Consider the following 115,343-nt stretch of genomic DNA (forward strand, 5'->3'; position numbering starts at 1 on the left):
GATGCCCCGCCCCCAGACTGGCACGCAGAACCACATCAACCTGATGTAGTGCGCCATCGATCCAGGCACTGACCTGCTTCGCTACCTCTACCGGCCCCTCGGCAGGAGACAGACGATTCAGCGTCGGCTTGGGCGTCGGCGAGGCGATCACCAGGCGCAGGTTAATAATCTGCACCGGGGCGCTGGCATCGCAATGACCAAACAGCTGCTGATGCTGACGGTCAAAGGCATCATGCAGCGCATTGACGTTGGCCTGCGCCAGCCAGGATTCCTCCAGCGCCACTTCAATTTCGAACGACTGCCCGCGATAGCGCATGTCCGCACTGTAGTGCAAGGTGAATGGCATCCCGGCTCCGTGTTGCTCACTGAGCCAGCCGCGTGCGCGCTGACTCAACGCCTCTGCTTCGGTTGCCAGGGTAGAAGCCAGCGTGCTATCGAGATCGCTGTAGAGTGTGCGGATAAAGTCGTTACGGATATCCGCCACCAGCCCGCCCAGCGCCGATAACACACCCGGAGTCGGCGGCACGATGACCCCTTTCATATTCAATTCACGCGCCAGAAAACAACCCATCATCGGGCCAGCACCGCCAAACGCGAGGAACCAGAATTCACGCGGGTCGAGACCAAAACGCGACAACAAACCGCTGGTATCGCTGTACATGCTGGAGATCGCCAGTTCGATGGCGGTTTCCGCCGTCTCCTCCACCGAAATATCGAGCTGATCCGCCAGCGGCTGCCACGCTGCGCGCGCCGCAGCGACATCAACTTGCACTGCGTTATAGCCCAACGCACCGTGGCCGATCATGCCGCAAGCGGCAAAGGCATCGGTAGCGGTCGGTTGCGTACCGCCACGCTGGAAACACACCGGTCCCGGCAGCGAACCGGCGCTGTCCGGTCCCATTTGCAGCACCCCTTGATTATCGATCCATGCCAGCGAACCGCCGCCCTGTCCCACCGATGTCACCGCCACGGACGGGATATAGATGGGAAAATCACCGATGATTTCACCGTTGCCCTGCGCCACCTGGCCATCGATAATCACCGCCACATCCGCGCTGGTGCCGCCGATATCCAGACTGAGGATTTTATCGAAGCCACAGGCGCTGGCGAGAAAACTGGCACCGATCACCCCGGAGGCGGTGCCGGACAGCACCATCTGCACGCACTCGCTTTTCGCCTGCTCCACACCCATCACCCCACCGTTGGATTTGGTAATGCGCGGCGGTGGCACTACGCCCATGGTTTTCAGCGCCCGTTCAAACGATTCGAGGTAGTTGATCACCATTGGCTGCACATAGGCATTGATGGTGGCGGTGATAGTACGTTCATACTCGCGGATAATCGGCCAGATATCGGCCGAGCAGGAGGTCAGCAGTTCCGGTGCCTGTTGATTGATGATGGCTTTGACTGCGGCTTCATTATGGCGGTTGCGATAGCTGTGCAGCAACGCCACCACAATTCCCTGACAACCCGCCGCTTTTGCCCCGGCAATCGCATCCAGCACGCTTTGGCGATCCACCGCCTGCAACACCTCTCCGTGGCGGTCGGTACGTTCTTGGATGGCAAACACCCGGTCACGGGAAATCAGTGGTGCCGGTCGGCGTGAGAACAGATCGTGAATATGTGGAATCTTCAGCCGCGCCAGTTCCAGCACATCGCAAAAACCTTCGGTGGCGAACAGCGCCAGTTTGACCCCGCGTCGCTGGATCACCGCGTTGATGCCCACCGTAGTGCCGTGTGTAAAGTAATCAATCTGTGCTGGCGCGATACCATCACGCTGATCCAACTGCGCCAGCCCGGTGAGAATCTCGCTGCCGGGCTGATCGGGTCTGGAGAGTACTTTTAGAGTATGGATCTGATTGGTTTGCTCATTCAGGACGGCAAAATCAGTGAAAGATCCGCCAATATCTACGCCAACACGGTACATGGTTTTTATCCGTTATCAGGAGAGAGGAAATTCCATCAGCTTGTGAGGGTCCTGCACCACGCGCCAGCCCAGGCGCTGATACAGCTGATGGGCATCATTGGTAGAAAGCATCCAGCGGTGCACAGTTTGTAACTCAGGATGTTCCCGTACACAGGTCGCCAGCCAGCTGCCAAGACCGTGACCACGCCAGTTTTCATCGATGATCACATCACACAGCCAACCAAAACGGGTGTAATCGGTGATCAGCCGGCCAAAACCGATTTGCTGGTTCTGCTGGTACAAACCAAAGGGCAGCGATCCGTTGATTGCGCGCTCGGTTTTGGCACGCGGCTGACCTTTGGCCCAGTAAGAACGTTCGGCCAGTTGATAATGAATCCAGTCAACATCAAGGCGCTGACGTTCGGTGGAGATAATGAAGTCATCGCGCTGCCACAGCTGATCAGGGATGGTTAAGGCGGTCATGGCAACTCCTTGTAAAGGGATAAATTGAGTGTAAGGGCGTACGGGCAAGCGTAGCGGCTGAAGCAAGAGCCTGAACAGCTAAGATAAAGGGAATTTTGGGCGGTGGGGAAATTTTATGCTGTGGGGCGCAGCGGCCTGGCTCTGAGAAGGTTTCGGCCGCCAGACATCAGGTAGTTTCAGCTGCAACGTGCAGGCGGACGGGCAAAGGTCCGAGGGCGCGGACCTTTGCAATCCGCGCCCTGCGGCGTCCTCGCGCAGCGCATAGCGCTGTCCCCTCGCTTATCACTCAGGCCTCACGGCACGCGCGGATTCGCCATCCATGGCTCATTCCGCTCTCTCGCCGCATCCATGCGGCTCGGCCTGGCCTTCCCTCTGCGCCCGGCGCTGTGGATGCCGCCCACCCCACCGTCTGCAAGACCGCAGAAAAAACAAAAAACAAAAAATAAAAGCGAAAAGAAAAAAACAGATTAGTAAAAGGCGTGCAGCGAGGGTGGGGCGCCATCCGGACTCGCTGAGCGAATGAATGCTGCCAGGATGAGCCGCATGGATGCGGGGAAAGGCGGCGTTGAGCAGGAGCGAATCGACGCCGGTCCGTCGGCAGCGTGAATGAGCGAAGGCACCGCGCAGCGGCGAGGGAGGCTGGCGCGAGGCCCGGGATTGCAAAGGGTGCGGCCAGGCACCCTTTGCTCGGTCGCCGCACCGGCGAGCTGAAACTACATCAGCTTATGGCGAACGAAACCACCTCGATCCAAACACCATCCGCCATAAAGCGAAATTACACCCCAAATTCCACCGAATTCTGCTTAGCAATCAGCGACCTTAACGGCACGTTGCTTTTCATAATCGGTGATTTAATCACGATATAACTGAAGTACTTATCGATGCCGATCTGCGCATCCAGCATCTTCTCAATCACTTCCTGGTAATGTTCAATGCTGCGGGTAATAAAGCGCAGCAAATAGTCGTAACCGCCGGTAATCAGGTGGCACTCCATCAGTTCGTCAACATCGCGCACGGCGTTTTCAAACTTCATAAAATCTTCACGGCGATGACCAGACAGGGTGACTTCGGTGAACACCGTTACCGAATCAGTGATTTTGGTGAGATTGATGTGTGCTTCATAACCAGTGATAAACCCCGCCTGCTCCAGACGTTTCACCCGTTGCAGGCAAGGGCTGGGTGAAAGTCCAACGGCGTCGGCCAGATTGACGTTGCTGATACGGCCATCTTTTTGTAGTTGCACCAGGATATTGATATCGATGCGGTCGAGTTTCATTAAGCCGTTCATAGCACCCCTCATTGTTGACCAACCGTGCAGGTTATCCCGATGGTATATCACGCTTTAATGTGGCTGCGCCAGCACTGACGCACACCACATTTTTCGGGGAACCTGTGAATAATTCCAGCAATATCAATGAGGAAGCCGAATTTATCCGAGTCGGCCACTGGCGCGTGCCAGCGCGATATCAAAGATATGCAACGCTTCTTCCAGCTGTGAATCGGTGGTGACCAGCGGTGCCAGGAAACGGATGGTGCTGCGGTGCAGACCACATTTAATTAACAGCAATCCTTCCTGGCAGGCGCAATCGAGGATTTTCTGCGTCATCGCCGCGTCAGGACGTTTGGTTTCAAAGTCGATGATTTCCACCGCCTGCATAAAGCCCACCCCACGCACGTCACCAATGCAGGCGTATTTTTCCGCCAGTTGATGCAGGTGCGCATTGAGTTTTTCGCCCAGCTGATTACTGCGCGCCAGCAGGTTGTCATTTTCCATCAGGTCGAGCACCGCCAGCGCCGCCGCGCAGCCCAGCGCATTGCCGCCATAGGTGCCGCCCAGCCCGCCCGGTAACGGCGCATCCATAATCGCCGCTTTCCCCACCACACCGGAAATCGGTAAGCCGCCGCCGAGGCTTTTCGCCACGGTGATCAAGTCTGGGGTAATGCCGGAATGCTGGAAAGCGAACATTTTGCCGGTGCGACCAAAGCCGGTCTGGACTTCATCACAGATCAACAAAATGCCGTGTTTTTCGGTGACACGACGCAGCGCCTGCATAAAGTTGGCACCCGCTGGCAGGAAACCGCCATCACCCTGCACCGGTTCAATGATAATCGCGGCCACACGTTCCGGCGCAATCTGCACCGCGAACAGCTGATCCAGTGCTTTCAGGCAATCTTCATCGCTAACACCGTAGAACGCGTTCGGGAACGGCAGGCGATACACCTCGCCGGGGAAAGGACCGAAATTCTGTTTATATGGCTGGCTCATGCCGGTTAGGGTACAACCCAGCAAGGTACGGCCATGAAATGCTCCATCAAAGGCGATGATGCCGGAGCGTTGCGTATGCGCACGGGCGATTTTCACCGCATTTTCTACCGCTTCCGCACCACTGGTGAAAAACACGCTTTTGAACGGCTGACCATTGCCCACCAGTTGATTCAGACGCTGCGCCAGTTCGATATAGCCTGGATACGCCACCACCTGAAAACAGGCATGCGAAACCAGACCCAGCTGCTTAGTGACCGCATTGACCACTGCCGGATGGTTATGGCCGACGTTCAGCACGCCGATACCGCCAACGAAATCGAGGTAGCGATTGCCCTCGACGTCCCATACCTCGCTCCCTTTCGCCCGCTCGATCACCAGCGGATGTGCGGTGACCACGCCACGCGGCACATGCTGCTCACGCGCATCCAGTAACAGGCTGTTATCGGAATATGTTTGCTGTTCCGCCATGACATTCTGCATTTTTAACCCTCATCCACGTAACGTTCTGTTGGCTCAAGTATCGCAACCCGTTGGTTTCTCACGCTGCCGTAATTGCCGGGGCAGCGGCATTTCCTGTCAAAATCGTCTGCCATTCAGCAGGGAAATTCTGCACCCAGTGCATGGCGGGCAATGGCGGTCAACGCCTGGATGCCATACGGAATCAGCGCATCATTAAAGTCGTAAGCAGAATGGTGCAGCGGTTGGCTCGGCGCAGAGCCAATCCACAGATAGGCACCTGGTTTTGCCTGCAACATAAAGGCAAAATCTTCCGAGGTAAGCGCCGGTTGTCTCGCCTCATGTGCTGTCATCCCGGCCTGCTGCACCGCCGCCAATGCCAGCTGCGCTTCGGGCGCGCTGTTCACGGTAGCCGGGTAATAACGCAGGTAGTTGACCTCGGCCTGCAAACCGTGTGCAGCGGTGACGTGCTGCGCCATTGCGCGCAGCCGTGCTTCGATTATGTCCTGCGCCGCCGGACTGAAGGTACGTACCGTGCCAGTAATGCTGGCTTCCGCCGGAATCATGTTGTGCGAGAAGCCACCCTGCATCCGCGTCACACTGAGTAGCGCCGGTTCACAAGGATCCAGTGCACGCGCCACCAGGGTGTTGAGCGCCACCACCAACTCGCTGGTCGCCAGCAGGGTGTCACGCGTCAGGTGCGGCTGTGCAGCATGGCCGCCGCCACCTTTAACGGTGATATCGAAACGGTCTGCCGCCGCCATGATCGGCCCCGGACGGGTTTGCACCTCACCCAGCGGCAGTTCCGGCCAGTTGTGTAGCGCATAGACCGCATCACAGGGAAAGCGGCTGAACAGGCCGTCGTCGATCATCGCTTTCGCACCCGCCAGTCCCTCTTCCGCAGGCTGGAAGATAAACACCAGCGTGCCGTCGAAATCCTGCTGTTGTGCCAGTTGGATGGCGGCACCCAGCAGCATCACCGTGTGTCCATCGTGGCCACAGGCGTGGCAGATGCCATCATGGGTACTTTTCCACGGTTGGCTGCCGTTATCCTGCATCGGCAGCGCATCCATATCGGCACGCAGGCCAATCACCTGTGCCCCCGATCCGCGTTTCAATACCCCTACCACGCCGGTGCCGCCGAGGCCGCGATGCACCTCAATACCCTGCTCCGCCAGTCGCTGTGCCACGATATCGCTGGTACGTGTTTCCTTGTATCCCAGCTCGGGATGGGCGTGCAGATCCCGTCGCAGTGCGACTAATTGTTCCAGTTGCATCTCAATATCCCCGGTTGCGATCGATCACACCGACCATCGGTTCGCCGCGCTGATAGCGGCGCAGATTCTCCAGCAACGCCGCCACGGCGCTGTCGGTTTGCGTCTGGCTGGCGATGTGTGGTGTCAGCCAGATAGCTGGATGGTGCCAGAACGGATGTCCGGCTGGCAGCGGCTCGGGATCGGTCACGTCAATCACCGCCGCGCTGAGCTGACCACTCGCCAGCGCGGCCAGCAGATGGTCATCGTTGAGTTGTGGTCCGCGTCCTACCTGTACCAGCGCCGCGCCGGTGGGCAGTTGGGCAAAGAGTTCGGCATTCAGCAACCCACGCGTGTTGTCGGTGAGCGGCAGCAGGCACACCAGAATGTCGCTCCAGGCGAGGAACTCCGCCAGTTGCTCGCTGCCGTGCCAGCAGCGTACGCCATCGATGTCACGCGGAGTACGGCTCCAGCCCGCGCAATTGAAGCCGAGCGAAACCAGCTGTTTCAGCGATGCCTGACCCAGTTCACCGAGGCCCATCACCCCGACGCGGCGTTCGCCCGCCGTATAGATGCGATGGGTTTGCCACAGCTGCTCGCGCTGCTGCTGAAAATAACGCGGCATGTCGCGATGCAGGCCCAGCACGGCAAAGGTGACGTACTCGATCATGCCCTGCGTCAGGCCGGGTTCGATCATCCGCACCACCGGCAAATCTGGTGGTAGCTTGCTGAGGTCGAACTGGTCCGCCCCGGCCCCGACCGACATCAACGCTTGCAGGTTAGGAAAGGTCGCCATCACATCGTCTGGCGGCTGCCAGGCCACCAACACCTCCACCTTTTCAGCGTCACCGATGTCCGGCCAGATATGCAGCTGAATATCTGGCGCATGTTGCGCCAGCCAGCGTTGCCAGTGCGCGCCGCGCACCGGATCAGATTTGTAGGCGATATGCATCAGGCCATCGCCTGGGTCATCAACCCAAACGCCTGCATGCCACCGACCTGCGGTGACCACGGCGTTCCCCGTACCATCGTGGTAGGTGCGTCGACTTGCGCCAATCCCAGTGTCTCCAGCCAGGCGGCCAGCGGCTGTGCGCCGTCGGTATCGATGCGCACAAACTCCCCGCTTAACCCCTGCATCAGCGCTGATACCAGTGCCTGTGCCACCGGCAGGTTCAGCGCAATCACCGGGCCAATCGCCCAGCCATGACCAAAGCGACGCAGGCTGGCAAAACCGTGAATACCCTGCTGTGCATCCTGCAAGATCACTGTCTGATGGTCGGCAATCAAAGTGTCGATCACACGGGGACGCCACATGCCATGCGCCTGCTGATCCAGTTCGGTCAGCAGATCCGCATCGGCGGGTGTCGCATTACGCAGCGTCAGCCCGGCCGGGATGTGGACCGGCGGGACAGCGGCCAGCGCACGCGTCTGGTGCTGCTGGATATGGCCGGTTACGTTGAAACCCAGTTTGGCGTACAATCCTTTACCCATTTCGGTGGCATGCAGCCGCACGTTACAGCCAGGGAATTTTTCCAGCAACGCCAGCATCAGTTGCTTGCCGACGCCACGCCCCTGGAACTGGTCGTTAACGATCACCAGACCGATAGTGGCGGCTTGCTCGCCCCAGCGCCAGCCAATGGCGCTGCCAAGGTATGCGCCATTCTCTTCGGCGACCACGCCTTCACCCAACGTCACCGCCTGCAACCAATCCTCACGGCGGTGCGGCCACTTAAGGTGTTGCGTCATGGCAAAGCCCTGTTCGACGTCGTCTGCTTTCATCGCGCGTAATGTGATACTCATGTGTGCTCCTTACATCATGCCTGGCGCGTCAAGACCGCTGCCATCAACCAGACGGGAATAGCGATAAGGGGTCGGATCCACCACCGGTGTTGTGTCAGTGGCAAGATCGGCGGCCAGCCGACCGGCCCCCGGACCAATACCAAAACCGTGTGCGCTGTAGCCCGCCGACAGCACCAGTCCCGGCAGTTTCGCCACCGTGGAGATCACCGGAATGGCATCCGGCGTACTGTCAATCATACCGCCCCAGGCTTGTGCCAGCTTCAGGTTAGCCAGTGCCGGGTACTCTTTGCGCATCGCCGCCAACCCTTCCTGCACCAGGCTGGCATCCGCCGCCGGATCCAGAATGCGTACCTGTTCAAACGGTGATTGGCGATCGAATTCCCAGCTCCCCAGCGCTTCCGGGCCGGTCAGGAACGGTTTGAAGCTCAAGTTGAATTTAAGGTTTTTACGGCGACTTTTGAAGGTCGGATAGAACTGACGTGCATAGCGAACACCCTGCGCGCCGGGTTCCAGACGACCACGACCCGAGACCGAGACCGTGTAGCTGCCGTCGATTTGCGGACGACAAGCGAAGCCGGGGGTATATAACGGCATGGCGATGGCCTGCTCAATCGGCTGGGTACGGAAAGCCGTGCCGATCACGTTGCCCAGTGGCAGGTCGATACCGTGACGACGGCAGAACATCGAGGTCCAGGCCCCGGCGGCACAAATCACCCGACTGGTTTTGATCAAGCCACGCTCGGTCCAGACACCACTCACCACCCCCCCTGAAATATCCAGCCCGCGTACCGCGCATTGCTGAAACACCAGCGCACCGAGACGCTGGGCACCCATCACCAGCCCGGCAGAAGCCAGACGTGGCTCGGCATGGCCATCGGTCGGCGATGAAACGCCGCCCAGCCAGTTCGTGGTGCTGCCCGGCGTCATCGCTTTGGCCTGTTCGGCGCTGAGCATATCGCTACGCACGCCATAGTGCTTCGCCATCTGGCCCCATTTCTCCCAGGCAGCGATATCGTCTTCGTTGCGGGTGGCGTACACCAGGCCGCTACGGCGGAAACCGAGTTCTTCACCGGTTTCCGCATTGAGTTCACCCCAGCGTTGCAGAGCATAGATAATTAGCGGAAGCTCGCGCTCGTCACGGTTCTGCTGGCGGCACCAGCCCCAGTTACGGCTGGACTGCTCGGCACCGACCAGCCCCTTTTCCACCAACACCACTTTTAAACCCTGCTTTGCCAGCTCCCAGATGGCGGCAGAACCGGCAATACCGGCACCGATCACCACCACATCGGCGGACTCAGGGAAATTTGCACTGTCCTGTACATAACGAATCGGCGCAGGCATAACGTTGCTACCTCAATGAATTAAATTTTTCTGCCATTCGTAACCGCGCGATAAATCGCGCCGCTACGGTGATCATTCCGCCTTCAATATTTCTTCATGCTCGTCCAGCCAGCCCTGACGCAGTTCCGGCACCGCGCGTTTCAGGCGCTCGAAATACAACTCGCTGGTGGGTTTGTCGTAATCCGTCCGCGCGATTTGGGTGACGATGCGACCGGTTTTCATCACCACGATATCGTCACAAACCGCGCGTACTGCATGCATGTCGTGACTGATAAACAGCACCGACAATCCCAGCTCGCGCCGCAGTTCGCTGATCAGATCCAGCACCGCCGCCGCCACTACGGTATCGAGTGCGGAAGTGACTTCATCGCACAGAATCAGATCTGGCTCGGCAGCCAGCGCACGCGCCAGGTTAACGCGCTGTTTCTGCCCACCCGATAACGCCCACGGACGTCGCCACAGCACGCTGCGCGGCAGTTTGACCAGGTCGAGTAACTGATGCAGTCGCTGTTCGCGTGCCGCACCACTCAAGCCGTGAAACAACGCCAGCGGACGTGACAAGATACGTTCGACGCTGTGCGCCGGATTCAGCGCAGTGTCGGCCATCTGGAACACGTACTGAATGCGGCGCAGCTCGTTATCGGGCCTTTTGTGCATATCACCGTTGATGTAGTGGCCGTTGAACAGGATATGTCCCTGACTCGGGGCATTCAGCCCGGCAATGGCGTGCGCTAGCGTGGTTTTACCGGAACCGGATTCACCGATGATGCCAATCGCCTGCCCTTTCCACAGCTTCAGGTTGATATCTTCAAGGATGCGGATTTTCGGTTGACCGTCTTTATCGCGCGGGCCATAACCGGCACAGAGATCGCGCACCTCCAGCAGCGGTTGCATCTCCGCCGTGGCGCAACTCCAGCTACTGGGGCGCTCGGTCTGACGCGCCGCATCCATCAACAGTTGGGTGTATTCCGCCTGTGGCGCGCCAATCAACCGTTCGGTGGTACCGTATTCGGCCATTTTGCCCTGCAACAGCACCAGAATGCGGTCGGCCATTTGCGCCACCACCGCCAGATCGTGGCTGACATAAATGGCGGTCACGCCACGCTGGGCCACTACGCGGCGAAATGCCTTCAGCACTTCGACCTGGGTGGTCACATCCAGCGCGGTGGTGGGTTCGTCGAGGATCACCACGTCAGGATCGCCAATCAACGCCATCGCCGTCATCAGACGTTGTAACTGACCGCCAGAAACCTGGTGTGGGAAACGATCGCCGATGGTTTCCGGGTTCGGCAGCGCCAGCTCGCGAAACAACGCAATCGCTTTATCTTTTGCCGCTTTACGTTTCATGGTGCCGTGGATCACCACCGGCTCAATCACCTGGTCGAGAATGCGCATACCGGGGTTAAACGACGCTGCCGCACTCTGGGCGATATAGGCGACTTTATTACCGCGAAATTCACGCAGTTGCCCCGACGACAAGCTACGCACATCGGTGCCTGCCACATGGATGATGCCGTCAGCAATGCGACAACCGTGGCGCGCATAGCCCATCAGCGCCATGGCGATGGTGGTTTTACCGGATCCGGATTCACCAATCAGCGCCAGCACTTCCCCTTTCTGCACGGTAAAACGAATGTCGGAAACCAGATCGATCTCTTCGCCCTTATCGGTCTGCGCCGTAACGCGCAGGTTCTCGACGGCAATCACCGGCATCGCAGTGTGTGGTGTCACGTTCATGCTCCCTCCTTCGCCAGGGTCAATGGGCGCATCGCTTGCAGGCTGTCAATAAACAGGTTGGCACCGATGGTCAGGCTGGCGATGGCGACCGCGGGCATCAGCACCGCCGGTGAGCCATCAAACAAGCCCTGAATGTTTTCGCGTACCAGCGTGCCCCAGTCGGCATAGGGCGGTTGCACGCCGAGGCCAAGGAAACTCAGGCCGCTCAACAGCAAGACGATGTAGACGAAACGCAGGCCGAAGTCGGTGAGCATCGGGTGCACCATATTGGGCAGGATGTCGTGGATCGCCACATACCAGCGGCTCTCGCCACGCAGCTTCGAGGCCCGAACGTAATCCATGGTGCGCAGACTGCTCGCCATCGCGAAGGCAATACGAAAGGCACCAGGCCAGTAGGTGAAGATGGCGGTGAGGATCAGCATCGGCAGCGAGGAACCAAACACCGCAACGATCATCAGCGACAACACCTTGCCCGGCAGCACCAGCAGCGCATCGTTGACACGTCCCAGCAGTTCTTCCAGCCAGCGCCCGGTCACTGCTGCCAGCAACGCCAGCAGAGTACCAATCAGGCTGGCCCCGAGCGCGGCGGTTAGCGCCAGACCGATGGAGAACTTCGCGCCGTACAGGATGCGGCTGAGGATATCGCGCCCGAGATAGTCGGTGCCGAGCCAGTTATCGGCGGTCATGCCGCCGAGCATCGGGCCGCCACCAATATCGTCGACGTTGTGCGGTGCCAACTGGGTGCCAAAGATCGCCATCAACACCCAGAACAGCGAGATCAGCAGGCCGAAGCGACCGGAGATCGTTAGTGACTGAAAAAAGCGCCAGGGAAGTAGCAAGCTATTCATCAGCTCCTCCATTTCGGGTTAAAGGCGATGGTCAGGATGTCGGCCGCCAACAGCAACAGCAGGTAACAGGCGGCGAACAGCATCACGCAGAACTGCACCACCGGTAGATCACGGTTGCTCACCGCGTCCACCAGCGCACTGGCGAGGCCGGGATAGCTGAAAATGGTTTCGATAATGATCACCCCGCCAAACAGGTACGACAGGCTGAGCGAGATGGAGTTAGCAATCGGTCCGACGGCGTTAGGCAGCGCGTGGCGCAGTACCGCCCGCAACGGCGATACCCCTTTCAATCGCGCCATCTCCAGATACGGGCTGTCGAGCTGGTTGATGATGGCGGCGCGGGTCATGCGCGCCATCTGCGCCACCAGCACGCAGCACAGCGTCAGCACCGGTAAGGCATAGGACTTCAGGTAACTCAGCAGATCCATATTCGGGCTGCCGAACGACATCGCTGAGACCCAATGCAGCTTGACGGCGAAAATCAGCACCGCCACGGTAGCCACGAGGAACTCCGGCACCGCCACCGTCGCCATAGTGCTGACCACGAGGAAGCGGTCAATCAGCGAACCCCGGTTCATCGCCGCCGCGATACCAATGATCAGCGCCAACGGCACGCAGATCAGCGTGGTAATCGCCGCCAGTTCAAAGGTGGCCGGAATGCGTTGCGCCACCAACTGTGCCACCGGTAAATGGCTGGCAAACGAAATGCCAAAGTCGCCATGCAGCATCCCGCCCAGCCAGCTGAAATAACGCACCAGCAGCGGCTGATCCAGCCCCAGCTGCTGGCGTAACGCCGCCACCGTTTCCGGTGTGGCGTTTTGCCCCAGAATCATCTGCGCCGCGTCACCGGGCAGCAGGCTGGTGATAAAAAACACCACCGCCGAGACGATAAGCAAGGTCAGGATGCCCGCGCCTGCGCGGCGGGCAATCAGGAACATCATGTATCGGTTCATCGGCGTGCTCCTCTTACGGTTTAGGGATCAGGCAGACAGCCAGGCGAACTCATGGAAGCGGTAGCCCATCATCATGCCTGACGGCCAGGCCTCCACCCCTTTCACCTTCTTGCTGTAACCATCGGTTGAGCTGATAAAGGTCGGGATGATGGTGCCGCAGTGGTCATAAATCAGCGTCTGCATATCACCGTACATCTGCTTACGCTTCGCCTGGTCACGCTCGCCACGGGCCGTCACCACCAGTTGGTCAAACTGATCGTTTTTCCAGCCCGATTCGTTGTTTGAGGCACTGGAGAGATAGAACTGCGAGAACAGCATATCCAGCGTCGGACGCGGGTTGATCGAGCCATAACCGACCGGGTCTTTGGTCCAGTGGGTTGACCAGTAGCCGTCGTACGGCACGCGACGCACTTTGAAGTTCACGCCGGTGTTACGTGCCACCTGCTGAATCAACTGGCCACCTTCTACCGCGCCTTCAATGTTTGGCGTGGTGATGATCTCGACATTGGCCCCGACCATCCCGGCTTTTTTGAAGTGGAACTTGGCTTTCTCCACATCCAGCGGACGTGGCTTGAGATCCGCGTTGTAGAATGGATGCCATGGCGGCACTGGGGTATCGTTCGCCACATCGCCGTAGCCTTGCAACACGGTTTTCACCACCATCTCACGCGGTTGCAGGTACTTCATACCCAGCACGAAGTCTTCGCTGCTGCCCGGCTTCACGTCGGTGCGTACAATCAGGTTGGTGTACATGCCGGATTTGCTCTCCAGCACGGCGAAATCCGAGGTGGCTTTGATGCGTTTGCAATCGGCGGCACTCAGGGTAGAGATGATGTGCAGGTCGCCAGACATCAAGGCATTGACGCGTGCAGCCTGGTCGGTAACGCCCAGCAGTTCTACTTCGTCGAGGTGCGGCAGGCCCGGCTTGAAGTAATTCGGGTTCTTCACGCCGACGGAACGCACGCCAGGGGTGAATTCTTTCAATTTGAACGGACCGGTGCCGATGCCTTTGCTGAAATCTTTGGTGCCATCCTGCACGATCAGGAACGGGGCGGCGGCCAGCATATAAGGCACGTCAAAGTTGGCCTGGCTCAGTACCAGCTGGACTTCGTTATCATTGACAGCGGTGAAGGTCTTGAACTGATCCGCCAGTTTGAAGGCGTTGGAGGCGACGGCCGGATCTTTGTGGCGGCTCAGGGAGTAAATCACGTCTTTCGCGGTTAACGGTTTGCCGTCATGGAAGGTGACGCCCTTGCGCAGTTTGATCTGCCAGGTTACGCCATCACTGGATTCCACCGATTCGGCCAGCGCGGGTTGCACCAGCAGGTTTTTATCCAGCTCGGTCAGACCGCTGTAGAACATAAATTGACGGGTGTAGTCGCCGCTGTTGTTGCCTTTAGCGGGATCGAGGGTATCGGTGGCCGAGGCGTTGGACATCGCCGCGCGCAGTTTCCCCCCTTTCACCGGCGTTTCCGCCGCAAAACCCATTTCCGGAAAACCGATCAGACCGGTGCTCATCACGGCACCGGCGGACAACAACTTCATCAGGCTACGACGGGACAGCGACCCTTCGGTCAGTGCACGCGTCAGGGCCGGATTTACAGCGTCAGATTCTTTCTTAAATTTACTCATCTGCACACCCTCAATATGAAATGTTGTTTAATTCGATAATCGTCACCGAAACCCCGCACCTCGTGGCATTGCGCAATAAATTGCGCCGCTACGGTTGGGTGCAGGCTTTTACCGCATTGCGCAATAAATTGCGCCGCTACAGTTGGTGCCATGCTTTGTAGCGGCGCGATTTATCGCGCCAGACGATCAGGAGAGCCGATCCTTAGCTTTGTAATACAAGCCCGCGAGAGGCAAAAACCAGGGTTTCCCGTGGTAACCGGGTAACGCGGGCCAGGCCTCACGTTGCCACGGGTTGTCATTGCTTTTTTCGGCCAACACATCAGCCATCACCCGTCCCATCCAGGTTGACATCTGCGTGCCATGCCCGCTGTAGCCGAGGGAATAGAACACGCCATCGTGCTCACCGGCACGCGGCAGCCGGTCGGCGGTCATATCGACCATGCCGCCCCAGCAGTAATCAATCCGAGCCTGCCCCAACGGCGGGAACAGCGCGGTCATAGCTGCGCGTAACACCTCGCCACTGCGCGAATCCGAGGTCGGATTGCTGACGGCGAAGCGGGCGCGGCCACCAAACACCAGGCGACGATCCGCCGTGGTGCGGAAGTAGTTACCGATATTCAGCGAGGTGACATAGGTGCGATCTTTGGGCAGCACCTGACTGAGCAACTCATCGCCCAGCGGTTCCGTCACCACGATAAAGCTACCAACCGGCACAATACGGCGCTGGAACCACGGGAACGGCCCCTCATTGGAGACACCGGTCGCCATCAGCACTTTGTCGGCGACGATCTCGCCTTTCGCGGTGGTGATGCGATGACGATAGCCGTCAAGGCGGGTTAACCCAGTCACTGCATGGTGTGGGAAAATCTTCGCCCCGCTGCGCGCTGCCGCTTCCGCCAGACCAACCCCGAATTTACCCATATGCATCTGGCCGCCACGTTTTTGCAGCAGGCCACCATGAAAGGCATCACTGCCCACTTCATGGCGAATGTCATCTTTGCTGATTAGCTCGATTTCCGGGTCCACGGTAGTACGCATCAACTCCCAGGCACTGCGCAAACCGGGAAAATGCGTGGCTTTGCTGGCGAGTTTCAGCTTGCCGCACAGGCGGAAATCGCAATCGATCTGTTCTTCCCGCACCAGCTGTTCGACGTAACTCACCGCACCGTCAAACGCCCGATAGAAACGGCTGGCCTGCTCCAGCCCCTGACTGGCGACCAGCGAGGCAAAGTTTTGCGATACGCCGGTATTGCAGTGACCACCGTTACGCGCTGAAGCCTGACTCATGATGTCGCCGCTCTCCAGCAGCACCACGTCAATACCGCTACGCGCCAGGTTAAGCGCCGCCGAGACGCCGGTAAAACCGCCGCCAATCACCACCACCGAGGCGGTCGCGGGCAGCGCACCCGTTGCTGCGCCACGGAATTGCGGTGCGGTCGCCTGCCAGAAAGATTCGAGTTTCATTGCGCTGCCCTCCGGGCTTAAAGTCCAACCACAGCGGGCAGACCGCCGATATCTTTGATCTCGGTATAGCCGTAAGCCGGGTTGGCCGGATCGTGACCACGGTTGACCCACACTTTGTTAGTAATACCCATGTCGTGGCAGGTCATCAGGTCGTAGCGCAGGCTGGAGGATACGTGCAGGATTTCGTCGGGACGACAATCAAGTTTTTCCAGCATGTATTCGAAGCCTTTCATCTGCGGCTTGTAGGCCCCTACTTCTTCTGCGGTGATCGCCATGTGGATTGGCGCACCGAGACGCAGAATGTGGTGTGGCAACAGGTCTTTCATCGAGTTGGAGAGCAGCACCAACGGAAACTCCTGTGCCACTTTTGCCAGACCGGCCGGAACATCAGGATGCGGTCCCCAGGTAGCGCAATCGGTGTAGATAAAGTCACTGTCGGCCTTGTCCCACGCCACACCCCATTTTTTGCAGGTACGTTGCAGGGCGTTGCTCACCACGTCGTAATACGGCTTCCACGCGCCCAGCACTTCATCCATGCGGTAACGGGCGAAATCGGTGGTGAAGGCCAGCATCGCTTCCGGTGCCACGCGCGCTTTGAAGCAGCGTTCGGCCGCACCGGCCATATCGAAGTTGATCAGGGTGCCGTAGCAATCAAAGGTGATGTATTTCGGTTTAAACAGTGCCATGACGCGACCTCGTCGTTGTCTGATACGGAAATTAAAAATCGATTAATACGCTTTTCTGGCGCTGGCAGGCCTGAAATGCCTGACGCCCCAGATCTTTGCCAATGCCGGAGCCAAGGAAGCCACCGGTGGGGATAATAAAATCGCCGGAACGGCCATAGCGATTGATCCACACGGTGCCGGACTCAATCGCCCGCATGGCACGCATGGCGCGCGGCAGGCTCAGGGTATGCACCCCGGCGCACAGACCGTAGGTTTCATGTGCCGCCAGCTGTAGCCCTTCCTCTTCGTCCGCAAACTCCTGCACGGTCAGCACCGGGCCAAAAATTTCCTGCTGCACCGCCGGGTTGTCCGGTGCCACGCCACACAACAACGTGGGTTGCCAGAACCAACCTTCATCGGTGTCGGCAAAACGCTCGCCACCCACCAGCACCTCAGCCCCTTCCGCTTTGGCTGCCGCAATCACTGAGGCGACTTTTTTACCCTGACGATCGTCAATCAGCGGCGCATAGCGGCTGTCATCCTGCCAGGTCACTCCCGGACGCGGTTGCTGGCACAGCGCCACCAGGCGATCCAGCAGCGGCTGGGCAATGCCACGTTGCACAATCAGGCGCGTACCGGCCACACAGGCCTGGCCGCCGTTGGCGGTGAAGCCGCGCAAAATACGTTGCGCCAGCACGTCAATATCGCCCGCGTCGTCGAACACCAGTTGCGGGCTTTTGCCGCCCAATTCGAGGGTCACCGGCTTCATGCCGTGCTGTGCCGCATCACTCATGATGCGCGCGCCAGTGACGGTAGAGCCGGTAAAGGAGACTTTGCGCACCAGCGGATGCGTGACCAGCGCGCTGCCGGTGACGGCCCCGCTGCCCTGCACAATATTAAGGATGCCGGCCGGTAAGCCCGCCTGCACCGCCAGCTCGGCCATACGCACGGTGGAGAACGGCGTCAACTCAGAGGGTTTCAGCACCACAGCATTGCCCGCCGCCAGTGCCGGGCCGCATTTCCATGACGCCATCGACAAGGGGAAATTCCACGGCGTGATGGCACCGATCACGCCATAAGGTTCGGAGATCAGCATGCCGAGGCTGCTCTCTTTGGTCGGGAACAGGTCACCGCTGTATTTGTCGGCGCACTCGGCGTAGAAACGGATGGCTTCGGCAGTGAACGGAATTTCGTGCTGCACCACATCGCTGATTGGACGGGTAGAACCGAGTGCTTCCAGTTGCGCCAGCAGCAGGTCGCTCTCAATCAGATCGGCCCAGCGGCGCAGCACCTTGCCACGTTCACGCGGTGGACAGCTACGCCAGCCACTGGCGGTCAGCGCACGATGGGCAATCGTGACCGCCCGATCCACGTCTTCTGCCATGGCTTCGCTCAGGCTGGTGTAGACTTTGCCATCCGACGGGCGCTTAACCGCGAAAGGTGCGCCCTGGGTGTGTTGATGCTGACCATCAATATAATGTCCAGCGGGTAATGAAACTTTTTCAGGGTCGAAACTTAACATGGAAAAATCCTTATTTGTTACACCCGTCATTAGCGTGCTAATTAAAATTTCTCGCCACACTTATGTGCGCTGTTAATAATCTAATGCAGAAAGTATGCCAGCCCGGCAAAAAATAATAATGCGTAAAAAACAGCCCAAAAAAATTTTCTGCCGTATTGATGAGAGAAAATTTGCGGAATTGCCGAAGCATTAAACAGATGATTTAGCTCACAAATTATGCGCATCTCTTTGGTGCACTGCGCATGAAACTTGCACTAAAACGGCGAATATCCGGAAAAACATGACGTTGCGCACAAAATAAAAAACGCCCATTACCAGAGGTAACAGGCGTTGAACTAACCGGTTGTTAATTTTTAATCAGAGACTGCCAATATGGAAAGTTTTTTGCTCCAGATACTCTTCAATTCCGTAACGCGAACCTTCACGCCCTAATCCGGATAATTTAATTCCGCCGAATGGCGCAGCGTCTAATGAAATTGCACCGGTATTAAATCCTACCATGCCAAATTCCAGCGACTCGGCTACTCGCCAAGCACGACGAATATTTTCGGTGAAGAAATAAGCACCGAGACCATAAGGCGTATCATTCGCCATGGCGATCGCTTCGTCTTCTTCGTCAAAAATAAACAGCGGCGCCACCGGGCCAAAGGTTTCTTCATGGGCAATGCGCATTTTGCTTGTGACATTGCCTAACACCGTCGGCTGGACAAAGGTGCCATTGGGCTGGCTAATACCGCCACTCAGCAGCGTGGCTCCCTGACTCAGCGCATCATCAATATGGCTGTTCACTTTCTCCACTGCGCGATCGTTGATCAACGGGCCGATGGTGCTTTGTGCATCAAAGCCGTCACCCACTTTCAACGTCGCGACGGCCTCCAGCAGTCGGGCGCTAAAGCGTTCATAGATGCCGCGTTGTACCAAAATGCGGTTGGCGCAGACGCAAGTCTGACCGGCGTTGCGGAACTTGCTCGCCATCACCCCGGCCACCGCAATGTCTAAATCGGCATCATCAAAGATGATCAGCGGTGCGTTACCGCCCAGTTCGAGGCTCAGACGTTTGATGCTGTCAGCACTTTGCTGCATCAGCAATTGCCCGATGCGGGTGGAGCCGGTAAAGGAGATTTTGCGCACCGTGCGACTGGCGGTCAGCGTGCTGCCGATATCCGTTGGCAGGCCGGTCAGCACCTGAAGCACCCCGCTCGGGAAACCTGCGCGTTCTGCCAGTACCGCCAGTGCCAGCGCCGAAAGCGGCGTCAGTTCCGAAGGTTTCACGATAATCGGGCAACCTGCTGCCAGCGCCGGGGCGACTTTGCGGGTGATCATCGCAATCGGGAAGTTCCATGGCGTGATCGCGGCCGCCACACCGACTGGCTGCTTCAGCACCAGAATGCGACGATCTTCACTCGGAGCCGGAATGGTATCGCCATAGATACGGCGTGCTTCTTCGGCAAACCATTTGACAAAGCTGGCACCGTACAGCACTTCGCCTTTGGCTTCTGCCAGCGGTTTGCCCTGCTCAGCGGTCATGATGATCGCCAGGTCATCGGCGTTGTCCAGAATCAGCTGATGCCACTTTTCCAGCAGCGCCGCACGGGCCGCGTTCGGGGTCTTGCCCCAGCTGATACGCACCGACTCGGCATAATCTATCGCCTGTTCGGTTTCGGCAGCACCCAGTGCCGGGATGGTAGCCAGCGTTTGCTGGGTCGATGGATCAATCACCGGTAGCGTTGTCCCCGCCAGCGCATCCTGCCAGCGACCGCCAAACAACGCCTGCTGGCGCAGTAAATCCGCATCTTTCAGTTGAATACGCGACATGCTTTTCCCCTGTGTCTGTGTCATTTCACTGTAACTCGGCGGCACAGCGCAGGATGTTTTTCTGCGATGAGGAAATAACACAGGTACGCGTTTTGCGACGGGAAAAGAAATTTTATGCTGTGCGGCCCGCATGAGCCGCACCAGGAAGATTAGATTTGGAAATCGATAGCCGGTTCGTCGCCGGTTTCGTAGGAGAGCGCCTGGCGTTTGATCTCTTCCAGCGACAGGTTGGCGTTACACAGTTCGAGGAACTGCCAGACATAATTGCGTTGCAGTTGGCCGCGTTTCAACCCGAGCCACACGGTGTTGGCGTCGAACAGGTGGCCTGCATCAATTTTTACCAGGTCTTCGCCGTCGTAAATATCACAGGCCTGATCGGCCAGAATGCCTACTCCAAGCCCCAATTCAACGTAAGTTTTCACCACATCAGAATCCTGGGCGCTGAGGACGATATCCGGTTTCAGCCCGGCGGCCTGGAAAGCACGATCGACACGTGAACGTCCGGTGATGCCCTGCCGATAGGTGATCAGTGGGTAACGCCCCAGCTGACCTAGCGAGACCGGTTCACTCTGCAACAGTTCATGATCGTGCGGCACCAGCAGCGAGTGATGCCAACTGAACCACGGGAAGGCGGCCAGGCTGGCGTTGTTCACCAGTTGCTCACTGGCGATACCAATATCTGCCTCACCCGCCAGTAGCATGGCGACAATTTCCTGCGGCGATCCCTGGTTCAGCTCCAGCCGTACGTTGGGATAGAGTTGTCGGAAGGCTTTGATCACCCGCGGCAGGCTATAACGCGCCTGAGTGTGGGTGGTGGCAATGGTTAGCACACCGCTGGTTTCATTGGTAAACACATCCGCGAGGCGGCGCACTTTGCCCGCTTCATCAAGGATGCGTTCAGCAATGGTCAGCAGCGCTTTGCCGGGTTCGGTCATTCCCAGCAGACGTTTGCCACGGCGGATGAAAATTTCAACACCCAGCTCATCCTCCAGATCGCGTATGTGACGGCTCACCCCGGATTGCGAGGTAAAGAGCGTATTGGCGACCTCTGTCAGGTTGAACTCGCAACGGGCTGCTTCACGTATAATTTTAAGTTGCTGGAAATTCACACCCTTTTCTCCTTATTCCTGCCCCTGTTTCATCCATGTTATGAAGTTGCTGGCAGTACAACAAATAATAAAAAACGGTTTGTTATGCGGATTGGTAATAAGGGTTGAGTTGTGCGTGCTGGTGCAGGCTGGCATCGAGAAGGTTCCGCTCGCTGGTGCGGGCTGACATCGAGAAGGTTCCGCCCGCCAGGCATTAGGTAGTTTCAGCCGCAACGTGCAGGCGGACGGGCAAAGGTCCGAGGGCGCGGACCTTTGCAATCCGCGCCCTGCGCCGTCCTCGCGCAGCGCATAGCGCTGTTCCCTCGCTTATCACTCAGGCCGCACGGCACGTGCGGATTCGCCATCCCTGGCTCATTCCGCTCTCTCGCCGCATCCATGCGGCTCGGCCTGGCCTTCCCTCTGCGCTCGGCGCTGTGGATGCCGCCCACCCCACCGTCTGAAAGACCGTAGAAAACACCAAAAAATAAAAAGCAAAAAGCAAAAAGAAAGGGACTGAAAAGCACAAGGCGTGCAGCGGTGGGTGGGGCGCCATCCGGACTCGCTGAGCGAATGAATGCTGCCAGGATGAGCCGCATGGATGCGGCGAAAGGCGGCGTTGAGTTGTAGCGGCGCGATTTATCGCGCAAAAAAAGCAGCTGGCGCGAGGGCGGGGAGTGCAGAGGGTGCGGCCAGGCACCCTTTGCTCGGTCGCCGCACCGGCGGCATGCAACTGCCAGTGCCCATAGCGAACGAAATATGCTCAGTACCGGTGGCGAACGAAACCTGCACGAATCTGGTGTCGGCATCAGCCGCAATTAGCTCACCAGCATCAATTCGCGATCTTCCACCATCGGCTTGTTCAGCAGCGACAGCAGAATGTTTTTCACCGCCTGAGCCGACGGAGACAACGGCAGGCGTGCAGAGACGTTCAGCGACAACGGCAGATTCAGTGATGGGCTGTTGATACGCGCCATCCACGCATGAGTGGAGCTAACCAGCGCACGCGCCGCCGACTCCGGCAATACGGTAACACCCATACCACTCGATACCGCCGCCGTCAGCGTCGAAATCGATTCAATTTCACCGATAATGCGCGCGCTCAGGCGGCGCAGGGAGAAAGCTTCATCCACACGTTTACGTACTGCGCTGTAGTCACGTGGCAGGAACAGGTTCATCTGCGCCACATCGGCCAGATCCACCGTCGCGCCCGGACAGTCGGTCGCACCGACCAGATAAAGTTCTTCTTTCATCAGCGGAATACTGTTGATGCCCGCCGTCGGTGCACGGTCGTACAGCACCGCCATATCCAACTGACCGTTCATCACTTTTTCATTCAGCGAGGTGCCACTGTTTTCGTGCAGATACACCAACACATCCGGGTACTGCTCGCGTACGGTTTGCAGCAGCGGCATGGTCAGCGATGAGGCTGCGGTGCCCGGTGCCAGACCAATCGAAACCTGACCATTCAGCGCCTGACCCGCATTAATCACCGCCGTCTGCGCCTGTTCGCACTGACGCAGGATGGTACGTGCGTGGGCATACAGAATTTTACCGGCTTCCGTCGGCGTCACGCCACGCTTGGTGCGGATCAGCAGTTGCTGATCAAGCTCGTTCTCCAGCGTTGCCACCTGCTGGCTAAGCGCGGGCTGCGCAATATGCAACACTTCTGCTGCCTGAGTCAGGCTGCCGATATCGACGATTTTTACAAAGTATTTCAGTCGTCTTAAGTTCATTTTGCCTCCGTAACGGATCCCCGAATGCCCAATAATTATTGGTGCTCTTAGCCTGCTGGCTTGTGTAATACAGATTGCAATATGCAGGCCAGGTTTTATCAGTTCACGAAAAAGCTTTACCAGATTTTTCCTAACGGCGCGGAAAATAAGCGTTTCTGATTACCCCATAAGAGTTAATAAGCGAAGGGCATGGCACGGATTGTTGAAAGAATGCACGGAATGCACTGAAGTGGTGCAAAAAATGCGAGGCAGGTGTGCAAAAAAGTGATGACCCAACGTGCACAATTGGTGCAGGTCGGGTCATGGATATCACGCAACTACGTGTGGGGACTGGATTTCCTGGTGCTGACATTCAGGCTACCGAGCAAAGCAGCAGCCTGATCTACTCAGAAGGTCATTAGCGTTTCTTACGGTTACGATGCATGTCGATAGAAACAGCTGCAACAATGATGATCCCTTTAATAATGTCTTGCACGTAAGCGTCCACACCCACGAAGGTAAAGCCACTTTTAATCAGACCGAGGATCACCGCACCGATCAAGGTGCCGGTAATACGCCCCACGCCCCCCATCAGGCTGCTACCACCGATAACCGCTGCGGCGATGGCATCCAGTTCGTAGGCCAGACCCATACTGGATTGTCCGCTGCTGACGCGCGCCGCCAGCACCACCCCGGCCAGGCCAGACAATGCCCCGGCGATGGTATAGACGATGATCAGGTATTTATTGACGTTGATACCGGAGACTTTGGCGGAGGTCATGTTGCCGCCAATCGCGTAAACATATTTGCCGTAGCGGGTATGTTTCAGGGCGATATGGAACAGGAACGCCACCACCAGGAAGATGATGACTGGCATTGCGCCCTGACCAATTGAGGTAAAGCCATCCGACAGAAAGCTGATCGGGTTACCCTGGGTGTAGTACTGCGCCAGACCACGGGCAGAAACCATCATCCCGAGCGTAGCAATAAACGGCGGGATACCGGTGCGGGTAATCAGCACCCCGTTAACCACGCCACACAACAGCCCAACCCCGATCCCTGCGACAATCGGAATGGCGGCAGGCAGGTTAACCAGGGAAGGATACATCGGCGACAGGCTATCAGAAGTTTGCGCCAGACTGGCCGCCACCACCGCCGTCAGAGCGATCACTGAGCCTGAGGAGAGGTCGATACCGGTGGTGATGATAACCTGAGTCACCCCCACCGCGATGATACCGATAATCGCCACCTGCAACACAATCAGCACCAGACGGTTAGTGTTCAGTAGGAAGGATTGGTCACGCACATACCAACCTGCAATTTCGAAAATCAGGGCAATGCCCAGCATAACGACAAAAATACCGGTGTCTTTGGGCAATTTATGACGCAAATTGCCGAAAAAGGAGGTCTGCTCAGTGGCCTGCGGGGCCGTCACTTTCATGTTGCTCATGGTTGTCTCACGCCTCACTCGGATGCCAGCGACAAAATGGTTTCCTGGTCGGCCTCTTCTTTATTGAGGATGCCGGTTATACGTCCTGCGTGCATCACCATCACGCGGTCACTCATGCCGAGAATTTCCGGCAATTCTGACGACACCATAATGATGGCGACGCCACGGTTAGCCAGTTCACTGATCAGACGATAGATCTCCGCTTTCGCCCCGACGTCAATGCCGCGCGTCGGTTCGTCGAGGATCAGGATCTTCGGCTGTGCCAGCAGCCAGCGGGCAATCAACACCTTCTGCTGGTTCCCCCCGCTGAGGTTGTTGATGATTTGGTCCATGGTCGGCGTTTTGATGTTTAGCTTGCGGATTTGCTCCATGCAGTCCTGCGCCATTTTCATATGGCTGACGAAGCCACTTTTACCGATGTAATCGGGCATGTTGACGATGCTCATGTTCTCCAGCACCGACAGCACCAGGAACAACCCGGACTTTTTACGATCTTCCGTCAGGAACGCCATACCCTTCTCAATCGCCGTGGACGGTGAATCGATCTTCACCGGTACGCCGTCGATCAGTACTTCGCCGCTGTCGAAACTCTCCATACCGAACAGGCTTTCCATCACCTCACTGCGCCCGGCCCCCACCAGTCCGGCGACGCCTAGGATTTCGCCTTTGCGCAGGGTAAAGTTGACATCTTTAAAGCGACCTTTGCTGTTAAGATTGCGCACCGTCAGCACATCTTCGCCAATCGCATTATTAAATTTGGGGAACAGCTGGGTCAGTTCACGTCCTACCATCTGGGTGATCAGCGACTGACGGGTAAACTGGGTGGTGCTGTTGCTGCCCACCCATGCACCATCACGGAAGATGCTGATCTCATCGGTTATTGAGAAGATCTCATCCATTTTGTGGCTGATATAAATGATGGCTTTGCCCTGTTCACGCAGGTCACGAATAATGGTGAACAGATGCGAGACTTCAGTTTCGGTCAGGGCAGAGGTAGGTTCGTCCATAATCACGATGTCTGAGTTCCATGACACCGCTTTGGCAATCTCCACCATCTGCTGCGCCGCGATGCTCAGCTCACCCACCATACGGTCGGCTTTCAGGCGAATATTCAGTTTGTTCAGCAGTTGTTGCGTCTGCTTATTAAGCAAGGCGTGATCGACAAAGCCGTATTTCATCGGTTCACGACCCAGCCAGATGTTCTCGGCTACGGTCATGTAAGGCACCAGATTCAGTTCCTGGTGGATCATGGAAATCCCGGAACGCAGCGCGTCCATCGTGTCCTGAAACTGCACTGGCTCCCCTTTAATGCGGATGGTGCCCTTATCGGGACGATACATCCCGATAAGGCATTTCATTAAAGTGGATTTGCCCGCGCCATTTTCGCCCATCAGGGCATGTACCGACCCCGGTTTCACTCGCAGTGAGACATTGTCGAGTGCCTTTACTCCAGGGAAGAACTTGCTGATGCCTTCGGCTTCAAGCGCAAAAGCGGTCATACATCACCTCCGTACGGCTTTGTCGGGATCGGGTTATTTCTGGTTCATGCTGGTGAATTTGGTGTAGTTGTCTTTGGTGATCAGCTGGAACGGGATATCTACGATCTTCTGTACCTTTTCACCGTTGACCAGTTTGATAGCGGTTTGCACCGCACCTTCACCCTGGCCTTTGGCGTCCTGGAACACGCTGGCAACCATTTTGCCGTTCTTAATCATTTGCAATGCATCCGGTGTTCCATCAACGCCAGCAACCAGAATGTGGTTCGGGTTTTTGCCCAGTGCCTGTAAAGCGCCGATCGCCATTTCGTCGTTGTTGGAAGCAATCGCCTGGATATCATCCCCCGCAGTCAACCAGTTACTCACCACATCCACCGCATCGTTGCGGGTGAATTTTGCAGTTTGCTTCTGTACCACTTTGATGTTCGGATATTTTGCCACCACCGCTTCAACGCCTTTGGTACGCTCACGGGTTGATTCATTCGCAAGGTCACCCAACAGGATGGCGACATTACCTTTACCGTTCATCGCTTTGGCTAATGCTTCCATTTGCAGACGACCTGCCAGTTCGGAGTCGGAACCCACGAAAGCCATTTTGTCGGTTAATTCACCAGCTGGTTTACGGTTAACAAAGACCAGCGGGATACCGGCTTTGCTTGCTGCATCAATCACCGGTTTTACTGCGTTGGTGTCCACTGGGTTAACAATAATGGCGTCCACGCCCTGCCCGATAAAGTTCTGCACCTGTTGCAGCTGCTGTGCTACGTCGCCCTTAGCGTCTTCCACCTGCCCTTTGATGTTGTCTTTTTGCATCTCTTTCTGCATTGAGGTACGCAGAATGGTCAGAAAGTTGTCATCAAACAATGCCATAGAGACACCAACCTGGAGATCTTTTGCCATTACAGCGGCGGGTAACATGCAAGCTAACAGGGAAGTCACTAACGCTTTTTTAATGTTCATAGGTAACCCTTCTTTATCGTTAACGTGCGCAGGTTGGCTGATACCACGAATGAAAAAATTCTTTTACATTCACTCAACGTCGCTGGCGTTTTTTATCTGGTTGTAGAGGTAAGGCTTCTGGTTTAACGTTATTGGTTTTCAACAACTCCTTATCGCAACTTGTTCCTTATCAACAAGTTATTTTCAAAACAGCGTTTCGGGTTATAAAAGTTGTTTCGCCCGTGATGGTAAGCAGTTCATTTATTCCATCTCAACGTCATTTGAAATTTTCATCATAAAAGCACTGAAACGCTTGTTTTAAAATCGGCAAATAACAAAACTTTGACACGCATCTAACATCTGCGAGGAATTGCGTTTAAAGTGAGATCTTGCTGGCAGTTTGAATTGTGGTCACTCAAGGCAGAAAAACGGCAATCCGCTGCTTTTCCGCGCACTTAAACCCAAAGTGTGCAGGAGGGCTTTGACAACGAGGAGCGGCATCGCTAATATGCGCCTCGTTCCAACGATTCCTCTGTAGTTCAGTCGGTAGAACGGCGGACTGTTAATCCGTATGTCACTGGTTCGAGTCCAGTCAGAGGAGCCAAATTCGAAGAAAAGCAGCCTGAAAAGGCTGCTTTTTTTTTGCCTGCGAATATCACATTTCCGTAGCGGCGCGATTTATCGCGCGTTTTTGATATCAATGCCGCAAACCAAAAAGCGCGATAAATCGCGCCGCTACCTCACACGAAAAAACCGTAATGTGAACCGTCAGCTAATTCAACATCAACACGCAGCTTGCCACCTGCGGCTTCAACATAGCGTTTTAATGTGGACAGCTTCACATCACGTCCCGGCTTTTCCATTTCGGCTACGGTCGGTTGCTTCACCCCAAGGGATTTCGCCATTTCCACCTGAGTTTTATCCACCTTCTCACGCAGTTCTGCGAGATGAATATTTAAAAGCGTCTCGGTGGCAATCTTTTCCGCCTTTGCTACGACTGACGGTTTTTCATCAGCCAGTAATTGTTCCAGAGTACGACTCATACATCACTCCTTCTCTGTCAGTTGCTGGAGATGCGAGTCCGGGAGCCTGTCGACTAATGGGATCATCTCGGCATAAAAGCGTTTCTCTTTACCCACCTTATTGCCTACACAGAGCAAAATAGTGGTTCGCCGGGGATCAAAGGCAAAACGACTCCCCAGCAGACTGGATACGCAGCACCATAACGGCAGCCACCACGCGCACGATCGTTGTCTTCTAATCCACTGAACCAGCTGTCAAACTACGATGTCGTCACAACATGCCACATAAAATCTCATTGTAACATAGGCTGCAAGTTATATAGGCTTATACCTATTAATGGGATTATGCGCAAACGTTGGAGTGAGGCAATGAGAGGTTCGTTGTGCTGGAAGGACGACTCAGGGAATTTGGTGTAATAAATGAAGAGTTGCAGGGAGGTTGGGAGGACGAACGGAGATTGATAAGGTTTACCGTCAGTTTGGAGGCAGATGGTTTTAACCTGACGGTAAGCAGATAGAATAAAAACTGGAAGAATATTAAAAATAACTTCCGACCCTGTAAATAATTCTGTGTAACGGCCCACCATTAAAGGTGACCGCTCAGGCGGTCACCTTATTCGATAATAAAGCGGCTCATCGCCAGCCGCCAGTTAACGATTGGCATCGTCCATTTCGTCGCTGCCGCTTCCGTCGCAAGCCAGATAACCTTACGCACCGACTCATCTGTCGGGAACACCTTACGCTTTTTTATTGCCTGCCTGATGACGCTGTTCAGCGATTCGATGGCGTTGGTCGTGTAAATCGCGCGGCGAATATCCTCCGGATCGCCAAACAGCGTGCTCAGATTCACCCAGTTGGCGCGCCAGCTTTTGCTGATTTGCGGATAACGTTCATCCCAGCATTGCGCGAATGCATCCAGCGCCACAAGCCCGCCTTCTTCCGTTGGCGCGCGATAAATCGCCTTCAGGTCACGCGTCACCGCTTTGTAATCTTTCCAGGTAACGTACTTCAGACTGTGGCGGATCATATGTACCACGCACAGCTGAACCCGCGTTTGCGGATAGACGTTGTTTATCGCATCCGGGAACCCTTTCAGCCCGTCAACGCAGGCGATGAGAATGTCTTCCAGACCTCGATTTTTCAGCTCCGTCAGCAAGTTCAGCCAGAACTTCGCACCTTCGTTTTCCGCTATCCACATGCCCAGCAGTTCCTTGTGCCCTGCGGTATTGATACCGAGCGCAAGGAACACGGATTTGTTTATTAAGCTGCTGTCCTGCCGCACTTTCACAACAATACAGTCTAGATAAACGATGGGATACAGAGAGTCGAGCGGGCGGTTCTGCCATTCGGTAACCTGCTGTTGGACAGCATCTGTGACCTTTGATATCAACGCGGGTGACACATCGGCGTCGTACATCTCTTTGAATGTCGCCACGATTTCGCGCGTGGTCATGCCTTTAGCGTAGAGCGACAGGATCTGGCGATCCATCTGGGTGATGCGCGTCTGATTTTTGCGAATGCGTTGTGGTTCAAAAGAGCCTTCATGATCGCGCGGTGTCCGGAGTTCCACTTCACCGTCATCGCTGAGCAGAGTTTTGGTGGAGTAACCGTTGCGGGCGTTAGTGCCCTTTTTAGGCTGGTTTTTTTCATGCCCGAGATGCTCAGTGAGTTCAGCGCCGAGAGCGGCCTCAACGGTGAGTTTTGTGAGCATCCGGGAAAACTGATTGAGATCATTTAGGCCCTTTGCCAGCTCGGCAGCGAGCGCTTTGAGTTTTTGTTCATCCATAATAATTACCTGTCTCCGTGATGTCGGGAATATATCAAAAAAAGGCAATTACACAATTTAAATAACAGGCTCTATTAAAAATAACTGCCGGTTAAAATTTAACGATGTTTAATCCCAAGCATTTCTTTTTCCCACTTAATTTCGTCTTCACTTTTCTTTCTAAGCTTAACGATCGCAACACCTAACACTTGATTTTTATTCTCATCAAGATATAAATCAAACCCATACTTACAATCATAACCACTTATAATATGGACATATTCCTGCTTATTTTTATTAAGATTTTCCGCCAGAGAGGAATAGCCAAGAATACCCCCCCATTCTTTCTGACATTTTCAAGATGAATATCCATTTCCTCTATTGACCTCTTTCTGTCCTTTTTAATGAGAAATAGCTGCTTCAACCCATTGAGATCAATATATTCCTTAAGCAAATCTGGAGCTAAGGACTCTAATATTAGTTGTTCATTGTTACGTTCTGTCATGGCAAATATACCTCTATATCTCCGCTTCTGGCCCCTCTGAGCAAAACTTCTTGCTTATAGTACCTATCAGGTGACCATGCCCACGACCAACCAGCTCCTTCTGGAGGTGACCCTGTTTTAACTCTCAATATTACACCGTCTTCCTTAGCAAATTTTCTGGCTATATCTGGGTCTCTTGTCCATGAAGTAAAGGGACTATTCGAGGAAACTTCCCCCAAATTGTGCTCATCTTCAGAGATATTTGATAGAGGATTACCTGGCTCCACACGACCTCTAAGAGCATTTGCCTCATCTGGATGTCCACGGTATATACCACGATATAAATATTCGCCTTCAACATGCGGCGGCAAATGCTCAGTTGGTCTGGAACCAACACATCCAACGAGTCCCAGCGGATCACTCCACGTTAACGGATCTGCCACATACTCATACAAATTCAACCCACCCAGCAACCCTATCGGGTCCAACTGGGTGTAACGCCCGCCGCACGGGTCATAGTACCGGAAAGTGTTATAGTGCAGACCGGTTTCGCGGTCAAGGTACTGCCCCTGAAAGCGCAGGTTCTACGGCACATCCCAGTCAACAGCGGCGCAGCACTGCCAGAACGGCGCACAAGATTTTTAAATAAGGAAACTTGGTGAAACTGTAAAAACGGTTTGTCGTATTTTATGTAATTAGACGGAAGGGTTTATAGCAAGATCGGAAAAAGAGAGGGGAAGTGGCTGACGGGAAGATAAAGCTGGAAGGTTCGTTAAAATCACATCCAGCCTCAACTAGAACCTATATTTTATCGAAATCTATATTTTTATATGGGAAATTACCAGGGAATGAATCTGGGTTTATCTTTTTGGATAAAACACCGAAAATCAAAGAGGTAATGTTTTCGTCAAAGTACTCAACATCAGGGGATCTCGATGCGACTATTGCAGTTTTCCAGGAATTGCTGACTTCCTTATCATTTACAACCCAAAACAAATAATCACCATTATCAGTTACCCCTACTGGCAAAAGGCCATCATCGTTAGGATATAAGACATACTTATAATAATCAGCATCTTCTTGAATAAGGTAATTAAAATCCTCAATAACCAGGTTTTTCTGTTCAAAAAAGTTTAAATCTTCATTTTTTGAAAAAGGATTGAACAGTGCAATAAAATCCGCAATTCTGCCGGTGCCATAAGTGCTAATGAATTCAACATAATCTTCTGGGAATTCTATCTTATCATCGATGAGGAGCCAAATCTCACCACTCCCATTTTCATTAGGCAATGCGGGAGGGATTAATATGTTTTTCAAATTCGAAATAGTCATTTTTTACATTCATGGAGGGTTAAGAAGGGTCACATGCTCATAGAAGCCACCACTACCTTCTGCACTTATTGTTATCCCCGCGGGGATTCTTGAAGGTCCTTTGTATACTGGTGTTACCGACATATCAACTGTCTCCCCTCGTTCTAAAGCCTTTCTTATACGTCCTTCTACACTACTCATATCAGGCGTGTTCACTGGACGATGCTGGATAGTGACCAGATTTCTTACATCATCACCAGAGCCCCCCAATTGCCGCCCAGCAAATACCCACGGGCACGATTGGACCCGGCACCGGTAATAAATCCAGGTGGTTGAATCGCAGGATTCGCATGCGTGCCTGTATTTATATCGCTAGCATCTAATCTGGCCCTAACACCGGTAGGACGACCTAACTCATCCAATTCTCCATAGCGAATATTGTAATTGCTCAACCCTAAGGGATCTACCCAGTTTCCAGGGTTTGGCACATACGCATACAAATTCAACCCACCCAGCAACCCTATCGGGTCCAACTGGGTGTAACGCCCGCCGCACGGGTCATAGTACCGGAAAGTGTTATAGTGCAGACCGGTTTCGCGGTCAAGGTACTGCCCCTGGAAGCGCAGGTTCTGCGGCACTTCCCAATCAACACCGGTGCTTTCCCGCGTGGTGCGGCCCCAGGTAGCAAACGCCCCCTGCCAGACGGTGTCGCCACGGGTATCCGTCACCCGGTCCGGCAGGCCGTTGATCTCGCTGTGATACCAATAAACCTCAGCGTGCTGCTGATAACTGTCGACGCGCGCCAGCGGTTCATAGCTGTTTTCCGCATAGACATACTGCACCGCTGCCTCGGGTTTGCTGTCGCTGTGCTCACCCACCATCTGCATACCGGACCACGAGTAGTGTGTACGTTCCAGTTATGCATAGATTGACTTGCCAGTATGGCGTTCCGAGAGTGTCAAATAATGAAGTTAGCGATTGTGTACGAGTGCTTTGGGGAATTTTGTGTTAAAGGAAGAGTTACAGGGAAGACTGGAAGCGTTGTCAGGAAAAGAGATGAGGATTAAATTTACAGCAAGATAAGGCCGGAAGTTTCGATATATTCGCTTCCGGCTTTTTTTGGCTCGATTTATTCCATTATTTCTTTATCACTGCATAACAAGAAGAAATATCACCCATACAAATAATCAAACCAAGCATCAAAGTTTGAAGATCCAATTATATTTTCCACTCGAGATCTCAAATCATTTACAAAATCATCTTTAATAACATCATCGTCATCAGCTATATCAAATATGTTAAAAGAACCGTAAACCACGTCGATAGTCTCTGCCAGACAAAGAATGAAACTGGGGAAATCATCAGCTATCTTGAAAGGTTTACCAATATCATAATTAGCATAAACTTGGGTATTATCACTCTCTACATGTGCAATTATTGGCTTTCCTCCACCGAAATCATCCGCAATAACTAACGAATCATTGGACAAACTTTGATATCCTGATTGTGCAGCAACGATAGTATCAAGTGAAAATATTTTTACAGGTGAATAACCAGTTTCAATTTTTATATCATTCGGTTTCAGAGTAGAATAAAACTCACGCAATTCATGTGAGGATAATATTTTTGACCCTATTTCATCACTCACATCTTCAGGAAGCCTTGTGGAATTCGCCCCTGCGATTGAATGCTTATTTAAAATAAAGATCAATTTTTCAATTGCTTCATTTACATCTTTCATAATCACCTCTGAAAATACTAAGCTCTGCAATTAACCATTCTTGTTCGTGTTGCTACACGATCGATGAGTCGTCCTCTACCCGCATTTTCAAAGTTACCCCGATGCCCCTGGAGACTATGAAGATGCTCATCAAAACCGCTCGGATGGTTGCCATTTTGCAAGAAGACAATATTTCTCGCATCTCCCTGCCAGAGAGTTCCAAGTTCACCATTACCCTTAACACTATTAATATGATGACCTGTATACCCCATTTCAGACATAATTGAAGTGAGTTGCCGATTATTTGTAGTGTTAAGGATTACTTCTTTCTCTGCCGCGGACCAATCGCGAGTTCCTCCACCAGCCGCCACTAACTCGCGTTCCTCTCCCCATGCGCGGCTAATTGCTGTTGCCCTTGCTCCTGGCTGAGCTGTGATAGATGAATTAGGTTTATAACGAACCAAATCGTCAGCCGATAAGCCCCATTGGTCAACCCACCCCAGAGGTTCTGCCACATACGCATACAAATTCAACCCACCCAGCAAACCTATCGGGTCCAACTGGGTGTAACGCCCGCCGCACGGGTCATAGTACCGGAAAGTGTTATAGTGCAGACCGGTTTCGCGGTCAAGGTACTGCCCCTGGAAGCGCAGATTCTGCGGCACATTCCAGTCAACACCACTGCTTTCCCGCGTGGTGCGTCCCCAGGCGGCAAATGCCCCCTGCCAGACGGTGTCGCCACGGGTATCCGTCACCCGGTCCGGCAGGCCGTTGATCTCGCTGTGATACCAATAAACCTCAGCGTGCTGCTGATAACTGTCGACGCGCGCCAGCGGTTCATAGCTGTTTTCCGCATAGACATACTGCACCGCGGCCTCGGGTTTGCTGTCGCTGTGCTCCCCCACCATCTGCATGCCGGACCACGCGTAATGCGTGCATTCCGGCTTCTCAGCATGACGCCGCCAGACCTGTTTGCCGATACGGCGGCCCAGTGCATCGTACTGGTACTGCGCTCGTGTGTATTCGGCATCACCTTCAATCAACACCTCATGAATGCGATGTTCATCGTCATAGCTAAAACGTTGCACGACACCACGCTGGCTATCATGTCGCTCAGTCATACGACCAAAACCATCGTACTCCCAGCGGATGCCCTCCAGACGCTTCAGCAGGTTATCCCACACCGGATGCAGATCTTCGCTGGTGCGGTTATCCGCCGCGTCATACCAGAAACGTTCCTCACCGCCCGTCTGAATGCTGCGCGTCATTCTGCCCGCCGCATCGTAGCCCCATCGTGACTGGCTATATTTTTCTGCCGGGCTGGAAGGGGTGCCATCGGTGACGATCTGGCGAATGATTTGATCGGCACGATCCCACTGGTAACGCCGTTCAGACACCAGCCGCTGGCGCAGATTATCAACGCTGCGACGCTGAGTGATGCGCCCGGCAATGTCGTACTGCGTCTCCAGTTCCAGTTCGCCCTGCGTGCGGTGAGTTTCGCGGTGCAGGCGGTCACGCTGATAACTCGCCAGCGCATGCGTGCGCCCCCCTAACGTCAGCTGCATCTCCAGCAGATGGCCGGTTCCGTAGCGCAGGTATTGCATGTCACGCCCATCGGGATAGACAGATACACTCAGGTTGCCCAGTGCATCATATTGATGGCGATATTCGCCAGCATGGTTCTGCTCGCTGACCAGTCTGCCCAGCGGGTCTCGTTGAAAAACCAGCACTTCCGCATCAGTCGGTTCAGTCTCGTTGATGATGGCCTGCCGCCATGCATCGTAGGCGAAGCGATGGATCTCCGTGCTCAGAGCCTGGTAGTGATATTCGGTGCGATGCTGTGCCGTTTCGCGCGCGACCATCCTGCCCAGCATATCGTATTCGTAATTCACCACCTGCGGTGCCAGTTGACTGTCGCGCACCGGGTGACGAATCAAGGTCTCCAGCTGCTGCACGCCGTTGTACTGGTATTCGGTCCTACGCCCGGCGTAGTCCTGCTGCTGAGTCAACAGCCCGGCTGGCGTGTAGTCAAAACGCCACTGCTGTCGGTTGCCATTGGTGAGAGTCACCAGTCGCCCGGCCCGGTTGAAGTCATAGCGTGTCACCTGTCCGGCTGGATCAATCGCCTCGATTACCTGTCCCCGCGCATTCAGCGTGACTTTGCGTTCCAGCATGCCATCAATATTCTGACCGCACAGCAACCCGGCGTTGTTGTACTTAAACAACGTTTCCCGTCCGTCGGCGCGCACATAGGTTTGCAGGCGTCCCGCGGCGCTCCACTGGTAGCGATCGGTGTTGCCCAGCGCATCGGTGGTGCTGAGCAGTTTTCCGCAGGCATCGTACTGGCGCTGGCTTTGGTAGCCCGAGCAGTCCTCTTCACGGATCAGCTGCCCGCGCATGTCCCACCAGAATTGATGGCTGTTTTCCAGCGCATCGATGCGTTGCGTCAGATCACCCTGCTCATTCCACTCGAAGCGGGTAACGCCGCCTGCGGGATCGGTCAGCGCGACGACATCACCTGCGAGGTTATACTCGTACTGCCACAACGCGCCATCCGGCAGCACTTCCTTGATTGGCAATGCGTACAGCGGGTGCCAGGTGGTAATGCGGGTGCGATTCAGCGGGTCACGCTCCATCGTCATATTGCCGCGTTCATCCCAGGCGTATTCCCAACGTGCACCACCTGGTTGGGTCATCGCCAGAAGCTGCTCACTATCACCGGACCAATTAAACGACCAGTGTCCACCGTGTTGATCGGTCCAGGCGGTGATGCGGCTCAGAGCATCCCAGTGGTGCTCGCTGCTGACGCCTTCATCATTACTGACACGCGCAAATCGCTGCTGTTCATCCGTCTCAATGCGCCAGCTCTCCAACACCTCACCCTGATCGTCGCAGACCTGATACGCATGGACGCGCCAGTGCCGTGCGTTGTGTGCAGGTCGCCACTGATACTGGATCTTTAGCCCGGTAGCATAGCTATGCCACGCCAGCATATCGCTCGCCTGATCCCAGCCGTAGCGACGGGTGACGATCGCGTCGGCGTCCGATACCGTGGTTAATTGCCCTTGTTCGTTATAGTCGTAGGCAACCAGCAGATGGCGTGCTCCCGCCGCAATCTGGTAAACCGCTATCAGACGCCCGGAGTGGGTGCCATATTCCAGTTCCACATCCAGCGCATCGTTATCGCTGGAGATACGTACCAGTTGACCTTGATCGTTCCAGCTGAAATGTTGAACGTTTTCATGCCGGTCATAGAGACGATGGATGCGCCACTCGCCTGGTCTTGTCGGATCCGGCTCAAACAACTGATGCTCACCTTCACTGGTCTGCATCGCCATCGCGCCGTTCGGGCTGCAAAACAGCTTCAGCCCCTCGCCCTGGAAATCAACCACATCGCCAGGATTGACTTCCCCCATGCCCAGCTCACGGCCGGTCATGTCCTGGTAGATCAGTTGATTATCGGGCAAGCGCCAGAGACGAACTTCAAACGGCAGCATCCAGCCGGTGCCGAGCATGCCGGTAGCCAGATTGCGGCTGTGGTAGATGCGCTGCCAGTACAGAGGCATACGGTCCGGCAGCACAAAATCGAGATCCTCTTCCCGTGCGAGAATTTTCGCCCCGGTCGCGATGTTCACCGGGTGTAACGTCTGGACTGCGGCTTCCATGGCAATGTTGCCACCGATGGGGCAGACGATGTCTTTTGCCAGCCCGCGTAAAATCAGGCGGCTGAAGCCAAAGCGGTATAGCTCCGGCAGGATACCTACCAGCGCACCGCCAATCAGGTTCCCCGCCATGTACGCCCAGATGTTTTTGCCGCTGTGGATATCGCGCACCGTAATGGTATCGCCACCGATGCGTACGCGCGGATTTTCACTCAGTTTGATTTCCGCTTCGCAGGTGCTTTTGTGGCCGTTACGCGCGGCAGGCTGGTTGTTGATCAGTACCTTTTTCGATCCCTGCGCAATAAAATTGCTGCTGGTGACCATATGACCTTTAGTACAGGCTACGGTATCGAGCGGCAGCGGTGTCGCATACGGGCTGGCACTCTCCACCACCGGCTGCATCAGGCTGGTCCAGACGTTTTTGCCCCACTCTTTTACATCATCCATTGAGAGATGGCTGGCACGCTCCGCCACCGCCATCAGCGCGGCTCCGGGGTTAAGTGCGGTCTGCATCGCTGCCGCCACGCCAGTAAGCGCCAGCATACCTACCGCCGCCCAGTCGATGCCATTGTCAGCCGCTGCGGGCGCGTTGAGGTAATCACGCGACACGCTGCCCGCCGCACGCGCCGCCAGCTTCCCTTTGATATGGACGTTGCCGGACCCGCTGACAATAAACGCATCCGGCGGTCCGGGGTCGATAAGGCTGTCGACCAGTGATGCCGCCGCATTGCCGATCTTCTCCAGACCACCACTGAACACCAACGTAGCAATGGCCACGCCACCCAGCAGTGCACCAACGCCGGTCCCGGCGGCGAGAACAATGCCAGCAACGATCGCGCCTTCTACCAGGCCGCCGACAAAATCCGCCAGCGCCGAGCTGTGCACCAGCGGATCGCCGATACGCGCCGCGAGATAATCCGTCATCCTCAGCCTCCCGGTTGCAGACCGGCTTTGATCGCGGTCCAGAAGGCATCCGCATCCGCATCAAACGGCTGCATCCGGCTGAGGGTAAACGCCAGCAAATGCTCATCCACCCGTGCCACGGCGAGCTTTTCATACACCATCACATGGTGATTTTCGAAGCGCAGTGCGACCTCGCGGGCCGGTAAACCGGCAATGTCACTGTCTACCACCGGCCCCAACACCACCTTTTTCATATTGCGTTTAATTTTGCCCAGTTGCTGGCTGAGGTATTGCTCCTCCTCCCCCGCCGGGATATCCCATGCACGGGTGATCACCAGGGTCGCATCGGCGAATTTCAGCACATTGATGCTGTGGTCCTGGACTGCGCCGGGCAGGTTAAGTACGCCTTCAGAGAGGGCAAAAGGGACGGTTTTCATGTGTTATCTTTTCCTTGATTAAATGCCGCTTTAACGGCGTCCTGGATTTGCGCCGGGGTTGGCTCCACGGCGGGCAGTGCGCCGGGTTGTTTCAGGTTCAGATCCAGCGTACCGCCGGTGTTGATCTGTCCGGTGCCGGAGGCGTCGATATTAAAATTCACGCATTGCAGCGTGACCTGGCCGTTAGCGCCTAATTCCAGCACTGATTGGCCCGCCACCAGACGAATACCGCTGTCGGAAGCCTGCACAATCGCCCCCTGCACGCGTTGGATAAAACCGCCACCCACCAGTTGAGAGTGGGCCAGTTGCGTCGCCTCCGTGTGGCTGCCGGACACGGTGCCGTTGTAGTCCTGGGTGACACTGACGGTACGCGAACCGCCAACGCTATGGGTTTCATCGTTTTTGACGTGGGTATCCATGTTCTTCTGCGCCTGGATCCACAACTGCTCCTGTCCGGACTTATCCTCAAAGCGCAGTGCATTGGCGGTGTCTGACGTGCCATCTTTCGACCGACTGAGAAACCCCATCTGCGTCGCCGCTGCGGGCAGCGCCCAGGGTGGCATACTCGCCTCGTTATACACACGGCCAATGATCAGCGGGCGATCCGGATCGCCATTGATAAAGTCCACCACCACTTCGTCGCCGACACGCGGGATTTGTACGCCGCCGAAACCCTGGCCCGCCCAGGCGCTGGAGACGCGCACCCAGCACGAACTGGTGTCGTCACCTTTTGCCAGCCGGTCCCAGTGAAACTTCACCTTCACCCGGCCATAGCGATCGGTCCAGATCGATTCGCCTTTTGGTCCCACCACTTTCGCGGTCTGCGGACCGTGCGTTTTCGGCCACGGCGTTCTGGGTGGCGCACGGAAAGTGATCGAGGTGGGCAGCACGGTAAAGGTGATGTTGTGCGAGGTGGTGACATCGCCGCTGGCGTAGCTGTTTTCCTCGAAGCGATATTCCGCACTGGTGGTCAGGTACTCATCGTTGTCGCTGAAATGTGGCGCATTAAGCAACGTAAAGGTGTAACCGGGCGCAATGCCGGTCGCCGTACCGGTGCCGCTGACGCTGTGATGCTCCACTTCCCACACTTCCTGACGGATGCGGGTATAGAAATCACCGTGGCTGTGATCAACAAAGTGCCCCGGCCAGTCGTACACATCCACCGAACCCGGCGTAGGCGCGACCGGATTCTGCCGCGCCTGCAACATCCAGGCATTCGGTTTGCGGAAATCGTAATCGTCGGTGCTGTACATCCCCGGCGTGACGCTCTCTGCCAGCGACCACTGGCTGATCCCCTCTTCCGTTACGCTGCCACCGGAAACGGCAACATGGTAGGGAATGGTGGCGTAGCCGCTAAACGGCTGATGCTGATCGGCAGCATCGCACAATACCAGCGTATGCTTATCGGATTCATGGCGGAACCAGTAGTAGATCCCTTCCAGCTCCATCAGGCGGCTAATGAAATCGAAGCTGCTCTCCTGGTACTGCACGCAGTACTCCCACACCCGATAGCTGCTGGTGAGCTTTGACTCGACGTTGACGTTGTACTCCTTCAACAGCGTCTGCACGATCTGCGGCACCGTCTGGCTCTGGAAAATACGCAGGTTACGATCACGCTTCATCGGCCACAGGTCCGGCTCGACGGTCAGGGCGTAGACCGCATAACGCGTGCCGTTTAGTTCCTCACTGCGTACGGCCACACGGGTGATCTTGCCGTTGATGTAGCGTGGTGTAAGCAGGTTTTGCGTCGGCAGCGTAAAGGTTGCCGCTTTACCCAACAGGGCATGGCGATCGATGCGGGCATCGGTCGACAGCAGATCCGCCTGAAGGGTAAATGATTCTGACAGGGCTTCACGCCCGCTGAGTTTCCAGAACAGCAGGCCCTCCGTGGGCAGCTGGACGGTGATGCGTGAGAACATAGATGGAGTCCCGTGACTGATTAGTGGCTCAAAGCCCGGATTCACTAGAAATATTTAAAAGTATGAGTGAGCTAACACGTTGTTAGTTTATACGTTATCTTTAAAAGACAGGAATATTAGCCCAGTAAGAAAAGACCTAAAAAGCAAATAAGAATAAATTTAAAAATAAACTTTAAATATGAAAAGCCAAAAAAAATCACGAGTCAATATTTTCCCTTCAGTCTCAGAACAAAGTTCTGAGACTCATAATCAATCTAATTCATCGGGAGAGTTAACAAACATTTCTTCAGCTAAAGAAAGTATTTTCTCCCTAAATATTATCTTATTAATCCATTCCTTTGGGATTCCTGAGAGACCATACAGTGCACCTGCCAATTGTCCAGCGGTTGCGGCAACACTATCGGCATCATCAGCCAAGTTTGCCGCCAATAGAACAGCATCTTTGAAGTTATTAGTGTTCCAAACTGCCCACAATGCAGCCTCTAATGTGTCGATGACATATCCTGAGGATCGGATTTGATCTCTACTCTTCTCTTTATACTCTCCGGCATTGATAAGAAGCACACGAATTGACGTAGACATAATGTGAGGGGAGAAGCTCTCCTTTTTGTTATAGCCATTTAGGAGATAATGGAGTATCACATTAAAAAAACGACAACTATCAATTGATTCAGCAGCACCGTGTGTAGCCTGGCTTTGCATTGCTGCGTCTCTCCAGCCTTGTATAAACGACTTTCGCCGAAAAATTGCTACTGGTGCATGGCGAATCAGAGCTGCATTTCCAGCAGTATCAGGAGAAGTGTTTCCCAACCAATCGGAGCCATGAAGGATAAATTGTTCAAGAGCGTAACGTGTTGTATTACCTATGTCGAAACATATGCCATTGGAACTATTAGTTCCTTTTTTATACCAGCTAACAAGCTTTTGCCGAAACAGGTCAATATTGCATCTTTTATCTTCCGCGTACGTTTCAGCCAAGCATAATGCCATTGACGTATCATCAGTCCACTCTCCCGGATTGAGGCCGAATGGACCCTTGCCAACCATATCTTCTACATGCGCTTTGTCTCTGGGCATAAACTCCAATGTTGTACCGATTGCATCTCCAACCGCCAGCCCTATCAGAGCACCCTGGCATTTATCCAGCACCTCAGAGTCCGATATTTTTTGTGGTAATGATTTAATCCATTCGGGTTTACCAGACTCTTCAATTTTGCCTCTTAAAGGTTTAGGATCAAGAGACATCCGGTTCATCAGTTGCCGTGAGGCCTGAGGCGTTAAATGCGCATAACGTTCCGCATAAATAAACAGCTCAAAATCATCGGCCCTAAGATCAATAATCATAACTCCTTATAGCCCAACAGCGTTTTACCACCGCCGTCTACCCTATACACCACATTAAATTGAGTACCTGGTGGGTAAAAAACTTCAGTTTCGTGAGGACAGAAACTGTCTACGGGAACGAGGTCACTCCAGAATATTTCTGAAAGGCACCAATTTAATAATATCCTGGTTAGGTCTCTAATTCAGGTGCCAGCCCCCTCCCCACATACTGAAGGGGAGCGTGGGGGTGCTAATCAGGCATTTTCAATGTGGAATGAGGAAAGAATAATTTCAATACAGCGTTTATTCGCTTCATAACAATAATCTTTATGAGTACGATGCCTGCCAACTAATTCTGCATAGCACCAGAGTTCCCCCACACTAAAAATAAAGCACTGATAAAAAGCACGCATTTTTTCTTCAGGGCTTACAATCTCTCCCACACAGGTAGCGAGAGTTTCTCCAAAGGCGGTGTTGAACTCGTTCGGAATAGTGCTCAGAACATCGGTCGTCAGCGTAACGGCAGGCTCGTGATCATGAAAGCGTTTAGTGGAAACGCTAAAGACATCCTGCGCTGTAAATAGCATCTCTTGTGAATAGAAGCAGAGATTAATCACGCCGGAGTTAACATCCTTGAATGTGTGTTCAATTACCAGACGCGTTTCAGTCAGCTGCTTAACCTGCCAGGACTCAGGGATTTCAAAACCACTGCTATTATTGTTACTCAGACTAACTGTCTGCAGCAGTTCTGCAATCGCAAGGTTACTGCGATGCATCAAATCCCAGTTAACCACAGTGAAATAAATATCATTTGCCAGTGCGGGATAATCTCGTGATGCACAGGCTGCCTTGATTAAAAAATAGTTTCCACCACTCTCTTCAGGGTTGTAGTCCTTCTGAACGGTATAGCGTGAAATAACTTCATCACCTGAAGAGTGAATTTTAAGAGTAAGTACATCTGCAAAAATTCCGCTACCGGCTGGATGAACAATCAATCGTCGATTCAGTACCTTCTCACCCATTAACTCCAACTTATTAAACAACCAGTCTGCAGGATTCATCTCCCACTGACAGCGTTCATAGGCGGCCCAGACTTCCATGTAAGGTTGATTGTCATTGGACACATAACGGCCAATGTTAGTCAGGCCGACTTCTTCAATAGGTTGTGGTTTCAGCTCTGCGGGCTTGACCCGCTTTGGCAGGATCACCCAGTAATGAAGCATTTTCTTGTCAGCGGAGGTGTACTGACACTTCCAGTAGTTTGCTTTAGCTTCTTCATCGCTATGGTTTGACACTATGGGGAAGGCATAATTATTCTCAGTATTCATAAAACCTCTTTAACTCAGACCGTGCTGCCAAACCAGATGCCATAAAACATAAGAACGCATCCAAACGATGCGATAGATTTTGCAAGTACACGTAGTCTTGCCCCATATAAATCACCAAACGATAACAATTTTGAGTAATTCTCAGCAGTGTTATAACGATGATGAAAACGCATGATAAATCTGAACATGGCAAAGAGCATAATAACAAACAATTTTGAAATCAGCACCGTCACAACAGAAGCGGGTATAATCACCGATAGCGCCCGTGCACTTTCTCTGTCTATCAAATGTAAATATTTTGACACTCCCACAAGAAGGAGCACTAAAACAAAAGCACCAACCAGCACGGCGAGAAATTTCATCAAAAAAGACAGCCATTCCTTTTTTGAGAAAACATCTTTTCCATTCCAGATGTAAATAAAAGTAATAACAATAAAAAGAATAAAACCTGACCATTTCATTTTTCAGCTATCTCCATGAATTTAATCGCCGATCAAAACAGTAACACAACCGGTTATAATTGTCCCATCGCCACTTTCTGGTTCAGGTGCCTTGATAACTTCATCATCACCATACAAAGAGTCGAAGAAGTCCAGAATGGGCTTAAACGCCACTTTTAAACTCGCATCGCCTTTCAGACCAATTAGCGCCGCTGCTCCACCTGTAACCCTGACATTCGCTGAAGAGTCTGTGGTATCCCAGAAAAGACTGCCACCACCAGACAACCCCACCGAACCTACGCTGGCATCTGCTTTAGCCTCTCCTGAAACGATGCCGAGGACATCAATATTTCCTGAAACCTCACCTTTTACCCCCTTTGCTTCTGCCCCCCCCTCAAGTGTGAATCCGTATCGACCTTTGTTGCCACTATAAACTTCACCAACGGCTTTGGCCTCCGCCGTACCAATGGTCACATCTCCTGCAACACCGCCATACAACGTTCCTTCTTTCCCTGCAGCGGTGGAACCTCCGTACTGTATACCTGTCGCGGTCGCATTCGTATTAAAACCATAAATATCGTCACCACCTCCATATAATGAACCGGTGGCATTGGCGACGGCGACCTTAGTACGCATCTCTCCTCGCAAGAGATCCTGACTTTTCATATTGCCCAAGGTAATATCTGATAACGCAAAACCAGCCGATGCGGTATCAAAATCTCCGTTGAGGTTTTTATCTTCAAGACTGGCGTAGACACCCAGTACGCGAGCATCATAAATATCACCGTGAAGCATGCCATCTTCACTGGTTTTTTTTGCCAGTGAACCACCCCAGTACTGAGGATTGGCAGGTTTAGGCCCGGCTGGCGCAAGTGAGCCACTGGCATTACACTGCGTCTTATCCCCTTTGCGGGCCAGCGGTATGCCGTTTACGAAAACGGTGCCAGAACCACCGACAATCAAACCGCTGCCATGACTTGAACAGGATAACGTGTCGCCTTTTCGGGCTGCCGGAAACCCTCCGATAATGACATCAGGACTCCCTGATTGTATTGGACCAGTATGTGCGCTGGTATCAATGGTCGCTCTGGCGGCAGGCTGTCCCATGATTGTGTTCCCTCTGTTGAAAATCAGCTGTTAATTTTAACCACAGCGCCTTTGATATCCGTCATGTTGGCTCCACTTATATTTACTGTGTCATTCGCTTTAAATTCGGCATTTATTCCGCCACCCAGTTTCGTTATTTCAGTTCCTTTGAAGGATGCTTCGCTAATACTTTCCGCTTTAAGCGTGCCCTCAGAGACGATAATTTCAATGGCCGAGGGTGTGATGAGAATATAGTTATCATTCACCTTCAACTTAATAGAGGCAGTCGCTTCCAACAGTGCATTACCCTCTTTATCCATGGTCAACACAGTCTGATTCTTACCGACATTTATTCTGTGCTGACTTCCTGTATTACTGGTTGAATTCACCCCTGTGTTTACATCCCGGTTACGTTTGACCGTGACATGCTCATCCTGTCCGATGTTTTTTTTACGGTCCACACCGACGTCGTGCGTCTCACTGTGTTCAATCTCTGTATCCATATTTTTTTCAGCATGAATCCAGATCTGTTCTTGCCCTGCCTTATCCTCAAATCTAAGAACATTGGCATTATCTTTGTGTCCATCTTTGCTACGGCTATAAAAGCCCATCTGCGTCGCCGCCGCTGGCAGCGTCCAGGGTGGCATGCTTGCATCGTTGTAGACCCGGCCGATGATCAGTGGGCGATCCGGATCGCCATTGATAAAGTCCACCACCACTTCATCCCCGACTCGTGGAATCTGCACTCCGCCATAGCCCTGACCGGCCCAGGCGCTGGAGACGCGTACCCAGCACGAACTGGTGTCGTCACCTTTTGCCAGCCGGTCCCAGTGAAACTTCACTTTCACCCGGCCATAGCGGTCGGTCCAGATCGATTCACCTTTTGGTCCCACCACTTTCGCAGTCTGCGGGCCGTGCGTTTTAGGCCACGGCGTTCTGGGTGCTGTACGCCATGTCAGATTGGAAGGCAGGACGATGAAATTGATATTGTGCGAGGCGGTGACATCACCGCTGGCATAGTTGTTCTCTTCAAAGCGGTACTCCGCCGCCGTGGTCAGATACTCGCCGTTGTCACTGAAATGCGGTGCGTTAAGTATCGTGAAGGTGTAACCCGGCGCAATACCCGTTGCCGTCCCGCTGCCACTGACGCTGTGATGCTCCACTTCCCATACTTCCTGGCGGATGCGGGTATAGAAATCACCGTGGCTGTGATCAACAAAATGCCCCGGCCAGTCGTACACATCTACCGTACCCGGCGTGGGTGCAACCGGATTCTGCCGTGCCTGCAACATCCAGGCATTCGGTTTGCGGAAGTCATAATCATCAGTGCTGTACAAGCCGGGTGTCACGCTCTCTGCCAGCGACCACTGGCTGATCCCCTCTTCTGTGGTGCTGCCACCTGAAGGGGTAACATGGTAAGGAATGGTTTCGTAGCCACTGAACGACTGATGTTGATCCGCCGCATCACATAACACCAGAGTATGTTTATCGGATTCGTGGCGGAACCAGTAGTAGATCCCTTCCAGCTCCATCAGGCGGCTAATGAAATCGAAGCTGCTCTCCTGGTACTGCACGCAGTACTCCCACACCCGATAGCTGCTGGTGAGCTTTGACTCGACGTTGACGTTGTACTCCTTCAACAGCGTCTGCACGATCTGCGGCACCGTCTGGCTCTGGAAAATACGCAGGTTACGATCACGCTTCATCGGCCACAGGTCCGGCTCGACGGTCAGGGCGTAGACCGCATAACGCGTGCCGTTTAGTTCCTCACTGCGTACGGCCACACGGGTGATCTTGCCGTTGATGTAGCGTGGTGTAAGCAGGTTTTGCGTCGGCAGCGTAAAGGTTGCCGCTTTACCCAACAGGGCATGGCGATCGATGCGGGCATCGGTCGACAGCAGTTCCGCCTGAAGGGTGAAGGATTCCGACAAGGCTTCACGCCCGCTGAGTTTCCAGAACAGCAGGCCCTCCGTGGGCAACTGTACGGTGATGCGTGAGAACATAAGTAAATCCCGGAAAATAATTAACTGTGAGGATCGAGCAACCAGACACCTTCCGCGCTGATGGTAAGTGTCTGTTCACGTGCGCCGTTATGGCTGCTGATCGAGAAGGTGTAGTTGCCCGGTGCCAGTTGCAGGGCGGCAAAACCATTTGCCGCTGGCACCAGCGCTTGCTGTTTGCCGTTGACCTGCACCTGCTCACCCGGTTGCAGCCGGATATAGACCTGCGCAACCGGAGCCGGTGGCGGGACGGGTTGTGCTTCACGCTGTGCCGTCTGGACAGGTGCCGGAGCAACCGGTTTTTCAGCCGGAACCGGTGCCGGTGACACAGGCGCAGCAACAGGCGTGTTGTTCGCCTGCACCGGAGTATCGTCACTGCCCCCTGCCATCATTAAACCCACGCCCAGCCCCACCAGCACACCCGCAGCGACCAGACCTGGCAGCGCGAAGCGGTGTTGCATAAAACGTTTCGCGGATGATGGCGGCGCATCGGTTTCCACCTCTTCGACCGGCACCAGCATGGTGCCGGGACCGCTGATTTTGGCCGCAATTAACGGTTCTGGCTCACGCTCGGGCAGCGCTATCAATTCCGCAAACGCATCGATGTTTTGCGGACGGTCCTCGGCTTTCAACGCCAGCGCCTTATCAACTGCACTCAGCAGCGCAGTGGAATATCCGGCGGGACGACGTTGTGCCAGTGGCTGATAGTTGTCTTCGATACTGCGTACCACGCTGACCGGCGGCGGTGCGCCGGTGATCAACGTATGTAGCACGGCACCCAGGGCATAGATATCGGTCCAGGCCCCCTGCTCGCTTTCATCGTTGTCGCTGTACTGCTCAATCGGCGCAAAGCCGGGACGCAGCATGGTCTCGCTTTCATCGGATAGATTGCCGATGGTTTTACGGGCCGAACCAAAATCGAGCAGCACCGGCTCGCCGTTACTCAGGATCTGGATATTATCCAGCGAGATATCGCGGTGCAGATAACCGGCGTCATGAATGGTTTTAATCGCCCCGAGTAGCGGCGGTAACAGGCGACGAATCCAGGCTTCGTCAATCTGCTGCGGATTACGCACCCGCAGATTCGACAGCGTGGTGCCGCTGTAAAACGCCGTACCCATATAGGCGGTGTCGTTCTGTACCCAAAAGCGCAGGACGTGTAACAGGTTGGGATGATTGAATCGCGCCAACAGGCGAGCTTCCTGAATAAAGCTGTTCAGCCCGGCGTGAAAGGTTTTGCTGAAACGTTCGCTGCGCAGCACCAGGTTCAACCCTTCGCTACGCACTGCCAGCGAGGCAGGCATAAACTCTTTGATGGCGATATCGCGTTCCAGTTGATGATCCCAGGCGCGATAGACAATGCCAAAGCCGCCGCCCCCAATGACTTCTTTGATCTCAAACTCATTAAACCGGTAACCCAACGGCAAAGCGTTGGGGACATTGAGGTGATTATCGTGTTCCGACATAGACGAAAACTCTCTGATAACGAACGGCTTTAGACATCAAACTGGCAAACAAACTCGCCCTGCTCACAACGCACCAGCACCCGGCGGTAACGTTCATCGCGGGCATGGGCGCTGAGCAACATCTGGCTCATTTGCGGCAACAGGGTATTGGTGAGAATGGCATCGACCATGCGGCCGCCGGATTCCACCTCGGTACAACGCTGCACGATCTGGCTGACCACGGCATCGTCGATATCTGCCGCGATACCGTGGTTCTCCTCCAGACGGCGCACGATGCGTGCCAGTTGTAACCGGACGATTTGCGCCAGCATCGCATCGCTTAATGGGTAGTACGGCACCACCAGCAGGCGTCCGAGCAGCGCCGGAGGGAATACCTCCAGCAGTGGCTTGCGCAGTGCGGTGCTGAGTGCGTCAGGTTCGGGCAGCAGTTCCGGATCGGCGCACAAGGCGCTGATCAACTGCGTACCGACATTGGAGGTCAGGATGATGATGGTGTTACGGAAATCGATATGGCGTCCTTCACCATCTTCCATCCAGCCTTTGTCGAACACCTGGAAGAACAACTCATGCACATCCGGGTGCGCTTTCTCGATTTCATCGAGCAGCACCACGCTGTAGGGACGACGGCGTACCGCTTCGGTCAGTACCCCACCTTCGCCATAACCCACGTAGCCCGGAGGTGCGCCTTTCAGGGTGGAGACGGTGTGCGCTTCCTGGAATTCGCTCATATTGATGGTGATGATGTTCTGCTCACCGCCATACAACGACTCGGCCAATGCCAGCGCGGTTTCGGTTTTCCCTACGCCTGAGGGGCCGCACAACATAAACACCCCGACCGGTTTGTTCGGGTTGTCCAGACGTGCGCGTGAGGTGCGCACGCGTTTCGCAATCAGATCCAACCCATGACGCTGACCAATCACGCGCTGGTTAAGGGTCTCGGCCAGATTCAGTACCGCATCGATCTCGTTCTTGACCATGCGTCCTAGCGGGATACCGGTCCAGTCCGCAACAACAGCGGCTACCACGCTGGCATCTACGGCGGCAAACAGCAGCGGCGCGTCACCCTGCAATTCACGCAGTTGCTGCCGGGTGGCGTCCAGCTCACTACGCAGCGCCGTTTCATCTTCACTAACACAGCGTGCACGTAACGCGATAAGTTGATCCACCAGCGCACGCTCCTGCTGCCAGCGCGCCGTCAGCGCATCACGCGTGATGATCAGTTCCGCACGTAACTGCGCAATTTCTTGCTGGCGCTCAGGGGCACCCAGCCCTACTTTTGCCTCGCGCTCGGCAATTTCCGCTTCAATATCGAGCGCCGCCAGACGATGCAAACAATCTTCCAACGCCGGAGGCTGCGCCCCCTGGCTGACCGCTACGCGTGCACAGGCGGTATCGAGCAGCGCAACCGCTTTATCCGGTAACTGTCGTGCCGGGATATAACGATGCGACAGTTTGACCGCTGCGCTGACCGCTTCATCCAGCAGCAGCACCTGGTGATGCTTCTCTAGTGCACTAACGGTGCTGCGCAGCATCTGGATAGCTTTGGCTTCATCCGGTTCCTGAACCTGTACCGTCTGGAAACGGCGTGTCAGTGCCGGATCCTTCTCGATGTATTTTTTGTATTCCGCCCAGGTGGTGGCACCGATGGTACGTAACTGGCCGCGTGCCAGTGCCGGTTTCAGCAGGTTAGCGGCATCTCCTGTGCCCTGCTGCCCACCTGCGCCCACCAGGGTATGGATCTCATCCACAAACAGCACGATGGGGGTAGCGCTGGACTGCACTTCGTTGATCAACGCTTGCAGACGCGCTTCAAACTCACCCTTCATTCCGGCCCCGGCCTGCAATATGCCGATATCCAACAGCCAGAGTTGCACCTCGCGCAGCGGCACTGGCACATCTCCTGCGGCAATGCGCAGTGCCAGCCCTTCCACTACCGCCGTCTTGCCGACGCCAGCTTCACCGGTCAGCAGCGGGTTGTTCTGGCGACGGCGCATCAGGATATCCACCATCTGCCGGATCTCTTCATCGCGTCCGGTCACCGGGTCAATACGACCTTCACGCGCTTTTGCGGTGAGGTCCTGAGCGTACTGCGCCAGGGTGCTGCTGCCTGCTGCTACCGGGGCAACGGCGACGTCAGGCTGTGTCAGCGCCTGTTGCGCCTCTTTGCTGTTGCCGAGCAAGGCATCGAATTGATCCATCAGGGCATCGACGTTAATGCGCGCAAACTGCGCTGAAATACCTTTCAGCACACTGGCGAGGCTGTAGGTCTTGAGCAGACCGATCAGCAGATGACCGCCACGAATGCGGCTGGCTCCGTATTTGAGCGAGGCATACACCCAGGCGCGCTCTACGGCGCTGTCGATGTGCTCGGCAAGATCGGAGACAGCACTCGCACCGCGTGGCAGACGGTCAAGTGCCGCCACGATATCTCGCGTCAGCGCGTTTTCATCCAGTGAAAAATGGCTGATTACCTGCTGTAAGTCACCGTCCTGTTGCTGCATCAGTTGATGCAACCAGTGCACCAACTCGACATAGGGATTGCCGCGCAGCTTGCAAAAGGCGGTGGCGCTTTCCAGCGAGGTAAATAACAGCGTGTCCAGTTTACCGAATAGCACGGCTCGGCTGATTTCTGACATATCGAATCTCTGTAATAGAAGAAGCAGGCTATGTGACAGGAAAAGGCGATGGGCTAGCGCGAGGCAGCCTCAACGTCAAAAACGAAATCTTCACGATCAACAGGCTGGGACGGTTGCCCCAACCAACTGGTGTAACCCAGTCGGGCGCTACCGCCGAGAGTGGCGCCCTGAACCTCATTCGCAGCGAGGATCAGGCTAAGATCCCACTGCATTTCAATGCCAAGGTAGTGCCGCACCCAATCGCGCACTTCACACGCCCCCCGACCATCAGGCAGAAAACGGGCGTATTGATCGGCGGTGAGTGGCCCCAAACGCAGGCGGAAACGGTGCTGCACATCGCGCACCGCGACACCGAGAAAAGCCGACTCACCAAGACGCGGCATATGCCGTCCGGCAGCCAGACGCGCCTGATCGCGGCTATCCAGCGTCAGCCACTGCGGTTGGTTCTGCTCCAGTCGTACCGGAACACCAAAGTAGAGCCGCAGAATCCGCACCAGACCTTCCGCATCGTGTCCGTGGCGGCTGAGGTGCCCCACCAGCATCAGGCGCGCGTGCAGGCTGAGCGAGCTGGCCTGTTGCTGGGCCGGAAAACCGATCCCGGCCAGGCACGCCAGATAGTGCTGAAAACGTTGGTCGTCGCCGCGATCGAGAGACGCGGTCGGCTGCGCATCCGCCCAGGCGCGATAAAATAGCAAGGTGGCACGGTGATGAAACAGGTCAGCAAAGGCCGCCAGACTGTGATCCTGATGGTGGTCGATACGTTCGCGCACATACTCGGTCAGGTGCGTAGGTAGCGGGCCGTTCGGGCCAAACAGGCCAAAGCTGTAGATGGCGACGGCATGGCGACCATCTGTTTCGCGCTCACGCACCGAGGCGAGAGTGGCGGGTGCGAAGGTCAGGGATGGCTGCTGCCCGATGCGCAGGCTTTCGAACCTGGGCAGCGGTGCACGCCCCAGTGCATAGCGCTGGCCGCTTTGCGCATTTAACCGACGCAACAACTGGAACAGGTCATAGCGCCAGGGTGCCGCCATCACCGCAGACCAGAAATCGTCCGGTAGACGGCTGGCGCGCGACAACGGGATAATCTGCGCGACCTCACTCATAGCAGTGCCTTCTGACCCATACGTGGCGGCCAGTAACCGATTTCGCCGCGTTGCTGGCTGCGGAGGGTTAGTTCGGTAAAACTGTTTAACGCCACCAGGCGCGAGAAGACCCGCTCCAGTACGCTGCCAAACAGCCACGGACTGGCCCCGGAGAACACCTGTTCATCTACCTCCAGCGCAATGCTGACCCCACGTGCAAACACCACCGGACCCGGTTCCGGCACCCGACGATGCACCGCGCTGAGCTGGCAATGGCGAATGCCCTCGATCTGGCGCGCCACTGGCGCTTCCGCCAGATTGGCGTACAGACTCAGCAGCTGACGCAAGGCGGCAGCTCCCTCCCCATTGGCGCTGTCCATCAGGCTCAGATAGTTCATTTGCAGATGACTGATCAGCCGCCAGGCGGATAATCCTTCCGCCAGCGCCGGACGCGGCGGCGTTGGCCCTTTACACAACGTCAGCTGACCTACCGGGATCGAATCCGGCATCACGAACTGGCCCTGTTCCTGTTGCAGCAGCATCAACGGTAAATCGCGGCTGGTACACATCACCTCGGCGGAGAGGTAACGCATATCGTCGCGCCACGGCGTATGGTGTTCATCCACCAGCGAGAGAAACACTTCAGAACCGATATAGCCGGTGCGGGTGCCATAGCGTTGCGCGTGTTCCGATAGGGTGCGCTGCTCACGACGCAGGGAAAAATACGCACCGTAGTCACCGTTATCCGCGCTGAAGGTACTCCAGAAAGGGCGGAATACCTGCTCCTCGCGCTGCCCTTCCACGGTGGCGAACAACCGTTGTACCGAATGCACTTCGTAATCCAGCGGGCGGATATTATCCACCACCAGATGATATTCATGTTGGCTGTCGCTGACCTTTAGCCGCTCTGCCATTTTCGGGAACAGGTTAATCACCGGCGTGCAATGCAACGCCAGATGGCTGCGATCGACCACGCTCTCCAGTTCAGCATCGGCTTTATCCAGCAGAATGAGGATGTCGAAGGCTTTGGCGTTTTCGCAACGGCGCAGGAACGCCGCCAGTTGATGCAGGCTGATAAACTGAAACCTTGCCGGAAAGGCAAAGTATTCCTGCAACAGACGATAACCGTCGAAGTTACGCAGATCGTCCGGCAGCAACGCCTGTTCAGGCGCAAAACCCTGTTGTTGCAGCGCGTTATCGGCCAGCATCTGGCGCTGCGGTTGCGGTTCCACCGATTGCAGCACGATGCCGACGCGGTGTTGCATCAGCAGCTCCAGTAACCTGAGTGCCTGAATATCCGGACCGCTGAGGTAGAGCATCAACTCATCCGCCGTCAGTTGGCTGAGCGACGCAACGCCTTCACACTCAATCCGTATGCGCAATGCGCTGGCCGCACCCAGACCGCTTAACTTCAGCTCACCCAGCGGGATGTCACCGGGTACGCCGCCGAGCGTCACATCGCTGATGCGCAAAGGATGCAACATCACGTCATGCGCTGTGGTGTAGCTACAGGTGACGCCCGATTTCTTCAGGCTCTGGCTCTCCATCATGGTGCCACGCGGCACCCGAAAACCGTTGCTGATGTCCCCTTTGCGGCTATCCGGCGTGAGCTGGGCAATCGCCATTGAGGGGGTTGGTGCTAAATAACCCGGCGCAATCATCTCCAGCAGCCGTTGCGAAAAGCGCGGAAATTCCGCATCCATTTTCAGTTGAACACGCGAGGTGAGAAACGCAAAACCTTCCATCAACCGCTCGACGTAGGGATCGGCGATATCAATGCCGCGCATTCCCAGTCGTCCTGCCACTTTGGGATAACGTTCGGCAAACTCAGCGCCCATCTCACGCAAATACGCAAGCTCACGGTTGTAGTAGTCGAGCAGTTTGCTGTCCATGATTACCCCGCATCCTGTAGTTCGAAATGGCCGTTCTCAAGATCGACCTGGGTACGAAACAGAAACTCCAGCGGATAAGGCACGCACCACAGACGACCTTTGATCTCAATCGATAGCACGTTGTGCAGGTCGAGTGCGGCCAGATCGCTGACGCATCGCACCTGCAAGCCTTGCGGCAGAATGCGAGGTTCGAAATGCAAAATGGCGTTGGTCATTTTGCGCTGGATGTCCTGCCATTCGATATCAGACATATTTTGTCCGGCCAGCGGCGCAACACCGAAATTCCATACCGATCGCTGCACCTCGCCAAACGGGCTGAGATCCTGCTGGGCTTCGTTATTGATGGTGTTGAAGAGCCACTGCAAATCGCGCAGCACATGGCGACGGAGCGTGTTGTGAGTGATCAACACGCTGTTGCCCGGTTCGGACCGTTTGTCCGGTGCATCATCGGTCAGGCGATCCAGCAGCGAGGATTGCAACTTGTCGCGTGAGGTCAGCGTGTCGCGGTTTTTCCGCGCACGATGGCCGCCATGCAGCTGAGCATAGCCGTCTTCACGACTCATAAGCTGGCCCGATGTGGTTAAAGGTGAGGTGCTGAAGTGCCAGCAGCGGGAATTCCGCGCTATCGCTCAGCCAGACTTTCTGGCCCAGGCCGATAAACTGGTTGTCAACGTTACCCAGCGGACGCCATTCGGTGACGCTGGCACGGAGCCAGGACTCATCGGCCTGGGCCGGTAAAGGATAGCGCGCCGGAATCTGGCATACCTGTTCGCTGCCATCCACCAGTTGGATCAGCGTATGACGCCACACCAAGTCGGTTACGCTGGTCGGTGACTGAAACTGCATCTCCCGGATGGCGGCAAACGGCACCCAGTAATAACGGCCATTGACGATGGCTTCACATACCGGACCAAAACGGCTGTCGCCATCCATCAGCCACGGGAACGCCACTGACTGATCCTGCTGCTCCAGCTCGCCGGGATTGGACTCCGCATCGTCCAATGCTTGTTGACGCAGGGTGGAACCCTGTGCGAAGTCACCGACGGCTTCCGCCTGCAACGCCGCCAGCAGGGTTTCACACCATCTCCAGGCACTGCCCGGCAGTTGCGGTTGCGCCTCGCCGCGTAGCACCGCCGCACGCTGCAACTCCCCGGCAATGGCCTGTTGCAACAGGGTGACGGTGGGTTGTGCCTGCGGGGTGAGCGCCAGCCAGGATTGCAGTTGTGTCTGCGCGCGCGTCCAGTTCCCCGCCAGGCACAGCAGTTGGACAAAGGTGGCACGCAGATCGGCATCGGAAGGATTCGCCTGAATCTGCGCCGTGGTACGGGCCAGATTCTCCGCCAGTGATGCACCAGCCAGACGCTGTTGTAACGATTCCATGCAAGCTCCTTTTGCGTTAGTTAACGGTGCGGTAAGCCGCTGCGGCCGGATCTTTCAGTTCCGGGTGCAGTTGCTCCACCAGTTGTACTTTCAGCGGCGAAGCGCTTTTCAACCACGGCGACCAGACTTTGCGTACTTCCTGCAAACGGGCGCGCAGTGCGCTTTCATCGGCAGCATCACTGGCGGGCATCTGCACCACCACCTGATCCGGTGCCTGCCAACCATTAAATTGCGCGCTGAACGGCAGCACTAACCAGCTTTCCGGCGATTTCTCATCTGCCAGCACCATGCGTTCACGGTTGACAGTGGTGATGGTCAGCTCGTGCGTCGGCTGCCCGTTGCTTAACCCGGCAATCGGAAAGCCCTGCACAAAGGTGACATCGACTGATTTTGCGGCACCGTTACCCATTTGTGTCAGGTTGCTGTGGCCGCTTAACCAACCATCCTGACCGCAGACCAGGCCCTGCTTCGACGGCACAAAAATGGCGCTGGATTGTGCCGGTTGCTGCCACCAGGTGCGGAAGTGGCAACCATCCAACAGGCTGAATTGCTGCCAGGGGGTGGTATCAGCGGGTGGCGAACTGATCGCCGGAGAGGCCGGTGCTGGGGCGGCAGGTGCCGGAGCGGCGGCTTGTGGCGGCGGCGCGACAACCGGCTGCCAGTTTTGCTCTCGCTCAGCACTCCCCTGGGCCAGCGCATTGCCATCCGCATCCTGCAATTGCCAGTGCAGTTGTTGCAACGTTTTGCACTGCGACGCCATCAACCCGGCGACACGCGGCAGAAAGTTGTCCAGTACCGTGGCACTTTTTTCCCCTTTGGTGACAATGCGCAGGTCCACACTCTTCTGACACCAGCTCGCCAGTTGGTTATCTTTGACGTCATCAATCCACACATCCAGTTTCTGTGTCGGGGACTGCACAATACGGTAGTTCTCAGCCAAAGCCTGTGTACTCAGCAGCAGCGCAGCCAGTCCCAGTAATCCATATTTCATGTTGGCGTTCTCAATCGCGAAGAGGGAAAAACTGCGCCGCATCAGAGAGCGAGTGCAGTAAGGTGGTGTCCTGAGGTGAACCAACCCATACGGCCAGCGCACTGAAGTTGTCCTGCTGACCATTTTCCGGTTGATCGTTTCTAATGATTTGCTGCATCAACGTCAGCCACTCCTGCGGTGTGTTGACCATATGCAGTGACTGCTGCATCTGTTCCAGCGTGACGCCATGCCAGAAACCGTCGGTACAGAGGAGAAAAGCATCACCGTCTTCGATCGCCACCACATCGCTGTAGCTGGCATCACGCTGTTCGTCGCCCATGCCGAGCGCGAAATAGAGCAAATTGGTGTTGATGCCTTCGGTCTGATGCCCGGCATCTTTCATTTGCTGCACCAGACTGTGATCGGTGGTGACGTGGTAGAGATAACCACGCCGAAACAGATAGAGGCGACTGTCACCGGCATGCGCCCAGTAAGCCAGCTCGTAATCACGGTCAATAAACAGGCTGACCAGCGTGGTGCCCATCCGGCTGTGTTCGCTGCTGGCCTTCTGTTGCTGGCGGATGGCCTGATTGGCGTGATTGACATAGTTACGGATCGACTGCGCGTTCAGATGGGTTGCGCCGTTAAACGCCTCCATTAAACTGCTGCGGGCGATGGTGGCGGCAACATCTCCACCAGGGAAACCGGCCACGCCGTCACAGACGACAAAGCAGGCTGAACGTTCACCGATGATCTCACCGGTCTGATCCTGATTGCTGGCGCGGTCGCCCTGATTCGACGTGGAAGCAATGGTGATATTCATGCGTCATCCGTGTGGGTTTGTGAATCTTTGTACTGATTAACTTCCATGTCGTAGGCGTGCAGAAAGGCTTCGCCGAACAGGGTGTGGAAGTCGTCTTCAATCTCGCCCGCAGTTTCTCCGTAGCGCTCAACAAAATGCTCCCACAACGCCGCCTTGCGGCTGCCAGGCAGTGCCAGACGGGACACGGAACCCGCCTCACGGGCTTCCTCTTCCAACTGGTCCGGATTAAAGGATTGCAGCATTGACGCGATAATGGCGCGGATACCGGCGATCATCCCCAACTGATGCGCCTGGAGATCGATCAGTGCATCACGTACCGCCTGACGTGGCGGCATAAAACCGGGCATGCGGCTGCCAAACATCTGCATCAGCACGGTTTTGCCAGAGGGCAGCAGTTTGAACGGGTTGTTGGCATCGTCGAGAATCACCGTCATATCTGCTTTCACGCCACGCTTGAGAATCGAGCGTGAGGAGAGCAGCGCGACTGTGCCCTGCGAGAACATGCTGAGCATCTGGCCGAACTGGTACATCTGCTCGCGATCGAACTGTGGCGTGGGCTGTAAATCCTGTAGGCCCATCCCTTCCAGCAGCGCATCGAGTAATTCACCTTTCAGTGCATCGCCGCTGCTTTGCGCGGCTGCTTCACGCTGGCTGCTGGAAGCCACCGGATCGATGCGCAGACGCCCTTTGGGGGTGGGTGATGGCGTACGCTGCACCGCCTGTGGCGTTGGCAGCGTGATGCCTCCATATTCCAGCGGCGTCGGGCTGGCTTCTGCGGATTCGGGTTCTGATTCAGGTTCTGATTCAGGTTCTGATTCAGGCTCTGGCTCTGGCTCTGGTTCAGGTTCAGGTTCCAGGATTGCTGCTGGTGGAACCTCAGGTTGTGCCAGTGGCACCGCACCGCCCATCATCAGGCCGAGTGGATCATCGTGATGGCGTGGATCAGGGGTGTTCTGGCTGCCAAACAGGCTAAGCGGGTCCAGCTCGGCGGGCGGTTTTTCAACCGGCGTTGGCGCGGCGACGCGTTTCTGCCCCACCAGCGCACTGGGTGTGGCATCGTCAAAAATACTCTCCTCGGCAAACAACGCATCATCTTCATCAAACAGGCTACGGCTGGTGTGCTGCTGTCCGATATCCAGAGGCGCATCGCTAATCAACGCAGCCAGTGGATCTTCCGGGTTGCGTTCAACCGCTGCCGGGACAGTCAGCGGATGGGCCTCGGATGATGCTGGTGTTGCTTTATTCCGTTGCGATAAATCGTCAGAGATGGAGAACTCTTTCGCCAGGCTATCCCAGATTTCACTCGGGATGGCGGCGGTGTGGCCGCTGACAGCAGGAGGCTCATCCACGATGATTGCCGCTTTGGCCGCCGGTTTTGGCACGCTGCTGGCTGGCTGTGCCGCGTGAATATCGTTGACCAGCAGTTGGTAATCATCAATACCCAGAATATCGCCATCCTGTAATTCCACCTGGCGACCCCGTTCCAAGGGAATATCGTTCAGCAGCACACGCGTGACATTGCCGCGATTGGTCAGGCGACATTCACCGTCGGCGGAAATATGGACGATTGCCTGTAAACGGGAAATAGTACGATCGTCATCGGGTAATACCAGGTTGTTATCCACACCACGACCAATGGTGCCGCCGGGGGGTAAAAAGTCAAAAAGAGTTTGCGGCGGCTGATGGCCGGGTTTAGTCGTTATTATCGTAAAGCGCATAACGGATTCCTGCGGTTAGCTGTTCGGCATCTATATCGCGCCTCTCTCGGGAAAGAGGCGGAATATAGGAAGCGATTTTGTTTTGGTAGCGACGCGATTTATCGCGTTTTTTGGAGGATTAATTCGCTGTTTAACAGCGCGCGATAAATCGCGCCGCTACGGGATGATAATCCGCACAAGCGATTTCAGATTTAAATATGTGATTGCGAGAATAATAAATTAATTAGTAATCGCTATTCATAGGGAATAGCTTTAAGTTGCTCCACACGTTCCAGGTCAATTCTGGCAACACATTTATCCGTAAGCGTATCGTGAGTAACGGTTCCTTTCTCAGCCATAAAAGACTCAAGATTACATTGACCATCGCGATACTTTAGCCAACCACGCTGTGACTCGGTTAAGGTCGACGTATAGCTTTGCAAATCTGCCGGTGAGGCGGAATACTCAGCAGCGATTCTTTTCTTTGCTGCGATATACTCTTCATTTAACGTTTTTTCTGCTTCCAGTTTCGCGAATTTAAAGCAAGAAGATATTTTTCTATCAATTACCGCATGGCTACAAATGTCCTGGGCGTTAGCATTGTTCAGCAACATCCCCATAAATACAAAGAAAACCATCCCATTCTTCATTCCAACTTCCTTATCCTTTGGGATTATCAAGCGGCCTTGTGAAGACCGCCTGGTTTTACTTTTGATAGACCTTTCGCAATTCAGCAATGGTTTTCAGGGACGAATTTTGGAATTTTTCGGTGGTGTCGTTATCATAGTAAACACCGTCACCCGCGTTAAGCCCCATAACATAGTAATCGGTGCCATAGTGGTCAGGTGCTTCAATAGTATAAATCACGGCAATTTTTTCATTTTCATCATCTTTCTTAGAAATGAAACCTACCGAATCCACTTTATGGCAACCTACCGTTTCCCAGTCACCCTGCCCGATCGTTTGGATAAACTGATCGATATTCTTACCGTCTTTGCTCCAGCCTATAAAGCATACTGGCTGAACCTCTCTTATCCATCCTTTCCCCTGAATAAGCGTCCCCTGCAACTTGCCATCTTTAACGACATCGAATGTCTGGCTCTTGTCCAGCTCAACGCGGCTCAAACCGCTATGTTCAGCTTGTGCGATGATATTTTTTTCATAGACGGGGGACGTCGGTAGTGAGAGAGTGACCGATGCACTAGCAAAATGGCTATTTATCAACAGCAGCAAAATCACTAAGAATCTTTTCATTTAAGATCATCAATTTAAAACGTATACAAAAACCACTAAAAAAACCCCAAAAATAGCAGTGACGGAAAAAATAAACTTATATAAGTTATGCAAGTTTATCATCCAGCCAATTGTTTCTCTGGATTGACTTTGAACGAAGTCGTAGGCTTCCCGCCTTACATATTCATTTTTGGAAAAGCGCATTTTAACGCCATGATATAAACGCATAAAAAAAGAGAGTTTCTGGTAATTTGCATAGAAGCCCATAAACCCCGAAACGCGCGTCGTTAAATCCAGCTGCAAACCCGCCCTCTCGTATTCACTGACAAACTGCTCATATTTTGTTTTATTTTTTTTGAAGATGAACGCTGCATATATATGAAGAAAACCGATTAAGAAAAATAAGATTACGGTACCAAACATAAAAAAATCAGACATCGTCATAAAATCATATCCATTACCAGACCTGTTCCTTTTTCTGCCGCTTTTCCGAAACCATATCCACCCACCGCAGCACCAACAATGCCACATGCCAGAGCACCCACTCCGCCAGTTGCAACGCCTAAAGCAACACAAACACCCGTTGCAACAGACGCGGAAAGCGCCCCGCCATAGATTCCAGCCGCTGTGCTTGCACCAAATTTTGAATACTCTTTCACGGCCACCTTAACACATTCATTTTCACGATCGGTAGTACAGCTGTTGTAGACATCATTAGTGGTATTGAGTGCACCAAAGCCAATCGATACCCATCCACCCATTTTCATGAATTTAGCAGCCTTTGCCGCACCGTCTACATAGGTGGAGTAGCCACGGATAGCACCGACACCCGCAGTCTCCCAGTCATGAATAATCGACGAACTGGAGAGATTCAGCGCATGTTTTAGCTTCTCGTAAGGCTGTAACCTTAATACAATTCGAGAAAATTTATTCAACAATACTTCAAGCTCAGCAAAGAGTCGGCGGCGTTCGACAAAGAACTGTTCACCAAATAGCGTACCAGACGTGAGATATTGGTTACGGTAGGCGCTCTCGATGGCCGTCAATTTCTTGCCAATCTCAGTAAAGTATTTCTCTCCGGCATCGCCTATCAGTCCCGAGGACTTATCCATAAAATTCGTGATCGCCGCAATAGAGGCGTAGTGGCGCTGGAAAAAGCTCGCTTCATCGGCTGAAAGATGATTCAGGCTGTTATTGGTGGTAGTTTTCGCCGCCTTCAGCGCATTCATGGCTGCCGGCTTATTGTTGCCTTCAGGATCAGCCACGATCAAAATCTGCCCCGGTTTTGCCCAGGTAACATCTGCATTCAATTGCAAAAAGTAATTTGCCGCTGCAACATTACGATGACCAAATAAAAACATCGCCTGTTCCGTAAGTCTTCCCGGACGCTGCACCACACAGAAGCCAGGTTCGATCATACTTTTGCCGCTCATTACAATCTCCTTTTGCAATTCAATGCATTTAAAAAACTGTGAATACCGTGCTGTAGCGGCGCGATAAATCGCGCCGCTACAAATTAATGCAGGGTCAATAAATAAAGCGAATTACGCCTCTTTATTTTCTTTAATGTTCCAGCCTGCGCTGCTTTCTGCACCTTTACCACCGGAAGAACTCTGCTCCCAGTATTGCTGTTTCACTTTCGCGGCCTGGAAAGAGTAAGCCATGCTCAGCGTATCGCCATTGTCAGCACCGGTATAATCTACGCGAGAAACCAGCACATCTTCCAGTGTGATACGCGCATACTCAACCTGAGAGCCTCCCGCTTTACAAATGGACAGCTCAACTTTGGTAATGTGCTTGCCATTGGCGCAATATTTCAGAATCGCGGAGGTGGATTTATCGATCAGCGCATTTACGTTCAGGTCATTAAAATTAACCTTACCCGCACCGCCGCCACCGCCAACTGCCATATTCCCAGGCTGGGTAGCGCCCCAGTTAAAGGAGGTAATATCGGTCCAACCGGTGTGATTAGAATCTTTAGATTCACCCGTCACACCATCAACTTTTAAAAACATATCAATAGCCATAATTATCTTCTCTTGCTTGATTTACGTTCTGCTTTGAAAAAGCATCGTTATGGCAAACAGGAAAGCATGGGGCTGAATAAAACCATCCATATTTTACCTCTGCCTCGTTTTCTGAATAGATTGCTACATGTTTATTCAGAGGGGTTCAGAGAACCGGGTAGTCCGGTTCTCTGAAAAAGCGTGTTACTTTTCACTGGTCTTCAGCGAAGGCAGTTTGGATACCAGACGCAGCGATACCGTCAGGCCTTCCAGCTGATAATGCGGGCGCAGGAAGAATTTCGCCGCGTAATAACCCGGATTGTCTTCCTGCTCCTCCACGTTGACCTCGGCTGCCGCCAGCGGTTTACGTGATTTGGTTTCCTGTGAGGAGTTAGCCGGGTCGCCGTCAACGTAGTTCATCACCCAATCGTTCAGCCAACGCTCCATCTCATCGCGCTCGCGGAAGGAGCCGATTTTGTCACGCACGATGCACTTCAGATAATGGGCAAAGCGGCAGCAGGCAAAAAGATATGGCAGACGTGCCGCCAGGCGCGCATTGGCGGTGGCGTCGGCATCGTGGTATTCCGCCGGTTTTTGCAATGACTGCGCACCGATAAAGGCCGCGAAGTCTGAATTCTTACGATGCACCAGCGGCATAAAACCGTTTTTCGCCAGCTCGGCTTCACGGCGGTCGCTGATGGCGATCTCGGTCGGACATTTCATGTCCACACCGCCATCATCGCTGGGGAAGGTATGGCACGGCAGGTTTTCTACTGCCCCACCCGACTCCACACCACGGATCGAGGTACACCAGCCGTATTCTTTGAATGAACGGTTGATATTTGCTGCCATCGCATAGGCCGCGTTGCTCCAGGCGTAGTTGTTATGATCAGAACCGTCGGTTTGCTCTTCGAAATCATAACTGTCAACCGGATTGGTGCGGATACCGTACGGCAGACGCGCCAGGAAGCGAGGCATCACCAGACCGAGGTAACGTGAGTCTTCTGATTCACGCAGGCTGCGCCAGGCGGCATACTCGGTGTTCTGGAAAATTTTGGTCAGGTCGCGTGGGTTCGCCAGCTCCTGCCACGACTCCATCTGCATCACTTCCGGTGCCGCACCGGTGATAAACGGACAGTGCGCCGCGGCACCGATACGCGCCATCTCACCCAGCAGCTCCACGTCCTGCGGGCCGTGGTCAAAGTAGTAATCGCCGACCAGGCAACCGAAAGGTTCACCACCAAACTGGCCGTATTCCTGCTCGTAGATTTTCTTAAACAGCGGACTGCGATCCCAGCCCACGCCTTTGTAACGTTTCAGCGTCCGCCCCAGCTCCTGCTTGGAGATACTCATAAAGCGGATTTTCAGCATCTCATCGGTTTCGGTGTTGTTCACCAGATAACTCAGGCCACGCCACGCGCTTTCCAGTTTCTGAAACTCATCGTGGTGAATAATCTGGTTAACCTGCTGGGATAACTTATCGTCAATTTCCGCGATCAGCGACTGAATGGTACGGTACGAGTCGTTGGAAATAGTGACGGTGTTTTCCAGCGCCTGCTGCGCCAGGGTTTTGACCGCGCTTTCTACCGCTTCTCGTGCCTGATCGTTTTTCGGGCGAAACTCTTTGCTCAGTAACGCGCTGAATTCATCCTGGCTGAAGCTGGACGCGCCTTGCGGCTGCTGTTGGCGTTGCTCGCTCATTATTGCTCCTCCTTCCCTTCTGCCGCGTCAGCCTGCTTCGGCAGATGCGTCAGCGCCTGCAACAGGGTCGGGTCATGCAGAATTTTGCCAATCAACTCTTCCGCGCCGTTTTTCCCATCCATATAGGTCAACAGGTTAGCAAGCTGGGTACGTGCTTCCAGCAACTTGTTCAGCGGCTCCACGTGACGGGCAATCGCATCAGGTGAGAAATCATCCATGCTTTCGAAGGTCAGTTCGACATTGAGTTTGCCCTCACCCGTCAGGGTGTTATCAACCTGAAACGCCGCACGCGGTTTCATCGCCTTCATGCGCTCATCAAAGTTATCAATATCGATCTCAAGGAATTTACGGTCATCAACGGCAACCTGCGGTTCCAGTGGCTTGCCAGCGAGGTCTGCCAGCACGCCCATCACGAACGGCAGTTGGATTTTGCGTTCCGCACCATAGATCTCCACGTCATATTCGATTTGAACGCGGGGCGCGCGATTGCGGGCGATAAATTTCTGCCCGCTGGATTTCATTGTGGCCATGATTTTCTCCATAAATGATGCGCGGGGTAAGGCGCGCAGGTCTCACTGCGTGATGAAGGGGTGGACACGGCGTTAATCGCGGCGTCCGAAGATGTTTTGCAACTGATGGACGCCATCCGGTGCCAGATCGCGGATGATGTCCATAAAATCGAGTTCGATCAGCCGCTGCACGCGGTCAATCATCAACGGGGCCGGATGACTTGGCTCATGCTGGGCGAAGTATTGCTTCACCTTTTCCAGCATCAACTGCGCATCTGCGCGATTGGTTAGCTGTGCCGTGCGCCAGTCAGCGACAGCGCGCGGGACCGGTGCTTCTGTCTGTGGTTCCGGCGGGGTATCCGGTAACACCTCAGCCACTTCAGCCGATTGCGTCAGGCTGACCAGCACGGCAAAATTTTTCTGCACTTGCGTCATATCAGGTACTGCGCTTTCACCCAATCGTTCGGCAATGATGTCGTGCAGGCTTTGCAGACGCTGATGGATCTGCTGCACCGTCACGGCAGCAGATTGCCCCTGCTGTGCCAGTTCATCCCGCAAACGCGCCATGCCGCCTGGATAATCTGCCGTCTCGCTTTTGCTGCCATCGTACAGGGCGATGGCATCGCGCAAGGTGATGCCATCTGAGGCGTGACGTAACAGCCATGCCTGGCGGACCGCTGCTGTCAGTGACGAGGCATCCTCCAGCAGTGCCAGCGCGTTGATGCGATAGAACGGATCCTGTTCGCCGTCTTCCTCGAGACGTGGCCAGAGGGGTTCCCAGTAGCGCAGCAGCGCCTGTTCAATCAGCTCCAGCCCCTGCGCATAGCCGGGCAAGCCATTGAGATGAGTCCATGCCTGGGTCAGCGCCAGCATCACACGTAAATCTTTGCTGCGGCTCAATAGTTCGCTCGCCAGCTTCTCTACCCGGTTCCAGTCAGCGGGTTCTGCCGGGATGATGGTTTCACCAAATTGCTGCTCAGCTTTACCGGCGCTGGCCTGTTCCATCGCCTGAAAATCAGCGTGATATTCCAGGTTTTCACCGCAGGGGTCGTCGTTGCTGATCGGCTCCAGCAGCGCGTCGAGATCGATAGTCATGCGGGTATACCTCAGGATTCAAACATTGGGGGATAAAGTCCATTTCGTCCGGGTTTTGCACCGCCTGCCGGATCAAACAACAGCGAAAACAACTGGGCGGTAAAGTTACCGCTATGCACATGGGTGTACAGCGGAAAACCGTCGCTTTGATTGGTCCACCAGAAACTGGTGTAAAACTGTGGATCAAAGCTGTCGGCAGGCAGTTGCCAACTCAGGTTCGACACGCTGCCTCCGTCACCAATAATCGTCAGAATGTCAGATGACTCTCCCGCCTCGGACGGCTGTGGCTGGGGAATGCTGAGTAACGCCTGATCCAGTTGTTCCGGGTTGCTGCCGTCACGCACCACGCGCAACAACGTGTTGCCGACTTGCTGATACCAGTCACCGGCCCGACCCAGCATGGCAGGTGACCATTCGGTTGGACTGAAGTGGCGCAGGGCGCACAGTGGATAGTGGCGACCGACGCTGTCGCGCGAGGCGGTCAGGCTGCCCATCTGCACCAGTTGGCTACCGAGCATCGGGGGCACGACAAAATTCCATACCGGGGCGCTGAGAAAGGCGCGCGAAGGGGCACTCTCCCCTTCGGCACTGGTTTGCCAATGGTGTAAACCCACCTGAAACCAGTGTGACCATTGCCGTAGCAAGCTATCGGGAAAGCGCCGCTTAACAAAATCACCCGCACTGGGCAGTTTGCCGTACCAGCCGGGGGCTGCGTATTGCGTCATCGTAAGGCTCCGATTCAGGGGCAGCTAAAAGCGGGAAGCTGGAACGGGTTGCGAATGCTGCCGGGCGTAAACGACAGCGTGACCTGATGTCCTTCGACGTTAAAGCTGGCTTCACGGGTCAGACCAGCGGATTGCGTCAGCCGGGCGCGGTCAAAAAAGCGATTCAGCGCCCAGGGGCCGCTGGTGACCAGCGTTGAGGTGGTGCCATTAGTTAAGCCAAGCTGCATCCGTACCTGACTGGTGCCACCCGGCCCCGGCCAACTGACCATCTGCACTGCCTGTGGACCGTGGCTGTAGCGCAGGATCTGTCCATCGACATCCAGCGTCAGGGTGAGGATATCGTTGTCCATTTTCACCGTGCGCAGGGTGACGCGGAAGGATGGCGTGGTCGCGCCATTGGTAAAAAACGCGTCGCGAATTGACTGGGCCTGCTGGAACGGACGCAGCAATGCTTCACCGCCCGGCAAGGTTTTACCATCTATCCCCGGCGTGAAACGCCAGGCAGCGTGCGTGGTATCGACTTTGTTTGCCAGATTGTCGCGGAAGAAGCTGTCCATCAGCCCAGTACCTGGCGCAAACATGCGCGCCAAATCGTCGGGTGTCACCTCGTTGCGGCCAGTGCGCACCAGCGGATAACGCCCGGCGATGGCCTGCTGACAGAAGCTGCCCACCTCCATCTGGATACGTTTGCGCACGTTATCCATATCACGACGCTGGGCATCTGAACTGGCCCCTACCGCCATGCTGGAGACCATGTTTTGTAACGTTCCAGGCAAACGGCCAGCGCTGGCCTGTACCCGGCTTATGGCATCACTTGATGGCGGCGGCATACCGCTGTTGGCCGCATCCTGCACCGCCGTCAGGTAACGGTAGAGATCGTCAATCTGGTGCAGAAAATCATCCACCGCCAGCACTTTACTCCCCTGCTGCAACGGCTGCGCCAGCTCGATAATGGAGGCAAAATGCGCTCCCACCACCTGTTCCGGTGCCGGATTGGCTTCGCTCTGCGCCGCATTGGCTTTGGGCGCACTGAACAACGCCTGTAAGGTGCGGGTGGCGCTGTTGTCTGACGGCGGCTGCGCGGTTTGTGCCGTTTTGTCATCGGTTGGCGCACGCGTCAGCGTCAGCACTTTGCTCAGGTTAATCACCAACTGGCGCAGCGGCGAGTGGTTGCCAGAAAGCAGACGGGCGGTATTGATGCGCTGTGCAAGGTCGGCGCTGTTGTTGAGCTGGATATCGCTGAGGAATTGCTCCCACTGGCGAATGTAATCCTGCATATACAGCTGACGCACCGCTAAGTCGGTCTGCTGGCTGTTTTCCTGCTGCGAGATTCCCCCCAACACCCAGCGATCGTCCTGATACAGCGCCTGCGTCACCGGCGCAATTTGCTTATCGACATGCTGCCAATATCCGTCCGGGGTATACAGGCCGGAGACGCCATCGTTGACCGATTTACCGCTTTTACGCGAGAACACCAGTTCACTTTGCGGACCGCCGAGCGCGGCAAGGGTGACTGTGGGTAAGCTGCCATCACGTTGTAGCAGGCGCTTCAGGCGTCCGTAAACGCGCTGTGATAGCGGCATCTGATTAATCAGCGCCTGCTCGCGCTTTACCAGCGCATCATCCTGTGCATAGGGCGAGGACTGGATTTGCGTTTCCAGCAGTTGTTGCAGATGCCACGCCAGCTGTTTGACTTCCTGCTGGGTCACGTTCTGCGGTAGCTCACGCGAGATATTCAGCATCAGCCAGGCTTGCAGGAACTTACCGTCATAATGCTTCGGCTGATACAGCATCTGATACGCCTTCAGCGCCTCGTAGCTGTAATCTGCATCGCTGCCGTTATCATTACGCAACCAACGGGTGATGTTCTGCGCCACCTGTGGCAGCAACAATTGCTTCAGCGCTTTGTTGTACAGCGCCTGACTGGCGTCGCTCACTTCAGTGCCACGGTATAACCACATACGACGCGTCAGTGGTGGGTCCTGCAATGAAAAGTCTTTACTTTCTGGCAGATGCAGCAACGTATTGAGATACGGCACCAGCGCGAAGAAATCGCCGCTCCCCTGCCGTTGTAGCTGTTCTCCAAGTTGCTCAACCTGCGGCGTTTTTGCCGCCATCTCCTGCAAATAGGCTTTGTTTTTGCTGTAACTGGTCAACCACAATGCCGCAATAATCGCCACAATGACCAGCAACGCCAGGTATCCAGACCATAATCCGGCGCGATTGCGCAGTTCCCACCAGCGATTACTGGCCGCCAGCCCGGACTCCTGAAATACCACATCTTCCAGCATGTCCTTCAGGAAGAAGCTTTGCCCTTTGGTTGGCGGAATCGGCGCGTCTTTACCTACCTGATCCCAACGGCCCGATGCGCCGTCCTGTTGTCCCGGCAGATGCAGCGCACGGGTTAACTCGCCCATCACCCGGTCAAACGGCAGCCCTTCCTGGGTGCCGCTGGCAAAGTAGATGCCGCGCGGTGCGAACTGGGTTTCAAAATCTGAGCGGGCAAATAAGGTATCGAGCGCCTCAGCCAGCAACGGACGTAATGCGGCAAACTCCTGCGGGAACAGATAACTTTCCGCTCGCGCCTGGGCGTCACTTTCCCCCAACAGCGTATCAGCTAACCCAGCATCCAAACGTTGTTGCAGCAGCGAATACTCCTGCTGAAACTGGCTACTGAGTTCAAAATCTACCGTGGACGCCTGCGCCCAGGGGAAGGTGAAGCCCCAGATTTGTTCGCGTTGCGTTTTATCCAGCCCGGCAAAATAGCTGCGGAACCCCTTTAACAGGTCCGCCTTGGTGACCAGTACATAGACCGGGAAGCGGATACCGAGGCGATCATGCAGCTCCATCAACCGCTGGCGCAGAGCCAGAGCCTGATTACGCAGGGCTTCCGGCGTCTGACTCAGCAGATCCGCCACGCTCAGGGTGACGATCACACCATTGATCGGCTGACGACCACGGTATTTGCACAGCAACGCCAGAAAGTGATGCCACTCGCTGGCATCGCGCTCCTGCTGGCTCTCCTGGGTGGTGTAGCGCCCGGCGGTATCCAGCAGCACCGCGTCATTGGTGAACCACCAGTCGCAGTTGCGCGTACCGCCAATGCCACGCAGCGCCGCTTTACCAAACTTGTCAGCCAGCGGGAATTGCAGACCGGAGTTGACCAGCGCGGTGGTTTTTCCGGCACCCGGTGCACCGATGATCATGTACCACGGCAGTTGATAGAGATACTGACGACTGAAACGCTGCGCCCAGAATGGCGTACCTTTGCTGTTGTGACGCTGGAAATGCGCCTTTTTCAGCATCTCCGTGGCTTCGCCAAAACGGCTCGCCAGCACCTGTTCCTCATTAGTCAGGCGCTTGCGGTCTTGCTCTGGCTCACCGGCCGGCGTAGTTTCCAGGCTCGACATCAGTTTACGGTTGAGCCACATGTTGTAAAGGCGAGGAATCGCCTGACTCAACCCCCACACCAGATACAGCAAAGCGATACTGATCATGCGATTCTGTTCTGGCTCCAGAGGCCGCGAATCGACAATCGAGAACACCGGGCCAATCACCCAGATAATAAATGAGAGCGCGGTGATGCCGACAAAACCCCAGGCGAGGCGACTGGTCAGCACGGCAAAAAGCATATTCAGCATGGATTAGTTCCCTCTCGCCAGGCCGTTAAGTTCAGCTTGCGTCGCATCCGGTGCCACCAGCAGCGTGATCTCCACACGGCGATTACGCGCACGGTTCTCGGCGTTGGTGTTCGGCACCAGCGGATTGCTTTCGCCACGCCCTTCTGCTTTCACACGGGCGGGTTGCGTCAACTGCTGTTGCAACAAGGTCTGTACTGACTGCGCGCGTGCCAGGGAGAGTTCATAGTTGGAGGCAAAACGGGCGCTGCGGATTGGCACGTTATCGCTATATCCCACCACCAGAATCTTGCCGCTGACGTTGTTCATCGCCGCCGCGATCCGCTGGATAACCGCTTCATAACGTCCACGCACCGTGGTCGCTCCGGAGCTGAACAAGCCATCGCCTTTCAGCGTCACCACGCTTTGATCGGCTTCATCGCGTACTGCCACCAATCCGGCATCAATTTCCGGTTTGAGGAAGGTTTTCAGATTGAGCACGGCGGGTGGTGGTGGTGCCGGGTTGCGGATTTGCATCTCCGGTAACGAGGTTTGGTAGATATTAGCCAGCACCGGCGTGGTGTAATCACCCAGCCGCCAGTTCAGGATGATATAGAACAGGCAGGCACCCAACGCAGCGACTGCTGCGCAGGCCCACAGCGGAATCATCGGACGCCACAACTTACGCAATACCGGTTGATCGGTCGGATGCACCGACAGCGCCGTCGCATAACTGCCGCGCACGCTTTTGATCATCTGCAACAAGCGTTGTTTGATGGTTTCTAACTGTGAACGCCCATTGTCCAGCACCCGATAACGCCCTTCAAAACCGAGCAGCAGGCAAAAATAGATCAACTCCAGCAGCAGGATATGCTGACGTGGGTTCTGCGACAGTTTTGCCAGCAACTGGAAAAACTTCTCTCCACCCCAGGTTTCATTGTGAAAAGTGACCAGCAACCCGTTGCTGGTCCAGACGCCACGGCTACCCCACGGTGTCAGTGCGGCGGCTTCATCCAGCGCGGTGCACAGGCAGTAACGCGCGCCGATGATCACCTCATAACTCAGGCCTGACTGCTGGCAGCTCAGCTCGAAGTGGCGGATCTGATCAATTAACTGCTGGCGCAGACGAGCAGGATCGTCATGGGAAACGGCGTGCCGGATTTGCGGGATGGCGTTAATCAGCGGGTTCGCCGCCGCCACCAATATATTCTGGTGGCTAACATCGGGCTGTGCGGCATCGCTATTCGGTTTCTGTTGTGGCTGCATCATGCGTGCTCAGTTTTGATTATTCTGACTGACTGCGAATGGCCCAGAACTCCATATTCAGGCCTGGAAACTCACCAGCGAGGTGAAGTGCAAAAGCACCTGAGCGCTCCATCTCCTTCCACAGCTCGCTGTTTTTATCCAGTTCAAAGTAGCTGTAACCGGCATGCCACGGGATTTGTGGCGGCGCACCCGGCATGGCGATCAGCGACAGGCCTGGAAGCTGGAGCTGCACCAAATCACGAATTTTGGTGACAGGCGCGACTTTCATTTGCGCCGGGAAGTGGGTTTTTAATGCATCGGCTGGCACGCTGGCTTTCACCGCCAGTACAAAGCCGAATTCCCGCACCATGCTGCTCTCCGGCACCGTCGCTACATTCAGGCCGTGCGAACGCTGCGTCAGCGGCAGTTGAATCGCGCTCTCCTCCATCACCTGCGACAACTCCTGGCGAAGCTGCAACGTCAACCGCATAAAGCAGCCATGCAAATCGTCATGGTCATAACGCGGAAAAGCATCCGGCGTGCGCGCTGGCGACCAGGTGCTCAGCTCTGCCGCCAGTTGTAGCCAATGGCTATACAGGGATTCGGGATGCAGTAACGGTAAGGTTTGCAGATGCGCATGCAGGCCAAGTTGTCGGTTTAACAACGCCAGCAGCATGAAATCGACCATATCAGCGCTGTTAAAGCGCCCGGTACCGGGTGTGCGCTGGCTCAGTTGCTGACTGCGCTGCTGTATCAGACCATGCAGATCGTTCATCATGCTTTGCAACGCATGGCTACCGGTCAAGGTGAGCATCGGCGGAATGTAATCGTTGTCGAGACGTATGTGGTTATCGCTACGCTTTTCCACCACTCGCGCCACACCCATTGCGGTCCATTCTGCGGTGAGATCCTGCTCCAGCATCAGGCGCAGGCGCAATTTACCAAATTGCACCGTTGCCGCGCCGACGGCCAGCGCATTGTCATCCTCGACTTCTGCTTCCCAGGCGAGATAACGCGCCAGCGAGTCCGGTGAATCCTGAAAGGTTACCGCCTCGCGACCATTGCGCCGCGTCGGGATCGCCAGCACCACTTTCGCTCGATCAACATTGTCTGGCAGATCCAACGGAGCCGGTCCCTGTTGGGGCTGACTAAAGGCAAAGAAAGTGCCATCCGGCAGGCAGCCACTGGCGGCATTTAATGCCAGTTTGCCCTGCCGCAACAGCGCGTCATCAAATTCAACGTCGAAGAATCCCCAGGTGTAGACACGCTGGGACTGTCCCCATTCCCGTAAGCTGCTGTGCAGAAAATTTTCCGACTGCTGGAAATGATGCGGACGCAAAAACATACCTTCTGTCCACACCACCTTTTCGGCTCTGTTCATAATCATCCTTTACTGCTTAACCAGGCGCAGGCCGTTGATATCCGCCACGATGCTGGCATTCAACTCACCATCGTTACTTTTCCAGAACTGCCAGAACGCACTGTCATCCCCGTCCGGGAAGGGCAGCGCCAGACGCCAGACTTTGCCGTCCAACGTCTGATATTCCGCCATGATGCCGATGAAACGGGCTTCGGCCAGACTCTTACCACTGAGCGTATTACTGAGTTGCCCTGCCCTCAGGAAGAACTCCTGGTTATTCAGCAGTGAAGCGCCGAGCACTGCCCCCGGCTGGTTTTGTAGTGAATAGAAATCGGCAGACATAAATGCGGCGTCAGAGGTGAGTAGCATCACCCGAACTTTGAGCGGCGCACCCGCATTGATTTGCGGATGCGCCTGGAAGTGCAGGTTGTAACGCGCTACTGAGGTTTGGCCACTACTGCATGCCGCCAGTAACAGGACGAACAGCGGCAAACACCACTTTCTCAGGCGACTTATCAACATCACCTGTCCCTCCATGTTTAGCGAGACTAGTTAATGATCCAGGTACCGCTGTTACCGTTCTGGCAGGCTTTGCTGTCGCCATCGACCGACACGCAGGTCTTTTTCTTTGCACTGCGCACCCGACGTTTCGGCTGGTCGGCTTTCAGGGTTTGATCGTAGAGATCGCTTTTCACCAGGGCGCGGAACGGCACATAACCGGTGAGCTGCGCTGCTGCTGGCGTGGCCACGGTTTTCTGTCCTTCAGCCGGTGCGGCTTCGGCCTGCGGCTCCTCGCCAATCGCCAGCCAATTGTTCTCAACCATGCCAAGGACCGTATAGGTTTCACCGGTTTTCAGCGTAGTCACCACTTTGCCGCCGTAGTCAGGGCGCGTCATCACCGAGGTCGGATAGAGCGCGCGATAGGCGTCATTGACAGGATTGAACTGCGCAGGCGGATTGACCGCATGGCGGTGAACCAGGGTGACACCGTCAACGGTGCTGGTCACCAGGGTGTCGTCAGTGATGGGTGGTGGCGCTTTACAACCTGCAACAACAAAGACAAACAGCAGGCTTAACGCAATGCGGAGATTCACCATTTTCTTCATGTTTAGTTCCATTAATCTCTAAAAAATGGCCATTGGCCGGTTGTTAGCAAAATAAATCACTGAATGCCGCGCGAACCACAGCAGTCAGGACCATTTAAAAAATTGACCACACTTTTTATCGGAAGCAATCGGCCAAATGCAGGGCTAAAAATGATCAGTTCCAATTAAGTATTTCAGATGCAATAAAAGGGAGCGTAAGACCAGGAGGGAGTTGATATGCAGTTATAAAACATTCACCAAAGTGATAAATATCTGCAACTCAATAGGGGGTAAAGCAGCGTACACAAGATTTACTTATGACATTCCTGGTCTGAAATCCACCCTGCCTTATAAGATCGCTCAATCAGGGTGCAAAAGTCGTGACGAATATTAATCGCGAGCAATATGGATCACAATCGATCTAAATCAATTGGTTATGATCTTTCTGTAGCATCATAGCTACCGCACGAGCCTGGTAAAACCCGCCCGTGAGCACAAATCATCATCCATGTATTAACATCGGCCAAAGATTTACATAAGCCTGACAAAATATCAACGTGCGGTATTCCTGGAAACATGCATAAACAACACTTAACAAATAACACTAATGGAAATTCAGCTTGTTTTACCTCGATTAAATCAGAATCATCCTAAAAAACGACAAAATTAATAAGAAATTTGCTACTGATGATGAAAATTCCTACGTTTAAAATTCATAAAATTTCACAAAAAAAGTGGTCCTGATTGAGTGCGCGTTTACTCAATTTGAGTTACGTCAGGCTCGCCAGGTTTTTATACTTACAAAACCTCATGGAAAGAGAATTACGTCGGCAATTGGCAGAATTTCGAACTGTCTCTTAGATAGAAACGTGCCGTATGAATGTGAAGGAAATGGAATGAATAGCGGATTTACATGGGAATGAACGAAGCAGGCATAACAAAACGGCGCGATTTATCGCGCCGCCCGGGGGGAAATCGTCATTAATGGCGCTTATCCACTTTTGCCACCAGACGGTCGCCCAGCCACTGAATACCGCATACCAGAATGATCAGCACCGCGATCACCGCCAGCATCACATTGGTTTCAAAGCGCTGATAACCATAGCGAATCGCGAGATCGCCCAAGCCTCCGGCACCAATTGCCCCGGCCATAGCGGAGGCTCCCACCAACGCCACCAGCGTAACGACGAATCCCGCCAGTATGCCCGGTAACGCTTCCGGCACCAGCACTTCCCAAACGATACGCAGCTTACTGGCCCCCATCGCACGCACGGCATCGATCAAACCGCGATCCACCTCGCGCAAGGACACTTCCGCTACGCGAGCGAAATACGGCGTCGCGGTGATGGAGAGTGGAACAATCGCCGCCCAGGTCCCTAACGACGTACCAACCAGAAAACGGGTAAAGGGGATCAGCGCCACCAGCAGAATAATAAAGGGCAAGGATCGAAAACCGTTGATAATGATCCCCAGCACCCGATTAATCAGCCGATGTTCGGCAATGCCACCGGGGCTGGTGACCACCAAAATCAACCCCAATGGCAGCCCGGCAACCAGTGAAATCAGGCCTGAGAGCAGCGTCATCAGCAAGGTTTCGCCAATGGCGCTAAGCATTAAATCAATCATTACTGGTGACATAACCGATTAACTCCACTTGTGCCTGCTGCTGTTGCAGCCAACTGATGACGGGTTGCTGTTGCGCCTGCGGCAGCGCTATAAAGAAACGGACTACCGCGTAGTGCTGAATGTGGTCTACCCCACCCTGCAATAAACGAAACGCGCCAGGCCAGTGCGTCGCCAGCCGCGTCAGCAAATCACCCTGAGCGTCCTCACCGGCGAAATTGACGTGATAAATCGCCTCACCGGCAGGCTGTTGCTGGAGACGCGCTGCCATACTTTCCGGCAACTGCGGCAGCAAGCCACGCAGCAAGGTTTGTGTCAGTTGAGTTTGCGGATGGGCGAACACCTGCCATACCGGCCCGCTTTCAATAATTTCACCGGCATCAATCACCGCCACCCGCTGGGCGACGGATTTGATCACCTCCATCTCATGGGTGATCAATAGAATGGTGATACCGAGTTGTTGATTGAGCGATTTCAGTAACGCCAGAATGGAGCGGGTGGTTTCGGGATCCAGCGCCGACGTCGCCTCATCGCAGAGCAGCAACGCAGGCTCGGCAGCCAGCGCACGGGCGATCCCCACACGCTGCTTCTGGCCCCCCGAAAGTGCCGCCGGATAGTGATCCGCTTTGTCGGACAGCCCCACCAGGTGCAATAACTGCGCAACACGCTGCTGACGTTGCGCTTGCGCCATACCGGCAATTTTCAGCGGCAAAGCCACGTTCTGCGCCACAGTTTTCGCCGAGAGCAAGTTGAAGTGCTGAAACACCATGCCAACCCGGCTGCGCACCGCTTGCAGGTTTTTTTCCGATAAGCCGCTGATGGCACGCCCCTCGATCTCAATCACCCCTTCATCCGGCTGTTCCAGGCCATTAAGACAACGAATGAGCGTCGATTTTCCGGCACCGCTGCGGCCGATAATGCCGAGAATTTCGCCCTGATTGACAGTCAGAGACACCTTGCGCAGCGCATGAGTTGCACCAAACGTACGGGAAAGATCGCGTACCTTTACCACCACCGGTGAGCGGTGCAAAATATCAGCCGTATCACTGATCGCACGGCGCGATAATGAAATGTCATCGGGAAAGAGTAGTGTCATGGTCCATCCTGCATCGAGCGCACATGGCCCAGCTCTCAGGCCGGGAATCAGCGCAGTATACGCAGCGACTTATTATCACTTAATCTCGATTTCAGAATTGTTATTCACAAAAAGCATATAATGCGTACGGCCCTGCGTGATCACGCGGCATGCTGTGCTAACATCTTCCTTTTGCACCTTGTTATTGAGCACTATGTCGGAAACTACCAAACGTAAAAATGACCCTGAAGGGCTTAAGAAACGCATTCTGGCAGGCGCACTGAAGACCTTTGCCGAATTCGGTATGCAGGGCGCGCGGCTGGAGCAGATCGCCGAGCATGCTCAGACCACCAAACGTATGGTGGTGTATCACTTCGTGAATAAAGAAAAGTTGTATATCGAGGTGCTGGAGCAGGTTTATCAGGCAATTCGTCAACATGAAACCGGACTGAATCTCGCCGCGATGGCCCCGGAAGAGGCGATGACCAAACTGGTGGAAGCCAGCTTCGATTACCATGTTTCGCACCCGGATTTTATGCGGCTGGTCTGCACCGAAAACCTGCTGCGTGGTCGCTACATCACCCAGTCGGAACGCATTAAGGCGCTGAATAAAAGCGCTCTCGACCTGCTTGAAGATATTTTGTCTCGTGGGCAGCAGCAGGGCATTTTTATTACCGGCGTCAATACCATTGATGTGCACCGCTTAATCAGCAGTATCTGCGTACATCACGTTTCTAACCGCTATACCTTTAACGCGCTGTTTAGCCCGGATAATAGCGAAGAAGACAGCATTCATCGTAATCGCCAACTGGCCGTTACCGCTACGTTACGTTATATCCGCAAAGCCCCTTAGTCTGCGGCTGCGCTGTGATGGTCTACGCTTTAGCCAATGGGACCATCACAGACCTCAGACTAAGGAACGCCGTAGTGAAAGATTCCCCCCTTTATCCGTTACGTCACATCGCCAACATTGATAACGAAAACCGTCTGTGGAACTGGGCGCAGAACAGCGTCGTCGGCCAGCGTGCGCAGTTACAGCGGCCAACCTGTGAAGCTGAATTACAACAGATCCTGCGCCACTCGACAGGCAAGGTACGCGTGCTCGGCAGCCGCCTGTCACCGGGCAGGATGCTGAATGTCGGTGTTCAGGATCTATTGTTGGATCTCAGTGCCATGCAAGGGATGCTCGCGTTCGATGAAGCGAGCGTAACCTTCGCCGCCGGCACCCCGCTGGAGCAGATCTATGCCACCCTGACCGGGATGGATCGCATGCTGGCTTCCTCGCCAGGCGTGATTGCGGTACAGACGCTGGCCGGCGCGATGTCGACCGGCACCCACGGTCAGGGTCTCGGTCAGAGTTCACTGGCAGACGAAGCACTACGCATCCGCATGGTGATGGCGGATGGTAGCCTGCGGGAATTTACCCGTGATGATGCCGCGTTTCACGCTGCGCAGGTGTCGCTCGGTGCATTAGGCATTATCACCGCCGTCACGTTACGCACCCACCCTTTTCGCCTGTTTACCTGCCACAAATATGCCGTTCCGGCTGATAACCTCGGGCAGGATTTGCTGGCCTGGAATCAGCAATACGAACTGAGCAAAGCCTGGTGGTTCGTTGACGACAATCTTCTGCATGTGTGGAATGCCGAGGAGGCTAACGCCCAGGATCAGCAGCGTTACTATGCCAACCAACGTCAAGTGATTGAGCATGGTGACGAAACCGACAGCAGCCTGAATGACACGATCGAGCAGACGCTAACGCAGATGCATCGGGATACGCAGATTCACGGCAAAGGCGGCAAACAATTCCGCACCGTGACGCGTTTTCGCGATTTCACCGACCTCAGTGGCGATATCTACCAACTGTTTTGTCGTGGCATTGCGGTGCCGCAGATCAATGTGGAGATTGGGGTCCCGCTGGCACAAACCCCACATATCATTGATAAAATTAAAACCTGGTACGCGGCAAAACATCCGCATATGCATTATCCGATCATTCTGCGCTGCACCGGAGCATCGTCGGCGTGGCTCAGCCCGGCGTATCAACAGCCCACCTGCTTTTTTGGTTTTGTGGTGTATTACGCCGATGACGGTTCGCTGTCGCAGGAAGGACTGCATTTTCTCACCGAAGTGGAAAAACTGCTCGCCGCCGAAGGTGGTCGTCCCCACTGGGGAAAATATTACGATCCACAACGTTACCCCTGGCGTGATATCTATCCGCAGTGGGAGGCGTTTCGCGCCGTGCGCCAGCAGCTCGATCCGTACCACCGTTTCAGCAACGACTATGTTACCGCCCTTTTCGATTAAGCCTGACGAGAGGAAAGTATGTTTGCCTGGGTCACTTTATTAACACAACCGGATTATCTGGTGGGGGTGAAAACCCTGCATCGATCACTGATAAAAAGCGACAGCCGCTGGCCGCTGGTGGTGATGGTCACCGATGCCATTGATCAGAGCACGCGGGAAGCCTTGCAGGCCGATGGCTGCGTTATTCACCCTGTGGTGCCCCTGACACCGCGTAACGATCTGGATCAGCATTATGCTTCGGCGCAGTTTGGCGAAGTGTGGAGCAAACTGCGTGTCTGGGAATTGACGGGTTGTGAGCGCGTAGTGTTTCTCGATGCGGATATGCTGGTACTGCGCAATATGGATGAGCTTTTCACCCTCGACCTGGGTGATTATGCCCTCGCCGCCTGCCATGCCTGCCGCTGTAACCCGAATCAGATTGCCAGCTATCCCGCCAGCTGGCAGCCAGAGAATTGCCACTACACCTGGTTGGAGCGCCAGCAACCGGCCCCGGCCAACCTGGATCTTTATCTCAATGGTGGTTTTTTGGTGCTGAAACCTGACATGGCGGTCTTCCAGCAGTTGCAGGAGAAAGTGGCAGCGATTGATGATCTGCGCCGCTATCCGTTTTCCGAACAGGATTTACTGAATGAGGTGTTCGCCGGACGCTGGCTGCCATTACCTTATATTTACAATGCGCTCAAAACATTGCCTTTTCAGCATCCGCAGCTATGGAATGCCGACGAGGTGAAGAATTTGCATTATATTCTGGCGAAACCGTGGAAACGCGATTTATATCAGCCGGAGATGGAGCGCGACCGCTACTACGCGCTGGATAAGTTGTGGTGGCAGATGGCAACGTAACGACTCATGCTCCAGCCTGTAGGGGCGCGATAAATCGCGCCGCTACGGTGCTCTGAAATTATACGGTCATCCAGCGCCGTTCTGCGGCTGACACCGCCACTGCTTCCAGCACCTTCTGCACCTGTAATCCCTCGGCGAAGTCTGGCCACATGCGGTCGCCCGCAGCAATACCGTTAATCAGATCGCGGATCTCGACGGTTTTCTGATCGTTAAATCCAATGCCGTGTCCGGCTGAAACGCAAAAGTTGGCATAGTCCGGGTGCGCCGGGCCGGTGAGAATGGTTTTAAAGCCCTGACGTCCAACCGGATCATCATGGATATAAAGCTCCAGCTCCGCCATCCGCTCCTGGGTATAACGCAGCGTACCTTTGGTGCCGGTCACCACATAGGTGAGCCCCATTTTGCTGCCGCAAGCGATACGCGAGGTTTCAAATACGCCGTGCGCACCATTCTTGAAGCGCAGTAACGCGCTGGCCTGGTCTTCGTTTTCTACCGGCAGCAGACGGCTGGGATCTTTCGGGTCCGGGCGTTGTTTAATCACCGTCATCATATCCCCGCTGACTTCTTCGATATCGCCCACCAGATAATGCGCCATATTGACGATATGTGCGGCGAGGTCGCCGAGCGCGCCCAGACCTGCCAACGCTTTCTGACAATGCCAGTCTAACGGCGTTTCCGCTTTTGCCAGGTAATCCTCGTTGTGCGTACCGTAGAAATGCACCACATCACCGATTTCACCACGGGCGATAATTTCGCGCGCTAACTGGCTGGTGGGGTTTTTCATATAGTTGAAGCCCACCAGCGTTTTTACCCTCGCCTGCTGTGCGGCCTGCACCATCTCTTCCGCGTCAGCAACGGAGAGGGACAGCGGCTTTTCTGAATAGACATGTTTACCATTACGGATAGCTTCCAGCGCCATCTCCTTATGCAGGAAGTTTGGGGCGCAGATATCCACCACATCGATGTTGGGATCGCGAACCAACTCACGCCAGTCGCCGGTTGAACGCGCGAAGCCAAAGGTTGCCGCCTGTTTGGCTGCCAGCTCCGGATTAACCTCCGCCAGCATCTCTCGCACGATTTCGCCTTTCAGGGCAAACACGGTCGGTGCCTGAGCATAAGCAATTGCATGACAACGACCAATGTAACCACTGCCAATCATTCCGATTCTGACTTTGTTCATACTGCACATCCTGGGTTCACAGAAGAAGTGATACGGAATATAAATTTCACCTTGTGCACCCACAACGGCCAAATGGAATATCTGTGATCATGCATGCGATGAATCTGACAAAATCGACAAATCAGAATGTAATATTTCATAGAGTTAGTGATTGCCATCACAATCAAGTCAGCCATTTCTCTTCATTATGGATTTTGTATTCCATTATCCTGGTTGGACATAACCTGGATTTTTCTCCGCCAGCCTGAGGGGATGCTGCTTTATTCAGCAGTCGGAACAATTTGTGCAAAAGGGCTTTGACAAGGCGCAGCCCGCTCGTTACTATGCGCCCCGTTCAAACGATTCCTCTGTAGTTCAGTCGGTAGAACGGCGGACTGTTAATCCGTATGTCACTGGTTCGAGTCCAGTCAGAGGAGCCAAATTCGAAGAAAGAGCAGCCTGCAAAGGCTGCTTTTTTTTTGCCGGTAGCGGCGCGCTGAGATAGCTAGTCACCTCTTCCATCAACCAACTAACAAACGCCGCCTCTTCCTCACGCTTCTCACTTTCCTTACGGGTCACCAGCCAATACGGCCACGGATAATCCACGCTGACCGGGCTGAGTTGCACCAGTTCACCGCGATCCAGCGCGTCCTGAACCAGCGATCGCCGTTCCAGCGCAATGCCCTGCCCGAGCCGCACCGCCTGTAAAACCAGGTTGGAGTCATTGGTTACCAGGCCATTCGCTACGATCGGCTGGCTCAATCCCGCCGCCTGGCACCAGTTATCCCAGGATTCGAGGGTGAAAAGGAGTTCACTGGCGGCAATTTGCTGTGGGGTCTGCGGTAGATTGCCGCCATTAAACTGTGGAGATGCCACCACCACCAGCGTATCGGCAAATAACAGCTGGCTGTGAACCCCTGCCCAATCACCTTTGCCCATGCGGATAGCGATATCGGTAGTGGCCTGCTGCATATCGTTGACACTCAGGCTGGCCTGTAAGCGCAGATGAATATGTGGGTGACATTGACGAAAGCGCATCAGGCGCGGCATCAGCCAGTGGCTGGCAAACGAGGGCACCGCCGCCAGCGTCAGTTCAGCACGTCGTGGTTTGACCTGCACCTGACGCGTCGCATCGGCAATGCGGCCCAGCGCTTCGCGGATCTGCATCGCATACAACCTGCCTTCTTCGTTGATCTGCACCCCGCGCACCTGACGGGTGAATAACTGGACACCTAACAGTTCTTCTAACGCTTTTATCTGCTGGCTGATAGCTGAATGGGTGACATGCAGCTCTTTCGCCGCAAGGGTAACGCTGCCCAACCTTGCTACTGCTTCAAAGCTACGCAGGCTGGCAACCGGGGGAAAATCCGCCATAGCCGCTCCTCAACGGGTTAAACCCGTAGCCTGCCACAACAAGCGTAAGTTTTACTAACAAAAACCCTTAGAAAGCGTCGCTGGCTGAATCACGGCGGCTGGGGTACTGTCTGAGCACAGAAACCGCGAATTTACAAGGAGTCACCATGAAACTGATTGGTATGCTGGATTCACCTTATGTACGCCGTGTGGCGATTTCCCTCGCACATTACGGCATGGCGTTTGAACATCAGTCGCTGTCGGTGTTTCGACACTTTGATCAGTTTGCGCAGATTAATGGCGTGGTCAAAGCACCCACTCTGGTGCTGGCAGATGGCCGCGCGCTGATGGATTCGTCACTGATTCTGCACTATCTGGAAAACCAGGCTGATACGCCCCGCAAGTTGCTCCCCACCACGGCAGCCGCGTTGGCGAAAGATACGCAGATTCTCGGGTTGGTACTGGCCGCCAGCGATAAAGCGGTACAGTTCTATTACGAGCGCACGCTGCGACCGGAAGAGAAGCAGTATCAGCCGTGGCTCGACCGCGTAACACAGCAGCTACTGGCAGCCTGTAAAGCCTGGAATACCGAGCTGGAACAGCGTGATATCAACCCGCAAAAACCGGATCAGGTGGCGATCAGTAGCGCGGTGATTTGGGGATTTATGCAGTTGATTATTCCGCAGGTGGTGCCCGCAGAACATTTTCCGCGTTTACACCAGGTAGCGCAGCAGATGGAAGGTACCGCGTTATTTGCCCAATATCCGCCGGTGTAAAAATGGGAGGCTCAGGAGCCTCCCAATATATGCGCGATAAATCGCGCCGCAACCGCTGTTAGTACGATTTTCGCGTTAACGCCAGCCCAGCTCCGGTGCCACTTGAGTCAGAATCGCTTCCATCACATGGGCACAGTAATCCACGCCGAGTTGGTTCGGAATGGTCAGCAGCAGCGTGTCGGCTTCGGCAATCGCTTCATCCTGTGCCAGCTGTTTGATCAGTTGTTCCGGCTCCGCCGCATAGCTGCGACCAAAGATAGCGCGAGTTTTCTCATCGAGGAAACCTACGGAATCCTGCTCCTGACCGCTGCGACCAAAATAGGCACGGTCGATATCGTTAGTCAGAGCAAAAATGCTACGACTGACGGAAACACGCGGTGTACGCTGATGTCCCGCCGCCTGCCAGGCTTCACGGTAAGCGCGAATTTGTTTCGCCTGCTGGATGTGGAACGGCTCGCCGGTTTCATCATCTTTCAGCGTTGAACTTTGCAGGTTCATCCCCTGCTGTGCGGCCCAGATAGCGGTCGCGTTGGAACCAGAACCCCACCAGATACGCTCACGCAAACCCTCAGAGAACGGCTCCAGACGTAGCAGTCCCGGTGGATTCGGGAACATCGGCTGCGGATTGGGTTTCGCGAAACCTTCACCACGTAGCACTTCCAGCAGCTCTTCAGTATGACGACGCCCCATATCGGCATCGCTCTCGCCGTCCTTCGGGTTGAAGCCAAAGTAGCGATAACCTTCCACGACCTGCTCCGGCGATCCACGGCTGATGCCGAGTTGCAGGCGGCCATTGGAGATCAGGTCTGCGGCACCGGCGTCTTCCGCCATGTACAGCGGGTTTTCATAACGCATATCAATCACGCCAGTACCAATCTCGATGCTTTTGGTACGCGCCCCCACCGCCGCCAGCAGCGGGAATGGGGAACTCAGTTGGCGGGCAAAGTGGTGCACGCGATAGTATGCGCCATCAGCACCTAACTCTTCAGCAGCCACGGCCAGGTCGATAGATTGCAACAACACATCCTGCGCAGAACGGGTGGCGGACTGTGATGATGGCGTCCAGTGACCAAAGGATAAAAAGCCAATCTTTTTCATGGAACTGTTCTCCTCGCAGGCGGGTTACGCCGCGGATTAAGTAAGTCGTTTTCGATGCTGAAAGGTTACGTCAGCCGCGTCCGTACTGATAGCCAATTGTTTTCACCCGCTTCATCAAGTTTTTCGACATAAGTAAGAAAATTAAGGTCTTTGTCTTTTTTTCGACCGTGCTGCATCGTCTGGCGAACCGATCTCAGCCAGCAGGACAACGTCGCTATCATGCCCAAAGGTTCTTCCGCCTATATCAGCCCACAACAACGTGAACAGATCCACCAACTGGCGCGCAGCTGGCTGTGGCGCAGTGAATTGCCGACCTGGCTGCTGCTACTGGCGGTGTATGGTGGGTGGTTTGGTACATTGATCTATGGGCAACACTTTGGCCTGTTGCCGACTACCTTGTTAATGATTCTGTTCACCACCTGGTATATGTCATTGCAACATGAGTTGATTCACGGCCACCCTACCCGCTGGCCGCGACTCAATCAGCTATTTGGCACCCTGCCACTGGCGGTATGGTATCCCTATGGCTTGTACCGCGACTCACATCTGGCACATCATCGTAATCACACCCTGACCGATCCCGATGACGATCCCGAGAGTTATTACCTGACGCCGCAACATTGGGCGCGACTGCAACCCTGGCAGCGCCGGGTGATCCATCTGCGCAACACCTTTCCCGGACGGCTGCTGCTAGGGCCATTGCTGGATATCCTTGCAACGCTGCAATCATTGTTGGTGGCGTTTCGTCAGCGCGACAGACCAGCCATCGCCATGTGGCTGATGCACCTCAGCCTGTTGGGCGGGCTGTTCTGGTGGCTGACACAGTTGGGTTATTCGCCGTTGTGGTGGGTGGTGGCGGTGAGTTATCCGGCACTGGCGCTGACCAAAGTTCGTTCTTTCTATGAACATCGCGCCGAGGAGGAACCACTGGCGCGATCGGTGAATAACGAAGCGGGGCTGGTATGGCGCGTATTGTTTCTCAACCTCAACTATCATTCAGTACATCACGATCTACCGGGCCTGCCGTGGTATGGCCTGCGTCGCGTTTACCTGCTCAATCGCGATGACTATTTCCAGCGCAACCAGGCGTTTCGGGTCGCGGGTTATGGCGAATGGCTACGACGCTTTTGGGCCAGGCCGGTAGAGGTTAACGCCCATCCGGGCCGCAAACAGGATGCACGCCATGACTAAACGACTCTCCTTACCGATGTACGATATTAACCACGCCACCACCCTGGCATTGACCGAGGCGCTGTTACAGTTGCTGGCGACACGTGGTGTAGCGGCCAGCGTGGAGTGGCACCATGACCTGCTCCCGCACTGGTGCGATAACGATTTGTTGCTGAGCCAGACCTGTGGCTATCCACTGGTCAAACTGCTGCCAGATGTCCAGTTGGTAGGGGCTTTTCAGTCCAGCGCGCCGGGTTGTGAAGGATTGCGTTATCGCAGTTGGCTGGTGGTGCGCGAGGAGGATGCGACGCTGACGTTGGCCGATTTCCGTGGCCGTCGGGCGGTGTGTAACAGCGATGATTCACACTCCGGCTACAACTCGCTGCGTTATGTGGTGGCACCGCTGGCGCAGCAGGGGCGTTTCTTTGCGCAGACGCATTTCAGCGGCAGCCATCGCCAGTCACTGGCCGCGCTGCGCCAGCAGCAAGCAGATATCGCGGCGATTGACTGCATCACCTGGGCGTTACTGCAACAGCATGTCCCGCAGGAGTTAGCCGGGTTAAAGATTATCGGTGCAACCCCGTTGTGCGCTGCACTGCCGCTAATTACCGCCGCCAGCACCGATCAACCGACGCTGGCAGCCTTACGCAGCGCATTGACGCAGTTGGTAGAGGATGAGGCTTATCGGGAACTGTGCGCCGCCAGCCTGATCGCGGGCTTCGCTACCCCTGATCGCGCCTTTTATGATGAGGTGTTGCAGTGGGAACTGCAGGCCGCCACGCAGGGCGTGACGGCGCTGTAAGTTTAATGACGTGAAGCGATGATCGCGTCAGCAACGTTTTTCGGCGCTTCGGCGTAGTGGTTGAACTCCATGCTGTAGGTGGCGCGGCCCTGCGACATTGAACGCAGCGTGGTGGAGTAACCAAACATCTCCGCAAGTGGTACTTCAGCGTGAATAATACGTGCGCCAAAGCGTTCTTCCATCCCCTGCAAAGTGCCACGACGTGAAGAGAGATCACCCATAACGTTACCGGCATACTCTTCCGGGGTTTCCACTTCTACCTGCATCACCGGTTCAAGGATCACCGGATCGGCCTGTTTGGCTGCGGCTTTGAAGCCGAAAATGGCCGCCATGCGGAACGCCATCTCGGAGGAGTCGACATCATGATACGAACCAAAGGTCAGGGTCGCTTTGATATCCACCACCGGATAACCCGCCAGCACGCCGCTGTTTAGCGCTTCACGGATCCCCTTCTCGACTGAAGGAATAAATTCGCGCGGCACCACGCCGCCTTTGGTGGCATCCTCAAAGGCAAAACCGGCACCGGGCTGCTGCGGTTCCAGCGTCAGCACCACGTGGCCATATTGACCTTTACCGCCTGACTGGCGCACAAACTTACCTTCCACATCGCGTACCGTTTTACGGATGGTTTCGCGGTAAGTTACCTGCGGTCGGCCAATATTGGCTTCGACACCAAACTCGCGTTTCATGCGGTCAACGATAATCTCCAGATGCAGTTCGCCCATGCCGGAGATAATGGTCTGGCCCGATTCTTCATCAGTATGCAGACGGAACGACGGATCTTCTGCCGCCAGGCGCTGCAACGCCAGCCCCATTTTTTCCTGATCGCTTTTGGTTTTCGGCTCAATTGACAGCGAAATGACCGGATCCGGGAAATCCATGCGTTCCAGGGTGATCACTGCATTCGGGTCACACAGCGTTTCGCCGGTGGTGACCTCTTTCAAACCGACACAGGCCGCGATATCACCGGCACGGATCTCTTCGATTTCAATACGATCGTTCGCCTGCATCTGCACAATGCGGCCAATGCGCTCTTTACGCTCTTTCACCGCATTCCACACGCTATCGCCCTTACGCAGCACGCCGGAATAGACGCGCACAAACGTCAGCTGACCGACATAGGGATCGCTCATTAATTTAAACGCCAACGCGGAGAAGGGTTCGTCATCGTCGGCATGACGTTCAGCGTGTTCGCCACGTTCATCAATACCCGCCACTGGCGGCACATCGATCGGTGAAGGCATCAGCTCAATCACCGCATCCAGCATGCGCTGCACACCTTTGTTTTTGAACGCGCTACCGCACAGCATCGGCTGGATCTCATTCAGCAAGGTACGCTGGCGCAGACCGGCAATCACCTGCTCCTCGCTCAGATCACCCTGCTCAAGATACACATCCATCAACGCTTCACTGGCTTCTGCGGCGGCAGCCACCATATTTTCACGCCACTCGGCGGCCAGCGCCTGTAACTCATCCGGGATCGAGGCATAGCTGAAGGTCATGCCCTGAGTCGCATCATCCCAGTAGATGGCGCGCATTTTGGTCAGGTCGACCACGCCGGTAAAGTGTTCTTCGGCACCAATCGGGATCACAATCGGCACCGGATGGGCATGCAGACGATCTTTCATCATCTGCACCACACGGAAGAAATCCGCGCCCTGGCGGTCCATTTTGTTGACGAACGCGATGCGTGGCACATGGTATTTGTTGGCCTGACGCCAGACGGTTTCTGATTGTGGCTGCACACCGCCCACGGCGTCATACACCATCACCGCGCCGTCCAGCACGCGCATGGAACGTTCCACTTCGATAGTGAAATCGACGTGCCCGGGGGTGTCAATAATGTTGATACGGTGCGGGGCAAAGCTGCCATCCATACCGGGCCAGTAGCAGCTTACCGCTGCTGAGGTGATAGTGATCCCTCGCTCCTGCTCCTGTGCCATCCAGTCGGTGGTTGCCGCGCCATCGTGCACTTCACCCAGCTTATGGCTCATCCCGGTGTAAAACAGAATGCGCTCGGTGGTGGTGGTTTTACCGGCATCGATGTGCGCGGAAATGCCGATATTGCGATAACGTTCGATGGGTAGCGGTCGGGGCATGATGCGTCCTTAGTCAGTTCGACGGAAAAAAGCGGGCACCATTGCCCGCCGTTGCCCATCAGCTTAGACCTCGCGCTGGAAGAAATGCGAACAGATTGAGCTGTTTTTCATCAATCCTTTACATGCATACGCATTTGACCACTGGCATCCCTCAGCGCTGCGTTTTAAGGTAGGGGTCTCATTCACAACGGGAAACACAACCATGCGCATTCTGGTAGTCGGCGCCGGCGCAACCGGCGGGTATTTCGGTGCGCGTCTGGCGCAAGCAGGACGTGATGTGACTTTTCTGGTGCGCGAGCGCCGTTTTCAGCAGTTAAAAAATAACGGGATGGTGCTGAAAACCCCCGACAGCACCGAGACCCTGCACCCGCAACTGGTGCAGGCCGGAGCGCTGAACGGCAGCTATGACCTGATTATTCTGACGGTGAAAAGTTTTGGTCTGGCACAGGCGATGGAAGATATCGCTCCGGCCGTGGGTCCTGATACCCTGATCATGCCAATCCTTAACGGGATGCGACATATTGATACGCTGCAAAAACGCTTTGGTGACAAGGTGATAGGCGGCCTGTGTAAAATCAACGCCACCCTCGGTGAGGACGGTGAAGTGGTGCAGATGACACCGCTGCATATCCTGTACTACGGAGCGCTGAACGGTGATAACGATACGCGTCTGCAACGGGTGGATGAGACGTTGCGCGGCGCACAGTTCAACACCGTGTTTGCCGACAACATCAGCAGTGAGCTGTGGGAGAAATGGCTGCTGCTCAGCACCTTGGGGGCGGTCTGCTGCCTCGGGCGTGGCAATACCCAGCAGATCCTGACATCACAGGGCGGTGAAGCGTTGTTGCAGGGCATCTTCGGCGAGGTGCTGAAGGTAATAAGCGCCGAAGGCTATCTGGAGCGTCCGGCAGTGACGGCGAAGATTTTTGAGACGCTGAATAACCCGGCCACGCCTATGACCTCGTCGATGTACCGTGATCTGACCCAGGGCTTTGATATCGAGGCCGACCAGGTCATCGGCGACCTGGTGGCACGTGCCACGAGGAACGGTGTTGCCACGCCGCTGCTGAATGCCGTGTATGTCAATTTGCAGGTGTATCTGAAAAACCGTTAATCCACATCGTAGCGGCGCGATTTATCGCGCCGCTACGCCACCGACCAGATAGCCGGGTTGCCGATGCGGGCGCGCAGCGTATCAAGAAACAGCGTGACACGTGCCGGGGGATGGCGTAACGCGCGTAACGCGTAGATCCCGGTTGCTGCCTGCGGCTGAGCTGACCACTCCGGGAAAATCTGCTGCAATACCCCAGCCTTGATATCTTCTCCTACCACCCAATCGGGCAGATAAGCGATACCCAATCCCTCCACCGCCGCCAGCCGCATCCCTTCAAAATCGTCACAGCCAAATACTGGTGCAGTGTTGGATGCCCGAGTCGGATGCCCCAGCACCGCAGACCAACACAACAGATCGGAGCCGTGCAATTTGTCGATCAGCCGATGCGCGGCCAGATCGGCCAGCGTGGCAGGTCTGCCCTGCTGCGCCAGATACGCCGGACTGGCGCACAACACGCGGGTTTGTATGGCAATGCGGCTGCCAATCAGGGTGCTATCCGCCATATCGCCGATGCGGATCACCAGGTCCAGCCGCTCTGCCACCGGGTCTGCCAACCTTTCGGTCAGATCCAGTTCCAGACGCAAATCCGGGTGCTGGCGCGCCAGCTCACCCATCACTGGCAGCACGTAGCGCTTGCCAAAGGTCGGATAACACGCCACGCGTAAGATCCCGGTGACTTCTCCTTTCATCGACGCCAGCTCCTGCTGCACATCCACCAGCGAGTCCAGAATCTGTCGGGCGCGAATCAGCAAGGCCTCACCCGCATCGGTCAGGGTGAGATGGCGGGTGGAGCGCAGAAACAACGGCGTATCAAGATGCGCTTCCAGTGCGTCAATCTGGCGGCCAATCGACGAGGGCGTACGGCCACGGCGCCGCCCGGCGGCAGAAAAACTACTCTCACGGGCTACGTCAACGAAGACGCCAAGGAACTCGGCAAATTTCTCTGATTGCATCTGTGCATTTCTTGCATAGCTGTTGTGGGGAGAAGCCATCTTATCAGCGAAGCGCCCTGGGCTTAACCTTCTTCTCAACGCAAATCAACAACATCATCCATCTGAGGAAGAAGACCATGCAAAACCCAACTTATGATTCACTTTACCTGTTCATCAATGGCAACTGGCTGAGCGCCGACGATCGCGATACCGCCGCAGTGGTGAACCCGGCCACTGGCAGCGTACTGGGTCGTGTGCCGCTGGCGACCGAAGCCGATCTGGCGCTGGCGCTGGAAGTAGCACGCGACAGCTTTGACGTCTGGCGTCACACCGTCCCTGCCGAACGGGCGCGCATTATGAAACGTGCAGCAGAGCTGATGCGCGAACGTGCTGAGCATATCGCCACGCAGATGACCCTTGAAGAAGGTAAGCCGCTGAACGAGAGCCGTGATGAAGTGCAACGCGCCGCCGAATACTTCGAATGGTTCGCCGAAGAAGCCCGTCGCATTCATGGCCGCGTAGTGCCAGCCAATCGCCCCGGCGTGCAACAACTGGTGAAACGTCAGGCCATTGGTCCGGTGGCCGCCTTCACCCCGTGGAACTTCCCCGCCATCACCCCGGCACGCAAACTCTCTGCCGCGCTGGCAGCCGGGTGCAGCGTGATTCTGAAACCTGGCGAAGAAAGTCCGGCAACCGCACTGGCGCTGGCCCGCTGCCTCGACGAGGCAGGTCTGCCGAAAGGGGTGCTGCAAATTGTCTTCGGTGTACCAGATAAAGTCTCTTCACAGCTCATCGCTTCACCGATCATTCGCAAAGTGGCCTTTACCGGTTCGGTTCCGGTGGGTCGTCTGCTATCAGAACGTGCCGCTGCCGGAGTGAAACCCATCACCCTCGAACTGGGGGGACACGGCCCGGTGCTGGTGTTTGCCGATGCCGATATCGATGCCGCCGCCGCAGGGGGTGCCGCCAACCGTTTCCGTGGCACCGGCCAAATCTGTATCTCTTCCACCCGCTTTCTGATTCAGCGTCCGGTGTATGAACGCTTTGTGGCGGCCTTTGTCGCGGCAACTGCGAAGCTGGTGATCGGTGACGGTATGGATGCGGGGACGCAGGTTGGCCCGCTGGCGAATCAACGCCAACTGGAAAAGATGGAGTTGCTGGTGGCGGATGCGGTCGCCCAGGGCGCAAAAGTGCTGATCGGTGGCAAACGTATTGATGGTCCCGGTTATTTCTTCCAGCCCACGGTGCTGGCGGATGTGCCGATGAGCGCCCGCATCATGCATGAAGAACCGTTCGGCCCGATTGCCGTGATGCGCCCCTTCGACACGCTGGAAGATGGACTGGAAGAAGCCAATCGTCTGCCCTACGCGCTGTCAGCCTATGCCTTTACCCGTGATGCCCGTACCGCCATTGATGTGGGCGACGGCCTCGAAGCCGGGATGATCGGCATCAACCAGTACCGCATCATCGCCACCGAGTTACCGTTCGGTGGGATGAAAGAGAGCGGACATGGTTCAGAGGGCGGCACCGAAGGCATTGAACATTACCTGACCAACAAATTTATCAGCCAGATTTAAGGAGATGACCATGAAACCGATTGATTTTACCAGCCCGCGCGCTGCCGCTCGTCCGTTTACCCCGAAACTGGCAGATTTTGTTGAGCAGCCGCTCTATTCGGCGGTGTGGAAAGATGCGGATCTGGCCCCGCGTGACCGCAGCCTGATTACCATCGCCTGTCTGATTGCGCTGAATCACGCTAATGAGCTGCCCGCGCATCTGCGTCGGGGGATCGAAAACGGCCTGACACAAACTGAATTAAGCGCAGTGATTACCCATATGGCGTTCTATGCCGGTTTCCCGGCCGCCATTACTGCGTCAGCCTATGCCAACGCCACCTTTGCCGACGACCAGACCAATTGATATTTAAGGAAAAGACCATGAAAGCCATTACATTTGATCAGTTTGGACCGGCCGAGGTGTTAACTCTGAACGAGGTCGCGGAACCGGTACTGCGCCCACAGGATTTGCTGGTGCGTACCCGTGCCGCCGGTGTCAACCGTGCCGATCTCACCCATCGTCGTGGCGGCTATGGCCGACCTGATTTCGGTGATTCCACCCTCATGGGGCTGGAGATCGCCGGTGATGTGATTGCCGTCGGTGCCGAGGTTAGCGGCTTCAAGGTCGGCGACCGTGTGATGGGGATTGTCGGCGGCGGCGCTTACGCGGAAGTGGCGCGGATTGATTACCGCATGGCGATGCCGATCCCTGACAGCCTTAACTACGTTCAGGCAGCGGCCATCACCGAAGTGTTCGTCACCGCCAATGAAGCGCTGGTCAATCTCGGTAAGTTGCAGGCCGGGGAAACGGTGCTGATCCATGCCGGTGCTGGCGGCGTGGGCGGTGCGGCGGTTCAGCTGGCACACGCCATCGGAGCCACGGTGATCACCACCGCCCAGGCCAATGCTCACCAGTTGGTACGGCGCATGGGGGCGGATTATGTTATCGATTATGTGCATGAGGATTTCGCCACGGTGGTCGACAGCCTGACGGAGAAACGGGGGGTTGACCTGATCCTCGACTTTATCGGTGCGCCCTACTTCGAACGCAACGTCAATGCACTCAACTTCGGCGGTCGTCTGGTACAGATCGGCATTATGGGCGGTATCGAAAATGCCAAAATCCCACTGGACCGGCTGCTGTATCGCCACCTGCAAATTTTCGGCACAGTGATGAAATCGCGCAGTCAGGAGGTTAAACACGCGATGTCACAACGCTTCCGTGATCGCTGGTTGTCCGAATTCGGTACAGAGGGACTGACACCGATTATCGACAGTGTCTATCCCCTTGCTGAAGCGGCTGCGGCGCACCAACGCATGGAAGAAGGCCTTAACGTCGGGAAAATCGTGTTGACGGCGTAGCAGGTTAATTATCCATTGATGCGCGCCTGCACCCCTGGCAGGCGCATCAATCTTTGCCAGCCCGCTTCGACCTCTTCCGGCACCTCAACATGACCAAAGAACCCTTTACCACGCGGGCCATAACCGTTTTCATCATCGCGCAGGCGCTGCACTTCTCCCATCAGCAGCGAGAGGAAACGCTCCATTGACCATAACCCCTGCGGCGGCGCGCCGATTATGCGTAGCATACCGGCGTCCATCATCACCTGTGGGGTGAACACCGGCCAACTGATAAATTCCGGCGCATCAGCACGGTCACGCCACTGCCAGCGGAAGGTTTCCCAGGTTCGACGCTGCATCAGCGGGTCCTGCACCAGAATCACCCGCTGCGGCTGCCACTGCAACTGGTCCAATAACTGCTGGCTGAAGGCCGCATTTTCGCCACAGTTGCGCGATTTATCTTCCAGCAACAACTGATCGTCCGGCAGCGCAGCAAACAGGCGTGCCATATCGCCCAGCATTGCCGCTTCGCTTTTACCAAAGGTAGCGATTTGCCGATACAGCGGATGCGCTGCCATCATCTGCGCCAGCAACGGCGTGGAGTGGCCGATGCCACCGCTGATCAGTAACGGCAGCTGGTATTTTTTTGCCAGCGCCACCACACCTTCAATATTTGGTAACACCGCGTGCCCGGCCAGTATTGCCAGATCGGCCTCCAGCGTACCTTCCTGTGGGATATGATCCAGCGCCAGCCATGCCGCCAGCGTATTGATATCCTGAATATGTTCACCACTAAGCTTCATTACATTCTCCTTCGTTATCACCTTCAGTGTACGCCTTCTAACCACGCCGGCAGGGAAAAATTTGCTACACTCGCAGCTTCATCTTCAGGAGAGATCAATGACTTCGCGCTCCGTAACCCTCGATGACGTTGCCCAACTGGCGGGGGTTTCCTACCAGACCGTCTCCCGCGTGCTTAACCGTGCCGCGCAGGTCTCACCCCGGACTCGCGCCAAAGTGGAAGCGGCGATGCAGCAACTCAACTATGTGCCGAACCGCGTGGCGCAGCAGCTGGCCGGAAAAGCGACGCGCACGCTGGGGCTGGCGACCAGCAATCTGGCGCTGATGGCACCGGCGCAGATTGCCTCCGCCATCCAGCAACGTGCCACGGCGCTCGGTTACCATCTGGTGATTGCCATGACCGCAGGCAACGCGCAGGACACGGTACATGAACTACTGGCGCAGCGGGTCGATGCGCTGCTGATCAATCTGCCGCTGGATGCGGCCGAAGCGGAGCTAATTCAGCAGCAGTGCGGTACCAAACCCGCGTTGTTTCTTGATGTCGAACGTAGCGCCGGGGTGGCGCAATGCCAGTACCTGAGCGAGTCAGGTGCGCAGCAGGCGGTGGATCATCTGGTGGCGCTCGGTCATCGGCAGATTGGCGTCTTGAATGGCCCGGCGAGTTCTGCCTCGGCGCGCGCCCGTTTTCAAGCCTGGCAGCAGGCGCTGGCCACCCATCAACTGGAAGCCTGTCGCGTACTGCAAGGTGACTGGAGCGCGGCATCGGGTTATCAGGCATTACTCAGGCAGTTACCTCACGCCCTGCCGCAGGCGCTGTTGGTGGCAAACGACCAAATGGCGCTGGGTGCCATGCGCGCGCTGCACCAGCATGGCGTGCGTATTCCTGGTGAGATTTCGTTGATTGGTTATGATGACACCGTTGAGAGTGCCTGGTACCAGCCTCCGCTCACCACGGTGCGCCAGGATTTGCAGCTGTTGGGCGCGGAGAGCGTGGATCGTGTGCTGGCGTTGCTGGAGAAGAGCAAGGTAGCAATGCCGCCGCTGGAGACTCAACTGGTGATCAGAGAAACCACCGCCGCACCGCAGCAAAACGGGCTGGATGTGGCCGAGGTGGCGCAGCAGTTACAGGCACTAGCCAGAAGGTTAATGCATCCGTAACGGCGCAGGTGTATTTCGGTGGGAAAAACTCAGGGGCCATACGGCCCCTGAATGTTATTGCGGTTTCGGTTCGCCCATCGCTTTGAGCTTTTTCGATAGCTCGCGACGCTCTTTAGAGAGGTCGGCGTTTTTGATGATGTACTCGTCCACGCGATCTTCATAATCCACGCGCATGCTGGCGATGATTTCCTGAATCGCCTCAACGCTCATGCCCGGTTTGATGTATTCGCTCAGGTTGTCCAGCAGCAACACACGTTTCTGGTTATCACGGATTTTCTTTTCGTTGTCCGTAATTTCGCGCTGCAGTTTGTTTTTACGACGAAACATACGCACAAACTCCAGAACGTCCTGAAATGATTGCTTGGCATTTTCCATGTTGGCACCTTTCTTTGGGCCTGCCTCGGCAGGCGGAATAGTCATAAGCTCAGCTTAGCGGCTTGCCAGCCTTAAAAGCAATTGTCACCGCTAGAATCGGACTGGCTATTATCTTAGCGCAAAGAAAGAGCGATTCACATTAAGTCATTGCCCCGGAAAACTATTTACGTAACGCCAGGCGAACCAGGTCCGTCATACGCTCCAGCTGACGCGCCTGTTCGAGGCTCAGCCACACATAACCGTAGATCGAGGTGGTTTCCAGTTGTTTGCTGCCATTGGCAATCAACTGCTCCAGTTCCTGCATGATGCTGCCCAGTTCGTGGCTGTTGGCCGTTACCTGCTCCGTCTCCCCTTTCACCATTAACACCGCCAGCGCATTCAGGGTGTTTTCCGTCATTTGCTGCGTGCGGCGCAGGGTCGGTGCGTTGAGCAGCAAATAGTGGCTCTCGCGTGACGCCCACCACGCATCAATTTGCATCTGCATGGTGTTAACCATATTACGGTTGATGGTCTGAATGGCTTCAAACACCGATTTGGGAATGCGTGTTTCTTTACTGGCCGGTTCCAGCAAGGCACGCATCTTGATCACGTTGGTGAGCAGCTTCTGGAACGGTTTGTTCAGGCGCGGCTTGTCCACCAGGTTAGCGGAGAAGCCGGTATGATGAATTTTCGCCATGCTGATAAAGGCGTCCGACAACTGGATGCGCCAGTGGGTATAAGCGCGCTGCGCCCAGATAGCAGTAAACAGCAGCGCCATCAGCGATCCGAGAATCACATCGCCACCACGCCATAACGCGACGGTGAAATCCCCTGCCGGTGCGCCAACCACGACGCTGAGGGTGATACCAATTAACAGCGCCATATACGGATGTTTACCGAGGGTGAGATAACCACAAATCACCATCACCGCAAAACACCACACCAGCATCACTGGCAAGGATATCAACTCCAGCTTCAGCGCGATCAATCCGGAGATCGCCCCGGCAAAGGTGCCAATAATGCGCTGCACTACGCGCGGAAAGACGTTACCCCAGGTCGAGATTGGCCCCATCACCACCACCAGCGTAATCAGTGGCCAGGTGCCTTCCGGAATGTCCGTCAGACGGACAAACAAAAAGCTCAGGACAAAAGCGATAGCGATACGCACGCCGTGTACGGCGCGATAGTGGCGGTAGAACCAGAACTCAATCGACGAAATGGGCTTGTCAGCACGTAACATGATTATCCGGGTGCGGGAAAATTTTGCGCGCTATGTTACCCTGGCGAAACCAGATCCCTTAACACCTGACACGCGTTTTTCCTGACTTTTTGACCACTGCTTACAAAAATCAACATCAGCGCAACATCCACTTTCCTTAGAATAAACATGGATGTAACTCCGCCCCCTTTTTAGCGCGGCCGCACCGGGATGTACATGTTCAGCAACCAGTTGCCACTTTGCGTTCCGTCAGAAAGATAGTGTTCATAACAGGGACGATCATCCACCTGCCAGTCACTGCGCGCCTGCAATTGCGCGAAAAATGCGCTCCAGGCTGCGAAGAAGTCGTTATTAAGCACTTCCGTGCAGGTGTGGAAATAATGGCCACCGGCCAGGGTGCCATGCTGAATATCGTCCCCCGCCGCCAGCGCATAATCAGCCGGGACGGTCAGCACCGTTTCTACCCTGAGTTCTTCCGGGGGCAGTTCCTGCGGATTGCCGTAATAGATAGCCATCCACTCCCCTTGCAGCGCATGACGTGCCACCCAGACTTTCAACTGAGCAAAACCCTGCGGCACCGTTTCCTGCCACGGACCTTGCAGGTGATAACCGACCCAATGCTGAGCCGGACGTTCTACAACAGATGTTTTCATGATTAACCTCGGTATCAGGGAATCAATCCAGTACTGATACCGAAGTTAGTCCATGCTTACAGTTTTTGCTTCAGGTAATCTTCAATTCGCGTCACGATACCCGCTTTATCTACCGCGTTAAGCGCGTAGAGTGGATAGCTCGCCAGCTGTTTATCTTTATCGATCACCTGAATCTCGCCGATCTGTTCATTGGCCTTTAACGGCGCTTCCAGATCTTTGCGGTCGATAATGTATTTAGCTTTGACGTTCTGCACTTCACCTCGCGGCAGTGACAGATAAATATCCTGCGTAGTGCCTACATCGACATGATGCGGGTTGCCGTACCAGACGTTTTCCGTGCCGATTTTTTTCCCGGCGTGGAACAATTGAACGGTATCAAAGCTATTTTGCCCCCACACCAACAGTTTACGTGCCTGCTCCTCGCGCCCTTTCGAGCTTTTCCCCCCCATGATCACCGCAATCAGGCGATGTTGGCCGACAATACTTGAGGCGATGATGTTAAAACCGGCGGTTTCGGTATGGCCGGTTTTCAGTCCATCAACGTGCAGGGTGTTATCCCACAGCAACCCATTACGATTGTTCTGGGTGATGCCATTCCAGGTAAGTGTTTTCTCGCTGTACATGGCATAGAAATCGGGTTCACCGCTAATGATGGCGCGTGACAACACAGCCAGGTCACGGGCGGTGGTGTGCTGACCCGGCGCATCGAGACCGTGGACGGTTTCAAAGTGGGTGTGCGTCAGTCCAAGCTTCTGCACATAGTTGTTCATCATGGTGACAAAATTTTGCTGGCTACCCGCCACATAATCGGCCAACGCCACACAAGCATCGTTACCGGAGTCGATAATCACCCCGCGGCTCAGGTCACGCACCGTGACCTTATCGCCGGGCTTGAGGAACATCAGCGAGGAACCTTTGAATACCGGGTTGCCTGCCGCCCATGCATCTTTACCCACCGTCACCACATCGTCGCGGCTGATTTTGTGTTGGTCGATGGCGCGATCCACCACATAGCCGGTCATCAGCTTGGTGAGGCTGGCCGGGTTACGCTCCTCATCGGGATTTCCGGCAGTAAGAATCTGACCGGTGGTGGCGTCCATCAGGACCCAGGAAGCCGCATCAATCGACGGAGGCGTCAGGGGGAACGGCATACTGTCGTCAGCCTGCGCCAGCGATGCCCAAACAATCATTCCAGAAACAGTAACCAGCAGACGCCTTTTCAACACTTCTTCCTCAAAAAATGAATTTACCGCCGCACGTTTTACGGCAAATGGCTTCAAGAGGTTTGAATAAATTGAAAAAAAGTATGAACTGAGGACGAATTCTGCGCGCTGGCACGCAGAGCAGCGGAGGAAGGTTGTACTGCGTCAGCCGGGCGACTATCCTGTGCGTTGATTTTACCACTGCCAGGATAACGCCGTGTCCGCCTCCGACTTCACCTTTTTGTTCCACGATTATGAAACCTTCGGCAAGAGTCCTTCACTGGACCGTCCGGCACAGTTTGCCGGGTTACGTACCGACAAAGATTTCAATGCCATAGGTGAGCCGCAGGTATTTTATTGCCAGCCCGCAGATGATTACCTGCCACAGCCGGAAGCGGTGATGATCACCGGTATTACGCCGCAAACCGCACAGACACGCGGCGTAACGGAAGCCGCCTTTGCCGAACGCATCCACGGCATCTTTAGCGAGCCACAAACCTGCGTGGTGGGTTACAACAACGTGCGTTTCGATGACGAAGTCACTCGCAACATTTTTTATCGTAATTTCTTCGATCCCTACGGCTGGAGTTGGCAGAACGGCAATTCCCGTTGGGATCTGCTCGATGTGATGCGCGCCTGTTATGCGCTGCGTCCGGAAGGGATTGTCTGGCCGGAAAATGATGACGGCTTCCCCAGCTTTAAGCTGGAACACCTGACCAAAGCCAACGGCGTGGCCCACGAACAGGCGCACGATGCGATGTCTGACGTTTACGCCACATTAGCGATGGCAAAGCTGGTTAAAGAGAAGCAACCAAAACTGTTTGAGTTCCTGTTTACTCATCGTAATAAACAGAAACTGATGACGCTGATCGATATCCCACAGATGAAGCCACTGGTGCATGTCTCGGGGATGTTCGGCGCAGCACGTGGCAATACCAGCTGGATTGTGCCGCTGGCATGGCACCCGGATAACCGTAACGCGCTGATCGTGGTGGATCTCGCAGGAGATATGAGTCCATTGCTGGCGCTGTCGCCTGATGAGCTACGTGAGCGACTGTATACCCGCCACAGCGATCTGGGCGACCAGGCGGCGGTGCCGATCAAACTGGTGCATATCAACAAATGCCCGGTGCTGGCCCCGGCGAATACCCTGCGCCCGGAAGATGCTGAACGCCTGAATATCGATCGTCAGCACTGCCTCGCCAATCTCGCCCTGCTGCGCCAGCATGCAGAAGTTCGTGAGAAAGTGGTGACGCTGTTTGCCGAAGCGGAACCTTTTCCCCCCTCGGATGATGTGGATGCGCAGCTGTATAACGGTTTTTTCAGCGATGCCGATCGGGCAGCAATGAATATCGTGCGCCAGACACCACCGCAGAATTTACCCGCGCTGGATTTAACCTTTGATGATAAACGTATCGCGAAGCTGTTGTTCCGCTATCGTGCGCGCAATTTCCCCGGCACGCTGGATGACGCTGAGCAGCAGCGCTGGTTACAGCATCGTCGTGAAGCGCTGAATGCAGAGCGCGTGCAGGCGTTTCTGCTGGAGCTGGAGTCGTTGGCAAGTTTGCATGAAGGGAATGCAGAGAAGCTGGCTTTGTTAAAAGCGCTGTATTTGTATGCGCAGGAACTGGTGTCGTAATTACCTTCAAAACATAACGTAGCGGCGCGATTTATCGCGCAATTCCGTGCGCAGTGCCGGTAAAACCTGCGCGATAAATCGCGCCGCTACGGCAAGGTGCGCATTGCGCGCACCTTGCAGAATCACACTTCTTCGCTGTACTGCGGCACCGGGTTGCGGAAGGTGCGCGTAACAAACGCGAGGTAAATAATCCCCACGGCGGCCCAGACCAGACCCAATACCATTGAGGTCTCTTCCAGGTTGATCCACAGCGCACCAACCGTCATGGCACCCAACACCGGCAGCACCAGGTAGTGGAGGTGATCTTTCAGCGTTTTGTTGCGCTTCTCACGGATCCAGAACTGGGCAATCACCGACAGGTTCACAAAGGTAAACGCCACCAGCGCACCGAAGTTAATCAGTGCAGTGGCGGTAACCAGGTCGAAGTTGATCGCCAGCAACGCAATGGCACCGACCAGCAACACGTTCAGCGACGGAGTACGCCATTTCGGGTGGACATAGCCGAAGAAACGTTCCGGGAACACGCCATCGCGGCCCATTACATACATCAGACGGGAAACACCGGCGTGCGCCGCCATACCCGATGCCAGCACCGTGACCACCGAGAAGATCAGGATGCCGATCTGCAACGCTTTACCGGCAACAAACAGCATGATTTCCGGCTGTGATGAGTCCGGATTCTGGAAACGCGAGATATCCGGGAAGTACAGTTGCAGGAAGTAAGACACCGCAATAAAGATCACACCACCAATCAACGCGGTGAGGAAAATCGCACGCGGAATGGTACGCTCAGCATCTTTGGTCTCTTCCGACAGCGAACTGATACCGTCAAAGCCGAGGAACGAGAAACACAAAATGGTCGCACCGGTGATCATTGGCACCACATGGGCATCCGGCGACCAGAACGGTTTGCTGCTGGTCAGCGTACCGGCCCCGACACCGTGGACAACACCGTAAATCACCATGCCGGTAATCACGATCATCACCAATACCTGCAACACCACAATCACGCTGTTGAAGTTAGCCACGGTTTTAATGCCGCGCAGGTTGGAGAGCGTCATGAAGCCCACCAGCAACACGACAAAAATCCACGACGGGATCCCCGGCACCAGCGTTTCGAAATAGCTTTTTGCCAGCAGGATATTGATCATCGGCATGAACAGATAGTCCAGCAGGGATGACCAGCCCACCATAAAGCCAACGTGTGGGCTGATGGCCTTCTGTGCATAGGTATAAGCGGAGCCCGCAGATGGGAAGCGGCGTACCAGCTTACCGTAGCTAATAGCAGTGAACAGAATGGCGACCAGCGCGAACGCGTACGCAGTGGCGACGTGCCCGTCGGTCAGACCGGATACGATGCCGAAGGTATCAAACAGGGTCATCGGCTGCATATACGCCAGACCCATCATGACCACCGGGATCAGGGTCAGGGATTTTTTCAGATGTGCACGCTGCGGTGCGGCGGAGGTATTAAGCGACATCGTTCAGCCCCCCTACAGCAACAACCTGACTGGGTTGTACCACAGGGAAACTGCGCAAATTGCGACAGGAGGTGGGTTGATAAGCAAGAGTGCTCATCACAGCGCCGTAGTCATCACGAAAGCGAGAACCAGCCAGCGCTGGTGCAGTTGAAAACATCCCCATCTTTTTTCCTCAAAATCTCACGCACAACGCGTGTTTGTAGTGTCTATCTATCCGGATGCGTGTCCGGCCTCGGTTAAATTAGAGTGAAATCACTATGCAAAAAATAACCGACGCGATAAGCGTCGGCTATGTTGGCATTTTGCAGGGCGCATATTTTGCCTTAATTACTGGCATCAATACAAGATGTTGCACTAAATCTTCCCGCGTCAGGCGTTCTTCAGCATCCAGTCAATCTCAGTGGCGGTGATAAGTCGCTCAAACTGCATCAGTTCATACTGTTTGCAGCTGTGCCACACGGCGCTGAAACGCTCGCCCAGCAGCTTCTGGAGCGGATAGCTGTTCTCAAATTCGTACAGTGCATCGCTTTGACGAATCGGCAGCGCCAGGCCTTCCGCCTCATGGCCGTTGCCTTTCACCGGATGTGGCAGCGGCAGTTGATTGTCCAACCCGTGCACAATACCGGCAAGAATGGTTGACACCACCAGATAAGGATTGGCATCAGCACCGGCAACACGGTATTCAACGCGATGATTATCAACATCACCGCAAGGAATACGCAACGCTACGGTGCGGTTGTTGTGCCCCCATGACGCCTGTAACGGGACAAAGGCATCCGGCAGGAAGCGGCGGTAAGCATTAACGTTGGGGGCCAGCAGCGCCATTGAAGCCGGCATCAAATCGATCATCCCCGCCAGGGCGCGTTTCAACAACGGTGAGTCGCTGCCATCGTCCAGAGAAAAGGCGTTGTGATCGGCCGCATCCAGCATACTGATATGGACGTGCATGCCACTGCCAGCGTACTCCTCATAGGGTTTCGCCATAAAGGTTGCCGTCATGCCGTGGTTTTCCGCCACCTGGCGAACCAGACGTTTGAGCTGGATAGCATGATCGCAGGCTTTCAGCACATCCCGCGAGTGATGTAGATTGATCTCGAACTGTCCGGGGGAGGCCTCTGCCAGCGCCCCATCGGCAGGGATCCCCTGCTGCTTCGCCAAATCGTCAATATCCCGCAATACATCGGCAAAGTGATCGAGATTATCCACTGAATAGACCTGGCTTTGCATGTTGCGCTCATCACTGCCTGGCGCGCACGGCGGCTGGATGTAACCCTCCGCATCACGTTTTTTATCGACCAGATAGAACTCCAGCTCTACCGCTACCACCGGAAAGAGTCCCCGATTGCGCAGCTGTTGCCACAAATGATTGAGGACATTACGGGGTTCAACGTCAAAGGGAGTGCCATCTTGGTTACACATGGTCAGCATCAGTTGCGCGACGCGTTGCGGGTCGGCAGCGGAAGGCATTAAAGAACCGGGAACAGGAAAGCAGATATTATCTGGCTCGCCGAGCGCCTGTCCCAGTCCGGCCTCTTCGACGGTGTTACCCAGAATATCCATAGCGAAAACCGAAGCCGGGAAGTAACACCCTTTTTCCAGTTTTGCCAGCGCTGATACGGGAATGCGCTTACCGCGAAATACCCCATTCAGATCGTTAAGAAGAATATCGACATACTGCGTTTCAGGATGGCGTTCCAGCCAGGTTTTCACCTCCAGCTGGAACGCGCTGGTTCGCTTCTCTTCACTATGTCGCGTGAAGTCTTCTACTTCTACGAGGTTCGTCATGATCCCACCCGCCCTTTACCGTTTATCAGGTTTGCGCAATGCTCAAAATAACATCCACAAATCTAAGATAGCTCCTGGAGAAAAAGTGTGCAAATGTAACAAATCTGTTTGAAGATTAGCCAGCCGGTTGCTAGATTGACATTATATTGCACACTTTTACGTCAGGTGCGCTCTATCGGCGAAAATATTGAACAGCGACACGGAGACGTGATGGGCATTATTTTTGACAAACCCTTGATTGGCGTAGTGATGTGTCAGAATAACATCGGCAGCCATCCGGGTCAGACCGTCCATAACAAGTATCTTGATGCTATCGTGCTCGCCGGTGGCCTGCCTCTCCCTTTGCCGCATCAGCTGATGCACGCCCCTCATCTATTAGAAAACAGTATGACGTTGCTGGATGGCATCCTGCTGACCGGCAGCCCGAGTAACATTGAACCCTGGCATTATGGCGAGGAAGGATTGGAGCCACATGCCGATCCGGCGCGCGACCGCCTCGCCTTCGGACTGATTACCCATGCGGTGGGTAAAAAGATGCCGATATTTGGCATTTGCCGGGGGTTGCAGGAGATGGTGGTGGCGAATGGCGGCGCGCTGCATCGCTATCTTCATCTCACCCATCAATTCCAGGAGCATCGCGAGGATGACACGCTGCCGCTGGAACAACAATATGCCCCCGTGCATGAGGTAAAACCGGAAGCCGATGGCCTGCTCAGCCAATTGCTCGGTAGCGATGTCGCATTTGCGGTGAATTCGCTCCATCAACAGGGGATCCGTGAACCCGGCCCCCAATTGCGCATCGAGGCGCGCGCGGCCGATGGCCTGCCAGAAGCGGTAAGTTTGCGTCACCACCCGTTTGCCCTGGCGGTACAGTGGCATCCGGAGTGGCATTCGACCGATGATCCGGTTTCGCGCCAGTTGTTCGAAGCATTTATTCACGCCGCAGTTCGTTATCACAAGGAAAAACGACCATGAACGACGCCACTCTGGCGCCCGGACGACGTTTATCGCAAATCCGGCAGGAGTTGGGATTGTCTCAGCGTCGCGTCGCTGAGTTGTCAGGTTTGACCCATAGCGCTATCAGCACCATTGAGCAGGACAAAGTCAGCCCGGCGGTAAGTACCCTGCAAAAACTGCTTAAGGTGTACGGGCTATCGCTGTCGGAATTTTTCTCTGAACCGAAGCAGGACCATACGCCACGGGTGATTGTCCGCCCCGATGATCGGGTAGAGATTGGCAGCCTGGGGGTATCGTTGCAGCTGATTGATAATGGCGCATCGCAGCGCGCACTGGCGATGCTGCTGGAGCATTACGCGCCAGGTTCCAGTACCGGTGAAAAGCTACGCCATCCCGGTGAAGAGACAGGGACGGTACTGGAAGGTGAAATCACGCTGGTGGTGAATGGTCAGAGTTATCACCTGTATGCCGGTGAAAGCTACGTTATTGATACCGGTTTGCCGCACAGTTTTACCAATATGTCCGATCAGCCGTGCCGAATTGTGAGCGCCCATTCGCCGGCAAATTTCTGAGGCCACGCGCAGAAGGAGGTTGTGATGCAACATGTGGAGAGTTATTACGCCGCAACAGCGAACGCGCATGAACCCTGGCCTGAACTGCAGGAGAGCATTCAATGTGACGTTTGCGTTATTGGGGGAGGTTTTACCGGCCTGTCATCAGCGCTGTATCTCACGGAAGCGGGTTACGATGTGGTGGTGCTGGAAGCGGCGAAAATCGGCTTTGGTGCCAGTGGTCGTAATGGCGGTCAGGTGGTCAACTCTTACAGCCGCGATGTCGATGTGATTGAACAACGCTACGGCAAAGACACGGCGAAAATGCTCGGCAGCATGATGTTCGAAGGCGCGGATATTATTCGCGACCGCATCGATCGCTATGCCATCGCCTGTGACTATCGCCCAGGCGGAATTTTCGCCGCGCTAAATAATCGTCAGATGGGCCATCTGCGTAACCAGAGAGCCAGTTGGGCACGCTATGGCAATAACGATTTAGAATTGCTCGACGAGCGCGGCATCCGCCGTGAGGTGGCGACCGATCGTTACGTCGGTGGACTGCTGGATAAACGTGGTGGACATCTGCATCCACTGAACCTGGCGCTGGGAGAAGCGGAAGCTATCCGGCGTCATGGTGGGCGTATCTATGAACAATCTGCCGCGTTAAAGGTGGATTATGGTACGCCGCATCGCGTGAAAACAGCGCGCGGTGACGTCAGCGCCACCTTTGTCATTTTCGCGGGCAACGCTTATCTCCCGACCCAACTGGAGCCGCGTCTGAGCCGCAAAAGCATGCCGTGTGGTTCACAAATCGTCACCACCGAACCGCTAAGCCGCGACCTGGCACTCGGTCTGCTGCCTAACAACCATTGCGTGGAAGATTGTAATTATCTGCTCGACTATTTCCGTCTGACTGCCGATAACCGTCTGCTATATGGCGGCGGCGTGGTGTATGGCGCGCGCGAGCCGGAGGATATTGATGCGTTGATTCGACCGAAACTGCTGCGCACCTTCCCGCAGTTGCGCGATGTGAAGCTCAGCTATCGCTGGAGCGGAAATTTCCTGCTGACGCTGTCGCGAATGCCACAGTTTGGCCAACTGGAGAAGAATGTTTACTTTATGCAGGGCGACAGTGGTCATGGCGTGACCTGTACCCACTTATCCGGCAAGCTGATTGCGGAAGTGTTGCGCGGCCAGGCCGAACGGTTTGATGCTTTCGCCAAACTCCCCCATCTGCCCTTCCCTGGTGGCAGGCGTTTTAAGGTGCCACTCACGGCGATGGGTGCAGCCTGGTATGCGTTGCGCGACCGGCTGGGGGTGTGAAAAGGGAGCTTTCGCTCCCTTCAGACTTTGATCTAATAAGGTCAGTGCATTTAACGGACTGACTGCCATGCTTAAAGAACCCGTTCGACAGCAATACCCGTTTAAAATGGTAAATACCCATGCCACCACAACGACCACCGTCACCTTGTCCACTGGCTTACCCTTTATCGCGTCGCCCTGTTTGGACCTGATTGGATTGTCAACCATAATGCTTCAGTGTCCAGTAGTGGTTCTGGCGCTTCAGTTCGACAACGAAATCACCGATGGTAACTGTTTTATGGCCTCTGATATCCATCTTGATGCTCTGTCGGAAGCATTCTGAATGTCGCGATAGCGTGGCATGGTAATTGCCTATTACTTATAACTGTATGCGTACACAGCATTATCGATTGATATGAGCGAACAAGCCAATTGTGGGAGCTTGCTGAGTAGGGACTGAGGATAAAGGGAATTTAGTTGTTGGCTGGCTTTCGTGATGGATCTTTAAGGGCATTCCCATTAGTATTGATGATAATTCTTGGCTAATTATTTACAGTCTGAGGTATTTTCCATGCCGGAGTTCTTTAACTCACGTCTTCCTGGTATCAAAACAACCCTATTCGTTGTTAATTTTGCGGCTGGCGTTTTCGCCTTCTTCTCTTTCGCTCTCGCCATGGTGCTGCAATCGTACGGTGCTTAACCGTCTTGCTCACACTAACAGGTACGGCAAAATCAGCCGCGGAGGTTGGTATCAAAAGTTATTCCAACGCAAAGGTCATTGCGATCACCTTTGCATTAGGAGTTCTTGTATTCTTTGCAAGATTCCCGCAGCCAGTAATCACTCCAACAATTTATGCAGAAGATGGTGTATGGATTGGAAGCGCTTTATCTAATGGCTGGTTAGATACTTTCATTCATGCAAGACCAGATTATTTTGTTTTCTTCAATATATTCTTTTTATGGTGTGCTTCATCATTAAGTCACATATTTAGCGGAAGCCCTCTTTTACTGCTCCCACTGTTTATCTCTTTTCTGTCCTACTCGTTCTATTCGTTATCTTCAGTCATTATATTTCTGACCGTAAAAAGATATGCAGGGACGATGCTGGCATTCCTTGCCTATACCATGTCAATCCTTATACCGCTTGGTGTTTCTCAGGCAGAATCAATTGGAACACTGGTTCAGGTAGGGTTTTACATGCCGATTCTGTCTATCTGTGCTCATCTTTACCGAGATGATGATGGTCCTGCTAAGAGAAAGATTGCCTGTGACATTCTTATTTTCCTGATGGCAGCAACCAACCCTGTTAACTTTGCAGTAACCGGGATTTATTTTGTCATCAGCTTCTTAAGCACTGAACACAAGAAACGATTAATCACTAGCTTTCTTCCACTGCTTATCGCTCTCCTGGTATTGTTCCTGATGATTGTTCCGAGAATGAATGGGAGCGGAGGAATCATTGGCGCATACAACAGCAGCCATCTGATGGAAATGGTGACAGCCAGATCATTGCTTTACTCATTCACATTCCCGTTTTACAACAAGCTGAGTAACGTTACATCCATTATTCTCACGCTGGTATATGCGGCTTTTGTTGTAGTAGCTTTAACTAAAGCGGAAAAAAGAAGCAGAACCGCGATACTAATGTTTGCAGCTATGCTCGTGATTTATGACTCCGCAACAGCTGCCGGGCGTTCTGGCATCACTGGCCTTCTTACCGGTTATGGTGCAACGTATCCAGATCGATACTTCATGGGGATAAATATTATCTCCTCGACATTGATGGCAATTTGCGCCGGGCAATTCAAAAACTCAATAGTGGGGTACGTGTGGGTACTGGTGATGGCAATCGTCTATGTATCTGGCATTCATATGATGTTTGAAAACTCTCAGGACAAGCGCAGAGTTGCATTAGATTATATCTATACTAATGCTCTTTGCAGCGCAAAGGATGAAGGGAATGGATTTAGCAGGATCCAGATACTTCCATCTCCAGACTGGTACATAAGGGTACCGTCTGACCATGTAAAAAATATTGGATGCGTAAGAAATTGAAAAAAGCCCCGAAAGGGGCTTTGAAGAAAATATAGCATACTGAGCAATATCTGCTTACACCTTAACTATATCAGGTAATAACATGATTTTACTGTCGCAACACATGGAGGATCCGGTGGAACGTAGTAATTTTATTCAAGGGATATTGCTACCTATCCTTCATAATCATCAGATTGGGACAAGCGTTATTGATATAAGCATATCTGCTGCATATTTATTCTCACTCCTTACGGCTATTGTGTTTGCAATGCCAGCTAATAAAATAAATCGTGTTACTGGGTTTCCTGCACTCGCCCTCTATTAGTTATCACTAGCATTATCTCCCTGGCTTCTGTCGTTTTCATATTCTCTTTATTGGGTTCCATTTATTACCATTCCCCCTGGTATTATTACCTTCCTTTTGGGAGAGATTCCACTTAGGAAGAAAATATTTACCACTAACCCTTGTTGCTATAGCTATGGTGATTAGTGGAGTTGCCCCCGCTAAATCGACGGTTAATTTATAACTGGTAGCGAACTTCTATATTCCCGCGGTGAGCGATATCCCAGCGCGATGTGCGGGTGATGTTCGTTAATGACTGAACGCCACCACCAGGTTCATCACCTCTATGCCTACTCGAATATTATGCCAGAAGTATTTTAATGGCGCTTGAGCACAATGTAATCAGTACCAAAAGAATGCACTACCTGATGCCACCGTTGCGTTAACTCGCGGTGCATTACTCTCGCTTACCAGCATCGGACATTATCTACAGAATTCTATTCAGGCTAAAACAAAACGCGTTGCTACAAAAGAAGAACCCCACCTGAAAAAGTGGGGTTTGTCAGCAGTCTGAAGGGAGCTTACGCTCCCTTTTGGGCTCTGGCTTATTGGAGAGTGATGGGTTTGGCGAAGTTGCTGCATTGCAACAGTTTTCCATCACCGGCAATCGACACACCAACCTGATAATTTCCTTTAAAATCCGTGACATCTGCCACAATTTTATAACCAGAATTGATTAAACCTGGCTTATGGAAATAATTCGCCACATCACCACGTGGAACAGATGCCATTGGCGCGTAAAAGTGTTGTCCCTGAGCATTGGTCAATGTTAACCATGCCCGTTCTGCAGGCTGATTATTTGCGATGGAAAACGCAGTCCAGCCCGAACTCATCAGCCTTGTTTTCGTCTGCCCATCAAGGATAAAGCCTGACGATTCCAGAGCATCGATACTGGCATCACAGGCGGTCGTTATTTCAGACAAGCCTGCGGGTTTTTCAGCCGTAAACCTCTGGAGCAATGAGCTTTCGACTTTAATATTATCAAAAGGATAGCTTTCCCAGCTTGCCTGGAAATCATTCGTGAAATAATGCCGACTCGGTGTCTCAAGCATCACCTCTATGACACGTTCCCCCTGCTGAGGAAAGGTATCGAGCCAGGGAGAAACCCAGATCCCACTCTGTGCGTTGATAATGTTCAGGCGGTAACGCTTAATCTCTCCGTTGGTCAATTTATAATTTACGTAGAGAACACCGCCACGATATAGCGCATTTTGTATTTTTGCCAGTAACGTGAAATTTAGCTTTGGTTTTAATTTTACTGCACCAGTCGTAAATTTAGGCACAGGAATCCATTCACCAAAATGCAAGCTTACTTTACCGAGCAACTGTGGTGTTAATGGCAAGCTCTGTGTTTTTTTCTTAAATAGCATAACAGGCGTCCCTCTTTCCCCTGGGAAAGTACGGATCATATGATAATGGCTTAATATAGCGGTTGATGTTAGAGGATCTTCATTGAGGACATATTTGTAGTCAAAATCGTCATAGGCCGGGCAATGGCTATCGAGGCACGCCATAGTGGCCGTCCACAAGATATACTCAGGGGCATCATCACCGGCAAAAAAGGCCGCATTAAGATTATCCAGCACCGGTGTCAACGTCATATAGTTTTGAAATGACGGACGATGATGATAATTAAGCTTATTTGCCAACAAATACTCATTGCTATTGGGATAGACGTCAATTGTCTGACTGCCAATTTGAGCAACAACATCAGCTGGTAATGCATACTGAGGATATTTCGCAGCGGCACGTTCACTGTAGCTTTGGGAAAAATCTTCATGCCTAATCAAGCCAGAAAGTTTTTGTACGCTGGGGAAAATTGACATGTGCCCCATCGTTAACATCAACGCCAGCATAAAAAACGCCATTGCGAACCATCTGCGCTTTGAGCTGACCATAAAGATTAATGACATCAGTGTAACAGGGAAAATAAAATAACTAATATAATGATCTGCGCGTGAGAAACCGATTTTTAAAAAAATCAAAATCAGACCATTAATGGTCAATAATAATGCCGGTTGATTTTTAGCGAGAAAAAAATTAAAGCAAACGAAAACAAGAAAAATTATGATGTAAGTGGCATTTTTTAAACGCACGTCATAAGTCATATCAACTGAGTTGCCAAAATTCAGTTGTGAGTTGATAACAGTGTAATCAATCACACTGCTGACATGATGAAAGATAAGGAAACCAAACAAAAAATAAAAAAGGGTTGCTGAGATTGTGAGAAGTGCCACTGCCCTAAACTGACGTTTTATCACACCCGTTGAAAAAAAATAGCTACCAAAGGTGAGCAATGCGACCATGCCATAGAAAAAACGCACGAAAAATAAAAAAGCGACGAAAACGCCGAGAGAAAACAACACCCGTTTATTTTCCAACCAGCGATCCTGCCCAATTGAACAGCAATAAATGATGATGAAAAGAGGCAGGGTAAAGTAAATTGCTGCCGAGTCAAAAACCCTTATCACGGCAACATAAACGATTGCTAAAAAAATAACAGCTCGATGCCTGATCGCCAGTCGCAACATGATTGCCCAGCTAGCTGCAGCATACAAACTGATGAAGATAGCTGACAACCAATATGAAAGTAGAGAATATTGGGCGACAATTCTGCCAGTTAGCCAGTAAAAAGGGCCATAGCTAAAAAGAAAATCTTGTGGGCCAGTAAAAAAATCTGGCAACACATTTACCCATTGCTCAGCGCCGCCTGCTGAGCCAACACTAAGCGGCTGCTGGCATGTGGCAGTAAAAACAATTGCGAATATAAAAACGAACAACTGAGCGAGATTAAATAATTCCGCTCTCGTGTTGTCAGTCGTTATAAGATTAGCACGAGAGAATCTAAACATACGCCATCCTGGTCTTGGTTATAGCAAAATCAATCTTCAGTTATACTTACCAAAGCAGGCAGCAAACAGAATTGACAATACTGACCAATTGCCTCGGATAGCGCTTATTTTGGTAGGCACCTCACCTTTCGGATAACGGCGCACTGTCGCGATCTCAAGGCAACGAAAACCCAGCTTTGGTGCGCGGTAAGAAAGATAAGCAAGAAGTTCATAAGTCGAAAAAATATCGCGGAAGGGTGCAATACGCGCGTCCAGCAACATTTTACGGCTGTAAGCCCGGAATCCCTGAGTCGTATCCGTCCATTTAAAACCTGAAAATACACTGAGCATCGGCGCATGAATAAAACGGATTGCGAAGTCGCGTGAAGCAGGGGTATTTTCAGCCACGCCGCCTTTGACAAAACGTGATGCCTGCACAAAATCCACACCGTCTTTCAATGCCGCAATAAACTGCGGGATGGCATCGGGATCGTCTTTATCGTTACCATCAATAGTGACAATGCCCTCATATCCCTGATCCAGCGCAAACGCATAACCACAGCGCAATTGTGAACTGAGTTTGCCCGGCCCGGTTTTTAATAATAATCCGCTGACCTGCAACTGTTTCAGCGCTTCCAGCTCCAGAGAACCATCGCGACTGCCACCATCAACAATAATAATGTCCGCGTAGGTAGCGACATTAATCGCCGCCATACGGGCCAGCAGATTACGAATACGTTCACCTTCATTGATTACCGGAATTACTACACAATAATCATGTGTTTTGCCCTGCCACATCTGGCGCTCAAAGGCAGGAACTTCCCAACCGGCACGAAGGTTTTGAGGTATTGATTCAGTCATAATATTTTCTGCTTACTTAACTTTTAGAGTAATCAAGGCGACGCCCGCCATCACCATAAAAATCCCGGCAATGGTTGACCAGTAAATAGGCTCACGAAACACTAATACCGAGAGTAGCGCCACACAAGCAATAGCACCTGAGGTCAGCACCGGGTGAGCAACATTTAATGGCAGGAAGGCCAGTGCGGCGGCATAAAGAAGGAAAGCCATACCATAAAGAAAAATACCCAGCCACAATGGCCAGTTAGACAATACGGCCAGAGGCTCAGCCAGGCTCGGCAACTTACGTGGCGGTGTCATCGCCATCTTTATCAGCACGCTTGCGGAAGCATTGGATGCGATTCCAAAAATAAGGATCAGCCACTTCATACCGCAGCTCCTGCTGAGTCACGATAGTGCCGGGTCACAAACTCTAAGGCTTCATCAATAGCAGACAAGGGGGATTCGTTCTGTGTCATCAGCATTTCAATGGTAGCAACCCGCTGTGGCAGAGCATGATTTATCGCTGCGGCAACGGCAGCATGATCCACCGCGCTACGACCGAGTGGAATAAGGTTTGCCTCGCTCAGATGAATATGACCGATGATGTCAGCATCTCGCTGCATGATCTCGCTAATGCTTTCCTGGTTGATCGCAATAGCGCCGGTATCCAGCTGCATTTTTATTCCAGGATGATTAACCTGACGCACCATGGCTGCGGCTTCAGCCGTTCCGGTCATGAAATTAGCGCCATAGCATTCAGGATTCGGCTCCAGGCAAATAACCACGCCTTCACGCTGACAGATATCCCCCAGGCGACGGAAGAAATCGCTGGCGATGTCACCGGTGGCTTCGTCGCTTAAACCCTGGCGATCGCGATTTTTGGGGGAGCCAAAAACCAGAGCCGGAATACCCAGTCCGGCTGCAATGCGGCTGACAGACTGCAAATGGTTCAGCATCTTTGCCTGAACAGCGGTGTCAGCAAACAGATTCAGCCCCTGGGTACCGAAAAGCAGCGATTGCATACCTGCCAGTGTAATCCCCTGCTGTTCCCAGCGCTGACGTACTACGGCGATATCGTTATCGCTGGCCTGCAATGGATCGGGAAAATATTTGCCCGGCGCAATATCGATAGCATCCACTTGCCAGCGGTGTAACAAGCGACATACAGCCTCGTCATCGGCAGGGTCCCAGGCGATATTTGAGATCGAAATTCTCATCCCGCATTCCCGACGTTTTCAGATTGTGCATAGGCACGAACAGCCATCAGTGATTCACGGCGATTGTATTGATAATCTGCATCGCTGGTGAACAGGTGGCTATAACGGCTTTTCATACTGTAATTGCCCGGCTTGTCCTGCACGTGATTAGTAAATTCGAAGCCAAAACCGTATTTTGCCACATCGGCCACACTTACCGGTGCCGCAGTCAAATGCAACAACTTGAGTTTGTGCTGCAAGGCAATCTCGATGTCATACCACAGGTTGATCATGGGATAGAACTGGAACACACCGCGACTTTCAATTTGCGCGACGTTATTCTCATGCAAAAAATCATAAATGATATTTTTTTTCAGACCAGGACCAACCAGTCCAGGCAGGCGCACAATCAGTGCATCCGGGAAGTGCTGGCTGACAAACTGCTCAAGATAGTAGCGGTGTAAACCATACGCGTGTAACCCTGCCGTATCGATCGGGGTTGCTTCATCGACATTTACCGGTTCTTTAAATACGTCCACGGTGCTGATCAAAATAAACTGGCGGCAGGTCACTGTTTTTAATTTTTCGATCAGTGCTTCGATTTTCCGCAAATCGTCGGCAGGATCTTTATTCGCCAGCCATTTTTGCGCCGGAGCACCTGCACACACGACCGTATCGAAAGTCTGTCCAACAATTTCATCAATGTTTGTCGAACGATAGAGCGAATCGAACTTGCGCTGCTTCAACAGCGTGGTGCCAACAAAGCCAGAAAATCCAATTAGTGCGTCCATGTTACCCTCTGAGTAAATTAATTGTCGCGGCCAGTCTGTACGTTATTGGGTTCCGGCGCCAGCGATGTATCCATGACATTTACCCGGTTGGTATTCACCATAATTTCGCTATTACGCTCATAAACCACCGCATACTCAGCCTGGGCGCTACTCTCGTCCAGTAATCGGCCTAAATATTCGCCAAAAAAGGCCATCATCACAAACTGAACGATAAACAATGAGCTCATGAACAATATAGTGGTTGTCCATCCTTCAGCCACATTACCGCTAAGCAGATGAATGAACACACTATAACAGGCAAAAATGAAACCTGCGATGCTCCCGCACATCCCCAACACTGACATCCAGCGTAACGGGCGAGAAGAGTTAAACACCATCAAGCGTAATAAACGTCGCAGAGATTCCACCACATTAGCACCTTCAGACTCTCTAAACGGGGTATATTTCAACTCGCCCGCTGGGTAGCCTGTTTTTTGAATGCGCAGGTAAAACTGATGGTGAAAACGGCCAATTCGCGTCACGGCATTGACTGCCCGACGGCTTAAGCAACGTAGACCGGTAGCATTACGAGGAATATCATAATCGATAGTGCGCAGTGCAATATTCATCAAACGGCGGATAATGCGGTAGCGCAGTGTGCGCACATGGCTCGACACCCCAACCACCACATCAGTACCACTCCGGCATTGATTCACGATTTCCGGCACGACATGTATCGGATCGGACAATGGGTTCCACAACACAACAAAGTCCCCGATGGCACTTTCTAAGCCTGCCGCCAGCGCAACATCGTAAAACACCGCGCTGGAGAGCTGAATAATACGCACACAGGGAATATGTTTCAGTATGCGGTCTTCAACTTCAGCATGTGTCGTGTTTAATCCTGGGGCGATAACAACTAATTCATAATCGCTATAGTTCTCATCTAACAGCGTGCCAAGTTTGGATAATGGCTCGTAGATGTTTTCCAGATGGTTCTGGATCACAATGACCACAGAGACAAACGATTCACTTTTTATCATTATTAATTCAGCTCTATCAGGCGCTCAATTTCATGCAACGCATCATAAATATTGTCAATCTTGCCACCCATCACGCAATGCAATCCTCTTAAACCATGGTTGGCACGGAAAAGAATCGGGCGCGAATCGTCGCTGTCGCTGCGGGGTAAAATTGTTTTCACCTCCCAGATTGAGCGCTGATACTGACATTCGCTTAAACCGGGAACATATCGTTGTGCATCCCGCAGCATATGACCCCATGCCGACTGACGCGGGCTCTGATCATATTTTATGTGGGAGTCTTCATAAGATTTACTGGCCACATCACTCCACTGGTTATGTGGCGTGTAGCGAACGTGGCTGAACGAATGCAGCTGTGCCGAAGGAAACGGCATGACCGAGAAAAATGGACCGCACATTAATGTCAGCCCCATTTTTTTGAATTCGTCAGGAACGTCGACCAGACACATTTCTGTCATCTCATGACGTAACGGAATCAATGCCAGCCCTGAACCATTCAGCAGATAGTTGATGCGTGAATAAGTGCAGTTAAACACATGATCGGCATAAACTGTCTCCGGTTGCCCGGAGATAGAGGTAAAAACCTCCAGTCCTTCGCCATATTCCCGAACTTTCTCCACCACCGCGTCGGTGACGATGCGTACATTAGCCGCTGACAGTCGTTCAATCATGAGGTCGCGCAGCTTGTGGGAATCAAATGCATATTCGCGAGTGGTGAACACGGAATCAATCAGCGTCGGGTTCATCAGACGTTTGACTGAAGCTGGCGCTTCGTCACATTCAGCACCAATTCGCTGGCAGAAACGCAGGAATTGATCGCCAGTGACTTTGCTTAGTGACCCGGCAACCAGGTAATACTTAGCAAAATCATCATCTATACAGTCACGAAATTCATTAACGAAACGCGGAAAAGAGAGGCGCGATCGTAAAGCGGTAAGAATACTTCGAGGGTAATGATAGCCATTGTGCACACGCGCCTGATTAACATATGACGCGCGTGACATTAGCTGTTGGCTTTTCTCAAAAATAGTGACCTGACACCCCTTTAACGCCAGCTGTTCCGCCAGATATAAGCCGAAAAAGCCACCGCCAGCGATAACAATATTTTTCGCCGGGCCAGCCTTATTTTTTGAGACCTGTTGCATATGTGATCCCCAAACCTGACAAACCATTCTTAGGCAATGT

At 54.2% G+C, this 115,343-nt stretch carries 95 protein-coding genes, 2 tRNA genes and 3 pseudogenes (1 of these 100 cut by a window edge); 19 read left to right on the forward strand and 81 right to left on the reverse strand.

What is annotated here, in order from left to right; genetic code table 11:
• From AC6I8W_RS13140 to AC6I8W_RS13240, 21 genes are all read right to left on the reverse strand, one after another.
• Positions 1 to 1,927: the 5' portion of a hydantoinase/oxoprolinase family protein gene (locus AC6I8W_RS13140; protein ID WP_497835367.1), read on the reverse strand. It extends 119 nt beyond the left edge of the window; the window shows 1,927 of its 2,046 coding nt (coding positions 1-1,927); the start codon lies at positions 1,925 to 1,927; its stop codon lies off the left edge, out of view.
• A 15-nt stretch (positions 1,928 to 1,942) separates the two neighbouring features.
• The gene (locus AC6I8W_RS13145; protein WP_497835368.1) at positions 1,943 to 2,389 is read right to left on the reverse strand and encodes a GNAT family N-acetyltransferase; all 447 of its coding nucleotides are present in this window, start codon (positions 2,387 to 2,389) and stop codon (positions 1,943 to 1,945) included.
• A 775-nt stretch (positions 2,390 to 3,164) separates the two neighbouring features.
• Positions 3,165 to 3,677, reverse strand: a complete 513-nt coding sequence (locus AC6I8W_RS13150; RefSeq protein WP_497835369.1) for an Lrp/AsnC family transcriptional regulator — start codon at positions 3,675 to 3,677, stop codon at positions 3,165 to 3,167.
• A 141-nt stretch (positions 3,678 to 3,818) separates the two neighbouring features.
• Positions 3,819 to 5,135: a 4-aminobutyrate--2-oxoglutarate transaminase gene (gene gabT, locus AC6I8W_RS13155; protein WP_497835370.1), complete on the reverse strand. Its 1,317-nt coding sequence runs from the start codon at positions 5,133 to 5,135 to the stop codon at positions 3,819 to 3,821.
• A gap of 113 nt (positions 5,136 to 5,248) precedes the next feature.
• Positions 5,249 to 6,382 carry a M20 aminoacylase family protein gene (locus AC6I8W_RS13160; RefSeq protein WP_497838186.1) on the reverse strand — a complete coding sequence of 378 codons (1,134 nt, stop codon included), beginning with the start codon at positions 6,380 to 6,382 and terminating at the stop codon, positions 5,249 to 5,251.
• A gap of 7 nt (positions 6,383 to 6,389) precedes the next feature.
• The gene (locus AC6I8W_RS13165; protein ID WP_497835371.1) at positions 6,390 to 7,316 is read right to left on the reverse strand and encodes a 2-hydroxyacid dehydrogenase; all 927 of its coding nucleotides are present in this window, start codon (positions 7,314 to 7,316) and stop codon (positions 6,390 to 6,392) included.
• The gene (locus AC6I8W_RS13170; RefSeq protein WP_497835372.1) at positions 7,316 to 8,164 is read right to left on the reverse strand and encodes a GNAT family N-acetyltransferase; all 849 of its coding nucleotides are present in this window, start codon (positions 8,162 to 8,164) and stop codon (positions 7,316 to 7,318) included. Before AC6I8W_RS13170 ends, AC6I8W_RS13165 begins: the two co-directional genes overlap by 1 nt.
• A gap of 9 nt (positions 8,165 to 8,173) precedes the next feature.
• Entirely contained in the window at positions 8,174 to 9,505 is a 1,332-nt protein-coding gene (locus AC6I8W_RS13175; protein ID WP_497835373.1) for an NAD(P)/FAD-dependent oxidoreductase, read from the reverse strand.
• A gap of 72 nt (positions 9,506 to 9,577) precedes the next feature.
• Complete coding sequence (locus AC6I8W_RS13180; protein WP_497835374.1) at positions 9,578 to 11,242, reverse strand: ABC transporter ATP-binding protein; 1,665 nt, start codon at positions 11,240 to 11,242, stop codon at positions 9,578 to 9,580.
• Positions 11,239 to 12,090, reverse strand: a complete 852-nt coding sequence (locus AC6I8W_RS13185) for an ABC transporter permease (RefSeq protein WP_480364396.1) — start codon at positions 12,088 to 12,090, stop codon at positions 11,239 to 11,241. The genes AC6I8W_RS13180 and AC6I8W_RS13185 overlap by 4 nt, the downstream gene beginning before the upstream one ends.
• Positions 12,090 to 13,043, reverse strand: a complete 954-nt coding sequence (locus AC6I8W_RS13190; protein WP_480364398.1) for an ABC transporter permease — start codon at positions 13,041 to 13,043, stop codon at positions 12,090 to 12,092. The genes AC6I8W_RS13185 and AC6I8W_RS13190 overlap by 1 nt, the downstream gene beginning before the upstream one ends.
• A gap of 27 nt (positions 13,044 to 13,070) precedes the next feature.
• Positions 13,071 to 14,675 carry an ABC transporter substrate-binding protein gene (locus AC6I8W_RS13195; protein WP_497835375.1) on the reverse strand — a complete coding sequence of 535 codons (1,605 nt, stop codon included), beginning with the start codon at positions 14,673 to 14,675 and terminating at the stop codon, positions 13,071 to 13,073.
• A gap of 186 nt (positions 14,676 to 14,861) precedes the next feature.
• Positions 14,862 to 16,139: an NAD(P)/FAD-dependent oxidoreductase gene (locus AC6I8W_RS13200; protein ID WP_497835376.1), complete on the reverse strand. Its 1,278-nt coding sequence runs from the start codon at positions 16,137 to 16,139 to the stop codon at positions 14,862 to 14,864.
• Positions 16,140 to 16,156: 17 nt separating this feature from the next.
• On the reverse strand, positions 16,157 to 16,825 hold the full coding sequence (locus AC6I8W_RS13205) for a haloacid dehalogenase type II (RefSeq protein WP_497835377.1): 669 nt from the start codon (positions 16,823 to 16,825) through the stop codon (positions 16,157 to 16,159).
• A 31-nt stretch (positions 16,826 to 16,856) separates the two neighbouring features.
• Entirely contained in the window at positions 16,857 to 18,326 is a 1,470-nt protein-coding gene (locus AC6I8W_RS13210) for an aldehyde dehydrogenase family protein (protein ID WP_497835378.1), read from the reverse strand.
• A gap of 357 nt (positions 18,327 to 18,683) precedes the next feature.
• Positions 18,684 to 20,141, reverse strand: a complete 1,458-nt coding sequence (locus AC6I8W_RS13215) for an NAD-dependent succinate-semialdehyde dehydrogenase (RefSeq protein ID WP_497835379.1) — start codon at positions 20,139 to 20,141, stop codon at positions 18,684 to 18,686.
• 149 nt (positions 20,142 to 20,290) lie between these two features.
• Positions 20,291 to 21,250: an HTH-type transcriptional regulator Cbl gene (gene cbl / locus AC6I8W_RS13220; protein WP_013509645.1), complete on the reverse strand. Its 960-nt coding sequence runs from the start codon at positions 21,248 to 21,250 to the stop codon at positions 20,291 to 20,293.
• 794 nt (positions 21,251 to 22,044) lie between these two features.
• Positions 22,045 to 22,962: a nitrogen assimilation transcriptional regulator NAC gene (gene nac / locus AC6I8W_RS13225; protein WP_021182773.1), complete on the reverse strand. Its 918-nt coding sequence runs from the start codon at positions 22,960 to 22,962 to the stop codon at positions 22,045 to 22,047.
• 397 nt (positions 22,963 to 23,359) lie between these two features.
• The gene (locus tag AC6I8W_RS13230; protein WP_497838187.1) at positions 23,360 to 24,382 is read right to left on the reverse strand and encodes an ABC transporter permease; all 1,023 of its coding nucleotides are present in this window, start codon (positions 24,380 to 24,382) and stop codon (positions 23,360 to 23,362) included.
• A 23-nt stretch (positions 24,383 to 24,405) separates the two neighbouring features.
• Positions 24,406 to 25,890 (reverse strand): sugar ABC transporter ATP-binding protein, encoded by a 1,485-nt coding sequence (locus AC6I8W_RS13235; RefSeq protein ID WP_497835380.1) that lies wholly within the window; start codon positions 25,888 to 25,890, stop codon positions 24,406 to 24,408.
• Between the two features lie 33 nt (positions 25,891 to 25,923).
• Positions 25,924 to 26,847 carry a sugar ABC transporter substrate-binding protein gene (locus tag AC6I8W_RS13240; RefSeq protein ID WP_497835381.1) on the reverse strand — a complete coding sequence of 308 codons (924 nt, stop codon included), beginning with the start codon at positions 26,845 to 26,847 and terminating at the stop codon, positions 25,924 to 25,926.
• A 507-nt stretch (positions 26,848 to 27,354) separates the two neighbouring features.
• Between AC6I8W_RS13240 and AC6I8W_RS13245 the strand changes: the two genes are divergently transcribed.
• Positions 27,355 to 27,430, forward strand: a tRNA-Asn gene (locus AC6I8W_RS13245).
• 136 nt (positions 27,431 to 27,566) lie between these two features.
• Here the strand turns inward: AC6I8W_RS13245 and proR are convergent.
• The 40 genes and pseudogenes from proR to AC6I8W_RS13445 form a co-directional block, all read right to left on the reverse strand.
• Positions 27,567 to 27,869, reverse strand: coding sequence for a transcriptional regulator ProR (gene proR / locus AC6I8W_RS13250; RefSeq protein ID WP_497835382.1), 303 nt, complete (start codon positions 27,867 to 27,869; stop codon positions 27,567 to 27,569).
• Positions 27,870 to 28,461: 592 nt separating this feature from the next.
• Positions 28,462 to 29,634: an IS256 family transposase gene (locus AC6I8W_RS13255; RefSeq protein ID WP_497835383.1), complete on the reverse strand. Its 1,173-nt coding sequence runs from the start codon at positions 29,632 to 29,634 to the stop codon at positions 28,462 to 28,464.
• Positions 29,635 to 30,114: 480 nt separating this feature from the next.
• A pseudogene (locus AC6I8W_RS13260) lies at positions 30,115 to 30,681 on the reverse strand (RHS repeat-associated core domain-containing protein); the annotation flags it as partial.
• 217 nt (positions 30,682 to 30,898) lie between these two features.
• Positions 30,899 to 31,429, reverse strand: a complete 531-nt coding sequence (locus AC6I8W_RS13265) for an SMI1/KNR4 family protein (RefSeq protein WP_497835384.1) — start codon at positions 31,427 to 31,429, stop codon at positions 30,899 to 30,901.
• A gap of 9 nt (positions 31,430 to 31,438) precedes the next feature.
• Positions 31,439 to 31,678 (reverse strand): DNA/RNA non-specific endonuclease, encoded by a 240-nt coding sequence (locus AC6I8W_RS13270; RefSeq protein WP_497835385.1) that lies wholly within the window; start codon positions 31,676 to 31,678, stop codon positions 31,439 to 31,441.
• Positions 31,679 to 31,854: 176 nt separating this feature from the next.
• Positions 31,855 to 32,322: pseudogene (locus tag AC6I8W_RS13275) on the reverse strand (RHS repeat-associated core domain-containing protein); the annotation flags it as partial.
• 257 nt (positions 32,323 to 32,579) lie between these two features.
• On the reverse strand, positions 32,580 to 33,149 hold the full coding sequence (locus AC6I8W_RS13280) for a hypothetical protein (protein WP_497835386.1): 570 nt from the start codon (positions 33,147 to 33,149) through the stop codon (positions 32,580 to 32,582).
• Positions 33,150 to 33,166: 17 nt separating this feature from the next.
• The gene (locus tag AC6I8W_RS13285) at positions 33,167 to 37,714 is read right to left on the reverse strand and encodes an RHS repeat-associated core domain-containing protein (protein ID WP_497835387.1); all 4,548 of its coding nucleotides are present in this window, start codon (positions 37,712 to 37,714) and stop codon (positions 33,167 to 33,169) included.
• A 2-nt stretch (positions 37,715 to 37,716) separates the two neighbouring features.
• Entirely contained in the window at positions 37,717 to 38,130 is a 414-nt protein-coding gene (locus tag AC6I8W_RS13290; RefSeq protein ID WP_497835388.1) for a DcrB-related protein, read from the reverse strand.
• Positions 38,127 to 40,049: a type VI secretion system Vgr family protein gene (locus tag AC6I8W_RS13295; protein WP_497835389.1), complete on the reverse strand. Its 1,923-nt coding sequence runs from the start codon at positions 40,047 to 40,049 to the stop codon at positions 38,127 to 38,129. Before AC6I8W_RS13295 ends, AC6I8W_RS13290 begins: the two co-directional genes overlap by 4 nt.
• Before the next feature lie 249 nt (positions 40,050 to 40,298).
• Positions 40,299 to 41,390 (reverse strand): ADP-ribosylarginine hydrolase Tri1, encoded by a 1,092-nt coding sequence (tri1, locus tag AC6I8W_RS13300; protein ID WP_497838188.1) that lies wholly within the window; start codon positions 41,388 to 41,390, stop codon positions 40,299 to 40,301.
• Between the two features lie 236 nt (positions 41,391 to 41,626).
• Positions 41,627 to 42,700, reverse strand: a complete 1,074-nt coding sequence (locus AC6I8W_RS13305) for a hypothetical protein (RefSeq protein WP_497835390.1) — start codon at positions 42,698 to 42,700, stop codon at positions 41,627 to 41,629.
• Positions 42,701 to 42,714: 14 nt separating this feature from the next.
• Positions 42,715 to 43,161 (reverse strand): hypothetical protein, encoded by a 447-nt coding sequence (locus AC6I8W_RS13310; protein ID WP_497835391.1) that lies wholly within the window; start codon positions 43,159 to 43,161, stop codon positions 42,715 to 42,717.
• Between the two features lie 21 nt (positions 43,162 to 43,182).
• On the reverse strand, positions 43,183 to 44,247 hold the full coding sequence (locus AC6I8W_RS13315; protein ID WP_497835392.1) for a PAAR domain-containing protein: 1,065 nt from the start codon (positions 44,245 to 44,247) through the stop codon (positions 43,183 to 43,185).
• A gap of 23 nt (positions 44,248 to 44,270) precedes the next feature.
• Complete coding sequence (locus AC6I8W_RS13320) at positions 44,271 to 46,229, reverse strand: type VI secretion system Vgr family protein (RefSeq protein ID WP_497835393.1); 1,959 nt, start codon at positions 46,227 to 46,229, stop codon at positions 44,271 to 44,273.
• A gap of 20 nt (positions 46,230 to 46,249) precedes the next feature.
• Complete coding sequence (locus AC6I8W_RS13325; RefSeq protein ID WP_497835394.1) at positions 46,250 to 47,692, reverse strand: serine/threonine protein kinase; 1,443 nt, start codon at positions 47,690 to 47,692, stop codon at positions 46,250 to 46,252.
• Positions 47,693 to 47,721: 29 nt separating this feature from the next.
• The gene (gene tssH, locus AC6I8W_RS13330) at positions 47,722 to 50,328 is read right to left on the reverse strand and encodes a type VI secretion system ATPase TssH (protein WP_497835395.1); all 2,607 of its coding nucleotides are present in this window, start codon (positions 50,326 to 50,328) and stop codon (positions 47,722 to 47,724) included.
• Between the two features lie 53 nt (positions 50,329 to 50,381).
• The gene (gene tssG, locus AC6I8W_RS13335) at positions 50,382 to 51,431 is read right to left on the reverse strand and encodes a type VI secretion system baseplate subunit TssG (RefSeq protein ID WP_497835396.1); all 1,050 of its coding nucleotides are present in this window, start codon (positions 51,429 to 51,431) and stop codon (positions 50,382 to 50,384) included.
• On the reverse strand, positions 51,428 to 53,302 hold the full coding sequence (tssF, locus tag AC6I8W_RS13340) for a type VI secretion system baseplate subunit TssF (protein ID WP_497835397.1): 1,875 nt from the start codon (positions 53,300 to 53,302) through the stop codon (positions 51,428 to 51,430). The genes tssG and tssF overlap by 4 nt, the downstream gene beginning before the upstream one ends.
• A 2-nt stretch (positions 53,303 to 53,304) precedes the next feature.
• Positions 53,305 to 53,865: a type VI secretion system baseplate subunit TssE gene (gene tssE / locus AC6I8W_RS13345; RefSeq protein WP_497835398.1), complete on the reverse strand. Its 561-nt coding sequence runs from the start codon at positions 53,863 to 53,865 to the stop codon at positions 53,305 to 53,307.
• Positions 53,855 to 54,682, reverse strand: coding sequence for a type VI secretion system accessory protein TagJ (locus AC6I8W_RS13350; protein WP_497835399.1), 828 nt, complete (start codon positions 54,680 to 54,682; stop codon positions 53,855 to 53,857). The genes tssE and AC6I8W_RS13350 overlap by 11 nt, the downstream gene beginning before the upstream one ends.
• Before the next feature lie 16 nt (positions 54,683 to 54,698).
• Positions 54,699 to 55,673 (reverse strand): hypothetical protein, encoded by a 975-nt coding sequence (locus AC6I8W_RS13355; RefSeq protein ID WP_497835400.1) that lies wholly within the window; start codon positions 55,671 to 55,673, stop codon positions 54,699 to 54,701.
• Positions 55,674 to 55,683: 10 nt separating this feature from the next.
• Positions 55,684 to 56,475, reverse strand: coding sequence for a PP2C family protein-serine/threonine phosphatase (locus tag AC6I8W_RS13360; RefSeq protein ID WP_497835401.1), 792 nt, complete (start codon positions 56,473 to 56,475; stop codon positions 55,684 to 55,686).
• Positions 56,472 to 58,193, reverse strand: coding sequence for a type VI secretion system-associated FHA domain protein TagH (gene tagH, locus AC6I8W_RS13365; RefSeq protein ID WP_497835402.1), 1,722 nt, complete (start codon positions 58,191 to 58,193; stop codon positions 56,472 to 56,474). The genes AC6I8W_RS13360 and tagH overlap by 4 nt, the downstream gene beginning before the upstream one ends.
• Positions 58,194 to 58,426: 233 nt before the next feature.
• The gene (locus AC6I8W_RS13370; RefSeq protein ID WP_497835403.1) at positions 58,427 to 58,822 is read right to left on the reverse strand and encodes a lysozyme inhibitor LprI family protein; all 396 of its coding nucleotides are present in this window, start codon (positions 58,820 to 58,822) and stop codon (positions 58,427 to 58,429) included.
• A gap of 55 nt (positions 58,823 to 58,877) precedes the next feature.
• Entirely contained in the window at positions 58,878 to 59,426 is a 549-nt protein-coding gene (locus AC6I8W_RS13375) for a hypothetical protein (protein ID WP_497835404.1), read from the reverse strand.
• Positions 59,427 to 59,435: 9 nt separating this feature from the next.
• A complete protein-coding gene (locus AC6I8W_RS13380; RefSeq protein WP_497835405.1) occupies positions 59,436 to 59,849 on the reverse strand; it encodes a hypothetical protein in 414 nt (137 codons plus the stop codon).
• Complete coding sequence (locus AC6I8W_RS13385; RefSeq protein ID WP_480364435.1) at positions 59,846 to 60,838, reverse strand: hypothetical protein; 993 nt, start codon at positions 60,836 to 60,838, stop codon at positions 59,846 to 59,848. The genes AC6I8W_RS13380 and AC6I8W_RS13385 overlap by 4 nt, the downstream gene beginning before the upstream one ends.
• Before the next feature lie 111 nt (positions 60,839 to 60,949).
• The gene (locus AC6I8W_RS13390) at positions 60,950 to 61,432 is read right to left on the reverse strand and encodes an Hcp family type VI secretion system effector (RefSeq protein ID WP_497835406.1); all 483 of its coding nucleotides are present in this window, start codon (positions 61,430 to 61,432) and stop codon (positions 60,950 to 60,952) included.
• A 183-nt stretch (positions 61,433 to 61,615) separates the two neighbouring features.
• Complete coding sequence (gene tssC / locus AC6I8W_RS13395; RefSeq protein WP_497835407.1) at positions 61,616 to 63,112, reverse strand: type VI secretion system contractile sheath large subunit; 1,497 nt, start codon at positions 63,110 to 63,112, stop codon at positions 61,616 to 61,618.
• The gene (gene tssB / locus AC6I8W_RS13400; RefSeq protein ID WP_497835408.1) at positions 63,112 to 63,642 is read right to left on the reverse strand and encodes a type VI secretion system contractile sheath small subunit; all 531 of its coding nucleotides are present in this window, start codon (positions 63,640 to 63,642) and stop codon (positions 63,112 to 63,114) included. Before tssB ends, tssC begins: the two co-directional genes overlap by 1 nt.
• Positions 63,643 to 63,714: 72 nt before the next feature.
• Positions 63,715 to 64,716 carry a type VI secretion system protein TssA gene (tssA, locus tag AC6I8W_RS13405; protein ID WP_497835409.1) on the reverse strand — a complete coding sequence of 334 codons (1,002 nt, stop codon included), beginning with the start codon at positions 64,714 to 64,716 and terminating at the stop codon, positions 63,715 to 63,717.
• Positions 64,717 to 64,727: 11 nt separating this feature from the next.
• Positions 64,728 to 65,441, reverse strand: coding sequence for a type VI secretion system-associated protein TagF (tagF, locus tag AC6I8W_RS13410; protein WP_497835410.1), 714 nt, complete (start codon positions 65,439 to 65,441; stop codon positions 64,728 to 64,730).
• A gap of 14 nt (positions 65,442 to 65,455) precedes the next feature.
• Entirely contained in the window at positions 65,456 to 69,082 is a 3,627-nt protein-coding gene (gene tssM / locus AC6I8W_RS13415; RefSeq protein WP_497835411.1) for a type VI secretion system membrane subunit TssM, read from the reverse strand.
• Between the two features lie 3 nt (positions 69,083 to 69,085).
• Positions 69,086 to 70,327 carry a DotU family type VI secretion system protein gene (locus AC6I8W_RS13420; RefSeq protein WP_497835412.1) on the reverse strand — a complete coding sequence of 414 codons (1,242 nt, stop codon included), beginning with the start codon at positions 70,325 to 70,327 and terminating at the stop codon, positions 69,086 to 69,088.
• 16 nt (positions 70,328 to 70,343) lie between these two features.
• Positions 70,344 to 71,684, reverse strand: a complete 1,341-nt coding sequence (gene tssK / locus AC6I8W_RS13425) for a type VI secretion system baseplate subunit TssK (protein WP_497835413.1) — start codon at positions 71,682 to 71,684, stop codon at positions 70,344 to 70,346.
• Positions 71,685 to 71,693: 9 nt separating this feature from the next.
• Positions 71,694 to 72,185 carry a type VI secretion system lipoprotein TssJ gene (tssJ, locus tag AC6I8W_RS13430; protein ID WP_497838189.1) on the reverse strand — a complete coding sequence of 164 codons (492 nt, stop codon included), beginning with the start codon at positions 72,183 to 72,185 and terminating at the stop codon, positions 71,694 to 71,696.
• 26 nt (positions 72,186 to 72,211) lie between these two features.
• Positions 72,212 to 72,781: an SH3 domain-containing protein gene (locus AC6I8W_RS13435; RefSeq protein WP_497835414.1), complete on the reverse strand. Its 570-nt coding sequence runs from the start codon at positions 72,779 to 72,781 to the stop codon at positions 72,212 to 72,214.
• Between the two features lie 948 nt (positions 72,782 to 73,729).
• Positions 73,730 to 74,386 (reverse strand): methionine ABC transporter permease, encoded by a 657-nt coding sequence (locus AC6I8W_RS13440; protein WP_497835415.1) that lies wholly within the window; start codon positions 74,384 to 74,386, stop codon positions 73,730 to 73,732.
• A complete protein-coding gene (locus AC6I8W_RS13445; protein WP_497835416.1) occupies positions 74,367 to 75,467 on the reverse strand; it encodes a methionine ABC transporter ATP-binding protein in 1,101 nt (366 codons plus the stop codon). The genes AC6I8W_RS13440 and AC6I8W_RS13445 overlap by 20 nt, the downstream gene beginning before the upstream one ends.
• Positions 75,468 to 75,660: 193 nt before the next feature.
• On the opposite strand from AC6I8W_RS13445, the gene AC6I8W_RS13450 reads away from it, so the two are divergent.
• The 3 genes from AC6I8W_RS13450 to AC6I8W_RS13460 are packed head-to-tail and all read left to right on the forward strand — an operon-like array spanning position 75,661 to position 78,596.
• Complete coding sequence (locus AC6I8W_RS13450) at positions 75,661 to 76,299, forward strand: TetR/AcrR family transcriptional regulator (RefSeq protein ID WP_497835417.1); 639 nt, start codon at positions 75,661 to 75,663, stop codon at positions 76,297 to 76,299.
• 17 nt (positions 76,300 to 76,316) lie between these two features.
• On the forward strand, positions 76,317 to 77,753 hold the full coding sequence (locus tag AC6I8W_RS13455; protein WP_497835418.1) for a D-arabinono-1,4-lactone oxidase: 1,437 nt from the start codon (positions 76,317 to 76,319) through the stop codon (positions 77,751 to 77,753).
• A gap of 18 nt (positions 77,754 to 77,771) precedes the next feature.
• The gene (locus AC6I8W_RS13460; RefSeq protein WP_497835419.1) at positions 77,772 to 78,596 is read left to right on the forward strand and encodes a glycosyltransferase family 8 protein; all 825 of its coding nucleotides are present in this window, start codon (positions 77,772 to 77,774) and stop codon (positions 78,594 to 78,596) included.
• A gap of 58 nt (positions 78,597 to 78,654) precedes the next feature.
• Here AC6I8W_RS13460 and AC6I8W_RS13465 read toward each other — a convergent pair whose 3' ends face one another.
• Entirely contained in the window at positions 78,655 to 79,776 is a 1,122-nt protein-coding gene (locus AC6I8W_RS13465; RefSeq protein ID WP_497835420.1) for a Gfo/Idh/MocA family protein, read from the reverse strand.
• Positions 79,777 to 80,119: 343 nt separating this feature from the next.
• Here AC6I8W_RS13465 and AC6I8W_RS13470 point away from each other — a divergent pair.
• Positions 80,120 to 80,195 (forward strand) — tRNA-Asn (locus tag AC6I8W_RS13470).
• A 61-nt stretch (positions 80,196 to 80,256) separates the two neighbouring features.
• Here the strand turns inward: AC6I8W_RS13470 and gcvA are convergent.
• Positions 80,257 to 81,129: pseudogene (gene gcvA, locus AC6I8W_RS13475) on the reverse strand (transcriptional regulator GcvA); the annotation flags it as partial.
• Between the two features lie 146 nt (positions 81,130 to 81,275).
• Here gcvA and AC6I8W_RS13480 point away from each other — a divergent pair.
• Positions 81,276 to 81,884, forward strand: coding sequence for a glutathione S-transferase (locus tag AC6I8W_RS13480; RefSeq protein ID WP_497835421.1), 609 nt, complete (start codon positions 81,276 to 81,278; stop codon positions 81,882 to 81,884).
• 75 nt (positions 81,885 to 81,959) lie between these two features.
• Here the strand turns inward: AC6I8W_RS13480 and AC6I8W_RS13485 are convergent, their stop codons facing one another.
• Entirely contained in the window at positions 81,960 to 82,982 is a 1,023-nt protein-coding gene (locus AC6I8W_RS13485; RefSeq protein WP_497835422.1) for an LLM class flavin-dependent oxidoreductase, read from the reverse strand.
• Positions 82,983 to 83,201: 219 nt separating this feature from the next.
• On the opposite strand from AC6I8W_RS13485, the gene AC6I8W_RS13490 reads away from it, so the two are divergent.
• The gene (locus tag AC6I8W_RS13490) at positions 83,202 to 84,173 is read left to right on the forward strand and encodes a fatty acid desaturase (protein WP_497838190.1); all 972 of its coding nucleotides are present in this window, start codon (positions 83,202 to 83,204) and stop codon (positions 84,171 to 84,173) included.
• Complete coding sequence (locus AC6I8W_RS13495) at positions 84,166 to 84,954, forward strand: phosphate/phosphite/phosphonate ABC transporter substrate-binding protein (RefSeq protein WP_497835423.1); 789 nt, start codon at positions 84,166 to 84,168, stop codon at positions 84,952 to 84,954. Before AC6I8W_RS13490 ends, AC6I8W_RS13495 begins: the two co-directional genes overlap by 8 nt.
• A 2-nt stretch (positions 84,955 to 84,956) precedes the next feature.
• On the opposite strand, the gene fusA is transcribed toward AC6I8W_RS13495, so the two are convergent.
• A complete protein-coding gene (fusA, locus tag AC6I8W_RS13500; RefSeq protein ID WP_497835424.1) occupies positions 84,957 to 87,053 on the reverse strand; it encodes an elongation factor G in 2,097 nt (698 codons plus the stop codon).
• 202 nt (positions 87,054 to 87,255) lie between these two features.
• On the opposite strand from fusA, the gene AC6I8W_RS13505 reads away from it, so the two are divergent.
• Positions 87,256 to 88,167, forward strand: coding sequence for a ketopantoate reductase family protein (locus tag AC6I8W_RS13505; protein ID WP_497835425.1), 912 nt, complete (start codon positions 87,256 to 87,258; stop codon positions 88,165 to 88,167).
• A gap of 32 nt (positions 88,168 to 88,199) precedes the next feature.
• Here the strand turns inward: AC6I8W_RS13505 and AC6I8W_RS13510 are convergent, their stop codons facing one another.
• A complete protein-coding gene (locus AC6I8W_RS13510) occupies positions 88,200 to 89,120 on the reverse strand; it encodes a LysR family transcriptional regulator (RefSeq protein WP_497835426.1) in 921 nt (306 codons plus the stop codon).
• A 116-nt stretch (positions 89,121 to 89,236) separates the two neighbouring features.
• Here AC6I8W_RS13510 and AC6I8W_RS13515 point away from each other — a divergent pair, with 116 nt between their 5' ends.
• The 3 genes from AC6I8W_RS13515 to AC6I8W_RS13525 are packed head-to-tail and all read left to right on the forward strand — an operon-like array spanning position 89,237 to position 92,017.
• Entirely contained in the window at positions 89,237 to 90,676 is a 1,440-nt protein-coding gene (locus AC6I8W_RS13515) for an NAD-dependent succinate-semialdehyde dehydrogenase (protein ID WP_497835427.1), read from the forward strand.
• A 10-nt stretch (positions 90,677 to 90,686) separates the two neighbouring features.
• A complete protein-coding gene (locus tag AC6I8W_RS13520) occupies positions 90,687 to 91,019 on the forward strand; it encodes a carboxymuconolactone decarboxylase family protein (RefSeq protein ID WP_497835428.1) in 333 nt (110 codons plus the stop codon).
• A 17-nt stretch (positions 91,020 to 91,036) separates the two neighbouring features.
• Positions 91,037 to 92,017 carry an NAD(P)H-quinone oxidoreductase gene (locus AC6I8W_RS13525; protein ID WP_497835429.1) on the forward strand — a complete coding sequence of 327 codons (981 nt, stop codon included), beginning with the start codon at positions 91,037 to 91,039 and terminating at the stop codon, positions 92,015 to 92,017.
• Positions 92,018 to 92,025: 8 nt separating this feature from the next.
• On the opposite strand, the gene AC6I8W_RS13530 is transcribed toward AC6I8W_RS13525, so the two are convergent.
• The gene (locus AC6I8W_RS13530) at positions 92,026 to 92,799 is read right to left on the reverse strand and encodes a YdcF family protein (RefSeq protein ID WP_497835430.1); all 774 of its coding nucleotides are present in this window, start codon (positions 92,797 to 92,799) and stop codon (positions 92,026 to 92,028) included.
• Positions 92,800 to 92,896: 97 nt separating this feature from the next.
• Between AC6I8W_RS13530 and AC6I8W_RS13535 the strand changes: the two genes are divergently transcribed.
• Positions 92,897 to 93,955 carry a LacI family DNA-binding transcriptional regulator gene (locus AC6I8W_RS13535; protein WP_497835431.1) on the forward strand — a complete coding sequence of 353 codons (1,059 nt, stop codon included), beginning with the start codon at positions 92,897 to 92,899 and terminating at the stop codon, positions 93,953 to 93,955.
• A gap of 54 nt (positions 93,956 to 94,009) precedes the next feature.
• Here AC6I8W_RS13535 and tmaR read toward each other — a convergent pair whose 3' ends face one another.
• The 4 genes from tmaR to dacD form a co-directional block, all read right to left on the reverse strand.
• Positions 94,010 to 94,330 (reverse strand): PTS system regulator TmaR, encoded by a 321-nt coding sequence (gene tmaR / locus AC6I8W_RS13540; RefSeq protein WP_013509702.1) that lies wholly within the window; start codon positions 94,328 to 94,330, stop codon positions 94,010 to 94,012.
• A 160-nt stretch (positions 94,331 to 94,490) separates the two neighbouring features.
• A complete protein-coding gene (locus tag AC6I8W_RS13545) occupies positions 94,491 to 95,549 on the reverse strand; it encodes an FUSC family protein (protein ID WP_497835432.1) in 1,059 nt (352 codons plus the stop codon).
• 170 nt (positions 95,550 to 95,719) lie between these two features.
• Positions 95,720 to 96,181 (reverse strand): GyrI-like domain-containing protein, encoded by a 462-nt coding sequence (locus AC6I8W_RS13550; protein WP_497835433.1) that lies wholly within the window; start codon positions 96,179 to 96,181, stop codon positions 95,720 to 95,722.
• A 56-nt stretch (positions 96,182 to 96,237) separates the two neighbouring features.
• Complete coding sequence (dacD, locus tag AC6I8W_RS13555; RefSeq protein ID WP_497835434.1) at positions 96,238 to 97,404, reverse strand: serine-type D-Ala-D-Ala carboxypeptidase DacD; 1,167 nt, start codon at positions 97,402 to 97,404, stop codon at positions 96,238 to 96,240.
• 196 nt (positions 97,405 to 97,600) lie between these two features.
• On the opposite strand from dacD, the gene sbcB reads away from it, so the two are divergent.
• Positions 97,601 to 99,022 carry an exodeoxyribonuclease I gene (gene sbcB / locus AC6I8W_RS13560; protein ID WP_497835435.1) on the forward strand — a complete coding sequence of 474 codons (1,422 nt, stop codon included), beginning with the start codon at positions 97,601 to 97,603 and terminating at the stop codon, positions 99,020 to 99,022.
• A gap of 122 nt (positions 99,023 to 99,144) precedes the next feature.
• On the opposite strand, the gene AC6I8W_RS13565 is transcribed toward sbcB, so the two are convergent.
• The 3 genes from AC6I8W_RS13565 to AC6I8W_RS13575 all read right to left on the reverse strand — a co-directional run bounded on the left by AC6I8W_RS13565 (position 99,145) and on the right by AC6I8W_RS13575 (position 102,291).
• Positions 99,145 to 100,503, reverse strand: coding sequence for an APC family permease (locus AC6I8W_RS13565; protein WP_497835436.1), 1,359 nt, complete (start codon positions 100,501 to 100,503; stop codon positions 99,145 to 99,147).
• On the reverse strand, positions 100,493 to 100,666 hold the full coding sequence (locus AC6I8W_RS13570) for a hypothetical protein (protein ID WP_021185937.1): 174 nt from the start codon (positions 100,664 to 100,666) through the stop codon (positions 100,493 to 100,495). Before AC6I8W_RS13570 ends, AC6I8W_RS13565 begins: the two co-directional genes overlap by 11 nt.
• Positions 100,667 to 100,872: 206 nt before the next feature.
• Positions 100,873 to 102,291 carry a glutamine synthetase family protein gene (locus AC6I8W_RS13575; RefSeq protein ID WP_497838191.1) on the reverse strand — a complete coding sequence of 473 codons (1,419 nt, stop codon included), beginning with the start codon at positions 102,289 to 102,291 and terminating at the stop codon, positions 100,873 to 100,875.
• Between the two features lie 207 nt (positions 102,292 to 102,498).
• Between AC6I8W_RS13575 and puuD the strand changes: the two genes are divergently transcribed.
• The 5 genes from puuD to AC6I8W_RS13600 all read left to right on the forward strand — a co-directional run bounded on the left by puuD (position 102,499) and on the right by AC6I8W_RS13600 (position 107,153).
• A complete protein-coding gene (gene puuD / locus AC6I8W_RS13580) occupies positions 102,499 to 103,263 on the forward strand; it encodes a gamma-glutamyl-gamma-aminobutyrate hydrolase (protein WP_497835437.1) in 765 nt (254 codons plus the stop codon).
• Complete coding sequence (puuR, locus tag AC6I8W_RS13585; protein ID WP_497835438.1) at positions 103,260 to 103,817, forward strand: HTH-type transcriptional regulator PuuR; 558 nt, start codon at positions 103,260 to 103,262, stop codon at positions 103,815 to 103,817. The genes puuD and puuR overlap by 4 nt, the downstream gene beginning before the upstream one ends.
• A gap of 24 nt (positions 103,818 to 103,841) precedes the next feature.
• Positions 103,842 to 105,119 carry an NAD(P)/FAD-dependent oxidoreductase gene (locus AC6I8W_RS13590; RefSeq protein WP_497835439.1) on the forward strand — a complete coding sequence of 426 codons (1,278 nt, stop codon included), beginning with the start codon at positions 103,842 to 103,844 and terminating at the stop codon, positions 105,117 to 105,119.
• Between the two features lie 67 nt (positions 105,120 to 105,186).
• Entirely contained in the window at positions 105,187 to 105,441 is a 255-nt protein-coding gene (locus AC6I8W_RS13595) for a hypothetical protein (protein ID WP_497835440.1), read from the forward strand.
• Positions 105,442 to 105,803: 362 nt separating this feature from the next.
• On the forward strand, positions 105,804 to 107,153 hold the full coding sequence (locus AC6I8W_RS13600) for a hypothetical protein (protein WP_497835441.1): 1,350 nt from the start codon (positions 105,804 to 105,806) through the stop codon (positions 107,151 to 107,153).
• Positions 107,154 to 108,020: 867 nt separating this feature from the next.
• On the opposite strand, the gene AC6I8W_RS13605 is transcribed toward AC6I8W_RS13600, so the two are convergent.
• Genes AC6I8W_RS13605 through AC6I8W_RS13635 form a run of 7 tightly spaced genes read right to left on the reverse strand, consistent with a single transcriptional unit; the run spans position 108,021 to position 115,330 of the window.
• Positions 108,021 to 110,327 carry a hypothetical protein gene (locus tag AC6I8W_RS13605; RefSeq protein WP_497835442.1) on the reverse strand — a complete coding sequence of 769 codons (2,307 nt, stop codon included), beginning with the start codon at positions 110,325 to 110,327 and terminating at the stop codon, positions 108,021 to 108,023.
• A 36-nt stretch (positions 110,328 to 110,363) separates the two neighbouring features.
• Positions 110,364 to 111,167, reverse strand: coding sequence for a glycosyltransferase family 2 protein (locus AC6I8W_RS13610; RefSeq protein ID WP_497835443.1), 804 nt, complete (start codon positions 111,165 to 111,167; stop codon positions 110,364 to 110,366).
• Between the two features lie 12 nt (positions 111,168 to 111,179).
• Positions 111,180 to 111,536: an EamA family transporter gene (locus AC6I8W_RS13615; protein WP_299449309.1), complete on the reverse strand. Its 357-nt coding sequence runs from the start codon at positions 111,534 to 111,536 to the stop codon at positions 111,180 to 111,182.
• A complete protein-coding gene (locus tag AC6I8W_RS13620) occupies positions 111,533 to 112,366 on the reverse strand; it encodes a sugar phosphate isomerase/epimerase family protein (protein ID WP_497835444.1) in 834 nt (277 codons plus the stop codon). The genes AC6I8W_RS13615 and AC6I8W_RS13620 overlap by 4 nt, the downstream gene beginning before the upstream one ends.
• Positions 112,363 to 113,136 carry an NAD-dependent epimerase/dehydratase family protein gene (locus AC6I8W_RS13625; RefSeq protein ID WP_497835445.1) on the reverse strand — a complete coding sequence of 258 codons (774 nt, stop codon included), beginning with the start codon at positions 113,134 to 113,136 and terminating at the stop codon, positions 112,363 to 112,365. The genes AC6I8W_RS13620 and AC6I8W_RS13625 overlap by 4 nt, the downstream gene beginning before the upstream one ends.
• Before the next feature lie 17 nt (positions 113,137 to 113,153).
• Positions 113,154 to 114,158 (reverse strand): glycosyltransferase family protein, encoded by a 1,005-nt coding sequence (locus AC6I8W_RS13630; protein WP_497835446.1) that lies wholly within the window; start codon positions 114,156 to 114,158, stop codon positions 113,154 to 113,156.
• Between the two features lie 2 nt (positions 114,159 to 114,160).
• On the reverse strand, positions 114,161 to 115,330 hold the full coding sequence (locus AC6I8W_RS13635) for an NAD(P)/FAD-dependent oxidoreductase (RefSeq protein WP_497835447.1): 1,170 nt from the start codon (positions 115,328 to 115,330) through the stop codon (positions 114,161 to 114,163).
• Between the last annotated feature and the right edge of the window lie 13 nt (positions 115,331 to 115,343).

The organism is Pantoea sp. X-Soil-TKNS-1211 (assembly GCF_059730495.1).

Bases quoted from the DNA above. Each gene is read 5' to 3' on its own strand.
- AC6I8W_RS13145 (WP_497835368.1), bottom strand. From the start codon at position 2,389: ATGACCGCCTTAACCATCCCTGATCAGCTGTGGCAGCGCGATGACTTC.
- AC6I8W_RS13150 (WP_497835369.1), bottom strand. From the start codon at position 3,677: ATGAACGGCTTAATGAAACTCGACCGCATCGATATCAATATCCTGGTG.
- gabT (WP_497835370.1), bottom strand. From the start codon at position 5,135: ATGCAGAATGTCATGGCGGAACAGCAAACATATTCCGATAACAGCCTG.
- AC6I8W_RS13165 (WP_497835371.1), bottom strand. From the start codon at position 7,316: ATGCATATCGCCTACAAATCTGATCCGGTGCGCGGCGCGCACTGGCAA.
- AC6I8W_RS13170 (WP_497835372.1), bottom strand. From the start codon at position 8,164: ATGAGTATCACATTACGCGCGATGAAAGCAGACGACGTCGAACAGGGC.
- AC6I8W_RS13175 (WP_497835373.1), bottom strand. From the start codon at position 9,505: ATGCCTGCGCCGATTCGTTATGTACAGGACAGTGCAAATTTCCCTGAG.
- AC6I8W_RS13180 (WP_497835374.1), bottom strand. From the start codon at position 11,242: ATGAACGTGACACCACACACTGCGATGCCGGTGATTGCCGTCGAGAAC.
- AC6I8W_RS13185 (WP_480364396.1), bottom strand. From the start codon at position 12,090: ATGAATAGCTTGCTACTTCCCTGGCGCTTTTTTCAGTCACTAACGATC.
- AC6I8W_RS13190 (WP_480364398.1), bottom strand. From the start codon at position 13,043: ATGAACCGATACATGATGTTCCTGATTGCCCGCCGCGCAGGCGCGGGC.
- AC6I8W_RS13195 (WP_497835375.1), bottom strand. From the start codon at position 14,675: ATGAGTAAATTTAAGAAAGAATCTGACGCTGTAAATCCGGCCCTGACG.
- AC6I8W_RS13200 (WP_497835376.1), bottom strand. From the start codon at position 16,139: ATGAAACTCGAATCTTTCTGGCAGGCGACCGCACCGCAATTCCGTGGC.
- AC6I8W_RS13205 (WP_497835377.1), bottom strand. From the start codon at position 16,825: ATGGCACTGTTTAAACCGAAATACATCACCTTTGATTGCTACGGCACC.
- AC6I8W_RS13210 (WP_497835378.1), bottom strand. From the start codon at position 18,326: ATGTTAAGTTTCGACCCTGAAAAAGTTTCATTACCCGCTGGACATTAT.
- AC6I8W_RS13215 (WP_497835379.1), bottom strand. From the start codon at position 20,141: ATGTCGCGTATTCAACTGAAAGATGCGGATTTACTGCGCCAGCAGGCG.
- nac (WP_021182773.1), bottom strand. From the start codon at position 22,962: ATGAACTTAAGACGACTGAAATACTTTGTAAAAATCGTCGATATCGGC.
- AC6I8W_RS13230 (WP_497838187.1), bottom strand. From the start codon at position 24,382: ATGAAAGTGACGGCCCCGCAGGCCACTGAGCAGACCTCCTTTTTCGGC.
- AC6I8W_RS13235 (WP_497835380.1), bottom strand. From the start codon at position 25,890: ATGACCGCTTTTGCGCTTGAAGCCGAAGGCATCAGCAAGTTCTTCCCT.
- AC6I8W_RS13240 (WP_497835381.1), bottom strand. From the start codon at position 26,847: ATGAACATTAAAAAAGCGTTAGTGACTTCCCTGTTAGCTTGCATGTTA.
- proR (WP_497835382.1), bottom strand. From the start codon at position 27,869: ATGAGTCGTACTCTGGAACAATTACTGGCTGATGAAAAACCGTCAGTC.
- AC6I8W_RS13255 (WP_497835383.1), bottom strand. From the start codon at position 29,634: ATGGATGAACAAAAACTCAAAGCGCTCGCTGCCGAGCTGGCAAAGGGC.
- AC6I8W_RS13265 (WP_497835384.1), bottom strand. From the start codon at position 31,429: ATGACTATTTCGAATTTGAAAAACATATTAATCCCTCCCGCATTGCCT.
- AC6I8W_RS13280 (WP_497835386.1), bottom strand. From the start codon at position 33,149: ATGAAAGATGTAAATGAAGCAATTGAAAAATTGATCTTTATTTTAAAT.
- AC6I8W_RS13285 (WP_497835387.1), bottom strand. From the start codon at position 37,714: ATGACGGATTATCTCGCGGCGCGTATCGGCGATCCGCTGGTGCACAGC.
- AC6I8W_RS13290 (WP_497835388.1), bottom strand. From the start codon at position 38,130: ATGAAAACCGTCCCTTTTGCCCTCTCTGAAGGCGTACTTAACCTGCCC.
- AC6I8W_RS13295 (WP_497835389.1), bottom strand. From the start codon at position 40,049: ATGTTCTCACGCATCACCGTCCAGCTGCCCACGGAGGGCCTGCTGTTC.
- AC6I8W_RS13305 (WP_497835390.1), bottom strand. From the start codon at position 42,700: ATGAATACTGAGAATAATTATGCCTTCCCCATAGTGTCAAACCATAGC.
- AC6I8W_RS13310 (WP_497835391.1), bottom strand. From the start codon at position 43,161: ATGAAATGGTCAGGTTTTATTCTTTTTATTGTTATTACTTTTATTTAC.
- AC6I8W_RS13315 (WP_497835392.1), bottom strand. From the start codon at position 44,247: ATGGGACAGCCTGCCGCCAGAGCGACCATTGATACCAGCGCACATACT.
- AC6I8W_RS13320 (WP_497835393.1), bottom strand. From the start codon at position 46,229: ATGTTCTCACGCATCACCGTACAGTTGCCCACGGAGGGCCTGCTGTTC.
- AC6I8W_RS13325 (WP_497835394.1), bottom strand. From the start codon at position 47,692: ATGTCGGAACACGATAATCACCTCAATGTCCCCAACGCTTTGCCGTTG.
- tssH (WP_497835395.1), bottom strand. From the start codon at position 50,328: ATGTCAGAAATCAGCCGAGCCGTGCTATTCGGTAAACTGGACACGCTG.
- tssG (WP_497835396.1), bottom strand. From the start codon at position 51,431: ATGAGTGAGGTCGCGCAGATTATCCCGTTGTCGCGCGCCAGCCGTCTA.
- tssF (WP_497835397.1), bottom strand. From the start codon at position 53,302: ATGGACAGCAAACTGCTCGACTACTACAACCGTGAGCTTGCGTATTTG.
- tssE (WP_497835398.1), bottom strand. From the start codon at position 53,865: ATGAGTCGTGAAGACGGCTATGCTCAGCTGCATGGCGGCCATCGTGCG.
- AC6I8W_RS13350 (WP_497835399.1), bottom strand. From the start codon at position 54,682: ATGGAATCGTTACAACAGCGTCTGGCTGGTGCATCACTGGCGGAGAAT.
- AC6I8W_RS13355 (WP_497835400.1), bottom strand. From the start codon at position 55,673: ATGAAATATGGATTACTGGGACTGGCTGCGCTGCTGCTGAGTACACAG.
- AC6I8W_RS13360 (WP_497835401.1), bottom strand. From the start codon at position 56,475: ATGAATATCACCATTGCTTCCACGTCGAATCAGGGCGACCGCGCCAGC.
- tagH (WP_497835402.1), bottom strand. From the start codon at position 58,193: ATGCGCTTTACGATAATAACGACTAAACCCGGCCATCAGCCGCCGCAA.
- AC6I8W_RS13370 (WP_497835403.1), bottom strand. From the start codon at position 58,822: ATGAAGAATGGGATGGTTTTCTTTGTATTTATGGGGATGTTGCTGAAC.
- AC6I8W_RS13375 (WP_497835404.1), bottom strand. From the start codon at position 59,426: ATGAAAAGATTCTTAGTGATTTTGCTGCTGTTGATAAATAGCCATTTT.
- AC6I8W_RS13380 (WP_497835405.1), bottom strand. From the start codon at position 59,849: ATGACGATGTCTGATTTTTTTATGTTTGGTACCGTAATCTTATTTTTC.
- AC6I8W_RS13385 (WP_480364435.1), bottom strand. From the start codon at position 60,838: ATGAGCGGCAAAAGTATGATCGAACCTGGCTTCTGTGTGGTGCAGCGT.
- AC6I8W_RS13390 (WP_497835406.1), bottom strand. From the start codon at position 61,432: ATGGCTATTGATATGTTTTTAAAAGTTGATGGTGTGACGGGTGAATCT.
- tssC (WP_497835407.1), bottom strand. From the start codon at position 63,112: ATGAGCGAGCAACGCCAACAGCAGCCGCAAGGCGCGTCCAGCTTCAGC.
- tssB (WP_497835408.1), bottom strand. From the start codon at position 63,642: ATGGCCACAATGAAATCCAGCGGGCAGAAATTTATCGCCCGCAATCGC.
- tssA (WP_497835409.1), bottom strand. From the start codon at position 64,716: ATGACTATCGATCTCGACGCGCTGCTGGAGCCGATCAGCAACGACGAC.
- tagF (WP_497835410.1), bottom strand. From the start codon at position 65,441: ATGACGCAATACGCAGCCCCCGGCTGGTACGGCAAACTGCCCAGTGCG.
- tssM (WP_497835411.1), bottom strand. From the start codon at position 69,082: ATGCTGAATATGCTTTTTGCCGTGCTGACCAGTCGCCTCGCCTGGGGT.
- AC6I8W_RS13420 (WP_497835412.1), bottom strand. From the start codon at position 70,327: ATGATGCAGCCACAACAGAAACCGAATAGCGATGCCGCACAGCCCGAT.
- tssK (WP_497835413.1), bottom strand. From the start codon at position 71,684: ATGAACAGAGCCGAAAAGGTGGTGTGGACAGAAGGTATGTTTTTGCGT.
- tssJ (WP_497838189.1), bottom strand. From the start codon at position 72,185: ATGTTGATAAGTCGCCTGAGAAAGTGGTGTTTGCCGCTGTTCGTCCTG.
- AC6I8W_RS13435 (WP_497835414.1), bottom strand. From the start codon at position 72,781: ATGGAACTAAACATGAAGAAAATGGTGAATCTCCGCATTGCGTTAAGC.
- AC6I8W_RS13440 (WP_497835415.1), bottom strand. From the start codon at position 74,386: ATGTCACCAGTAATGATTGATTTAATGCTTAGCGCCATTGGCGAAACC.
- AC6I8W_RS13445 (WP_497835416.1), bottom strand. From the start codon at position 75,467: ATGACACTACTCTTTCCCGATGACATTTCATTATCGCGCCGTGCGATC.
- AC6I8W_RS13450 (WP_497835417.1), top strand. From the start codon at position 75,661: ATGTCGGAAACTACCAAACGTAAAAATGACCCTGAAGGGCTTAAGAAA.
- AC6I8W_RS13455 (WP_497835418.1), top strand. From the start codon at position 76,317: ATGGTCTACGCTTTAGCCAATGGGACCATCACAGACCTCAGACTAAGG.
- AC6I8W_RS13460 (WP_497835419.1), top strand. From the start codon at position 77,772: ATGTTTGCCTGGGTCACTTTATTAACACAACCGGATTATCTGGTGGGG.
- AC6I8W_RS13465 (WP_497835420.1), bottom strand. From the start codon at position 79,776: ATGAACAAAGTCAGAATCGGAATGATTGGCAGTGGTTACATTGGTCGT.
- AC6I8W_RS13480 (WP_497835421.1), top strand. From the start codon at position 81,276: ATGAAACTGATTGGTATGCTGGATTCACCTTATGTACGCCGTGTGGCG.
- AC6I8W_RS13485 (WP_497835422.1), bottom strand. From the start codon at position 82,982: ATGAAAAAGATTGGCTTTTTATCCTTTGGTCACTGGACGCCATCATCA.
- AC6I8W_RS13490 (WP_497838190.1), top strand. From the start codon at position 83,202: ATGCCCAAAGGTTCTTCCGCCTATATCAGCCCACAACAACGTGAACAG.
- AC6I8W_RS13495 (WP_497835423.1), top strand. From the start codon at position 84,166: ATGACTAAACGACTCTCCTTACCGATGTACGATATTAACCACGCCACC.
- fusA (WP_497835424.1), bottom strand. From the start codon at position 87,053: ATGCCCCGACCGCTACCCATCGAACGTTATCGCAATATCGGCATTTCC.
- AC6I8W_RS13505 (WP_497835425.1), top strand. From the start codon at position 87,256: ATGCGCATTCTGGTAGTCGGCGCCGGCGCAACCGGCGGGTATTTCGGT.
- AC6I8W_RS13510 (WP_497835426.1), bottom strand. From the start codon at position 89,120: ATGCAATCAGAGAAATTTGCCGAGTTCCTTGGCGTCTTCGTTGACGTA.
- AC6I8W_RS13515 (WP_497835427.1), top strand. From the start codon at position 89,237: ATGCAAAACCCAACTTATGATTCACTTTACCTGTTCATCAATGGCAAC.
- AC6I8W_RS13520 (WP_497835428.1), top strand. From the start codon at position 90,687: ATGAAACCGATTGATTTTACCAGCCCGCGCGCTGCCGCTCGTCCGTTT.
- AC6I8W_RS13525 (WP_497835429.1), top strand. From the start codon at position 91,037: ATGAAAGCCATTACATTTGATCAGTTTGGACCGGCCGAGGTGTTAACT.
- AC6I8W_RS13530 (WP_497835430.1), bottom strand. From the start codon at position 92,799: ATGAAGCTTAGTGGTGAACATATTCAGGATATCAATACGCTGGCGGCA.
- AC6I8W_RS13535 (WP_497835431.1), top strand. From the start codon at position 92,897: ATGACTTCGCGCTCCGTAACCCTCGATGACGTTGCCCAACTGGCGGGG.
- tmaR (WP_013509702.1), bottom strand. From the start codon at position 94,330: ATGGAAAATGCCAAGCAATCATTTCAGGACGTTCTGGAGTTTGTGCGT.
- AC6I8W_RS13545 (WP_497835432.1), bottom strand. From the start codon at position 95,549: ATGTTACGTGCTGACAAGCCCATTTCGTCGATTGAGTTCTGGTTCTAC.
- AC6I8W_RS13550 (WP_497835433.1), bottom strand. From the start codon at position 96,181: ATGAAAACATCTGTTGTAGAACGTCCGGCTCAGCATTGGGTCGGTTAT.
- AC6I8W_RS13565 (WP_497835436.1), bottom strand. From the start codon at position 100,503: ATGTCGCTTAATACCTCCGCCGCACCGCAGCGTGCACATCTGAAAAAA.
- AC6I8W_RS13570 (WP_021185937.1), bottom strand. From the start codon at position 100,666: ATGGGGATGTTTTCAACTGCACCAGCGCTGGCTGGTTCTCGCTTTCGT.
- puuD (WP_497835437.1), top strand. From the start codon at position 102,499: ATGGGCATTATTTTTGACAAACCCTTGATTGGCGTAGTGATGTGTCAG.
- puuR (WP_497835438.1), top strand. From the start codon at position 103,260: ATGAACGACGCCACTCTGGCGCCCGGACGACGTTTATCGCAAATCCGG.
- AC6I8W_RS13590 (WP_497835439.1), top strand. From the start codon at position 103,842: ATGCAACATGTGGAGAGTTATTACGCCGCAACAGCGAACGCGCATGAA.
- AC6I8W_RS13595 (WP_497835440.1), top strand. From the start codon at position 105,187: ATGCTTAAAGAACCCGTTCGACAGCAATACCCGTTTAAAATGGTAAAT.
- AC6I8W_RS13605 (WP_497835442.1), bottom strand. From the start codon at position 110,327: ATGTTTAGATTCTCTCGTGCTAATCTTATAACGACTGACAACACGAGA.
- AC6I8W_RS13610 (WP_497835443.1), bottom strand. From the start codon at position 111,167: ATGACTGAATCAATACCTCAAAACCTTCGTGCCGGTTGGGAAGTTCCT.
- AC6I8W_RS13615 (WP_299449309.1), bottom strand. From the start codon at position 111,536: ATGAAGTGGCTGATCCTTATTTTTGGAATCGCATCCAATGCTTCCGCA.
- AC6I8W_RS13620 (WP_497835444.1), bottom strand. From the start codon at position 112,366: ATGAGAATTTCGATCTCAAATATCGCCTGGGACCCTGCCGATGACGAG.
- AC6I8W_RS13625 (WP_497835445.1), bottom strand. From the start codon at position 113,136: ATGGACGCACTAATTGGATTTTCTGGCTTTGTTGGCACCACGCTGTTG.
- AC6I8W_RS13630 (WP_497835446.1), bottom strand. From the start codon at position 114,158: ATGATAAAAAGTGAATCGTTTGTCTCTGTGGTCATTGTGATCCAGAAC.
- AC6I8W_RS13635 (WP_497835447.1), bottom strand. From the start codon at position 115,330: ATGGTTTGTCAGGTTTGGGGATCACATATGCAACAGGTCTCAAAAAAT.